Consider the following 111,246-nt stretch of genomic DNA (forward strand, 5'->3'; position numbering starts at 1 on the left):
GCTGCTTCTCCACCGGCCTGGTGACCGCGCGGCGCTACTTCGGGCTGCCGGTCGCCTCCTTCGGGACGGACCTGGTGCTGGAGCGGCTGGCGCCCTACGAGAACAGCAACCGCGTCCCGGTCACCATCGTGGACGCGCTGCTGCCCCGCCTGTCGGCGGACGGGCGGATCGAGGAGCCGCCGCCGGTGGAGCTGGAGGCGCTGGTGCGTGCGGTCGGCTACTGCATGCAGGCCGAGGCGTACCCGGAGCTGCGCCCGGCGGAGATCGCCTTCGACGCCCGCTACTTCAAGCGCAAGCGGCTGGAGACCCTGGGCTTCCTGGCCCGGCCGACGGCGTTGTCCCGGCTGAAGAAGAAGATCCGGGCCGCCATATGAGGCGCCGGGCCCCCGGGGAGGTACGGCCGGGGGCCCGGCGCCTGCTCAGGTGAGGGCCCTGCTCAGGTGAGGGCCCTGAGGTAGCGGCGCATCCGCCGCTTGGCCCGGTAGCCGGCCCGCAGCATGGACGGGTGCACCTCGACCCGCAGCCGGGCCCGCCGCCGGGCCGCCGCGTGCTCGGGGCCGTCCAGCAGGGACGCGGCCGGCCTGCGCGGCCGGGCGGTCACCAGCCCGGACAGCAGCGCGGCCCAGTCGCCGCGCTCGGCGGGATGGAAGTAGTTGGCCGCGCACCAGGCGGGCGAGGCCGTGCGGAAGCCGCCCTCGGCCAGCTCGTCGAGCGTGCCCAGCAGGCCGCTGCCCTCGAACACCAGGTTGATCATCTCGGCGCTGACGCCGAAGTCGCTCAGCACCAGCGACGGCACGCCCAGCGCGATCGCCTCCAGCGCCGCCGTCGAGCTGACGGTGACGAACCCGGCCGCGCGCGTCAGGTGCTCGTGCATGGAGCCGGCGGCGAAGCGCAGCCGTCCCGGCTCGCCCATCTCGCGCCAGAGCCGCTGGTAGTGGTGGCGCTCGTGGTGGGTCTGCCGCTCGTCCTCCAGGGCGCGCAGCTTGACGACCACGTCCAGGTCGGGGCGGCGCGCGGCCAGCCCGGCCAGCGCCCGCAGGATCTCCTCGCGCTGCTCGCGCTCGCGCGGCACCTTGGCCTGGGTGGCGAAGACGACCCGGTCGCCGCCCGCGGCCGGCGCGCCGGCGCGCAGGAACGGCAGCCGGGCCAGGCCCACCGCCCCTCCCCCGCCGAGCCGCGCGGCGATCTCACCGAACTCGGCCGCCTCCCGCTCGCTGTGCACCACGAACAGGTCGCAGCCGCTGCGGAAGATCCACGCCTTCTCCGTCGCCGGCACCGAGATGCCCGGCAGCCCGCTGACGAACACCGGCCGCGGGTCGAGCCCGTCCAGCACCTCGGCCACCAGCACGTCCACCACGGGGCCGGTGCAGGCCACGAGGATCACGTCGGGCCGGGTGCGCTCGGCCAGCCGGCGCACCGACCGGGCCGACAGCACCGGCGGGGCCGCCCGGCCGCCGACCGCGGCCGCGATCTGCTCGGGCGAGGGCGCGATCGGCGTGCGGACCACGGCGAGGTCCGTCACGGCGCCCTCGGGCAGGTCGTCGAGCAGGCAGGCCGCCCACTTCAGGTACGAGTCGGAGTCGGCAACCGCCAACACGTTCAACCGGGCACTCCAGTCAGATGCGAGCGCAGGGCGGGGGCCGCCCTGCTGGTCCACCAGTCATCGGGAACGTCCACGGGCTCGACGGCGACGCCGCGCGGGCCGAGCAGGACCCGCAGCGAGGTGATGGCGGTCGAGGGGAGGCTGAGCACGCGCTGGCCGGCGTGCAGGCCGCGCAGGGTCAGCTCGGCGGGCGCGCCGGGGTCGTGCACGGTGATGCCGGGCCGCTCCCGGATCAGCGCCACGTCCAGCGGGTCCTCGCGGCGGTGCGGGTAGTAGGCGAGCGGCTCCTGGGCGGCGAGGTCGCTCAGCCAGCGCAGGTAGCGGTCGCGGTGGACCAGGCCGTTGCGGACCAGGGAGGTGCCGAGCACGACCGTGCGCTCGGCCGGGCCGTGCTCGCTCGGCGGCTGGGCGCGCAGCCAGTCGAACTCGTGCCGCACCAGGTGCACGCCGGCGGCGCGGACGGCCTCGGCCAGCTGGTCGTCCACGGTGAGCGCGGTGAAGACCGACACCTTGCTCAGGCGCAGCCGCAGCGCGGCGGCCAGGCCGAGCGCGGTGCGCAGCGGGGCCGGCTCGGCGCGGGCGCGCAGCAGCGGCCGCGCCGGCCCGGCGGCCAGCAGCTCCAGCAGCCGCAGCGTGGCCAGCCCGTCGTCGACGACGACGATGTGGCCGGGTCGCGACAGCAGCCAGCGGAGCTGCACCTTGCCGGAGAAGGCGTCGCCGACGGCCTGGACCCGGCGGGGCATGCGCTCGCGCGGCTCGGCCAGCACCAGCCCGTCCGGCAGCCCCAGCGAGCGCAGCTCCTTGCGGGTGGCCTTCAGCGGCCGCAGGCCCGCGCGCGGCACGACGGCCGTCTCGGGCCCGAGGAGCCCGGCGTGGTGGGCCTCGACGGCGCACAGCATCTGGAGCGGGGACTCCACCCAGGCCGACGCCTGTCCGACCACTCGTTGCCCTCCCGACCGGGTGTTGGGGCCCTCCCAGCCTGGGGTGATGGCCCGTTCATGACCCCGCTAAGTTACCCCTGCCGCCTTAAGCCGCTCGGAACGCGACGTGAACAATGGAGGGTATGAACTCGCTCATGCTCAACACCGACGGCGTGCAGATCCCGCAGCTCGGGTTCGGCGTCTGGCAGATACCCGGCGACGAGGCCGAGCAGGCCGTGCGGACCGCGCTGGAGGCCGGCTACCGGCACATCGACACCGCCGCCGCGTACGGCAACGAGGAGGGCGTGGGCCGGGCCGTGCGCGACAGCGGGCTGCCGCGCGAGAAGGTGTTCGTCACCACCAAGCTGTGGAACGGCGACCACGGCCGCGCCGAGCAGGCCTTCGACGAGAGCCTGTCCCGTCTCGGCCTCGACTACGTCGACCTCTACCTCATCCACTGGCCGGTCCCGCGGCAGGACGCGTACGTGCAGGCGTGGCGGGCCTTCGAGAAGATCTACCGCGACGGCCGGGCCAGGGCGATCGGCGTGTCCAACTTCACCGTCCGGACGCTGACCCGGCTGATGGAGGAGACCGACATCACGCCGTCCATCAACCAGATCGAGCTGCACCCCTACCTGCAGCAGCGCGAGATGCGCGACTTCCACGAGGCCAACGGCATCCTGACCGAGGCGTGGAGCCCGCTCGGGCAGGGCCGGGGCCTGCTGGGCGACCCGGCGCTCGCGGTGCTGTCGGAGAAGTACGGCAAGACGCCGGCTCAGATCGTGCTCCGCTGGCACCTGCAGCTCGGCAACGTGGTCATCCCGAAGTCCGCCACCCCGGCGCGGATCAAGGAGAACATCGACGTGTTCGACTTCATCCTGGACACCGAGGACATGGCCGCTCTCGGGGCCCTCAACCAGGGCAAGCGCCTCGGACCGGACCCCGACACGTTCAACGTCGCCTGACCCGTCTACGATCTCGCCTTGTGCGAGATTTTGCGTGGGGCATAGCGGCGACCGGCGGCATCGCCCGGACGGTGGGGGCGGCCATCGCGGCCGAGCCCGGCATGCGGGTGGCCGCGGTCGGCTCCCGCGACCTCGGGCGGGCGCGGGCGCTGGCCGCGACGCTGGGCGCGGAGTCGGCGCACGGCTCCTACGAGCAGTTGTGCGCCGACCCGGCCGTCGACGCGGTCTACGTCGCCACGCCGCACGCCCAGCACCTCCAGGTGGCCGAGGCCGCCATCGCGCACGGCAAGGCCGTGCTGTGCGAGAAGCCGCTCGCGGCCACCGTCGAGGACGCCGCGACCATGGTGCGCCTGGCGCGCGAGGCGGGCGTCTTCCTCATGGAGGCGATGTGGATGCGGTTCAACCCGCTCATCCGCCTGATCGCCGCCGACGAGCGCTTCGGCGAGATCCGCTCGGTGCAGGCGTCCTTCGGCTTCGCGCTGCCCTACGACCCCGCGCACCGGCTGTGGGCGCCCGAGCTGGGCGGCGGCGCGCTGCTCGACCTCGGGATCTACCCGTTCGGGCTGGCCCAGCTCCTGCTCGGCCGGCCCGCCGGGCTGCACGTGACCGGCTCGCTCGCTTCGAACGGGGTGGACGCCGAGACGGCCGGGGTGCTGACCTACCCGGGGGGCCGGCACGCCCTCGTGGCGACCTCGCTGCTCGCCGACTACCCCAACGACGCCCGGGTCGTGGGCACCGGGCTGCGGGCGGAGATCCCGGCCCCGTTCTGGGCGCCGCAGCGGATCGTGCTGAGCGGTCCCGGCGTGGAGCGGGAGGAGCACGTGCTGGATCCGGCCGACAACGGCTACGCCGGCGAGCTGCGCGAGGTGCGCGCCGCGGTGGCCGAGGGCAGGACCGAATCAGCGATCATGCCTCTTGACGAATCCCTTGCCATGATGGGGCTTCTGGCCGAGGCGCGGGGGCAACTCGCTTAGCTGGGCTTTTATGGATTTGTAATCCCCTTGCCATGTGTATTACCTTGTGGGGCATCTCAGGGCATACGTCCGGTTTGTCCGGCTATGTCTGACCATCAAGTGAGAGATCACATCACAGGATCGTCCTGTGACCGCTGAATCCGCCCACGGGCGGAACCGGGGACCCACGTCCTTTGGGGTGAGTCGGCACCGCGGTGCCGTAGGGCAGCTTCCACGCCCGAACCCGTCAGCTAACCCGGTAAGCGGCATGGAAGCAAGGAGCAACCCCCTCGATGGCCATGCACCGCATCACCGCTGCCCGAAAGATCGACATCGCCCGCGCCGCGCTCGGCGCGACCATCGCCGCCGCCGCGTTCGGCGCCCACTCCGCCGCGAACGCCGACAGCGCCCCGGCCACCGCCGGGCAGCACCTCGCCACCTCCACCAGCGCCACCACCGCCACCACCGGCACCGCCGGCACCGCTGACGCCCGCCCCGCCGACCACGCCGCGCCCCGGGCCCACGAAGAGACCAAGATCAGCGTCACCGCCGACCAGGTGCTGGCGCTGGCCCGCTCCCAGGTCGGCACCAGCGAGAATGCCGCCGGCGGCGGCACCCCGTACCAGCAGTGGTACGCCGGCTCCCGGCGGGCCGCCGAGACCATCGCCCGCGACGGCGGCTCCCCCACCGCCTACCTCAACGCCCCCTGGTGCGCCATGTTCGTCTCCTGGGTCGGCGAGAAGACCGGCGCCCGCCCGCAGGTCGGCTGGGACGCCTACACCGTCACCTACGCCAAGTGGTTCCAGGCCAACCACCGCTTCGGCGCCCTGGCCAAGCCCGGCGCCGTGGTGTTCTTCTCCTGGAGCGGCAGCAAGGACCTCGACGACATCAACCACGTCGGGTTCGTCGTCAAGGACAACCAGAACGGCACCATCTCCACCATCGAGGGCAACACCGGCAACGGCAAGGTGGAGGAGCGCGTCCGGCCCAAGTCGCAGGTCGTCGGCTACGGCTACCCCGAGTACGCCTCCTGAGCCACTCCCCCACGCCACTCCCCCACGCACGAGCGCGCGTCCCCATCGCCCGGGGACGCGCGCTCGTCGCTTTCCCGGCTCTTCCCGGATCACGCCTCCAGGAGGCGCAGGCTCTCGCGCGCCCACTCGGCGCGGGCCGTCGCGACGGCGATCTGCCCGGCGAAGACGTGCGCCTTCAGCGCGGCGATGCGGTCGTGCTCGGCCGCCGGGCGGCTCTTCAGCCGCTCCTTGATCAGGTCGGTCTCCTTGGCCAGCAGCGCCTCGCGGTGCGCGCGCCACTCGGCGACCAGCTGCTCCTGCTCGGCGATGAACGCCTTCAGCACCGACGCCGCCCGGTCGGGCTCGATCATGTCGAAGAACAACGCCTGCAGGAAGAACGCGTCACGCGCCGGCGGCGGCGGGTGCGGGGTGGCGAGCCAGGTGCGCAGCTCCGCCAGGCCGCGCTCGGTGATCGAGTAGACGGTGCGGCTCAGCCTGGTGCCCCGGACCTCCTTCTGGCCCTCGATGAGCCCGGCCTGCTCCATCTGGCGCAGCGTGGGATAGATCTGGCTCTGCGGCGCCGACCACACCCAGCGCGGGGCGGCCTCGAAGAAGCGGGTCAGCTCGTACCCGTTCATGGGGCGCGCCTCCAGGACGCCGAGCAGCGCGTGCTGAAGCGACATGCCCTCCAGCATAGGGACGGGGTGAACGCTTCCTCTAGAACAGGTATGGAGATACATGTATTGTCCTCCCTGTCTTGAGAGGGGCTGGGGTCGTGCGCGGCTCTGACTTGTGCGGGCCGGGCCGTGGGAACGCGGCGCGGCCTTGTCCGGGGCGGGCCGAGTCGTGCGGAGCTGGCGCGGCGGCCTGGTGGGCGAGCGGGAGAGGTGACGGCGGTGCACACGGAGCCGGATGGCGAGACCGCGCGCGCGGAAGCGGCGCCCGGCATGCCGTCCACGCCGGGGCAGCGGGTCGCTACGGAGCCTGCTGGGGCGGAGCGGGCTGTGGTGGAGCTGGTGGCGGCGGGGCGGGCGTTGGCGGGGGCGGGGCTGGTGACCGCGTTCGGGCACGTCTCCGTGCGGATCGCTCCCGACCGCCTGCTGATGACGCCGCCGTCGCCCCTCGGGACCCTCACCCCGGCCTCCCCGTACGCCGAGATCCCGCTCGACGCGAACGACCTGCCCGCCGGCGCGCCGCGCGAGGCGTGGATCCACGTCGAGCTGGCGCGCGCCCGGCCCGGCGCCGGCGCGATCTGCCGGGCGCAGCCGCCCGTCGCCACCGCTCTCGCCGCGGCCGGGGTGCCGATCCGGCCGCTGCACGGGCAGGGGGCCTTCCTCGGCCCCGAGGTGCCCGTGTTCGACGACGCGGTGCTCGTCCGGGACCGGGAGCGCGGCCGGGCGCTGGCGGAACGGCTCGGCGCGGCCCCCGCCGTGATCCTGCGCGGCAACGGGGCGGTGACCGTCGGCGCGACCGCCGGCGAGACCGTCGCGCTCATGTGGGTGCTGGAGGCCAGCGCCCGCATGAACGCCACCGCCTGGAGCGTCACCACCCCGAAGACCGCCACCCCGAAGACCGCCACCCCGAAGAAGGTCGCCCCGGAGGCCGCCGCCCCGAAGACCGTCGGGCCCGCCCTCGCGGGTCCCGTCCCCGCCGGTCCGGGTCCCGCCGGGCCCGTGCCGCTCTCGCCCGCCGAGCAGGAGGCGTGGCGAGCCGCCCAGCCCGAACTCCTCGCCCGCGTCTGGGCCTACCTCCAGGAGCCGTCATGATCGAGTTAACCGACATCGCCTACGTGCGCTCCGGCGCCGCCGACCTCGACAACGCCGTGCGCTTCGCGGTGGACGTCGTCGGCATGGAGCTGACCGCCCGCGAGAACGGCGTCGCCTACCTGCGCGCCGACCAGCGTCACCACTGCCTGGCCCTGGTCGAGGGCGAGTCCGGCGTCATCAGCTCCGGCTTCCTCGTCCGCGACGAGGACGCGCTGGCGGCCGCCGAGACCGAGCTGGAGAAGGCCGGCGTGAGCGTCGCGCGGGGCGGCGCCGAGGAGGCGCGCTCGCGCCGGGTCCGCGACTTCCTGTCCTTCGACGACCCCTTCGGCAACCGCGTCGACCTCGCCGTCGACCAGGTGACGCTGACCGCCCCGGTCCGGCACGGCCGCGAGGCGGGCATCACCGAGTTCGGCCACCTGTGCCTGGACGCGCCCGACGTGCGCGAGGCCTACCGCTTCTGGAACGGCCTGTTCAACGCCCGCGTCTCGGACTGGATCGGCGACTGGGCCTGCCTGATGCGCATCGACCAGGTGCACCACAAGCTGGCCGTCTTCCAGGGCAGCCAGCCGGGCCTGTGCCACATCAACTTCCAGGTCGACTCCCTCGACGACGTCATGCGCAACTGGCACTTCCTGGAGGCCAACGGCGTCGAGATCGAGATGGGCCCCGGCCGTCACCCGCAGTCCACGGCCGTCTTCGTCTACTTCAAGGGCCCCGAGGGCATCACCTACGAGTACTCGTGGGGCGTACGCCTCATCACCGACGAGGACGCCTGGCGTCCCCGCTACTTCGACCCCGCCGAGCCGGGCTCGATCGACATGTGGCAGGGCCCGACGCGCCGCGTCCACACGCAGCCGCAGCTCCGCCGTCCGCTGCCGGGCAAGGGTGAGGTGTGAGATGCCGCTGGTCGAGGTGTCCCTGTCCGAAGGCCGCGACCCGGCCGCGATCCGGGCGCTGATCCACGAGCTGCACGCCGCCGTCGAGCGGGCGATCGGCTCGCCGGCGCAGAGCATCCGGGTGATCGTCCGCGAGGTGCCGCGCACCCACTGGGCCGCCGGCGACCAGACGCTGGCCGAACGCGACCAGCTCGCGCAGGGCGGCTGACATGGAGTTCTTCGGGCACGTGATCGACGGCGCCGAGGTGAGGTCGGCGAGCGGCGAGAGCTTCCCCAGCGTCGACCCCTACACCCGCGAGCCCTGGGCCGAGGTCGCGCTCGGCGGCCCCGCCGAGGTGGAGCGGGCCGTCGCGGCGGCCAGGCGCGCCTTCGACGAGGGGCCGTGGCCGCGCATGGGCCGCGCCGAGCGCGGGCGGCTGCTGCACCGCCTGGCCGACCTCGTCCTCGCCGAGGCCGACCGGCTCGCCCTGGCCGACACCCGCGACATGGGCAAACCGATCGCCCAGAGCCGAGGCAACGACGTGCCCCGCGCCGCCGACAACTTCCGCTTCTTCGCCGACCACGCCCGCCTGACGGCCGCCGAGGCCCTGCCGATGGACTCGGGCCACCACGCCTACACCCGGTACGAGCCGGCCGGCGTGGCCGCCGCCGTCGCGCCGTGGAACTTCCCGCTCATGCTGGAGACCTGGAAGATCGCGCCCGCGCTGGCCTGGGGCAACACGGTGGTGCTCAAGCCCGCCGAGGACTCGCCGGTCTCCGCGACGCTGCTGGCCCGGCTGGCGCTGGAGGCGGGCCTGCCGCCCGGCGTGCTCAACGTCGTGCACGGCTACGGCCCCGGCTCCGCCGGGGAGGCCCTGACCGCTCATCCCGGCGTCGACCGCATCACGTTCACCGGCGAGTCGGCGACCGGCCGCGTCATCTCGGCCGCCGCCGCCCGCAACCTCGTGCCGGTCAGCCTGGAGCTGGGCGGCAAGGGCGGCAACGCGGTCTTCGCCGACGCCGACCTGGACAACGCCGTGAGCTGGTCCCTGCGGGCCGTCTTCACCAACGCCGGCCAGGTGTGCCTGGCCGGGTCCCGCCTGTACGTCCAGCGCCCGGTGCTGGAGGAGTTCCTGGCCCGGTTCACCGCCGCGGCGGAGGCGATGCGTCTCGGCGACCCCAAGCTGGAGACGACCGAGCTGGGCCCGCTGGCGTCCGAGACCCACTACCGCAAGGTGCGCGGCTACGTGGAGAGCGTCGCGACCGAGGGCGGCACCGTGCACGCGGGCGGCCTCGGCGAGGGCTGGTTCGTGCGGCCGACGATCGTCACCGGCATGCCCGCGACCGGCCGCCACCAGCGGGAGGAGATCTTCGGGCCGGTGGTGACGGTGACGCCGTTCGACACCGAGGACGAGGTCGTGGCGCTCATGAACGGCACCCGCTACGGGCTGAACGCCATGCTGTTCACCGAGAACCTGTCCCGGGCGCACCGCGTCTCGGCCCGGCTGCGGGCCGGCACGGTGTGGGTGAACTGCTTCTTCGTCCGGGACCTGCGGGCCCCGTTCGGCGGGGCGGGCGACTCGGGCGTCGGCCGGGAGGGCGGCACGTTCAGCCGGGAGTTCTTCACCGAGCCGAAGGCCGTCGTCATGCAGATCACCTGACCCCGGGTGAGGCGGGCGGGCCGGCCCACTCCCCCGGCCCGGCGGCGGGCAGCCGCACCACGAACGCCGTCGCGCCGGGGCGGCCGCGCACGGTGATCTCGCCGCCGTGCGCGGTCACCACGGCCCGGACGATCGCCAGCCCGAGCCCCGTCCCGCCGGAGGCCCGCGACCGGCCCCGGTCCACCCGGGAGAACCGCTCGAAGATCTCCTCCTGGAGGTGCTCCGGGACGCCGGGCCCGTCGTCGGCGACCGACAGCTCGGCGACGCCGCCGTCGCGGCGCAGCGCGACCGTGACCGAGGTGCCGTCGGGGGTGTGGGTACGGGCGTTGGCCAGCAGGTTGGCCACCACCTGGTGCAGCCGCCCGGCGTCGCCCCGGACCGTGACGGGCTCCTCCGGCAGCTCCAGCAGCCAGCGGTGCTCCGGCGCGGCCGCCCGCGCGTCGCCGGTGGCCTCCAGGGCCAGCCGGGTCAGGTCCACCTCGCCGGTGGCCAGGGGGCGGCCCGCGTCCAGCCGGGCCAGCAGCAGCAGGTCGTCCACCAGCTCGCTCATCCGGCCGGACTCGGCGTCGATGCGTTCCAGCGCGTGCCGGGTCTGGGCGGGCATCGGCCCGCCGCCGCGCAGCGCCAGCTCCGCGTGGCCGCGGATGGCGGCCAGCGGGGTGCGCAGCTCGTGGCTGGCGTCCGCGGCGAAGGCCCGCAGCCGCTGCTCCACGGCGTGCCGCCGGGCCAGCGCCTCCTCGACGTGGCCGAGCATGCGGTTGAACGCGGCCCCCACCGCGCCCGTCTCGGTACGCGGGTCGGTGTCGCGCACCCGCCGGTCCAGGCTCACCGCCCCGGCGGCCAGCGGCAGCCGCGCCACCTCGCGGGCGGTGGCGGCGACCCGCTCCAGCGGGCGCAGCGACAGCCGCACCCACACCGCGCCCGCGATGCCGGTCACCACCAGCGCCCCGCCGAACAGCAGCAGCTCGAACACCTGGAGCCGGCCCAGCGTCTCCTCCGCCTCGTGCATCGGCAGCCCGACCACCAGCACGTCGCCGTCCTGGCCCCGGGCCGCGGCCACGCGGTAGTCGTCCAGCCGCGACAGCTCCACCGTGCGCGGCCGGCCGTCGGCGGGCAGCGCGGCCAGCACCGCCCGGTCGTCGGCGGTCAGCGTGAGGTGCGCGTCGTCGCCGGAGGTGACCACGGCCGCGTCGGTGACCTGGCCGTCCACCAGCCGCACGCCCAGTGTGCCCGGCGACTGGCCGCGCGAGTCGCCGCGCCCGGCGTAGCGCTCGCCGTGCTCCAGGCTCGCCGGGTAGCGCACGCCGATCACGGCGAGCTGCTGGTCGACCCGGCCGAGCAGGAACCGGTCCATGCCGAGGGAGGTGGCCACGCCGACGGCGGCGCAGGCCAGCGCGAGCAGGGCCAGCAGGCCCGCGATCAGCCGCCCGCGCAACGTCCGCGGCAGCACCGCGCGCAGCGCCCTGCTCATGGCCGCAGCACGTACCCGACGCCGCGCACGGTGTGGATCAGCGGCTCCCGGCCCGCGTCGATCTTCTTGCGCAGGTAGCTGATGTACAGCTCCACCACGTGGGCCTGCCCGCCGAAGTCGTAGGACCAGACGTGGTCGAGGATCTGCCCCTTGCTCAGCACCCGGCGCGGGTTGCGCATGAGCAGCCGCAGCAGCTCGAACTCGGTCGGCGTCAGGTCGATCAGCGTGCCGCCCCTGGTGACCTCGCGGGCCTCCTCGTCCATCGCCAGGTCGCCGGCCACCAGGCGGTTGTCCGGCTCGGCGCGGGCCATGCCCGCCCGGCGCAGCAGCCCGCGCAGCCGCGCCAGGACCTCCTCCAGGCTGAACGGCTTGGTCACGTAGTCGTCGCCGCCCGCCGTGATGCCGGCCACCCGGTCCTCCACCGCGTCCCGCGCGGTCAGGAACAGCACGCACACCTCCGGCAGGCGTCCCCGGACCCGCCGCATGATCTCCAGGCCGTCGAGGTCGGGCAGCATGACGTCCAGCACCACCGCGTCCGGCCGGAACTCGGCGGCCAGCCGCACCGCCGCGGCGCCGTCGCCGGCCACGCGCACCTCCCAGCCCTCCTGGCGCAGCACCTCGTGCAGCACCTCGGCGATGTCCGGCTCGTCGTCCACGACGAGCACGCGGACCGGCGCGCCGTCCGGGCGCAGCAGCATCGGCATCTCGACCCCCACACCCCAGACCATACGAACAACTTCTGAGAATCCTCTGAAATCCCCGCGCGACGGGGCCGTTCAGAGGGAAAGCAGAGACTCCTCCGGCACGGTGACCTTCGTGACCCACACCTTCGCGACCTCCCCCTTGGGGACATCCACCTTCACGACCGGGCGCCGCGCGCTGCCCCTGGGCCTCATCGGCCTGGGCGCCGCCGCGGTCGTCCTGCTCTGGTGGCGCAGCACCGCGGCCGTGGCGGGCGCGGACGGCTGGCTCACCGAGGCGGGCCGGCTCACCGGCCTGCTCGCCGCCTACGGCCTGGCCGTGCTGATCGCGCTGATGGCCCGCGTCCCGTGGCTGGAGCGCGGCGTCGGCACCGACCGGCTCACCCGCTGGCACGCGACGGGCGGCCGGTACGTCATCGGCCTGTCGGTCGCGCACGCGCTCACCGTCATCTGGGGCTACGCCCTGGCCGACGGCAAGGACGTGGCCGGCGAGACCGTCACCATGGTCCTGACGTTCCCCGACGTGCTCAAGGCCACCGTGGCGCTGCTGCTGCTGGTCGGCATCGCCGCCGTCTCCGCCCGCCGGGCGCGCGCCCGCATGCGCTACGAGACCTGGTACCTGCTGCACTTCTACACCTATCTGGCTGCCTGGCTGGCCTTCGGGCACCAGCTCGCCACCGGCGCGCAGTTCGCCGGCGACCCGTTCGCCCGGGCCGCCTGGTACGCCCTCTACCTGGGGGTGGCGGCGCTGCTGGTCTGGTACCGGGTCCTGGCCCCGGTCCGGCTGTCGCTGCGGCACCGGATGCGGGTGGCCGCCGTGACCGCCGAGGCTCCCGGCGTCGTCTCGATCCACATCACCGGGCGCGACCTCGGGGCGCTGCGGGCCGAGGCCGGGCAGTTCTTCCGCTGGCGGTTCCTGGCGCGCGGGCTGTGGTGGTCGGCGAACCCGTACTCGCTGTCCGCGCCGCCGACGGACGAGGGGCTGCGCATCACGGTCAAGGCGCTCGGCGACCACAGCGCCGCGCTGGCCCGGCTGCGGCCCGGCACCCGCGTCTTCGCCGAGGGGCCCTACGGGGCGTTCACCGGCCGGCTCCGCTCCCGCGAGCGCGTCGTGCTGATCGCCGGCGGCGTCGGCATCACGCCGCTGCGGGCCCTGTACGAGTCGCTGCCCGGCCGGCCCGTCCTGCTCTACCGCGCCCGCAGCGAGGACGACCTGGTCTTCCGTCGCGAGCTGGAGCACATCGCCGCCGCGCGGGGGGCCGAGCTGCACTACTCGGTCGGGCCGCGCGCCGCGAGCCGGGCGTTCGAGCCGGGGGTGCTCGACCAGGTCGTGCCGGGGCTGCGGCACTGCGACGCGTACGTGTGCGGGCCGCCCGAGATGACCCGCGAGGCGATCGGCGCGCTGCGGGCCGCCGGGGTGCCGAAGCGGCGCATCCACCACGAGTCGTTCGAGTTCTGACGGGAGAGACCCGAGATGCGTAGATTCCTGCTGGCCGTGGTCGTCACGGCCATCGGCCTGGTGCTGCTGCTGTCGTTCAAGCCGCACGACCTGACGGCGGGCACCGCGCCCCCGGCCGCGCTGTCCGCGCCCGCCGCCACCGCCGCGCCGGCCGCCCCCGGCCAGGGGAGCGCCCAGGGCCGCGGCGACGAGGGCGACGAGGGCGACGACGACTCCGGTGACGACTCCGGTGACGAGGACGACGACGACCAGGCGCCCCCCGCGACCACCGCGCCCCCGGCCTCCAGCCAGTCGGGGACGAAGGCCGGGACGAAGGCCGGGACGAAGGCCGGGACGAAGGCCGGGACGAAGGCCGGGACGGTCGCCGGCGACACCGCGCAGACCCGGTGGGGCCCGGTCCAGGTCCAGATCGCCGTCTCCGGCGGGAAGATCACCGACGTCCAGGTCCTCCAGGCCCCCGACGGCAACCGCCGCGACATCGAGATCAACACCCGGGCCCTGCCCGTCCTCCGCCAGGAGGCCCTGGACGCGCAGAGCGCCCAGATCGACACCGTCTCCGGGGCCACGTACACCAGCGACGGCTACACCCGCTCGCTGCAGAGCGCGATCGACCGGGCGGGGCTGTAGATGAGGCACGTCGAGCACGTCATGGGCACCGTCTTCTCCTTCGACGTCCCCGGCGGCGCCCCCATGGGCCCGGTCGTCGCGTGGCTGCACCACGTGGACGCGGTCTTCTCCCCCTACCGCCCGGACAGCCCGGTCAGCCGCCTGGCGCGCGGCGAGCTCGAACCGGCCGGCTGCCCGGCCGAGGTCACCGAGGTGCTGGCGCTGTGCGCGCAGGCCGAGCACGACAGCGACGGCTACTTCACCGTCTTCCCCTTCGGCCGGTTCGACCCGTCCGGGCTGGTCAAGGGCTGGGCGATCGACCGCGCGGCGGCGCTGCTGCGCGAGTCGGGGGCCCGCTGCCACAGCGTGAACGGCGGCGGCGACGTCCGGCTCGGGGCGGCGCCCGGCCGTCCCTGGCGGGTCGGCGTCGCCCACCCGCTGCGGCCCGGCCGGCTGGCGACCGTCGTGACCGGCAGCGACCTGGCCGTGGCCACGTCCGGGACCGCCGAGCGCGGCCCGCACATCTGCGACCCGCGCACCGGCTCCCCCGCCACCGGCCTGGCCTCCATCACGCTCGTCGGGCCGCGCCTGACGACGGTGGACGCCTACGCGACGGCGGCCTTCGCGATGGGGCCGGTGACGGCCAGGGAGTGGGTGGAGGCGATGGACGGGTTGGAGGCGTTCGCGGTGCTGCCGTCCGGCTCCACCTGGCAGACGTCCGGATTCGCCGCCTTTACAGCGTAGATTCGCTTCCCGTGTACGACAATCGAGGACCCGATGTCGAACCGGCCCTTCGCCGTTCGACGCGTCGACGAGACGCCGAACCCAAGGAGCAGACGATGAAGTTCATGATCGTGGGCCGGGGCAACGCCGCGACCGAGGCCGGGGAGCTGCCTCCCCAGCAGGTCGTCGACGACATGCACGCCTACAACGAGGCGCTGGCCAAGGCGGGCGTGCTGCTCGCCGCCGAAGGGCTCCACCCCAGCTCGCAGGGCGCGCAGATCGCCTACAGCGGCGGCCGGGCGAGCGTGATCGACGGGCCGTTCGCCGAGACCAAGGAGCTGATCGCCGGGTTCTGGCTGATCGAGGTGAAGTCCAGGGAGGAGGCCGTCGAGTGGGCGCTGCGGGTGCCGGCGCCGCCCGGGTGCGAAGGCGTCGGGCTGCACGTGTGGCGCGTCTTCGACCCTTCCGACGTGCCGGAGGCGTCCCTGCCCGAGGAGGAGCGGGAACGCGAGCAGGCCCTGCGGGCCCGCCTCCGCGGCGGCACCGCGGACGGGACGGGTCCCATCGGGTCCTGACCCGGTTGCGGTGCGGCGCGCGCCGCTGGTGGGATGGGGTCCGTGACGACGGCCCCGGACGCGCACCGCCCCGACCCCCATCGCGCCGTGGAGGCGGTGTGGCGGATCGAGGCCGCGCGGCTCATCGCCGGCCTCGCCGGGCTGGTGCGCGACGTCGGCCTGGCCGAGGAGCTGGCGCAGGACGCGCTGGTCGCCGCCCTGGAGCAGTGGCCCGCCGAAGGGGTGCCGCGCAACCCCGGCGCCTGGCTGATGACGGTCGCCAGGCGCCGCGCCATCGACCTCGTCCGCAGGAACGAGCGCCTGCGGCGCAACCTCGCCGAGCTCGGCCACCGCCTGGAGCAGGCCGAGGGCCGCGAGGAGCGGCCCGAGCCCGACGAGATCGAGGACGATCTGCTGCGGCTGGTGTTCACCGCCTGCCATCCGGCGCTGTCGATGGAGGCGCGGGTGGCGCTGACCCTGCGCGTGCTCGGCGGCCTCACCACCGAGGAGATCGCCCGCGCGTTCCTGGTGCCGGAGGCCACGGTGGCGCAGCGCGTCGTCCGCGCCAAGCGGGCCCTGGCCGACAAGGGCGTGCCCTTCGAGGTGCCGGGGGGCGGCGAGCTGGCGGGGCGGCTGGCCGCCGTCCTGGAGGTCATCTACCTGATCTTCAACGAGGGCTACTCGGCCACGGCCGGCGACGACTGGCTGCGGCCCGCTCTGTGCGCGGACGCCCTGCGGCTCGGCCGCGTCCTGGCCGGGCTGATGCCGGGCGAGCCCGAGGTGCACGGCCTGGTGGCGCTCATGGAGCTGCACGCCTCCCGCTCGGCGGCCCGGGTGGGCCCGTCCGGCGAGCCGATCCTGCTGCTGGAGCAGGACCGCGCCCGCTGGGACCGGCTGCTCGTCGGCCGCGGCCTGGCCGCGCTGCGGCGGGCCGAGCACCTGTCGGGCGGCGCTCCTGGCCCGTACGTCCTGCAGGCCGCCATCGCCGCGTGCCACGCCCGCGCCGCGGCCGCCGCCGACACCGACTGGGTGCGCATCGCCGCGCTCTACGAGGACCTGGCCAAGCTGCTGCGCTCCCCCGTGGTCGAGCTGAACCGGGCGGTGGCGCTGTCGATGGCCTACGGCCCGCAGGCCGGCCTCGGGCTGCTGGACCAGATCGCCGGCGAGCCGGCGCTGCGCGGCTACCACCTGCTGCCGAGCGTCCGCGGCGACCTGCTGTTCAGGCTGGGCCGGCGCGAGGAGGCGCGCGCCGAGTTCGAGCGCGCCGCCGCCCTGACCCGCAACACCCGCGAGCGCGCCCTGCTCCAGGACCGCGCCGCCGCCTGCTGAGGCGGGCCCCCGGGGTCACACCCCCGCGCCGGCGGCGGCGCGCTCGGCGGCGACGACGGCGTCGAGCAGCCCGGGGAAGGCGGCGTCGAACTCGTCGCGGCGCAGCGCGTTCATGCGCGCGGTGCCCACGTAGTACTGCCGGATGAGCCCGGCCTCGCGCAGCACCCGGAAGTGGTGGGTGGCCGTCGACTTGCTGACGGGCAGGTCGAACGAGCCGCACCTGACGTCGCCCGGAACGTCGCGGAGCCGGGTGACGATGCTGCGCCGCACCGGGTCCACGAGCGCTTCGAGCACCTGCTGCAGGGTGACCTCCCGCAGGTCGGGGTGGCGCGGGACCCGGTCGTCGTCCAGGAGATCGGCCTTGGTTCGGGACATGCCCCCATCGTACGACAGACATCGAAGTTTGACAGACATCGTACTTAAGTGCTTGCCTGTGATCCTCCGACCGCGCGAGCGAACGAGGACCATGTGATGACCAGGACAGTGTTGTTCGACGAGCTGGGCGGCCCCGAGGTGCTGCGGCTGGCGGACGTCGAGGTCGGCGACCCCGGCCCCGGCGAGGTGCGCCTCCGGGTGGACGCGATCGGCGTGAACCGCGCCGAGGCGCTGTTCCGCTCCGGCCACTACATCGAGCCGGTCCGGCGCTTCCCCGCCCGGCTCGGCACCGAGGCCGCGGGCGAGATCGAGGCCGTCGGCCCCGGCGTCCCGGGGCTGCGCCCCGGCGACCCGGTGAGCGTGGTGCCGGCGTTCTCGCAGAACGACTACGGCGTCTACGCCGACCGGGCGATCGTGCCCGCCGCCGCGGTGCTGCCCCGCCCCGCCGGGACCGACGCGGTGACGGGCGCGGCCGTGTGGATGCCGTACGTGACCGCCTACGGGGCGCTGCTGGAGGTGGGCGGGCTGCGGCCCGGCGACGCGGTGGTGCTGAACGCCGCCTCCAGCAGCGTCGGGCTGGCCGCCGTGCACGTCGCCGACCGGATCGGCACGCTGCCCGTCGCCCTGACCCGCAGCGCCGCCAAGCGCGAGGCGCTGCTCAAGGAGGGCGCGGCCGAGGTGATCGTGACCGGCCCCGGCGTGACCGCGGCCGAGATCGCGGAGCGCGTGCGGGCCGCGACCGGCGGGCGGGGCGCGCGGATCGTCCTCGACGCGGTGGCCGGCCCCGGCATGACGGACCTCGCCCGGCTGGTCGCCGACGAGGGCACGCTCATGGTGGTGGGCGCGCTGAGCGGCGAGCCCACGCCCTACCCCGGCATCGAGCTCGGCATGCCCGCGCTGAACGTGCGCACGTACACGATGCACGAGACCACCCGGCGGCCGGAGCGGCTGCGGCGGGCGGCGGCGTTCGTGACCTCCGGGCTGCGCTCAGGGGCCTTCCGGCCGGTGGTGGACCGCACGTTCGAGCTGGCCGAGGTCGCCGAGGCGCACCGCTACCTGGACGCGCACGCGCACATCGGCAAGATCGTGCTGACCGTGGACCGGGGCCCGGTCAGCTGACGCGGCCGTCCAGGGTGGGGGCGGTGGAGGCGGGGGCGCGCGCCGCCGCCGTCACGGCCGGCCGACCCCCATGTAGGTGAACCCGAGAGCGCGCATCGCGGCCGGGTCGAGCAGGTTGCGGCCGTCGTAGAGGACCGGGCGCCGCATCGACGCCGCGACGCCGGCCCAGCCGACCTCCTGGAGCTGCGGCCACTCGGTGACCACGATGGCCGCGTCGGCGCCCTCCATGGCCAGCTCGGGCGTGGCGTGCCGGGTGGTGGACGCCCACGGCTCGCCCTGCCCCGGCCGCGCCATCGGGTCCCAGCAGCGCACCTCGGCGCCCTCGGCCAGCAGCCGCGAGGCCAGCACCGTGCTCGGCGCCTCGCGCATGTCGTCGGTGCCCGGCTTGAACGTCAGCCCCAGCAGCGCCACCCGCGCCCCCGCGAGCGTGCCCAGCTCGTCGGCGAGCTGCTGGACGGCCCGCCGCTTCTGCAGGTTGTTGACCTCGATGACGGCGGACAGCAGCTGCAGGTGGTAGCCGGTGTTGCTGGCCAGCTGCCGCAGCGCCTCGGAGTCCTTGGGGAAGCAGGAGCCGCCCCAGCCGATGCCGGCCCGCAGGAAGTGGGGGCCGAGCCGGTGGTCGAGGCCGACGGCGTGGGCGACCTCGGTGACGTCCGCGCCGGTCTTCTCGCAGAGCGTGGCGATCTCGTTGATGAAGCTGATCTTGGTGGCGAGCAGGGCGTTGGAGGCCAGCTTCACCATCTCGGCCGAGCGCACGTCCATCGTCACGACCGGCCCGTCGACGCCCTCGTGCAGCTCGGCGACGAACCGCGCGGTCTCCTCGCCCGACGCGCCGACCACGATGCGGTCGGGACGCAGGAAGTCGCGCACCGCGGTGCCCTCGGCGGTGAACTCGGGGTTGGAGGCGTAGCCGACGTGCGCCAGGCCGATCTCGTCCAGGACCGCGCGCACGCGTGAGCCGGTGCCGACCGGGACGGTGGACTTCACCACGACCGCCTTCAGGTGCGTGGCGCCCGCCAGCGAGCGCACCACCGCCCACACCCGCGACAGGTCGGCGTCGCCCGAGGCCGACGGCGGGGTGTCCACGCACACGTACGCCGCCTCGGCCCCCTCCAGGGCCTCCTCCAGGTCCAGCGTGAACGACAGCCGCTCCTTGTTGCGCGCGATCAGGTCGCCGAGCCCCGGCTCGTAGATCGGCACGTCACCGGCCCGCAGGAGCCGGACCTTCTCCGGGTCGATGTCCCTGACCACCACCCGGTGCCCCAGCTCGGCGAAACAGGCGCCGGTCACCAGACCGATGTACCCGGCCCCGAACACCGCCACCCGCCGTTCCGGCTTGCCACCCATGACCGACCATCCGTTCGTGACTGTTGAGGATGCCCACCATAACGGCCACGCGGGCGCACCCAAGATCTGAGGTGCGGGCACGGGCACGCCGGGCGGCACGCGGCACAGTGGCGCACGGCCCGGCTGTGCGCGGTGCCCATGGGGTCCACGCGGGGCTTCCTACAGTTTCCAGCACGTCGACAGGAGGCCGCGCCCCGGGGGAAGGCGGCGGGCTCTCCACAGCGTCCACCGCGCACCGAGATGTCCATCCGCGCACCGAGAAACAGGAAAGCCCATGCACATCAGGAAACACGGGATGGCAGCCGGCGCCGCCGCCGCGGTCCTCGCGCTCAGCACCGCGTGCGTCGCCCCCGGCTCGGAGACCACCGCGGGAACCGGCGCCGGGGCCGCGCCGGCCTCCCGCTCCGCCCAGGACGCGGGCGCGCAGAAGCGCATCGCCTTCTTCGGCTTCGCCCGGGCCAACGCGTTCGCCGTCGCCACCTGGACCGGCATCGAGGAGCACGCCAAGGCGAACAACGCCACCGCCGAGTTCTTCGACCCGAACTTCGACGCCCAGACGCAGGTCCAGCAGATCCAGGACGCGGTCACCAGCAAGCGCTTCGACGTCTTCGTCGTGCAGGCCAACGACGGCGCGGCCGTGGTGCCGGCGCTCAAGCAGGCGGTCGCGGCGGGGATCACGGTCGTGGCCGAGTTCACGCCGGTCGGGACCGCGTACGACACGGCCGCCTCGCAGGTCCCCGGCGTGATCACGCTCGTGGACGTGCCCGCCGACAACGGCAGGAAGCTCGGCGAGCTGGGCGTCGCGGCCTGCCGGAGCAAGAACCTCGACCCGTGCAAGGTCGCCTACCTGGAGGGCCTGAAGTCGCTGCCGCTGGACAACGCCCGCACCGAGGCCGCGGTCAAGGCCCTGGAGCCGGCGAGCGGCGTCGAGCTGGTCTCCCGCGTCGAGGGCGGCTACACCCAGGAGAGCGGGCGCAAGGCCATGCAGGACGTGCTCCAGGCGCAGCCGGACGTGAACGTCGTCATCGGCAGCTCGCAGGCGATCGCCGGCGCGGAGAGCGTGGTCAAGGGCAAGGGCGTGCTGCTCATCGGCAACGGCGGCTCCCGGCAGGCGGTCAAGGCCGTCCAGGACGGGCGCTGGTTCGCCACCTACTACCTGCCGGAGAGGACGGCCGGGGCCAAGGCCGCCGAGCTCGGCCTGGCCAAGGCGCGCGGGCAGCAGGTGGAGGAGGCCAACAGCGAGACCGTGCTCGCGCCGAACGAGGGCAAGGGCACCAAGGAGGCGCTGGCCGGCGTCACCGGCGAGTACGACGAGTAGGAGGGGCCGCCGGTGAGGATCGACCTGGAGGGGTTCGGCAAGTCCTACGGCGGCGTTCCCGTGCTGCGGGACGTGTCGTTCACCCTGCACGGCGGGCGGGTGCACGGCCTGCTCGGCGAGAACGGCGCGGGCAAGTCCACGCTGCTCAAGGCGGTGTGCGGGGCGGTCACCCCGGACACCGGCCGCGTCCTGCTGGACGGGCGGCCGATCGCGGTCGGCTCGCCCAGGGACGCGCTGCGGCACGGGTTCACGCTGATCTCGCAGGAGCTGGCCCTGGTGCCGGCCATGACCGTGCTGGACAACGTGTACCTGGGCCGCTGGCGCAACCGGCTCGGCTGGCGCGACCGGCGCGCCGACCGGCGGGAGTTCGCGGAGCTGACCGCGCGGACCGGGTTCGAGCTGGACCCGTCCGCGCTGGTGCGCGACCTGCCGATCGCCGCGCAGCAGCAGGTCGAGGTGCTGCGGGCGCTCGCCTCGGGCGCGTCGGTCATCGGCATGGACGAGCCGACCGCGCTGCTGACCCGGAACGAGACCGACCGCCTGCTGGAGGTCATCAGGCGCCTGGCGGCCGACGGCGCGGCCGTGGTGCTCATCTCGCACTTCCTGGAGGAGGTGCTGTCGGTCTGCGACGACGTCACCGTGCTGCGCGACGGCCGGCACATCAGGACCGGGCCGGCCGCGGGGCAGACGCCGCAGAGCCTGGTCGGCGACATGGTGGGCCGTCCCGTCGAGCTGCTCTACCCCGAGCCGCGGCCGGTCGCGGCGGACGCGCCGGTGCTGCTGCGCGCCCGCGGCCTGAGCCGGGGCGCGGCCGTGCGGGACGTGTCGCTGGACATCCGCGCGGGCGAGATCGTCGGCCTCGCCGGCCTGGTGGGCAGCGGCCGCTCGGAGACGCTGCGGGCGATCTTCGGCGCGGACGCGCCCGACGCCGGCACGGTCGAGGTGGCCGGCCGGGCCGTCCCCAAGGGCTCCCCCGCGCACGCGATGCGGGCGGGCCTCGCCATGGTGCCGGAGTCCCGCAAGGACCAGGGGCTCGTGCTCGGCCGCTCGGTCCGCGAGAACGTCGCCCTGGCCAGCCTCGGCTCGCGGCAGCGGGCCGGGTTCGTGCGCGGCGCGGCCGAGCGGGAGGCCGCCGGGGCCATGCTCGGCGACCTCGACGTGCGCGGCTCCGACCTGGCCGGCCCGGTCTGGACGCTGTCGGGCGGCAACCAGCAGAAGGTGCTGTTCGGCAAGTGGCTCATGGACCGGCCCGAGGTGCTGCTGGTGGACGAGCCGACCCGGGGCGTGGACGTCGGCGCCAAGGGCCAGATCCACCAGCTCCTGGTCGAGCTGGCCGCCGAGGGCATGGCGGTGCTCGTGGTCTCCTCCGAGGTGGAGGAGGTGCTGGGCCTCGCGCACCGGGTGCTGGTCATGCGGCACGGCCGCCTGGTCGGGGAGTTCGCGCGCGGCCGGGCCACCCCGGAGCAGGTCGTCGCGCTGGCCTTCGCCGACACCCCCGACACCGAACTCGCTGAGGAGAACCGATGACCGCTGAGGTGGTTGCGAAGTCCGCGCCCGGCCGCTCGGCCCGGCTGCGCGACCTGGGGATCGTGCTGGGCGTGGTCCTCATCGTGGTGGTGCTGTCGCTCAGCACCTCGACGTTCCTGACCACGGGCAACCTGGTCAACCTGCTCGACCAGGCCGCCGTCGTGGGCCTGCTGGCCACGGCCGCCACGCTGGTGATCATCTCGGGGTCGTTCGACCTGTCGATCACGGCGGTGCTGGCCCTGTCGGCGATCGTCGCCGTCGCGGTCACCAACGCCGCCGGGGTCGGCCCGGGCCTGATCGCCGGCGTGCTGGCGGGCGCGGTGCTCGGCACGGTCAACGGCATCGTGGTCGTCCGGATCAAGGTGCACTCGTTCATCGCGACGCTGGCGCTCAGCATCATCTACCGCGGCGTCGCGGTGATCCTCACCGCGGGCGCGATCGTCTACCCGGCCGAGGACCGGGCGACCGCCTTCCAGGCGCTGAGCTGGCCGACCGTGCTCGGCGGGGTGACGGCGGCGTCGCTGCTGTTCCTGGCCGTGGTCGCGGTCTGCTGGGTCCTGCTGGCCCGCACCACGTTCGGCCGCCGCGTGTACGCCATCGGCGGCAACGAGGAGGCCGCCCGGCTGTCCGGCATCCGGGTGGGGCAGATCAAGGTGGCGGTGTTCGCCATCAGCGGCGTGTGCGCGGCGCTCGGCGGGCTCATCCTGGCCGCCCGCGGCGGGTCGGCGCAGGCGAGCCTCGCGACCGGCATGGAGATGACGGCGATCGCCGCGGCGGTCGTCGGCGGCACCAGCGTCATGGGCGGCGAGGGCGCGATCTGGCGCGGGCTGATCGGCGTCCTGCTGATCACGCTGATCGGCAACGGGTTCAACCTGCTGGGCTGGGATACGATATATCAGCAGGTCGTACAGGGTGCGCTCATCCTCGGCGCGGTGAGCCTCGACCGGCTGCTGCGAGGCCGAAGGAGCTAGGTGGAGGGCGCGCGGATCGGGATCGTGCTGGCCGCCGGGCGCGCGCACGCCGCCCTCGTCGGCGCCCCCGTCGGCGCCCCCGTCGGCGGCCCCGCGAGCCCCGGCGAGCGGCTGGAGGTGCGCCACGCCAGCGGTCCCAACGCGGGCGAGCGGGTGCTCGCCCGCATGTTGCGCGGCCTCGCCGCCGGCGCCCGCGTCGGCTCCGTCACCTGGGACGTCGCCGCCGAGCTCGACCCCGCCCGGCCGGCACGCCGGTCGCGGCCGGTGCGCATCGTACCGCGGCTGCCCGCCGGCGGGCTCGGCGCCGGCCACCCCTCGCCGCTGCTGCGGTCGCTGCAGGCGCGGCGGGGCGCGGTGGTCGGCGGGCACGACCTGTTCGGCGTCGAGCTGGCGCCGCTCGACATCTACGCGCTGCTGGCCGAGTGCGCGGCGGCCCGCGGCATCCCGGCGCTGGCGGTGACCGCGAGCGGCGCGCCCGGCTGCGCCGACCACGAGCTGGCCGCGGCCGAGCTGGTGCACGACACCAGGCCCGAGGCCCGCGTGTCGCTGTCGCACCAGGTGGGCGGGCTCGGGCTGCTCGACAGGGAGGCCGCGACCGTCATCAACGCGGCGCTGCTGGCCCGCGCGGCCGAGCTGGCCGAGCGGTGCGTGCGGGTGGGCGAGCTGGTCGGGCCGCGGGTGACCACCTGGTTCGCGGCCGGCGACGGCGGGCGCATCTCGGCCGAGCGGCTGCGGCTGCTGCCGGTGCTCGCGCTGGCGGCGTCAGGCCGCCGCGCTGACCGGGGCGGCCCGGCTGGCCGGCGCGGGCGACGCGCTGGTCGGGCTGGCCCTGCCGGACGCGCTCGCGGTCGGCCACGTCGTCGGCGGGCTGCCGGAGGTCACCGTCGACCGGCCGGGGCCGGGCGGGGTGCGGATGGCCGTCCCCACCGCGTCGCTGACCCGCATCCCGGGCCCTCCCGAGGTGTCGGCGGCGGCGTTCGCGCTGCTGGCCGAGCACGAGCCGCACCCGGCGGTGGTGGCGGCCGGGCACGACGAGCGGGCCGCCGGCCGGGCCCGGGCCGCCGCCGCCCGCCTGCCCGCCCGTCCCGCCGCCCCGGGCCCGCTGGTGCTGCCGGGCGGCGAGCCGGCCGCCGTCGGCGCGGCCTGCACCGAGCCGACGGCCTGGCTCGACACCGTCGTGTACGCCGAGTCGCGCGAGGAGCTGGAACGCCGGCGCGGCATCGCCGAGCAGCGGGCGCTGACCCTGGTCGCCGAGAGCGGGGCGCGGCTCGGCAGCGAGCGGGTGGTCAGCTCGCGGGCGGTGTCGATGTCGTTCCTGCGCAGCGGCTCCTACCGGCTGATGGTGCGCGCCGGCGGCGAGGCGGGCGACGAGGCGGGCGACGAGGCGTGAGCGAGCGGCTGATCACCTCCGCCGACGTGCCGGCGCTGCTGGCCGGGGCGGAGTTCTTCTCCACCAGCGCGGCCGGCGAGGGCATCGACTTCGCCGGCGTGTGGCTCGGCGACATCCTCGACCACGCGGGCCCGGTGCGCCTGGTGGCGGCCGGCGACCTCGACCCCGGCACGGTGTGCGCGGCCGTCGGCGCCATGGGCTCCACCACCGCCATGGCCGAGCTGCCGCCCTCCGGCGACGAGCCGGCCGTGCTGGCGTCCGCCCTGGCCGGCCGGTGCGGGCCGCTCGGCGCGGTGCTGCCGCTCAACGCGGCCAGCGTCAACGCGTTGTTCCCGGTGGCCGCGGCGGCGCTGCTGGAGCTGCCGCTGATCGACTGCGACGGCATGGGGCGGGTGTTCCCGCTCATCCATCAGACGACGTTCGAGCTGGCCGGGCTGCCGCTGGCGCCGATGGCGGCGGTCAGCGCGGGCTTCGACGCGCTGCTGCTGGAGACGGGGTCGGCGCGGGCGGAGCGGCTGGCCAGGGTGGTGGCGCAGAGCGCGGGCGGGTGGCTGCTGTGCGCGCTCTACCCGACGCGGGTGGGGCGGCTGGCCGGGGCGGCGATCCCGGGGTCGGTGAGCCGGGTGCTGGAGGTGGGCCGCGTCCTGCTCGCCCACGCCCCCGGCCGGCCCGCCGGGGCGGGCCCGGTCACCCTGGCCGGCGGGCGCTGGCAGGGGGACGCGGCGGTCGCGCCGCACGAGCGGCTGCTGGCCGGGCTGGCGGCCGTCACCGGCGCGAGCGTGCTCGGCGGCGGCCGGCTGGTCGAGGTCGGCCCCTCCGTCCGGCAGGCCGCCGCGCTGTTCCCCGGCAACCCGGTCGGCCTGGCCGTGCACGACCACGACAGCGGCCGGCTGATCCGCATCGAGGCGCACAACGAGCTGATCCTCGCCCTGTCCGACGGCTCGCTCGCGGCGGCCGTCCCCGACCTGGTGTGCCTGCTGGACCGCGGCACGCTGCGCATGACCGGCCCCGGCCGGCTGACCGCGGGCGACCAGGTGGACGTGCTGGTCGTGCCGGCCGCGCCGCTCTGGCACACGATCCCCGGCCTGGCGCTCGGCGGCCCCGGCGCGTTCGGCTTCCCGTTGCGCCACCCGAAGGAGGCAGCCGGATGAGCAGCGTGCGCCCGCCGCGCGTGGCCGAGCAGCTCACGGTGGACGAGCTGGTCAGGTACGGCCCGCTCGGCCGCGCCCAGATGCTGGTCGGCGAGGACCTGACGCGCCGGGTCTCCCGGGTGGCGCTGGTGTCGGAGCTGGACCAGATCCGCTCCCACGGCCCCGGCACGGTCGTCGTGCTGTCGGGCGCGCTGGGCCACGGGGCGTGGATGGTGGAGTCGGCGCTCCGGCTGGCGTGGGAGCGCAGCGCGTCCTGCCTGGTGAGCCCGGCCGAGACCGGCCCCACCCCGGCGACGGCGCAGCTCGCCGCGCGGATGCGGCTGCCGGTGTTCGCGGTGGGCGAGGACACCTCGGCGTACGCGCTGGAGCTGGCCGCGGCCGTCGCCAGCCCCGAGGCGGCGCGCGCCCGGCTGGCGGCGCGCTGCGCGGAGCTGTTCGCCGAGCGCAGCAGCGCCCGCGGCATCCTCGGGGTGATCAACGGGGAGGTGCCCGGCGTGTCGGCGGCGCTGCTGCTGCCCGACGGGCACGTGCTGGCCGGGCAGGCCGCCGCGGCCCGCGCCGAGCACCAGGTGCGGGTGGAGGTGCCAGGGCCGGACGGCCGCCGCTGGGCCGACCTGGTCGCGGGCCTGGCCGCGCCCCCGGCGCCGACGTGGGCCGAGAGCGTCCGGCTGATCCTGCGGCTGGCCCGCGCCCCGCTGACGACGTCGGTGGCGCGGGAGCGGGTCAACGCCGTCTACGGCGCCGAGCAGGCCAGGACCGCGCTGACGGCGCTGCTGGCCAGGCCGGGGCGGGGCGCGGCGGCCGAGCCGGTCCTCGACCTGCCGGGCTGGCGGACGGAGGGGCGGCACGTGGCCGTGTTCCTGCGCACCGACCCGGCGCTGGAGGGCGCCGGCCTGTCGCCCGGCGTGGTGTCGGCCTGGCAGGAGGTGCTGCCCGACCTGCCGCTGGCCCCGTGGCGGGACGGCTGGGCGAGCTGGTGGACCGAGCCGGAGGTGGAGCCGGGCCAGGTCGCCGCCGCGCTGCGCAGGCACCTGGCGCGGATGCGGGTCCCGGTGCCGCTCAGCGCGGGCGTGGGCCGGGCCGCCGACGGCGGCGAGGGGCTGCGCGCCTCGCTGGAGCAGGCGGTGCTGGCCGCGGGCGCGACGGTCCGGCTCGGGCACGGTGAGGTGCGCACGTTCGACGAGCTGGGCTACCGGGCGCTGCTCGGCACGCTCGGCCAGGCGGAGCTGGCCGCCGCCGCGCGGCTGGTGCTGGCCGGGCTGCTGGCCGCGCCGGACGGCCCGGTCCTGGTGGTGACGCTGGCCGCGGTGCTCGACTGCGGCGGCTCCACCGGGCGGGCCGCCGCCCGGCTCGGGCTGCACCGCAACACCGTGCTCGGCCGGGTGGAACGGATCCGCGGCCGGGGCGTCGACTTCGACCACCCCGACCAGCGGCTCGCGCTCCACCTGGCCTGCTACGCGCTGCTGCCCGAGCTGGCGGGCGGCCAGACGGGCGGCCAGACCGGCGGTCAGGCGGGCAGGGAGTAGACCTCCCCGGCCCGCGCGGCGGAGACCTGGCCGTCGAGCACGTCGGCCCGCACCGCCTCGGGGTCGCGCCCGGCCGGGTCGCCGAACCCGCCGCCGCCTCCGGTCGCGCAGAGGATGACGTCGCCCTTCTTCAGCTTCATGCCGTTGCACTTGAGCAGGCGGCGCTCGTCCTCCCTGCCCGGGTTGACGACGATCTCCGGCGGGGTGGCGTCCTGGCCGCCGAACAGGCCCCACGCGGGCGTGAGCGAGCGCTCGAACCACAACGACACCGTGCAGTCGTGCAGCGCGGTGTACTGCCGCACGACGCCGTTGCCGCCGCGGAAGCGGCCGGCGCCGCCGGAGTCGGGGCGGATGCGGTACTCCCCGATCCGGAACGGGTAGCGGGTCTCGAACACCTCGACGGGGATGTCCTTGAGCGAGCCGTTCACGTTGTTGATCAGCGCGGTCTCGCCGTCGGAGCCGTCCCAGGCGCCCCAGCCGCCGAGCGTGGCCTCCAGGCTGACGTAGTCGCGGCTGGTGCGCGGGTCGGTGCCGGCCAGCAGGACGATCATGGAGTCGCCGTGGCTGGCCCCGGCCACCTTGTCCGGCATGGCCGGCGCGAGCGCCTTGGCGACCATGTCGATGAGCAGGCCGAGGTGCGAGAAGTACCACTGGCAGGCGGCCGGCGCCACCGCGCCGAACACCGAGCCCTCCCGCACCTGCACGGTCATCGGCCGGAACGAGCCGCCGTTGCCCGGCACGTCCGGGCTGACCAGCAGCTTGTAGCCGACCCGGCAGGCCGAGACGGTCTGCGCGACGCCGCAGTTGACCGGGCCGACGGTCTGGTCGGCCGAGTCGCGGACGTCGAAGTCGATCTCCGAGCCGGACACCGTGATCCGCAGCCTGATCGGGATCGGGGTGTCCAGGTCGATGCCGTCGTTGTCGAGGCAGCCCTCGGCCTCGTACACGCCGTCCGGGATGGCCGCGATGACCTCGCGCTCCAGCACCTCGGTCTGGGCGAAGATCTCGTCGCGGGCGGCGCGGAGCGTGTCCAGCCCCCACCGGCGGACGATCTCCTCCAGGCGGGCCTGGCCCATCTTGATCGTGGCGATCATCGCGTGCATGTCGCCGCTGGTCTGGTACGGGAAGCGCACGTTCGTGGCGATCGTGCTCATCGCGCCGTGGACGTCCACGCCGCCCTCGACCAGCTTCTGCGGCGCCAGGCGCAGGCCCTCCTGGAAGATGTTGACCGAGTCCATGGAGCCGCCGGGGTCCTTGGAGCCGACGTCGATCCAGTGGGCGCGGGTGGCGGTGAAGCCGACCAGCTCCTCGTCCACGAAGACCGGGCCGAAGATCGTCACGTCGTTGAGGTGGGTGCCGCCGAGGTAGCTGTCGTTGAGGATCCACACGTCGCCCGGCTGCCACACCTCCCGCCCGAACTGCTCCTCGGTGGCCTTGGTGCAGGTCTCCAGGTTGCCGAGGAAGATCGGCAGGCCGGCGGACTGGCCGAGCACCTGGTGCTGGTCGTCCAGCAGGGCGACGACGCAGTCGCCGCACTCGTAGATGATGGGCGTGTACGCCGACCGGATGAGGGTGGCGTTCATGTCGTCGGCCGCGGCGGCGAGCGCGTTGCGGATGATCTCGACGACGACCGGGTCGACGGTCCTGGTGTCCGTCACTTGGCCTCCTCCTCCGTGTTGCGGATGACCAGCGAGCCGATGGGGTCGACCGACACCGAGAAGCCGGGCGGGACGACGGTGGTGGCGGTGCTCTCGACGATGATCGCCGGGCCTTCGAACGTGTGGCCGGCGGCCAGCGCCTCGCGCCGGGCGAGGATCGTGGGGCGGGCCTGGCCGTCGAAGACGACCTCGCGGGTCTCGTGCGCGAAGTCCTGGCCCCGCGCGGGCTCGACCTGCTCGGCGGCGCCGCGGCCGAGGTCGCCGAAGGCGGTGGTGCGCAGCGTCACGAACTCGATCGGCGCGCCCAGGTTGGCGTGGCCGTAGCGGGTCTCGTGCTGCTGGGCGAACCGCTTGGCGATGATCTCGACGAAGCCGTCGCCGGCCGGCTCGCCGGCGTCGAACAGCGGCACCGTGAGCGTGTACTCCTGGGCCGCGTACCGGATGTCCACGGCGTGCTCGACGCGGCGGCTGTCCTCCGGCACGCCCTCGCCGGCCAGCGAGGCGAGGCCCTCCTCGGCCATGGCGCGCAGCCGCGCCGCCATGTCGGCGCCGTCGAGGTCGGCGTCGAGGTGGAAGTAGGTGTCGGAGAAGTCCTTGCGGATGTCGGTCTGCAGCATGCCCCAGGCGGAGAACGCGCCGGGGAAGCGCGGCACCACGACCTCCTTGATGCCCAGCTCCCGGGCCAGGAAGACGGCGTGCATCGGGCCCGCGCCGCCGAACGCGACGAGCGTGAACTCGCGCGGCTCGATGCCCCGCGAGACGGTGATCGTCCTGATGGCCTGGGCCATCTTGGCGTTGGCGACGTCGCAGACGCCCTCGGCGATGGCGAGGGTGTCCAGGCCGAGGCCCTGGCCGACGGTGTCGAGCGCGCGCCGGGCCGCCTCGGTGTCCAGCTCCAGCGTGCCGCCCGCGAACCAGTCCGGGTCGATCCGGCCGAGCACGAGGTTGGCGTCGGTGACGGTCGGCTCGGTGCCGCCGCGCCCGTAGCAGGCCGGGCCGGGCGTCGCGCCCGCCGAACGGGGCCCGACCCGCAGGCCGCCCGCCTCCAGCCAGGCGACGGAGCCGCCGCCCGCGCCGATGGTGTGGATGTTGACGACGCTCATGAGCATCGGCAGGCCCTCGATGTTGGCCTCGGGCGAGATGTCCGGCTGGCCGTCGATGACCAGCGACACGTCGAACGAGGTGCCGCCCATGTCCACGCCGATCAGGTTCGGCCGGCCGATCGCGCGGGCCAGCTCGACGTCGCCCATCGCGCCGCCCACCGGGCCCGACAGCAGCGTCTGCAGCGGGCGGCGGCGGGCCGACTCGGCGGTGAGGATGCCGCCGGAGGACTGCATGACGTGCATCGGCACGGTCAGGCCGCGCTCCTTGAGGTTGGCCTCCAGCCGCTCCAGGTAGCGGCGCACCACCGGGCCGGTGTACGCCTCGACCACGGCCGAGGAGGTGCGCTCGTACTCGCGCCACTCCTTGGCGGCCTCGTGCGACAGCGACACCGTCACCTCGCCGCCCAGCTCCTCCAGCAGGATCTCCCTGGTGCGCAGCTCGTGCGCCGGGTCCAGGTAGCTGAACAGGTACGCCACCGCGATCGCGCCGAACCCGCCCTCGCGGTAGCGGCGGGCCGCCTCGCGCACGGCCTGCTCGTCCAGCGGCTCCAGCTCCTCGCCCGCGGCGTCGAACCGGCCGCCGACCTCCACGATGTCGCGCTTCGGCACCAGCGGCTCGGGCTTGCGGAAGTGCAGGTCGTACAGGCGGGTGCGGGGGCCGCGGGCGATGTGGTACGTGTCGCCCGCGCCCTTCGAGGCCAGCAGCAGCACCTTGACGCCGCGCCGTTCGAGGAAGGCGTTGAGTCCCTGCGTGGTGCCGTGCACGGTGAACGAGATGTCGGCCGGGGAGTCCACCAAGGACTCCAGCGCGGTCAGCACGCCCCTCGTCAGATCGTCGGGCGTGGTGGACGACTTGCCGACGTGGTAGCGGCCGGTCGTCTCGTCGTACCCGATGACGTCGGTGAACGTGCCGCCGATATCCATGGAGACCCGGTATCGGCTCATGGGCGAGCTCCTCTCTTCAAGGCGGTGACCGCGACCGTAACCCGGCCAAGATCGCCGGGGATGTGCGCGGCGACCACTCCCCCGCCGCTTCACCGTGCCCGCGGCCCTGTCGGGCGGCCGCGCGCTCCGGCAGACTGACGCGGCACATCGAGCGGAGGCGGGGGAGGCGCGGGTGGCGGGGGCGCCGTACCTGGGGGGCGGGCAGATCCGGCGGATGCTGCCGATGGAGCACGCGGTCATGGCCCTGGAGGCCGCCTTCCGCGCCGGCCCGCCGGCCCCGGACCCGGGCGGGGCGCGGACGGTGCTGCCGGGCGGCCACCTGATCCTGTCCACCGCCACCCACGGCCCCTGGACCGCCGCCCGCCTCACCACCACCCCCCAACCCGCCACCCCCAGCGACCCGCCCACCCCGCACCCCGCCACGGCCACCCCGCACCCCGGCACGGCCCCCCTACACTCCGGCACGGCCACCCCGCACCCCGCAACGGCCGCCGCTCACCCCGGCGCCGACAGCGGCGAAACCGCCCTGCGCAGCAGCGCAGCCGGCGTCCTGGCCGCCTCGCACACCGGCGCGGACGGCGGCGCGGACGTGCTGTTCGTGCTGCTCGACGCGCGGGACCTGCGCCCGCGGCTGCTGCTCGACGCCGGGGCCCTGGCCGTGCTGCGGGCGGCGGCGGCCGGCGCGCTCGCGACCCGCCACCTGGCCCGGGCCGACGCCCGCCGCGTGGTGGTGTTCGGGACGGGCGAGCACGCCCGCGCGCACGTCGAGGCCGTCCTCGCCGTCCGCCAGCCGGACGAGGTGCGCATCGTCGCCCCGGACGCCCAGCGGGCCCACCGCCTGGCCGCGGAACTGACCGCCCAGCACGCCGCCAGGATCCTCCCCGGCCGCCCCGAGGACGCGGCGGAGGCCGACATCGTGTGCGTCTGCACCCCCGGCCCCCTGCCCGCCACCGCCCTGCCCGCCGCCGCCCTGCCCGGGCCGGGCTCGCACGTCACCACGCTCGGCCAGGGCCTGCCGTGCCCGCCGGGGCGACACCCGTACGTGGTGGGCGAGCACGCCGGCGTGCCGGGCTGCGACACCGACCTGCACCGCGTCCTCACCGGACAGGGCAGCCCGCCGCCCGGCGCCACGACCCTCTTCGCCCCGTCCGGCCTCCTCGCCACGGACCTGGCCCTCGCCGCGGAACTGGCCGCCAAGCTCCTTTCCTGACCATCCGGTCGTCGTTTCCGCCGACACTCCTCGACTGCGGTCGTCCGGAGGCCGCAGGGCCCTATCGCACGGAATTGTCCAGGGTGAACCCGGCTCTGGGCGGGACACCTTTCGGCCCGTATGCGCCGTCGATCACCAACGACCTATCCGCTCGCAATTGCTGGCGAGGAGCCGGACAACCGGGGAACGGCCGGATCCGTAGCTCACGATCGAGACCGCAGCTCGGACCGAACGTCATGGAGAAGGTCAGATTCTGCAATTTCGCACGCTTGCTGAGCCAGAACACATCATCCCGCCCGCCTTCCACCAAGTGCCGGTAGAAGCCAGGCCAGACCCAGGTGATATGTATTTTGAGGCGCCGCCCCTCCTGAATGGGCTGGTCAAGAGGAAGATAAATGACCAAAGCATTTTCCTGCCAAACCTCGACAAGGTCGTAGTCGGCTCCGTCGCGCCGCCCCTGAGGCGTATCAGTGAAATTACAGGCGAACACTTCTATCTTGCGGCGTTCCGTCTCGGTCGGCCGCCCCGCCGATTGTTCGGTGCCCGCCCAGAGAATGCTCAGCTCCTGCCCCTGCTCCACCACCACCTCTTTCCACTGGTCTATCACCGTGTCGCCGTGCCGCGATACGACTACGTGTTCATCCCAGGTCCGGTACGCGTAAGGGGCGGGTTTGTCGCTGGCCGCGAGAATCCCGACCAGGCGAGTGATGACCTTGTCCCGCTCCGCTCTTCTGCGTCGCTCCGTCCGGAGCTGCTGAGCCAGAGCGACGACAAGGATCACCGAGATGAGCAGCGTCAGGGACGCCGCGATGACGGAGACCGTCGATCCCCCTGCCACCAGGCCCAGAGCAGCCAGGATCGGCACCAGGAGGAAGGGCCCCGTGGCCACCCGCCATACGCCGTACTTGGTGATCAGCGCCTCGATGAAACGGCGCACGTCCTCAGCCATGTGATCTATTCGTCCGATCGCAACTCTGTCGTCGATCCATGCTCACATACAGACGCGCCAGGACGCGGCGGGTTTACTGACGCACCGCCGAAGGAAATTCGGCAACATCGGCATAACAGGCGATCCAGCGCCCCCGAATAAACTCTGGCAACAGCTCGCACTTGGAATTCCAGAGGAAAGAAGTGAAGGACCGCGACGGGCACGACCACCAGGGATCCCCACGGGCAGGTCCTGGCATCGTCGGCAATGCGCCGCGCGCGTGCCCGGGGAAGGTGAACCGGCGGGTGGTGGCGCGCGTACCCCCGTACATGCGTTTGAGAATGGCGGCGGTCCTGCTGACGATCCTGCTGGTGCCGGTGGCCGGCTGCGCCGCGGCCGGTGCCGAGCCGGGGTACTCCGAGGCGGACGTGCGCTTCAACCAGCAGATGATCACGCATCACCGGGAGACGATCCACCTGGCCGAGCTGGCCGCGAAGCGCGGTTCCGGCGCGTACGTGCGGGAGCTCGGCGCCCGCCTCATCCCCGAGGAGCAAGCGGACATCACGGCCATGTCGGGCTGGCTGAAGTCCTGGGACCAGGCGGTGCCGCCGGAGGAGGCCTCGACGGCGGCCACCGGGCTGAAGGCCGGGCCCGGGTTCGACCAGGGCTGGCTGACCATGGTGTCGGAGCATCTCCAGCACGGCATCCACATGGCGGAGGAGCTGCGGGCGGGCGGCAAGCACGCGCCCACGCGGGAGCTGGCCGAGCGGATCGTCAAGGCGCAGACGGCGGAGATCGCGGAGATCGCCGGGCACCTGAGCTGAGCCGGCAGGTCCCCCGTTCCGGTACGGGGGGTCAGGCCGGCGGGTGGTGGAACAGTTTGGTGATCAGGGTGTGGAGCTGGGCCTGCTCGGCCGGTGAGAGCGGGGCCAGGCGCCGCCGTTCGGTGTCGGCGACGATCTCGCGGGCGCGGGCCAGGCGTTCGCGTCCCGCCGGGGTGAGGGTGACGCGGTAGCGGCGGCGGTCGTCCGGGTCGCGCTCGCGTCCGGCCAGGCCCTCGCGCAGCAGCCCGTCCATGAGGCGCACCATGTCGCTCGGGTCGGCGCCGAGCCGCGCGCCGACCTCGCGCTGCGCCGCCGGGCCGCCGTCGGCGAGCGTGGCCAGCACGGCGAACTCCCACAGGCTCAGCCCTGTCTCCCCCGCCAGCCGCGCGGCGATCGCCCGCCGGTTCGCCACGCCGACCTTGTGCAGCACGAACGTGGTGGTCCCCAGCAGGGTCGGCGGCAGCTCCATGCCGACCAATAGTAGGGTGTCCCCAATAGTTGGTAGTTACCCATTGTTGGAGGAGATCCGGATGGACGCTCTCTACCCGCGCCTTCTCGTGCGCGACTTCCCGGCCGCCGTCGCCTTCTACCGGGCGGCGCTGCGCGAGCTGCACGGCGTGGACCCGGTCAAGGTCGTCCCGGAGGCGTCGTACGCGAACTGGGACCTCGCCGGGGAGGCGGGCCTGGTGCTGTTCGGCCGCGCGGCGATCGCCGCCGCCGTCGGCACGGCCGGCCTGCCCGGGACCGCCGCCCCGCCCGCGCAGGACTCCGCGATGCTCGTCATGCGGGTGGACGACGTGGACGACGCCGCCGCCCGCCTGGTCCGGCACGGCGCCACCGTCGCGGCCCCGCCGCAGGACCGGCCCGGCTGGGCGCCCACCCTGCGCACCGCGCACCTGCGCGACCCCGAGGGGCACCTGATCGAGCTGCAGTCGTACTGACCGGCGACCGCCGGCCGGGGGCGCGGCCCGGCATGAAGCGTGCGGGAGAGGGCACTATCCAGGGAACGTGGGTGAGCGGTGGCCCGGCTGTGCCCCCGAGACCCCCGTCGGGAGGGGCCATGACCTCCTTGGCCGGCGGCGAGGCGTACATCACGCCCGTCCTCCACCCGTTCGGGCTGCGCCTGAGCGGCCGGATCGACCGCGACGCCCGCCACGAGCTGGCCCGCACCCTCACCTGGGCGGCCCGCGTGCACGACGGCGACATCCACCTCGACATGGGACGGCTGGCGTTCATCGACGCGGGCGGGCTGCGGCTCATCGTCGGCTGCGCGGACGGGCTGCCGGCGCCGCGCCGGGTGGTGCTGGATCCGGCCACGCCTGTCACCCGCAAGCTCCTGGGGCTGCTGGGGTGGCAGGCGGAGGACGGCCGGCTCTGCTCCCCGCCCGGCGGCTCGGCTCTTCATGCCGTCCCGACGGCTTCGGCGGACGGGAGCACGGTGGAGGTCGATGGGGCCGCGGCGCCGGAGGCGATGGCGAGGCGATTCCGGGTGATCCGGAAGCCCGGCCCGGGCGGGACGCCGCCCCCCGCGTGAACGCGCGTGGCCGCCGCCGCTCGCCGCCCCCGGCCGGCGCTCGTGATCGCCGATCGGGTATCGCGGACGGGTGAACGGCGGGGGTGGGTCAGGAGACCGAGCGGCGTTCGTCGTCGCGTCGGCCCGGCTCGTCGTCGCGGCCGCGCCAGCCCGCGGCGCGCCCGTCCCCTTGCCGCGGGAGCCCCTGGGGTCCCTGGGCGGCGGGGCGCGCGGCCGGGCGTCCCCGCTCCGCCTCCGCCGCCGGGCGGCGCACGGTCAGGCTGAGGCGGGAGCCGAGGCCGGTCTGTTCCAGGGTGACCTCGTCGCACAGGTGCTGGATCACCCACAGGCCGAACCCGTGCCCGCGGGTCGGGTCCACCACGGCCGAGGTCAGGTGCTCGTCCGTGAGGAGCCCGGCCGTGTCGAGGACCTCGACGGTGATGCCGTCGCCGTGGCCGCGCGCGGTGACCAGCCCGGCGCGGCCGCCGTGGTCGAGGACGTTCGTCACGGCCTCGTTGACGGCCAGCACGAGTTCGTCCAGCCGCTCGCCCCGAAGGCCGGCGTACCGTCCGCAGACCTCGACGAGGTCCCGGATGAAGCCTAGATCGGCGCTGACCGGGCAGCGCAGCTCGAACCACATGCTCATGACCGTCACGCCCGCGCTGGTTGGGGTCGGTGATGAAACTTTCGCGGGCCCACGTCCGGTTACCTGATGGCCGATCGTTAAACGCGGCTCCGCCTCGCGAGGAGCGCCGGGCCTGGTCATGCCGCGTGATCACGCCCGTCCTCCGGGCGGATTCCGCGGTCCGGCCGGTGCGCCCCTATGATCGGCGGCGCCCCTCGCCCGGGGGCTGTGTCGTGAGGAGTGACCGCATTGGAACGCAGACGTTTTCTCGCCCTGGCCGGCGCCGCCGGCCTGACCGCCGCCGCGACGGCCGCGACGGCCGGGCCCGCCTCGGCGGCGGCCTACCCGTTCTACGACTCCGGCGTCCCGGCGGAGGCGCACACGAAGCTGGGTGAGCTGGCGCCGTACGGGGTGACCGCGTTCGCGTTCACCCCGTCGGGCGGCTGGGCGGTGGTGACGCAGGACGGCCGGTATTTCGCCCGCGGCATCCCTGACGCCTGTTTCGCGGAGCTGGGCGCGCTGGCGAAGGCGGGCCGCCGCGTCCATTGCCTGGCCTTCCCGCCGGAGGGCGGCGACCGCTGGGTGATCACCACCGACAAGGGCGTGTCGTCGCGCGGCCTGCCCGCCGCGTGCCTGCAGCGCGTGCAGAGCTCTTACGCCGCCGGGCAGCAGGTGGTGGACGTGGCCTTCCCGCCGGCGGGCGGCGACCGGTGGGTGGTGACCACGACCGGCGGCTTCCACGCCAAGGGCGTGGACGACGAGTGCTACCAGATGATGCGCAACCTCACGGAGGGCGGCCGCAAGGTCACCCGCGTGGCGTTCCCGAAGGCGGGCGGCTGGGCGGTGGTCGCGCAGGACGAGTACCACGCGCGCGGCATCCCCGACGCCTGCTTCACCAGGATGGGCACGCTGGCGGGCGGCGGCTGGCAGGTGCACACGGTGGCGTTCGCGCCGGGCGGCGGCTGGGTGCTGAGCACGCGCGGCAAGGCTCCCGCCCTGCCCGCCGACCGGGTCAGGCAGGTCGAGAACGCGGTCGGCGGCGCGACGGTGTGGCAGCGGATGAGCGCCTACCGCACGCCGGGCGTCACGGTCGCCGTGGTCGTCGGCAACAAGATCGCCTGGTCGACGGGGTACGGCCGGCTGGAGGCGGGCGGCGCCGCCGCGGCCCATCCGGAGAGCGCGTTCCAGGCGGCGTCCATCAGCAAGGCCGTGGCCGCGCTCGGCGTGCTGCGCCTGGCGCAGACCGGCGGCCCGGCGCTGAGCGCGGACGTCCGCCCCCACCTCGGCTGGACGCTGCCGAGCCGCGACTGCGTGACCTCCACGGCGGTCCCGACGATCGACCGGCTGCTCGCGCACCGGGCGGGCGTGATCGGGCGCGGCTCCACCTCCCCCGCCGACGCCTGCTCCGGCTTCGCCTCGGGCGGCGGCGGCTTCGCCGGCTACGGCCCGGACGCGGACGTCCCGACGCTGCTGCAGGTCATGAACGGCGAGGGCAACTCGCCGCGGATCGAGCTGACGACCACGCCCGGCGCCGAGTACCACTACTCCGGCGCGGGTTTCGTGCTGCTCCAGCGGATGCTGGAGCAGCGGACCGGGCTGCCGCTGGCCGACTACATGCAGCGCGAGGTCTTCGCGCCGCTCGGCATGACGACCAGCTCGTACGCGCTCGCGCCCGCCTTCGAGCTGGCCGCCGGGCACACCGCGACCGGCGCCGTGATCCCCGGCAGGCGCAACCGCTACCCCGAGTCGGCCGCCGCCGGGCTGTACACGAGCGTGCTCGACCTGTGCCGGCTGGTGTCCTGGCTGAACCGCGCCTGGACCGCCTCCGGCGACCTCGCCGGCCCGCTGACCAGGGCCTCGGTCCGCACGTTGTTGTCGGAGGGCGCGCAGCCGGGCATGGGCCGCGGCCTGTTCCTGGCGGACGCGGGCACCGACGGCTTCTCCTACACCCACGACGGCGCCAACTACGGGTTCCGCTCGGTGTTCAAGGGCTACCCGAAGCTCGGCGCGGGGTACGCGGTCCTGGCCAACGGCAGCGACGCCGCCCTGGTGACCGAGATCGCCGCGGCGATCAGGAAGGTGTACGGCTGGCCGTGACGGGCCGGTGGGTCACGCGCCGCGGCACGGTGCTGCTCTCACGCTCCCGCACCAGGCGCGAACGCGGCGAGCCGGACCTCCGGCGGCTTGGGGGTGCGGGAGGTCCAGCTCGGCGCGCCGGTCAAGGGCGCGGTGCGGCGGAGGCGGCCGCCTCCGCGGGCGCGCGCACGTCCGCGAGCACGATCCCGCTCGCCGGGCGGGCCGGGACGCGCCGCAGCGAGATGCCGAGGTCCTGCGGCGGCAGGTCGTGCTCCAGCCGGGCCAGCCGGATCACCAGCTCGCGCAGCACGGCGACGGTGACGTCCTCGCCGGGGCAGCGGTGGCCGGTGCGCGCCTCGCCGCCGCCCTGCGGGACCAGCTCGTACGGGTCGATCGCGCGGCCGAGGAAGCGCTCGGGGCGGAAGGCGTACGGGTCGGGCCACAGCTCGGGGTCGTGGTTCTGGCCGTACAGGTCGAGCAGCACCAGCGTGCCGGCCGGGATCTGGTAGCCGCCGTAGGTCAGGTCGCGGGCGGCCCGCCCGCCGACGAACGGCGCGAACGGGTAGAAGCGCCGCAGCTCGTGCGCGAACGCCTCGGCGAAGGCCTCGTCGCCGGCGCGCAGCCGCTCCCGGTGCTCCGGCCAGCGGTGCAGCGCGTGGCCCGCGTACGCGACGAACCAGCAGACGGCCACCGTGGGCCGGATGACGTTGAGCAGCTCCACGGCGGCCACGCGCGGGTCGAGGCGTTCGCCGTGGGCGTCCCGGTGGCGGGCGACCGCGGCGAGCGCGGAGCCCTCGGCCGGGTGGAAGGCGCCGCGGCGCACGTCCTCGACCAGGCGGGCGAGCCGGGCCTCCTGCCGGGCGCGGGCCCGCCGGGCGCGCCAGTGCCGCGCCCCGAGCGTGGCGAAGCCGTCCACCATGGCGACGCAGTCGGCGGCCAGCTCGTCGGCCTCGTCCCGGGGCAGCTGGACGCCGGCCCAGTCCGTGACGGCGCGGGCCAGCACGCGGGCGGCCTCGTCGAAGAGCACGACCCGCGGCCGGCCGGCCCACTCCGCGGCGGCCTCGTCCCAGGCCGCGGCGGTGCGGCGGGCCAGGTCGGCGACGCCGCCGGGGGTCATGAGCGACAGGAACATCGCCTTGCGGACGCGGTGGTCGGCGCCGTCCAGGGTGTGCACCGGGCCGTGGCCGAACAACGTGCTCTGCACGAGGCCGGGGATGGCGCCGTGCCGGTGGACGTGGTCCTCGTCGTAGAAGAAGCGGGCAGCCTCGGGACCGCACAGGCCCGTGGCGCGGCGGCCCAGCACGCGGGTGCGGGCCACGCCGTCGGGGCTCTCGCGGCGGCGGGCGGGCAGCCAGCCGTAGCCTTCCAGGAGCATGAGCGGGGTGTTGTCGAGCGGCATCGGGGTCAGGTTCCCTGTCCGGCGGCGCCGAAACGGGCAGGACGCGCGGCCCCGCGCCCCCGGCCCCGCGCCCCCGGCTCAGGCGCCCGGCCGGGCCGGCAGTGACTCGCCGTCCTCGCTGTCGGGCTGGGGGTGCCAGGTGACCAGGTCCTGCCAGCGGCGGCGGGCCTGCGGGAGGCGTTCGGCGGGGGCGTGCCGGGGGACGACCTCGTCGACCGGCAGCCGGGCGCGGCGCTGGAGCCGGGCGTGGTGGCGTTCGGCGGCCTCGGCGGACGGCAGGCCCAGGGCGGCGGCGATGCGCGGCCAGTCGAGGCCGGCGGCGCGGGCGGCCTGGAGCAGCCGGTGCTCCAGGCGGTCGACGTCGAGCCGGAGGGCCTGCGCGGCCACCAGGGCGGAGGTGAGGTCGGCCTCGGCGGCCCGGCCGGCGAGGGCGGCCGAGGCGGCCTCGGTGATCGCCGTGGTGTCAGGCATGGGCTGGCCGCGGGCCTGCCAGAACAGGTGGTCGACGCCGGTGGCGTACCGGTCGCTCAGGTGGGCGCGGGCCGCCCGTACCAGGTCCGGCGGCGGCGCCGGCGGCGGCCGGTCCCCGTCGGGGCCGCCGTCTTCCTGCTGGTTCAGCAGCCGGATCACCGTCCCACCGGAGAAGAAGCCTTCGGGTTTTCTCTTATACCCGGACCGGAGATCGTGATGCCTTGACAAGGGGGCGGAGCGGGCTCACTATCTTCACCACTAACTTTATTCCTAAAGAAAGTCGTCATCCATGGCAGGCACGGACCGCGGCGACCTCACCCGGACGGCGATCCTCGCCCTCCTCGGCACGGTCGGCCCGCTGAGCCGCAGCGAGATAGCCCGCGAGCTGGACGTCAGCGCGGCCACCGTCACGCAGCTCACCAAGGAGCTCATCGGGCACGGGATGCTGGAGGAGCTGGACCGCCGGCCGTCGCGCGGGGGGCGGCCGGCCCAGCGGCTCGGGCTGGTGGGCAGCGCCGGGCGGGCGCTCGGGGTGAAGGTGACGGCCGACCACCTGGTGCTGGTGGACGTCCGGCTGGACGGCGAGGTGCTGGGCTCCTGGCGGGTCCCGCACGACCCGGCGGCCCCCGACGCCCTCGACCGGCTGGTGGACGCGGTGGAGTCGGTGGTGCGCGAGATCGACGCGGCGCCGCCGCTGCTCGGGGTCGGGGTGGGCGTGCCGGGCGGCGTGGACGACCAGGCGGTCGGCACGGTCAACGCGCCCACGCTCGGCTGGCAGGGCGTGCCGGTGGGCGAGCGGCTGCGCCGCCGGCTCAGCCTGCCCGTCCTGGTGGAGAACGACGTCAACGCGCTGGCCGCGGCCGAGCGGCTGTACGGGCGGGGGCGGACGCACCGCGACTTCCTCGTGGTGACCATCGGGCGGGGCGTCGGCGCGGCGATCGTCGCCGACGGGCGGGTGTACCGGGGGGCGCGGGGCGGCGCGGGCGAGTTCGGCCACCTGCCGGTGGACCCGGAGGCCGCCGTGCGGGTGCGGGGCGCGGGGCTGCCTGGAGGCGCTGGTGGGGTCGGCGGGCCTGCTGCGCCCGGCCCGCGCCAGGTACGCCGGCGGCGGAGGCCCGGGTGACGCCGCGACGCCGGCCGAGGCGGGCAGCGCCGCGACGCCGGCCGAGGCGGGCAGCGCCGCGACGGCGGCCGAGCTGGGCAGGGCCGCGGCGGCCGGCGACGCCGTGGCGCGCGAGGTGTTCGCCGAGGCCGGGACGGTCCTGGGCCGGGCCACGGCGGGGCTGGTCAACGTGGTGGACCCCGAGGTCGTGGTGGTGCTCGGCGAGGGCACGGCCGACTGGCCGCTGTGGCGCACCGGCTTCGAGCCGGCGCTGCGGGCGGCGCTCTACCCCGGCCGGCGGGACATCCCCGTCGAGGTGGAGAGCTGGGACGACACGAGCTGGGCGCAGGGCGCGGCGGCGCTGGTGCTGGCCACCCCGTTCGACGCGGCCGGCGCGGCCGGGGAGCAGGGCCGCCTGGTCCGCGCCCGCCTGATCGGAGCCGCCTCGTGAAGCTGCACTTACCGCCGGCCGCCCGCCGCTCCCCCGCGAAGGACCAGGCCGGGAGCGGGGCGCGGCAGGCCGTCCCCGAGGCCGGGCCCCGCCCGCCGCGCCGCGGGCGCTGGCGTCACGCCGCCACGGTCGCGGTGTTCCTGCTGCCTAGCCTGGTCCCGCTCACCCTCTACACGCTGATCCCGATGGTCGGCTCGTTCTGGACCAGCCTGCACGAGTGGGACCTCATCACCGACATGCGCTGGGTCGGCCTCGGCAACTACGCCGACCTGCTCGGCGACGCCGACACCCGGGCCGCGTTCCTGCACACCCTGTACTTCATCGCCGGCTACCTGCCGCTGGTCTACCTCGGCGGCCTCGGCCTGGCGGTGCTGCTCGACCGGAGGATGCCGGCCCGCGCCCTGCTGCGCGGCGTCTACTTCCTGCCGGTGATCACGAGCTGGGTGGTGGTCGCGCTGATGTGGAAGTGGCTGCTGAACCCGGCCAGCGGCATCGTCAACTGGGCGCTCGGCCTGGTGGGCGTGCACGGGCCCGGCTGGTGGACCGACCCCGGCTGGGCGATGCCGTCGATCATCCTCGCCTCGGCGTGGAAGGACCTCGGCTTCGTGATGATCATCCTGCTGGCCGGGCTGCAGGCGATCCCCCGCGAGTACCAGGAGGCCGCCATGGTGGACGGCGCGACCGCCTGGCGCAGGTTCCGGCACATCACGCTGCCCCTGCTGTCGCCCTCGACGTTCTTCGTGGTGGTGATCTCGCTGATCAACGGCTTCCAGGTGTTCGACCAGGTCAAGATCATGACGGGTGGCGGGCCGGGCGGCGCGACGCAGGTCGTGGTGTCGCAGATCTACGACCTCACCTTCCGCTACGGCCGGGCGGGCGCGGCCTCGGCGCTGTCCTGGCTGCTGTTCGCGCTGGTGCTGCTGGTGACCGTCGTGCAGATCCGGGGCCAGAGGCGGTGGGTGACCTATGGGTAAGGCGCTCCGCTACCTGCTGGTGGGCCTCGGCGCGCTGGCGATGTTGTTCCCGTTCGGCTGGGCGGTGATCACGTCGGTGACGCCGGGCGACGCCGTGCTGGCCGTGCCGCCCGACTTCACGCCCGAGGGCGCGAGCCTGGACGCCTACGGCCGGCTGCTGGAGACGCTGCCGTTCTGGCGGATCGTGCTGAACAGCGCCTGGGTCGGCGCCGCCTCGACCGCGCTGCAGCTGCTCACCAGCGCGATGGCGGCCTACGCCTTCGCGCGGCTGCCGTTCCCCGGCCGGGGCGCGCTGTTCGCGGTGTACCTCACGACGCTGATGATGCCGCTGCCGGTGCTGGTCGTGCCGCTGTTCCTGGAGATGCGCATGTTCGGCCTGGTCGACACGTACTTCGCGCTGCTCGCGCCGACGATCGCCTCGGCGTTCGGGGTGTTCCTGCTGCGGCAGGCGGTCAACCAGGTGCCCCGGGAGTTCGACGAGGCGGCGGTGCTGGACGGCGCCGGGCACTTCCGCATCTTCCTGTTCGTGGTGCTGCCGCTGATCCGCCCGGCGCTCGCCACGTTCGCGATCTTCGGGTTCATGGCGAGCTGGAACAGCTACCTGTGGCCGCTGATCATCATCAAGTCGCCCGAGTTCATGACCCTGCCGCTGGGCCTGGCGACCCTGCACGGGCAGTTCACCACGCAGTGGGACGTGGTGATGGCGGGCTCGGTCGTCAGCGTCGTCCCGATCCTCGTCCTCTACGTCTTCGCGCAGAAGCACGTCATCGCCAGCGTCGCGCAGAGCGGGCTCAAGTAAAGGAAACCCCCCATGTCACGACACATCAAGATCGCGGCGGCCGTCGCCGCGGCCGCGCTGCTCGCCTCCGCCTGCTCGCAGGGCTCGGCCACCCGGGGCACCACCGGCGAGGGCGGCAAGGTGACGCTGCGGTACTTCACCTTCTCGGCCGCGCCCGACCACCTCAAGGACCTCGACGCCATCGAGAAGGCCTTCGAGAAGGACAACCCGAACGTGGACGTGGTGGTCGAGACCGCCCCCTTCGAGCAGTACTTCACCAAGCTGCAGACCAGCATCGCCGGCGGCACCGCGCCCGACACCTTCGAGCTGAACTACGAGAACTTCGTCACCTACGCCGGCGCCGGCTCGCTGCTCGACCTCGGGACGGTGGCGGGCGACGGCGGCACCTCGGTCTACGCCCCCGCCTCGCTCGACGCCTTCAAGCACGACGGCAGGCAGTACGCGCTGCCCGCCTCGTTCTCCACGGTCGTGCTCTTCTACAACAAGGACCTGTTCGACAAGGCGGGCGTGGCCCCGCCCACCGCCTCCTGGACGTGGGCCGACGAGCAGGCCGCCGCCGAGAAGCTGACCGACCGCAAGAAGGGCGTCTTCGGCGACTTCCAGCCGGTGCAGTTCTTCGAGTTCTACAAGACGCTCAAGCAGGCGGGCGGCACGTTCCTGGCCGCCGACGGCAGGAGGACCGCCTTCGACAGCCCGCAGGGCGTCAAGGCCGCGACCTGGCTGGTGTCGAAGGTCGGCAGGACCATGCCGACCGAGGCCGAGATCGGCGGCACCGCCGACTACGACACGAACCTGTTCAAGTCCGGCAAGCTCGCGATGTGGCACAACGGCATCTGGCAGTTCGCGGGGCTGAAGGACGTGCCGTTCCAGTGGGACGTCGTCGTCGAGCCGGGTGACACGGCCAAGGCCAGCGCCGTCTTCCACAACGCGGTGGCCGCCTCCGCGACCACCAAGCACGCCAAGGAGGCCTACGCCTGGGCCCGCTACCTGTCGTCCTCGGACGTCGCGGCGACCACCCGCATCCGCTCGTCGTGGGAGCTGCCCCCCGTCTCCGACCAGCAGGTGCTGGCCGGCTACCTCAAGGACCCGAAGCCCGCCAACCGGCAGGCGGTCTTCGACTCGCTCAAGTCCATCGCGCTGCCGCCGGTGATCAAGCGGCAGCAGGAGATGCAGGACGCGGTGACCAAGCAGCTCAGCGAGGCCGCGTCCGGGCGCAAGTCCGTGGCGGAGGCGCTGAAGGCCGCCGCCGCCGAGGTCGACGCGCTGCTCGGCTGAGCCGTCCCCGTACCTACGCAGTTCAGGAGAGATCGTTGTCCCTCGTCGCGCACAGCCTCGACGTGATCAGGAGCCTCCAGGCGCCGTCGGGCGCCTACCCGGCCTCGCCCACCTTCTCGGCCTACCGCGGCTACTCGTGGCTGCGCGACGGCGCGTTCATCGCCGAGGGCGTGAGCCGGCACGGCGACACGGCCGGCGCGGACGCCTTCCACGCCTGGTGCGCGCGGGTGGTCGGGGACCGCGCGGGCCAGGTGGACGGGCTGGTGGCGCGTGCGGCGCGCGGCGAGGAGGTGCCGGTGGCCGAGATGTTGCCGACCCGGTTCACGCTGGACGGCGTGGCCGGCGCCGACCCCTGGTGGGACTTCCAGCTCGACGGGTACGGCACGTGGCTGTGGGCGCTGCGGGAGCACGCCGCCCGGCACGGCGGGGCGCCGGCGGGCGTCGAGAAGGGCGTGCGGGCGGCGGCCCGCTACCTGGCCGCGTTCTGGCACCTGCCCTGCTACGACTGGTGGGAGGAGCACGTCGAGCACCGGCACGTGGCGACGCTCGGCGCGGTGCACGCGGGGCTGCGGGCCGCGGTCGCGCTCGGCGTGCTGACGGCGACCGAGGAGGCCGCGGCGGAGCGGGCGGTGGCGGGCATCGCCGCGCTGGTGGCCGCCGAGGGCGTCGCGCCGGCCGGGCACCTGCGCAAGTGGCTCGGCGGCGACGCGGTGGACGCGAGCCTGCTGGCCTGCGTGGAGCCGTTCGGGCTGTACCCGGCCGGGCATCCGGTCGGGCGGGCGACGGTGGCCGAGGTGGAGCGGCGGCTCGCCCGGGACGGCGGCGTGTACCGCTACCTCGCCGACACCTTCTACGGCGGCGGCCGGTGGCCGCTGCTGTCGGGCTTCCTCGGCTGGAACCACGCCAGGGCCGGGCGGCGGGCCGAGGCGGAGCGGTACCTGGCCTGGATCGCGGCCCAGGCCACCCCGGAGGGGGACCTGCCCGAGCAGGTGGGCGGGCCGCTGCTGGCGCCGGAGCGGCGGCAGGAGTGGCTGGAGCGGTGGGGGCCGGTGGCGACGCCGCTGCTGTGGTCGCACGGCATGTACCTGATCCTCGCGGGCGAGCTGGGGGTGGCGGCGTGATCCGGCACCGGCCGTACGGATCGGGGCACCCGTACGCGGACAGCGAGGACCAGCGCGTCCCGGCCCGGCCGCTGGACGGCGAGAGCGCGGAGCTGCGGGTGCGGGCCGCCGCTTCGGTCACCGCCGTGGTGTGCGAATGGGCCGTGGACGGCTCCACTCCCGTGGAGCTGCCCTTGACCAGGGGGTACGCCCCGACCGGCGCGGGCACGGCCGGGACGGCGGGGGCAGGCGGGGCGGTGGACGGCGGGCATCTGGCGGCCGCGCAGGCGCGGGCCGCCCGGGCGGTCGCGGGCACGTGGACCGTGCGCACGCCCGCCCTGCGTGCCGGCCACCGTTACGCCTACCGCTTCCGCGCCGCCACGGCGACGGGGGCGACCCGCTCGACCAGGTGGTTCGAGGTCACGGCCGCCACCTGGTCGGACGCGGGCGGCAAGCTGGAGGTCACCGGCGCGGACCGGATCGTCCCGGGCAGCGTGCGGTGGCTGGCCGACGGCGACGGCCCGCTGCGGGCCCGCTTCGAGCTGGCGCTCGCGCCGGACGAGCACGTCGTCGGGTTCGGCGAGCGGTTCGACGCGGTGGACCAGCGGGGGCGGGCCCTCGACGCGGTGGTCTTCGAGCAGTACAAGGCGCAGGGCCGGCACGGCCGCACGTACCTGCCGATGCCGTACGCGCTGGTCACGGGCGGCCCGGCGAGCTGGGGCTGGCACCTGCGGACCTCGCGCCGCACCTGGTACGACGTCGGCGCGGCCCGCCCCGGCCGGATCGCCGTCGAGGCCGAGGTGGGCCGGGACGGCGTGCTGGAGGTGCGTTTCCTCGGCGGCCCCCGCCCCGCCGACGTGCTGCGCGCCTTCCTCGACGACACCGGCCGCCCGGCCGAGCTGCCGCCGTGGGTGTTCCGGCTGTGGGCCAGCGGCAACGAGTGGAACACCCAGGAGCGCGTCCTGGCCGAGCTGGACCGGCACCGCGAGCACGACGTCCCGGTCGGCGTGCTGGTCATCGAGGCGTGGAGCGACGAGAGCACGTTCACGGCGTTCCGCGGCGCCCGGTACGAGCCGTCGGAGGAGCCGCACCGGCTGGCCGACTACACCTTCCCCGCCGACGGCCCGTGGCCGGACCCGAAGGGCCTGGTGGACGAGCTGCACCGCAGGGACGTCAAGGTGCTGCTGTGGCAGATCCCGCTGCAGAAGACCCGCCCCCACCCCCGCCACCAGGCCGCCGTGGACGCCCGGCAGCTCGTCGAGCGCGGCTACGGCGTGCGCGAGGCGGACGGCCGGCCGTACCGCAACCGGGGCTGGTGGTTCCCGCTGGCGCTCATGCCCGACCTGTCCAGCCAGGAGGTGCGCGACTGGTGGACGGCCAAGCGCCGCTACCTGGTGGAGGAGGTCGGGATCGACGGGTTCAAGACCGACGGCGGCGAGCACGCCTGGGGCCACGACCTGCGCTACGCCGACGGCCGCGACGGCTCGGCGGGCAACGCGCTGTTCCCGGTGCACTACGCCCGCGCCTTCGGCGACCTGCTGCGCGCCTGCGGCAAGGCGCCGGTGACGTTCAGCCGGGCCGGGTTCGCCGGCTCGCAGCCGCACGGCGCGTTCTGGGCCGGGGACGAGGACTCCACCTGGGCGGCGTTCCGCGCCTCGATCAGGGCGGGGATCACCGCCTCCGCGTGCGGGATCGTCTACTGGGGCTGGGACCTGGCCGGCTTCTCCGGGCCGGTGCCGGACGCCGAGCTCTATCTGCGGGCGGCGGGCGCGGCCACGTTCATGCCGATCATGCAGTACCACTCGGAGTTCAACCACCACCGCACGCCCGTCAGGGACCGCACGCCGTGGAACGTCGCCGCGCAGACCGGCGACGAGCGGGTCGTCCCGGTGTTCGGGCGGCTGGCCCGGCTGCGGGAGCGGCTGGTGCCGTACCTGGCCGGGCAGGCGCGGGCCGCCGTCGCGGGCGGCGCGCCGCTGATGCGCGGCCTGTTCTTCGACCATCCGGACGACCCGGCGATCTGGCGGCACCCGCTGCAGTTCAAGCTGGGCGACGCGCTGCTGGTGGTGCCCGTCACCGAGCCCGGCGTGCCGGAGGTGCCCGCCTACCTGCCCGAAGGCGCCTGGGTGGACGTCTGGACCGGCCGCGGCCTGACCGGCGGCCGGACGGTGACGCTGCCCGCGCCCCTGGACCGCCCGCCCGTGCTGTGCGCGGCGGAGCACTGGTCCCGTCTCGCCCCCGTCTTCTCCGAAGGAGCGCCACCATGAGCCGGTCACGCTCGGCCGACGCCGTCTCCGCGTCCTCGCTGCCCGCCGACCTCGCCGACGCGCTGGACGGCGTGTACCACAACCCGACCGGCGTCGACGACCTCTACTCCACCGAGCCGACCGAGCGGTCGCCGCGCGACCCGATGGCCGGCGACGTGGTGCGGATCGACGCCACGACGTGGCCGGTCCGGCCCGGCCAGCGCGTGTGGGTGGCGTGGGCGCGGAACGGCGAGGAGCAGCCCCCGGCCGGGGCGGCCTGGGACCACAACAGCGGCGGCAACAGCTACTGGCGGGCCGAGCTCGGCCCGTTCGCCCGCGGCGACCGCGTCTCCTACACGGTGGAGGCCGAGCTGAACGGCGGCGGGCGGCGGAGCTCCGGCCCGTTCGCGTTCACCGTGACCTCGTGGAGCACCGCGACGGACGTGACCGGGTTCGCCGACAACGGCACGTCGGTGGACGTCACGACCGGCGACAGCGCGGGCGGCTCGTTCACGCCGCGGATCCGCTTCGCCTTCCCCGCGCCGGGCCGTCTCACCACGCAGATCTCGCCGAGCGGGGCGGGCCTGACCGTGTCGGGGCTGCCCGGCTACAAGGTGGCGGAGTCGCCGGCCGCGCTGACGATCTCCACCGGCTCGCTGGTGCTGGAGATCCAGAAGTCGCCGTACCGGCTGTCGCTCTACCGGGGCGACGGCACGACGCTCGTCACCCGCCACTACGACCCGGCCGGGTTCCGCAACGTCGGCTGGGCGAGCGACGGCGCCACCACGGTCACCCGGATCGAGGACCACTTCCTGTCGCCGCCCGGCGAGCGCTTCGAGGGCTTCGGCGAGCGCTACGACCGTCTCGACCAGCGCGGCACCGACGTGCACACCTACGTCTACAACCAGTACCGCGACCAGGGCGCGACCCGCCGCACCTACCTGAGCGTGCCGTTCTTCCTGAACTCGGCCGGGTACGGCGTGCACGTCGAGGGCACCCGCTACACGGTCTTCAACCTGAACACGCACCTGCCCGACCTGGCCGGCTTCACCGCCGACACCGGCGGCGCGCGGGACTCCACGCTCGTCTACCACGTCTTCACCGGCACCCCGGCCGAGATCCTGGACGGCTTCACCGAGCTGACCGGCCGGCCGCAGCCGCCGCCGCGCTGGGCGTTCGGGCCGTGGATGTCGGCCAACGAGTGGAACACGCAGGCCGAGGTGGCCCGCGAGCTGGCCAACGTCGAGGCGTACCGGATCCCGCACACCGCGATGGTGCTGGAGCAGTGGAGCGACGAGGCCACGTTCTACCTGTGGCACGGGGCCGCGTACGAGCCGGGGCCCGGCGGCGGGAAACCGGCGTACGCGGACCTGACGTTCCCGCCGGGCGCCGCGTGGCAGGACCCGAAGGCGATGGTGGCCGACGCCCACGCGCGGGGCGTCCGGGTGGTGCTGTGGCAGATCCCGGTGTTCAAGGAGCACTTCGCCGACAATCCGGCGGCCGCGCCGCAGCAGCACCTCAACGACAAGGCGTACGCGCTGGCGCAGGGGTACGTCGTGCGCGACGCCGCCGGCGGCCCGTACCGGATCCCGTCCGGCCAGTGGTTCGGCGACAGCATGGTGCCGGACTTCACCAGCCCGGCGGCGACCGCGTGGTGGATGAGCAAGCGCGACTACCTGATGGACGAGATCGGGATCGACGGGTTCAAGACCGACGGCAGCGAGGCCGTCTTCGGCCGGGGCGTGCGCTTCGCCGACGGCCGCCGGGGCGACGAGATGCACAACGCCTACCCCAACAGCTACACCGGCGCCTACGACGCCTACGTCAAGGACCGGCGGCCGGACGGCGCGATCTTCAGCCGGGCGGGCACGACGGGCGCGCAGACCAGGTCGATCTTCTGGGCGGGCGACCAGAACTCCAGCTTCGCCGCCTTCCGCGAGGCGGTCCGGGCGCAGCTCAGCGCCGGGCAGTCGGGCGTGCCGTTCACGGCGTGGGACCTGGCGGGCTTCACCGGCTCCTTCCCGGGCGCGGAGCTGTACCTGCGGGCGGCGGCGCAGGCCACGTTCTCGCCGATCATGCAGTACCACTCGGAGAAGTCCGGCCCGGCGGTGTCCGAGGCCCGCACGCCGTGGAACGTGCAGGCGCGCACCGGTGACACGCGCGTGGTGCCGGTCTTCCGCGCCTTCGCCAACGTGCGGATGAACCTGATCCCGTACCTGTGCGCCGAGGCGGCGGCGAGCGCCGCGACGGGCGCGCCGATGATGCGGGCCATGAGCTTCGCCTTCCCCGGCGACGCCGAGGCGGCGGCGCTGGACCAGCAGTACCTGTTCGGCTCGCAGCTCCTGGTGGCGCCGGTGACCACGGAGGGCGCGACGACCAGGGACGTCCGCCTGCCCGCCGGCGAGTGGACGGACCTGTGGAACGGCGGCCGCTTCACCGGCCCCGGCGTCAAGACCTACGGCGCGGGCCTGGAGACGATCCCGGTCTACGCCCGGCCGGGCGCGATCGTCCCGCTCGACCTGGGCGCCGGCTACCGGCTCGGCGGCGAGATCGGCAACGACGTGGACGCCTACGAGAACCTGACCTTCCGCGTCTACCCGGCGGGCGCCTCCTCCTACGCCTGCCTGGAGGGCACCGTCAGCGCGGCCGCGGACTGGGCCGCGCACACGGTGACCGTCACCGTGCCGCCGCTGACCGTCACGGCCACGCTGCAGGTGCACAGCACCCGGCCGGCGTCGGTGCCGGGCGTCAGCCCGCGGGCGAGCCTGGCGGAGCTGGCGGCCGCGCCCGAGGGCTGGTGGTGGGAGCCGGCGGGGCAGCTCACGCACGTCAAGCTGGCGAGCGCCGGCGCCGCCCGCACCGTCACGCTGACCGGCGTGGACAAGGCGGCCTACGAGGCCGAGTTCGCCGACGGCACCGGCACCTCGGTCGGCGCCGACCATCCCGGGCACACCGGCACCGGGTTCGCCGACGGCTTCGCCACCCCCGGCGACGCGGTGACCTTCCACGTCAACGCGGACGCGGCGGGCGAGCACCTGCTGCGTTTCCGCTACTCCACCACGGTCGCCGCCACCCGCACCGTCGTCGTGGACGGCGTCACCGCCGGCCGTCTCGCCCTGCCCGCGCTGCCCGGCTGGGACGCCTGGGACACGGCGACGCTCGCCGTGCCGCTCGCGGCGGGCCCGCACGCGGTGACGCTCGCCTACGGCGCCGCCGACACCGGCGGCGTCAACCTCGACCACCTGGTGGTGGCCCGGCCATGAGACGATCGCTGCTGCTGCTGGCCGCGCTGCTGGTGCCGCTGGTCCCGCTGGCGGTGGCGTCGTCGGTGGAGGCGGCGGTGCCCCGGGTGCAGTTCACCAGCGGGCCGGCGTACCTGGTGGTGGAGTTCCTGGACGACGACCTGGTGCACTTCGAGCTGGCCGAGGGCGCGCCGCCCGGCACCGGCTCGCCGATCCGCACCACGCCGCAGGTCGCCAAGTCCGACTACCCGGGCCCGTCGAGCTTCACCCAGCAGGGGAACACGCTCACCACGGCGGCCATGAAGGTCGAGGTCGCGCCGGGCACGCTGTGCGTGACGGTGTCCGACCCGGCCCGGCAGCTGTACCAGGCGTGCCCGCGCGACCTCGGGCAGGCGTGGAAGGGCCTGTCGATCACCAAGGGCGCGATGCGGAACGCGTACGGGCTGGGCGAGCAGTTCTTCAAGGGCGGCAGCGCCGACGGCGACTGGGTGGGCCGCGTCCGCACGCCGGGCGGCCCGTACGGCAACGCGATGGCGTTCGACACCGACAACGGCCCGGTCGGCAACGCCCAGATCCCCGTCCTGTTCGCGACGGGCCCGGACCGCCTCGGCTACGGGCTGTTCCTCGACCAGGTCTACAAGCAGGAGTGGGACCTGACCGGCGACCCGTGGACCGTCGGCACGTGGGGCGACCAGCTCAGGTGGTACACGATGACCGGCCACGGCCTGCCCGACCTGCGCTCCGACTACATGGAGCTGACCGGCCGGCCGCCGGTTCCGCCGAAGAAGGCGTTCGGCATGTGGGTGTCGGAGTTCGGCTACGACGGCTGGGGCGAGATCGACGACCGGCTCGCCGGGCTGCGCGCGGCGGCGTTCCCGGTGGACGGCTTCGTACTGGACCTGGAGTGGTTCGGCGGCGTCACGGCGGGCTCCGACACCACCCGCATGGGCACCCTCGCCTGGGACACCCGGGCCTTCCCCGACCCGCCCGGGCACATCGCCGCCTACCGCGACCGCGAGGGCCTCGGCCTGATCACCATCGAGGAGTCCTACGTCGGCCGCGGCCTGCCCGAGCACGCCGACCTGGCGGCGCGCGGCTACCTGGTGAGGTCGGGCTGCGGGACGTGCGCGCCCGCCTACCTCACCGGCAACGACTGGTGGGGCCGCGGCGGCATGATCGACTGGACGCAGGACGCCGCCGGCGACTACTGGCACGCGCTCAAGCGGCAGCCGCTCGCCGACGCCGGCATCATGGGCCACTGGCTGGACCTCGGCGAGCCGGAGATGTACGACCCCGGCGACTGGACCGCCGGCCTGCTGCCCGGCAAGCACGCCCACGCCGACTACCACAACCTCTACAACCTCAAGTGGGCCGAGAGCGTGGCCCGCCGCTACGCCTCCGGGCAGCGGCGGCCGTTCCTGCTGGCCCGCTCGGCGGCGGCGGGCATGCAGCGCTTCGGCGTGGCCATGTGGTCGGCCGACATCGGCTCCAAGCTGACCGCGCTCGCCCAGCAGCAGAACGCCCAGATGCAGCTGTCGATGTCCGGCATCGACTACTACGGCTCCGACATCGGCGGCTTCCGCCGCGAGATGCTGAACTCCGACCTGGACGAGCTGTACACGCAGTGGTTCGCCGACGGGGCCTGGTTCGAGGTGCCGGTGCGCCCGCACACCGAGAACCTGTGCAACTGCCGGCACACCGCCCCCGACGAGATCGGGCACGTGCCCAGCAACCTCGCCAACCTGCGGCAGCGTTACGAGCTGACGCCCTACTACTACTCGCTGGCGCACCGCGCCCACCGGTACGGGGAGCCGGTCGTGCCGCCGCTCGCGTACTACTACCAGGACGACCCGAACGTGGCCGAGATGGGCGGCGAGAAGCTGGTCGGCCGCGACCTGCTGGTGGGCGTCGTGGCGGGCAGGGGCGAGCGCGAGCGGGACGTGTACCTGCCGGCCGGCACCTGGTACGACTACGCGACGGGCGAGCGGCTGACCAGCACCGGCCAGTGGTTCATGGACCGGCCGCTGTGGGTGGACGGCGTCTTCCGGCTGCCGGCCTTCGCCCGCGCCGGCGCGATCCTGCCGAAGATGCACGTGGACGGCCGGACGATGAACGTGCTCGGCCGGCGCACCGACGGCAGCACCAGGGACGAGCTGGTGGCCCGCGTCCACCCGGACGCCGCCGCGACGAGCTTCACCCTCTACGAGGACGACGGCGCCACCACCGCCTACCGCACCGGCGAGGTCCGCACCACCCGGATCGGCCAGCAGCGCACCGGCGACACGGCGACCGTCACCGTGGACCCGGCCGAGGGCTCCTACGCGGGCGCCCCGTCCGCCCGGCCGGTCGTCGTCGAGCTGGTCACGGACACGCAGGCCGCGTCCGTCACGCTGAACGGCGCCGCCCTGCCGCGCCTGCCCGGCAGGGCCGCCTTCGACGCGGCCGCGAGCGGCTGGTACAACGCGGGCGGCAACCTCGTGGTCGCCAAGTCGGCGAGCACGCCGGTCGGCACGGCGCTGACGTTCGCGTTCACGCTCGGGCAGGCGCCGGTGTCGGCCACGTTCCGCTGCGCGAACGGCGTCACCGAGCCGGGCCAGTCGGTCTACGCCGTCGGCGGCGCGCCGCAGCTCGGGTCGTGGTCGGTGGCCGGGGCGGTGAAGCTGTCGCCGACCGCGTACCCGGCCTGGACCGGCACCGTCACCGGCCTGCCGCCGGAGACGAGCGTGGAGTGGAAGTGCGTCAAGCGGCGCGAGCAGGGCTTCCCCGACACCGCCGACCAGTGGCAGCCGGGCGCGAACAGCGTGCTCACCACTCCGGCGAGCGGCGACGCCGGCACCACGGCCGGGTCGTTCTAGGGGGCGCACAAGGGGTCGCAGGGGTGTGTGAGTTGTCCCGGATCTGACACCGTTGTTTCACCGCGCCGCCCCATCACAGGACGACGTGCGCGGCTCATTGTTGATCGGAAACTCCGCACCCCCCAACGGCCCCTCACCTGCCCGGAGGAGTTCCATGTCCCGACGCCTGTTCAGCGTGCTCGCGTTCGCCGCCCTCCTGCTGACGATCACCCCGCCCGCCGCCCACGCGGCCGTCCAGGACGACGTCTACGTCGCGCTCGGCGACTCGGCCGCCGCCGGCCCGCTCATCCCGAACCAGGTCCTGCCCGACCTCGGCTGCTGGCGCTCCGACCACAACTACGCCCACCTGACCGCCCAGGCCATCGGCGCCCGCACGCTGCGCGACGCCACCTGCTCCGGCGCGAAGACCACGCACATGTACCAGTCGCAGAGCACCGACCTCGGCTCGGTGCCGCCGCAGCTCGACGCGCTCACGGCGGACACCACGCTGGTCACCGTGCAGATCGGCGCCAACGACGTCGGCCTGACCGACTTCATCGAGGACTGCCTGAACATCCTGCCGCCGCCCGTCGGCGACGCCTGCAACGACGACTACGTCGTCAACGGCCAGGACAGCTGGCGGGTCGCGACCGACGCCCTGCGGCCCCGGCTGACCCAGCTCGCCGCCGACATCCGCGCCCGCGCCCCGCAGGCCCGCGTCTTCGTCGTGGGCTACGCCACGTACGCGCCGCCGAACGGCTGCTACCCGCGCGTGCCGATCATCGCCGCCGACGCCAACTACATCCGCGGCACCCTGCAGTACTTCAACCGCATGCTCGCCGAGCAGGCCGCCTCGGCCGGCGTCGGCTTCATCGACCTGCAGACGCCGAGCGTCGGCCACGACCCGTGCACGCCGGCCGGCACCCGCTGGATCGAGCCGTACGTCCCGGCCTCGCCCGCCGCGCCGTTCCACCCGAACGCCCGCGGCATGCGCGGCTTCGCGACCGCCGTCACCGCCGCCGTCTCGGGCGCCTGACCACCCTGTTTCAGGCTTGACTTATATAAGTCTTGCCTGAAAGATAAGGACCCATGACCCAGAAGACGACGACCTTCCTCATGTTCCAGAACGGTGACGCCGAAGAGGCCATGACGTTCTACGTCTCGCTCTTCGACGGCTCGGAGGTGATCCGCGCCGACCGCTACGCGGCCGGCGAGCCCGGCGGCAAGGAGGGCACGATCAAGCACGCCACGTTCACGCTGGCGGGCCAGGAGTACATGTGCATCGACAGCGCGGTGCAGCACGGCTTCACCTTCACGCCGTCGATGTCCATCTACGTCACCTGCGACACCGAGGAGGAGATCGAGCGCCTGTACGCGGCGCTGGGCGAGGGGCGGCAGGCCCTGATGCCCCTCGACTCCTACGGATTCAGCACGAGGTTCGGCTGGGTCAACGACCGGTTCGGGGTCTCCTGGCAGCTCAATCTGCCCTGAGACCCCGACCGGGCGAAATTCGTTCTGTCCAGTATGTCGATTGACGAGCTATTTGCCGGAGAATTGGAGTTACGGCCCATTTTCTTTCCCGCGGGCGCGCGATGAGATGCGAATGAACCACCGATCATTGATCTCCCTCATCGGCGACCAGGAAAGGCGGCTCAATGACCGTGCTCGCGGAAGTCTCCGGCAACGTCACCGCCATCGCCTACGGCCTGGCCGCGATCGGCCCTGGCCTCGGCGTCGGCGTCATCTTCGGCCAGGGCGTGCAGGCGATCGCGCGCCAGCCGGAGGCGTACGGGCTCATCCGGCAGAACATGCTCCTCGGCTTCGTGCTCACCGAGGCGCTCGCCCTGATCGGCCTGGTGGCGCCGTTCATCTTCCGGTTCATCCAGTGATCGCGCGCCGGGTCCCGCCCGTCAGCGGTAGACGGCGTCGTCCAGGGTGAAACGGATGAACTCGCCCTCGGGCCAGAGCCGCGTGCCGGGCCACCAGCCCGCGCGCACCCGTCCCGGCACGGTGAAGCCGTCGAAGGTCAGCTCGTCCAGGCACTCCACGCCGAACAGGTGCCGCCGGTAGGGGCCCTTGTCCGGATTGCCCCAGCGGAGGACGGTCACCCGCTCCAGCCGGCCGTCCTCCGCCACGCTCAGCCGCACGTCGTGCTCCTCGCCGCCCACCGGCACCGTGGCGACCGCCTCGCGCTCGTTGAGCGACTTCCAGCCCACGGCCGGGTCCAGGGCGGCGGCAGGGGCGAGGACGAGCTCGCAGGCCAGCCGGCCGGCGGCGCTGCGCGTCACGTCCGGCCCCGAGGCCGACAGGACGGGCAGCGCGCCCATCGCGCGCCAGCGCATCTCGCCGGCGCCGTCGCGGTAGCGGTCGAAGCCCCGCACCGGCAGCAGCCCGAGCCGGGTGCCGGCCGACCAGACGTAGCCCCTCAGCGGGTCGAGCACCTGCAACGCGCGGAAGTCGTGCCAGCCGTTCAGCCGGATCGTGCCGTGCATGCTGAGCACGACGGCCCGCAGCAGCGGCGTGCCGGGCGCGATCGCGCGCAGCAGCCAGCGCCGGGCCGGCTCCGGCAGCAGCTCGGCCTGCTCGGGGTCGAACACCGGCGGCCGCTCCGCCGGCTCCTGCAGCACGTCCCAGTCGCGGGCGGCCTCCTCGGTCAGGTACGGGGGCGCGACGACGACGGTCGCGCTCACGACGCCCTCCAGGGGGCGCGGACCACGGCCACCGGGCAGGGGGCGCGCCGCAGCACGCCGTGGCTGACCGAGCCGAGCACCGCCGAGGCGAGCGCGCCCAGCCCGCGCGAGCCCACCACCAGCAGGTCGGCGTCGCGGCAGACGCGCGCGAGCCCGGGCACCGGATGCCGGTGCAGCACCACCCGCTCGATCGCGACCTCCGGGTACTTGGCCCGCCACGGCTCCAGCGCCTCGTCCAGGTCGGGGGCGAAGTCGGGGACGGGCATGGGGCCGTACCCGGCGGGCTGGGGCGCCAGCCTGGGCGCCCGGCGGCAGTACACCACGGCCAGCCGGGCCCGGCGGGCGCTCGCCTGCTCCAGCGCGAACGCCAGCGCCGCCTCGGCGTCCGAGGACCCGTCGAACCCGGCCACGATGCGGCCCCGCTCCCGCGCGCCGGGCTCGCGTACCACGACCACGGGGACGCCGGCCTGCCCGGCCAGCGCGTACCCGGCCGAGCCGAGCATCATCCCGATGGCCCGCCCGCCCGTGCCGCCCAGCACCAGGGTGTCGGCCTGCCCGGCCTCGGCGCGCAGCCGCCCCACCACCCCGCCGCCGGCCGCACCATCAGCCGCACCGCCGGCCGCACCGGAGGCCGCACCGGAGGCCGCACCGGAGGCCGCACTGCCGAGCACCGCCGCCGTCGCCCAGCCGGCCCGGCCCGCCCGGCCCGCCGGACGGCTCCGGCCAGCAGGCTCGCGCACCACCCGCGCCCCCGGCCGCTCCTGCCCGCCTGCCCGGCCGCCGCCGGGGACCGGGCGCCCGCCCGGCCGCGGCTCGCGGACGTGCACGACGCGCAGCGGCCGGCGCCGGCGCAGCGCGTCGGCCGCGGCCCAGTCCAGCGCGGCCCACGCCGCCGGGGATCCGTCGATCCCCACCATTACCGGCTTGCTCGTCACGGCCCCTCCCCTCGCCGACCCACAGCCCCAGCACACCTTCCGCGAGGCCGGCCCGGCCAGGGGAGGAGGTCACCCGCCCGCGGGACCTTCGCCCCTCCCGCCCACGGGCCGGAGGCCCCCTCCCCGGGGGTCCCCGGCCCGGTGTGTCACCTGTACGCCTCCGTCCGCGCGGGCGGCGTCTTGCTGCCCGGCATGAAGGCGTGCCGCACGGTGGCCACGAGCCAGAGCGCGATCGTCGACCAGAACAGCACGGCCAGCGCGAACTCGCTCGCCGCGACCAGCGCGACCACGCCCGCGATCAGGGCGAGCGCGCCGATCGCGCTGGCCACCGCCACGTAGCCGGTGCGGCCCTGGAACTCCTCGGCGAGGCTGCTCAACGCGCAGCCGCCGACCAGGCCGAGCACCAGGATCGTCGCCGCCGCGCCGCGTACGTCGTTGAAGAACCACACGTCCGCGCCGCGCGTGAAGACGACGTAGACGGCGACGTCGGCCGCCGCCGCCACCGTTGCCAGGGCGTCCTTCCAGGTCAGTCTCATGGGTGCCACCTCCTTCCGCCTCCGAGCGTGCGCCGGGGGGGCGGGCGGGCGACAGAGTCATAGGTCCCGCATCAGCGGCAGCCCGTCGCGCCGAACGCCAGGAACCTGGTGGCCTCCTCCTGGCTGAAGTTGTCGTCGGAGCCGACGACGAGCGTGCACTCGCCGTCGTCGAGGCGCGGCCCCCAGGCCAGGCTCTCGTAGTTCTGCGCGGGCGGGGCGACGCGGCTGAGGTCGAGCACCAGGCGCTTGGCCACCGGCCGGTACGCCGGGCCGCCCGCGAGGGAGCGGCGGCCGAGCACGTTCGTGGCGCCGCGCAGGTCGAACTCGTAGAGGCGGGCGCTGTAGCCCACGCCCTGCGTCCAGGAGCGTTCGAGGGCGAGGTAGCGGAACTCGTCCACGGCCAGGAGCTCCGACACGCCGCCGTCGGCGTCGCCGGACGGCGGGACGGGCGCGGCGGGCAGCGCGTCGAGGGGGTAGGCGTACTGGCCGCGCAGCGCGCCCGCCCTGCTCCACACGGTCAGCCGGACGGGCGCGCCGCGCTCGGCGGTGGGGAGGGGGCCGTCCTCGAAGCGGGGCCCCTCGGTGACGGCGGTGACCGCGCGGGGCGTGACGGCCAGGCCCTCGAAGCCGAAGTTGCGCCGCGGCCCGCGCGGCGCCTCGGTCAGCCGCAGGCCGCGCGGCAGCGGGAACGCGCCGAGGTGGCGGCCCTGCCGGTCCATGCTCCGCACGGCGGCCTGGGAGACCGGGATGCCGGGGTTGCGGTCGTCGGGCCGGTCGCCCTCGTCGCCCCACAGCAGCCGGCCGCTCCAGCGGTCGAACCTGATGGACTCGGGGTCGGCCGACCCGGGCTTGCCGTAGCCGGGGTAGGGGGTGCCGTCGGCGCGGGTGAGCGTGGTGACGCCGGTGAGCCGCACGCCGCCGAACTGGCCGGTCGCGCGGTCGATGTCGAGGCGGCCGGTGTAGAAGCGGGCGGGGTTGTAGCGCCACCGGTCGTCGGAGATGAAGTACCAGGTGCCGGTGCGGGGATCGTGGTCGATGCCCGACAGGCCGCCCACGGCCGTGCCGTCCAGGCGGGCCAGGTGCGGCAGCCGCTGCTCGCCGAGGAAACGGGTGACGCGCACCGGGTCGCGCCGCGCGGCCGCCGACGCCGGGTGCGCGACGGTCGCCGCCGCGAGCACGGCGGCGACGGCGACGGCCATTGTTCTCCGCCTTTGAGCCATTTATTCCCCCATCGTGGAATGCCGATGACGGGGAAATGAAATCGTGAATTCTTCAGCACGTCTACGCAGGTAGATACGGCTACAGGCGGCTAATTACCGACATTTCCCAAGAAAGAAAAAGGGGCGGGACGGCGGGAGGGTGTCCCGCCGTCCCGGGGCGGCCGGGGGTCAGGCCGGGACGGCGTGGGCGGCGGCCAGGCTCTCGCCCCACTCCCTGGCCCGCTCCAGCTCGCCCGGCAGCAGCGGCCCGCGTACGCCGTCGACGTAGAAGCTCTGCGCGGGGCCGGCCAGCCGCACCCCGGCCCGGCGCAGCCGCCGGGCCACGGCCCGCGCCGCCGAGCCGGGCATGCGCGGCTTGGCGACGCGGGTGTCGAAGGCCGCCGCGCCGAGGGTGGCCGACGAGGTGCGGAGCGCGCCCAGCCACTCGCGCACGCCGCGCCCCTGGGAGACCAGCGGCGCGCCCTTGGCCTGCTCGGCGGCGGACTGGCGGGTCGAGACCCGGCTCAGCCCGAACGCGTGCGTCGGGCCGCCCACCACCAGCAGGCACACGTCCTCGCCCACCACGACGGGCGCCGAGGCGACCTCGGCCACCTCGGCTCTCATGCCGCCGGCCAGCCCTTCGGCGATGGCCTCGGCGATCGCCTTCGTGTTGCCGAACATCGACTCGTACACCACCAGCGCGTGCATCTGGCTACTCCCTCCCTCGGCTTGCCTCCGGCAGCACGGGTTCGAGGCGGAACATGCCGGTCACCACCTCGCTCGCCGCGCCGGTCCGCTCCGGCCGGCGGCCGGCCACGGCCGCGACGACGTCGCGCGCGGTGATGAGCCCGGCCAGGCCGTGCTCCCCCACCACCGGCACCGCGTCGCAGCCGGAGTCGGCCATGACGGCGGCCACGTGCGGCAGCGGCGTGCCGGGCGCGACCCGGGGCCGGCGTTCGCCCGTGAGCAGCGCGCCCACCTGGCGGGCCGACTGCTCCCACGGGCCGCCGGACCACGAGGCCGCCAGGTCCTCGCGGGTGAGCACGCCCACCAGGTGCCCGCCGGACACGACGGGCAGGTGGTGCACGCCGGCGCGGCGCATCAGCTCCCACGCCATGAGCGGCGACTCCCCCGGCTCGACGGCGACCAGGATCCGGCTCATGACCTGCTCGGCGACCAGCGTCTCGACACTCATGACACACCTCACCACCGGCGGCTGGACCTTCACCCCTCAGCCTGTCCGTGGCGCCCCGGCCGCGCCCGGGGACGAAGTCCCGACAATCGGGTGCCGTTGGTCCTTTGTCCCGAGGCCCCTCGCCCTTGGCCGGGGACGGCCTGGGCCGGGGAGGCGCGGCCCAGGGGGCCGCGAGCCGGCGGGCCGGTCAGCCGTCGCCGGGCGTCCCGATCGCGGCGGCGACGCCGTCGAGGATGAGCCGCAGCCCGTGGGCGTACGCCTCGTCGCCGCCGGGCGCGCCGCCGTCGCGGGCGGCGGCGCGCGTGAGCGGGAACTCGGCCAGGTGGGCGGCATAGTCGGGGACGCCGCCGGCGGCCAGCCGCTCGCGGCGGGCCTGCTCGTTGAGCACGAAGCCGAGCGTGTAGTGGCTGATGGCGCCGATGGCGTGCAGGCCCTGGGCGGGCGTGAAGCCGAGGCCGGTGAGGATCTCCAGCTCCTTCTCGAAGGCGCGCGCCACGGTGAGGCCGGGGTCGCCGCCGGCGATCAGCCTGGCTCCGTCGCGGTGGCCGAGCAGGGTACGCCGGTAGCGGTGGGCGCGGCGGGCGAGCCAGTCGCGCCAGCCCTCGCCCTCGCGCGGGCCGCCCATGTCGGCGGCCAGCAGCTCGCGGGCCATCTCGTCGAGCAGGTCCTGCTTGTCGCGGAAGTGCCAGTAGAGCGCCGGGTTGCGGACGCCGAGGCGCTCGGCCAGGCGGCGCACCGTCAGGCCGTCGAGGCCGGTCTCGTCGAGCAGCTCCAGCGCGGCGCGGACGACGGTGTCGCGGGCCAGTCCCTTGGGTGCCATCGCCTGCCACTGTAACAGCGCTAAGGGCGCCGGCGGGCCCCGGAATCCGGGGCCGGCGGGGCGGTGGCGATGACGGCGGTGGCGTCCAGCTCCTCGGAGCCGGCGACGCGGGCGGTCAGGCCGGCCTCCTCGGCGGCCCGCGCGGTGGCGGCGGCCTGGCGCTCGCCGGTCTCCACCAGCAGGTGCCCGCCGGGCGCCAGCCAGCGCGGCGCGCCGGCGAGCACCCTGCGCACCACGTCCAGGCCGTCGGCGCCGCCGTCGAGGGCGGTCAGCGGCTCGTACAGGCGGGCCTCGGGCGGCAGCAGGCCGACGGAGGCCGACGGCACGTACGGCGGGCTGGCGATCAGCAGGTCCACCCGGCCGCGCAGCGCGGCGGGCAGCGGCTCGTACAGGTCGCCCTCGTACACGCTCGCCTCGGGCAGGTTGCGGCGGGCGCAGCGCACGGCGGCGGGGTCGAGGTCGGCGGCGTGCAGCTCGATCGGCCGGGCCAGCCCGGCGGCCAGGGCGGCGCCCATCGCGGCCGGTGCCGCAGCACAGGTCGAGCACGACCGGGACGCCGGGCAGCGCGCGGGCCAGCGCCACGGCCTGCCCGATGAGGAACCCGGTGCGGGGCCGCGGCACGAACACGCCCGGCTCGACGGCCAGCCGCAGCCCGCAGAACCCGGCCCAGCCCAGCACGTGCTCCAGCGGCTGCCCGGCGGCCCGGCGCTCGGCCATGGCCGTCACCTCGGCGGGGGTGCGGGCGGTGGCGACGATCAGCTCGGCCTCCTCCTCGGCGAACACGCAGCCCGCGGCGCGGAGCCTGGCCACGAGCGCGGGCTCCGGAACGGGTTCGCGGGCGGGCGATGAAGAGACCGACATGAGGGTCTTTCCTATCAGAGCCCGTCCACACCGCCGTGATCCGCCCCCTCCGCCGGGCCGGGGGGACGCGGGACGACGCCGCGCAGGCGCAGCCCGCCGCCCGGGCACGTGTCGAGGGTGAGCGAGCCGCCGACCGCGCCGAGCCGGTCGGTCATGTTGGTGATGCCGTGACCGGCCAGGACGGTCTCGGGCCTGGCGCCGCCGCCGGTGTCGCGGAAATCGAACGTCAGCCCGTCGCGCTCCTCCAGGGCGATGGTGACGGTGGCCCGCTCCCCCGCGTGCTTGATGGCGTTCTGCAGGGCCTCCAGCAGGCAGAAGTAGACGTTGACCTCGATCTCCGGCGGGTAGCGGCCGAGGCCGGCGGCGTGCACGGTGGCCGGCAGCGGCGAGTGGCGGGCCGCGGCCCGCAGCGCCGCCTCCAGCCCGAACTGGGCGAGCTGCGGCGGGTAGATGCCGTGGGCCAGGTCGCGCAGCTCGGCGGCGGCCTCCCGCAGGTCCTCGGCGAGCCGCGCCAGCAGCGGCTCCACCCGCGCCGGCTGCGCGGGCAGCAGCCGTTGCGCGACACGGGCCTGCACGGCCGCCGCGACCAGGCGCTGCTGGGCGCCGTCGTGCAGGTTGCGCTCGATCGCGCGCCGTTCGCGGTCGGCCGCCGCGACCAGCCGGGCGCGCGACCCCTGCAGGGCCTCGGCCCTGGCCACCAGCATGACGTGGTTCTGCCAGGCGAGGTAGCAGACCCGGGTGAGGGCGAGCACGACGGCGACGATCACCAGGAGGCCCGCCCAGAGCGGGTCGCCGGGCACGACGCCCGGGGACAGCCGCCCGGCGACGGCGACGGCGACCGCGGCGGTCATCGTCCCGGCCATGACCGCCTTGAACCCCTCCCGCGGCAGGTAGGCCACCGACAGCAGCACCGGCGCCACCACGACGAGCGCGGCGTAGGGCAGCGCGGCCGGCACGACGGCGGTGAGGACGAGCCCGAAGCACCAGGTGTTGACCGCCGACAGGGCGATCACCCGCTCGATCGGGCCGCGCCGGACCGTCCGCAGGCCCGCGAGGGCGAGCAGGGCGACGACCGCCGCCGCCACCGCCAGGGCCGGCAGCCCGGGGTCGCGGGTGCGGGCGAAGGCCACGGCGGCGGCCACGTCCCCCGCGGCGGCGACCGCGAGGGTCGCCAGCAGGCCGGAGGCGATGTAGCGGCGGGGGTACGGGTCGCGCTGCACCAGCGCGTACGCGCGGGCGGTCAGCTCCCAGACCCGCCGCAGCCCGCTCACCAGGGCGGTGCCGGGCTCCCGCCTGGCCCGGGTCACGCCGGCGCTCTCCAGCGCGGCGCGCGGCAGGTGGCCGTGCAGGCGCAGCCCGCCGCCCGGCTCGGTGGCGATGGTGAGGGTGCCGCCGACCGCGCCGAGCCGGTCGGTCATGTCGACGAAGTCGTGGCCGGCCCGGACCGCCTCGCGGGTGGCGCCGGCGCCGGTGTCGCGGCAGTCGAACGACAGCCCGTTGCGGTCCAGCAGCGCGATCGTGACGGCGGCGGCGCCGCCCGCGTGCGCGACGGCGTTGCGCAGCGCCTCCAGCAGGCAGAAGTAGACGCTGATCTCGATCTCCGGCGGGTAGCGGCCGAGGCCGGTCGCCCGGACGGTGACCGGGATCGGCGCGCGGCGGGCGGCGGCCCGCAGCGCGGCCTCCAGCCCGTACTGGGCGAGCTGCGGCGGGTAGATGCCGTGGGCCAGCTCGCGCAGCTCGGCGCCGGCGTCCATGAGGTCGCCGGCCAGCCGCGACAGCAGCGGCCCCACGCGTTCGGGGTCGGCGGCCAGCAGCCGCCGGGCGCTCTGCGCCTGCACGGCCGCGGCGGCCAGCCGCTGCTGGGGCCGTCGCGCAGGTCGCGTTCGATGTCGCGGCGCTCGCGGTCGGCGGCCGCGACGAGGCGGGCGCGGGACTCGCGCAGCGCCCCGGTCCTGGCGACCAGCATGCCGTGGCTCTGCCAGGCGGCCAGCGACACCAGGGCGGCGATGAACGGGACGAACACGACGGACAGCAGGTCGAGGACGGCGTCGCGGGCCCGGTCCGGCGGGCCGGGGCGCAGCTCGCCGGCCAGCACGAGCGCCGTGCCGGCGAGCATGGTCGCGCCGAGCATGGCCGACAGCCGCCGCTGGTTCATGTGCTGGACGGCCACCAGCACGGGCAGCAGCACGGCGAGCGTCAGCGTGCACAGCGCCTCGGGCACGACGGCGGTGGCGGCGAGCGCGACCAGCCAGTTGGACAGGGCGAAGATGACGACCGCGGCGAACCGCCGGTAGCGGTGGATCATGTGGATCGCCCGGGCCAGGCAGGCCGCCATGGCGGCCAGCAGCGCGAGCACCACGAGCAGCGCGGGCTCGGTGACCCGGCCGGTGAGGCGCAGCACGGCCAGCCAGCCGGCGGCGACCAGGACGCCGGCCAGGTCGGCCTGGATGTAGGTGCGCAGCCGCTCCCACTCCGGCGCGCCGATCTCGATGATGTCGTGCCCCCGCAGGCCGGCTAGGAGCCGCCGGACCCCCCGTCGTGCCACAGCGCCTCCAGTTCGTCGGGGCCGAAGCGGTCCTTGTGCCGGTAGTGGGCGCCGCCGGCGAGCGCGCCGGCCGGCAGGTCGTCGGCGGCGGCGACCGACAGCAGGACCACCAGCACCTCCGGGTGCCGGCACCTGATCAGCCGCGCCGCCTCCAGGCCGCCCATGCCCGGCATGTTCACGTCCATCAGCACCACCCCGACCGGGTGCTCGCGCAGGAAGCTCAGGGCCTCCTCGCCGCTGGCCGCCTCGCCGGCCAGCTCGAAGCCGTCCGTCACCGCTATCACGCCGGCCACCGCCCTGCGGTACGACGGCAGGTCGTCCACCACGAGGACGGGCACGAGGACGGGCACGAGGTCTCGCTCCACACGCCCGATCGTCGCACCCGGCGGGCCCGCTGTCGGTGGTGCCACCATCACCGTCGGCCGCTAACCGGGCCGCGCGCCGGAGTCGAGGAACATCAGGACGGCCTTCACCCGCCGGTTGGTGTCCCGGCCGGCGGGCAGGCCCAGCTTGGAGAAGATCGAGTTGATGTACTTCTCCACCGCGCGTTCGGAGACGCGGAAGGCGGCCGCGATGGCCAGGTTCGACCGGCCGGCGGCCACCTCGGCCAGGGTCTCGCGCTCGCGGGGCGTCAGCAGGCGCAGCGCGCCCGCCTCGTCGCGGGCCCGGCCGGGGCCCTCATCGCGGGCCTCGTCGCGGATCTTCGCCGTCACCAGGGAGTCGACGACCACGGGGTCGATGAACGAGCCGCCGGCGGCGACCGTGCGGACCGCCGAGACCAGCTCGCCGGGCGCGGCGAGGCGTTCCTTCAGCAGGTAGCCGCGGCGGCTGCTGCCCTGCGCGATGAGGGTCAGCAGGTAGGCGGGGTCGAGGAACTGCGACAGGACGAGGACGGCGACGCCGGGGTGGGTGGCGCGCAGGGCGGTGGCGGCCCTGATGCCCTCGTCGGTCATGGTCGGCGGCATGCGGATGTCGGTGACCACCACGTCGGGCTTCTCCTGCTCGACGCAGGCGAGCAGGGCGTCGTGGCCGGAGCAGGCGCCGACGACCTCGACGTCGTCCTCGGTGCCGAGCAGCGCCTCGATGCCCGCTCGGACCAGGAGGTTGTCCTCGGCTATCACTATCCGCAGCGAAGTCACCACTAAACCGTAATCCGGCGCAGGTAGGCGCTCAACACCCCGAAGGGCGTGCGGGAAACCGAACCGGGAATCCGGGAGCCAGCTTCATCGGCGGGCGGCCGGGGCGGGAGGACACTGGGCGCGACGGGTATTCACGGGCCACCGGACGAGGGCGGACAGGGGATCCGGCGACGGCGGCCCGGGGAGGGAATGGGGGACGCGATGGTTCACCTGGACGAGTGGATGTCGCGGGCCACGGCGTGGGCGAGCGGGCTCGCCGGCCGCGCCGACCGGGCGATCTGCCAGGAACAGGACGAACGGGCGGCCGGGCACGGGTGGACGGTCACCCGGACGGGGTTCGGCGCGCGGCGCTACCGCGACCCGCGCTTCGCCGCGCTGAAGGCCGCCCGCACGGGAAGCGCCGCCCGCGCGGGAAGCTCGGCGCGCGCCGAGGCCGTGAGGTGAGCGTCATGCCCAGGCACGACATCCACGACACGTACGACACGTACGACACGTACGACACGTACGACACGTACGACGTGCCCGCCCGGCACGGGGCCGGGCGCAACGTCCGCTACAAGCCGAACCTGCACCTGGCGGACCTGCTGCCGCCGCGCCGGCCGAACCCGCTGGTGCTGGCCTGGCGCTGGCGCACCGAGCTGCTGCTCCTGACGCTGGCCGCCGGCGCCGCCGCCGTCCTGTACGCCGCCGCGGCGCACGGCATGTGGCCGGCCGTGATCGCGCTGGCCTGCTCGGTGGCCGCGCCGGCCGCGGTGCCCGCCGGGCGGCGGCGGCTCGCCCGGCACTTCTGGTGCGTGTTCTCCCGGCACCGGGTGCAGCGGGTGTGCCTGGAGACGCCGATGCACACGCGCAAGGGCCGGATCCCGCTGGTGCTCTGGATCACGCCCACGGGGCTCGGCGAGAGGGCTTACCTGTGGCTGCGGGCCGGGATCTCCGCCGAAGACTTCGAGGCGTTCGCGCCGGAGCTGGCCGCGGCCTGCTTCGCCGCGTCCGTCCGGGTTTCGCGCGACCCGCGGCGGGCACAGGTGGTCACCGTCGAGATCGTCCGGCGTGGGGAGGTGCTGGGGGCGGGGACGTGGAGCGACGGCACGGACACCGGGCGCCGGGCCGAACCGCTCGTCCGATAGTCCCCGCCCTCGCCACCTGGTACGCGGGCTGAGCGCCTCGCCGGGCCGGCGGTCGCCCGCGAGCGGCGCGGCCGGGTTACGGACAGGCGGCGCGTCCGTTTCCCCTCGGGGTGGAACCGCGGGGCGGGGGCGGGCTGTCCAAGCCATGGGCGACGTTCCACACCGGTGCCCGGTACCCGGAGCCGGAGGCCGCCGGGGACGGCCCTTCCCGTCCGCCCGGCGCGAGCTGGGCGTCGCCCCCGCCAGGCTCAGGCGTCCGCGAGCGCGCCGTCGAGCACCCGGGTGAGGAAGCCGTCCAGGTTGGCCACGGCCCGCGCGACGCGTTCCTCCGCCGTCAGCGTCTCGAACCGGCTGCCCGCCTCGGTCTGCCTCCTGCCTCGCGCGTAGAGCGAGCAGCCGAGGTCGGCGCACATGTAGAGGCCGACCGTGTTGCCCTGGCGGCCGGCCGCGCCGACGCGGGGCGCGGCGAACAGCGCGACGCCGGTGCCGGTGTGCGGGGTCAGGCACACCGAGCACAGGGTGCTCTTGGCGGCGCTCCTCCGGACGTCCTGGGCCAGGCGCAGCGCGATGCCGACGAGCCCGCCGCCGCGCTCGGCCACCAGGTAGGCGCGCTCGGGCGCGCCCGGGTCGCGCCAGCCGAGGAAGTCGAGGTCGGGCCAGGGGGCGGCGGCCAGGTCGCGCGGGAGGCCGAGCCGGCGGGCCTCCCCTTTGGAGCAGTTGACGAACGACGCGCGCAGGTCGCGCTCGGTGACGGGGTTCATGGCTCATCCCTCGAAGACTAGGAACTCTAGGATAAAACCTAGGGGCATTAGGTTCGAGAGCGCAACGCATTTACGGACACCCGGCCCCAAGGGGTCACAGGGCGGCGGGCAGCACCGGCCGGCCCCGCACGCCGGGGTCCGCCGCGAAGACGGCCCCCGCTTCCGGCTGCTCGTCCCGGTCCACGTCGAGCGCCGAGGTGGTGATGAACAGCCGGCCGAGGTCGTCGCCGCCGAAGGTGACGGCGGTGACCTTGCGCACCGGCAGGGTGACGACGGCGTCGAGGCGGCCGGCGGGGTCGTAACGGTGCACGGCCCACCCCTGCCACAGCGCCACCCACACCCCGCCTTCGGCGTCGACCGTCAGCCCGTCCGGCCGGCCGGGGCCCGGCTCGACGCTCACGAACGGCCGCCGCCCCGACAGCCCCTTGTCCGGGTCGTAGTCGAAGACGTCCACGCGGCCCGTCTCGGTGTCGGCGTAGTAGGCGAGCGAGCCGTCGGGGCTGAAGTCGAACCCGTTGGAGATCGTCACCTCCGGCAGCACCACGCGCAGCGTCCCGCCGGGCTCGGTCACGTAGAACGAGCCGCGCCCCGGGGCCGCGTCGTAGGCCATGCTGCCGATGTAGAAGCGGCCGTCCGGGTCGCAGCCGCCGTCGTTCATCCGCACGGACGGGTCGGCCCACGCCTGGCCGAGGCTGCGCAGCGGGGCGTCGAGGTCGTCGGTGTCGGCCAGCAGCAGCTCGCGCTCGGCGGCGACGACGTACCCGCCGGCCTTGCGGGGCCGCAGGGCGGCGGCGACCGGCCCCACGTGCCGGCGCCGCACCGCCCCGGCGTCGTCGAGCGCGAGCACGTCGCCGGCCAGCATGTCCACCCAGCGCAGCCCGCCCCAGCGCGCGGCCCACACGGGCCCCTCGCCGTGCTCTGCGACGGGATCGGTCACGGTGTACGCGGCGATGCTCATGCCGGTCTCCTCGAAGCGTCCTGGAGGTCACGTCCGACGATGCCCCACGCGACCGGCCCGCGCGGGGACGCGGCGGGCGTGCGGCCGGGTCAGCGGCGGCAGGGGCAGCGGCGGCCGGGTCAGCGGCGGCAGGATCAGCGGCGGCGGGGTCAGCGACGGCCGGTCAGCGGCGGCGGGGCCGGGGGGGACGCCGCCGGTGGCGGCCGGTCGTCGCCCGCGGCTCCGGCCGGCCGGCGGGCCAGTGCGCGGGGCGGGCCAGCGCGGGCGGGACACGGGTCGCCGCGTCGCCCTGGGCGGCGTTGAGCTGGGCCTGGGTGAGGAAGATCGCGCCGGTCAGGTCGGCGCCCGCGAGGTTCACGCCGCGCAGGTCGGCGCCGATGAGGTCGGCCGCGCGCAGGTCGGCCCCGCGCAGGTCGGCGCCGATCAGGTACGCGCCCCGCAGGTTCGCCCCCCGCAGGTCGGCCCCGCGCAGGCGGGCGCCGATGAGGTCGGCCCCGCGCCGGTCCTGCCCCCGGTGCCCGGACCTGACCAGCTCGCTCGTCCGCAGCAGCAGTTCGTTGACGGCGGCGCGGTGCGGCGCGACGTCGTAGCCCGCCAGGACGTCCGCGTCCTGCCGGGTGAGCCGGTCGGTCTCGTCGAGCGCGCGGCGCAGCTCGGCGTGGACGGGCCGGGCAGGCTCCAGGGACAGCGCCTCGGCGAGGTACCACAGCAGCTCGTGGAGCTGCCGCATGACCGGGAAGACGGCGTACATGCGGCCGGCCGTCCCCGGCGCCTCCCGCCAGCTCCGCCCGCCGAAGGTGACCTGCGAGACCTTCTGCCCGGCGCCGAAGCAGTCGAAGACGGTGCAGCCGGGGTAGCCGCGCCCGCGGAGCTGCGCGTGGATGGAGCAGCGGAAGTCCTCGCGCAGGTTGCGGCAGGGCTCGCCGGCGGGCTTGTCGGCGGCGAAGTCGGCCGAGGCCGCGAACGGCAGCGCCACGCAGCACAGCCCGAAGCAGCTGCCGCAGTCGGCCAGCAGGCCGAGGTCGCGGGGGTCGTCGGAACGGGGCAACGTACGGGTCTCCTGTCGGGAGGGTCGGCAGGTCCAAGGGTATGCGAGGCGGCCCGCGCGGGCGGACGGCCGCTCGCGTCGCTCCCTCCCCAGGGTCAGGGGTGCGTGTACGGCGTCGTCGTCGCCAGGGCGGCGAACCCGAGCCTGGCCAGGATCGGCCGGCTCTCGCCGGAGGCGTCCACCTGCAGGTACCGGTAGCCGAGCGCGGCGGCGGCGCGGGCCCGGTAGGCGACCAGGGCCCGGTACACGCCGCGGCCGCGCCACTCCGGCTCCGTGCCGCCGCCCCACAGGCCGGCGAACTCCGTCCCGGGGTACAGGTCCATCCGGGCCGCGCTGACCGGCACGTCGCCCGCCATCGCGACGACGGCCACGACGTCGCCCTCGGCGAGCTGCTCCGTCAGCCGTTCCCTGACGGCGAGCCGGCCCGCCCCGAACACCCGCTCGTGCACCCCGGCCACCAGCTCGACGCCGTCCGCGTCGGTCACCGGCACCAGGCGGACGCCGTCCGGCTCGGGGGCGGGCAGGGCGGCGATCCGGCCGGTCTCGGCGATCATGAGGGTCTCGGGCGGCTCGGCGGCGAAGCCGGCCGCCAGCAGGCGCTCGCCCAGGTCGGCGGGGCGGTCGTGGTCGTAGAGCTTCCACTCGAACGCCGTGCCGAGCGCCCCGAAGTGGCGTACCTGCTCGGCGATCGCGCCGTCGGCCGTGCGCTCGTCCAGGTCGGACCACAGGACGCCGTTCCAGCAGGGCGGGGGGCCGGACTGGCGCACCACGCCGCCGGTCCGCTCGATCACCGCCCCCGGCGTGTCGGGGCGGGGCTCGCGGCGGAAGCGCGACTCGTACAGGTGCAGCAGGGCGTCGTGATTCATCCGGACCACCCCAGCACCAGGGGACGCGCGACGGCAACCGAATTATCCGCCCCCGCGCGCCCCCTTCGCGGGTTCAGCCGCCGAAGCGCCGCTGGCGGGCGGCGAAGCTGCGCAGCGCGCGCAGGAAGTCGATCTCGCGGAAGGCCGGCCAGTACGCCTCGCAGAAGTACAGCTCGGAGTAGGCCGCCTGCCACAGCAGGAAGTTCGACATGCGCTGCTCGCCGCTGGTGCGGATGACCAGGTCGGGGTCCGGCTGCCCGGCGGTGTAGAGGTGGCCGGCCAGGTCGTCGGCGGTCAGTGTCTCGGCCAGCTCGTGCATGGACTGCCCGGCCTCGGCCCGCTCGTACAGCAGCTCGCGCAGCGCGTCGATGACCTCCTGCCGGCCGCCGTAGCCGATGGCGAGCGTCAGGTGGAAGCCGGTCGCGCAGGTGCGGGTGGCCTCGACGGCGTTCTTCAGCGCGCGGGCGGTGGTGTCGGGCAGCATGTCGAGCAGCCCCGCGACGTGCACGCGCCAGCGGGCGTCCGGGCGGGCCAGCCGTTCGGCGACCATCTCCTCGATGACCTTGAGCAGGAAGGCCACCTCCGCGTCGCCGCGCCGCTGGAGGTTCTCCGTCGAGCACAGGAACACCGTCAGGTGCCTGATGCCGAGGCCCTCGCACCACGACAGCACGTCCTGGATGTGCTCGGCGCCGTACTGGTGGCCGATGCTCGGGTTGGGCAGGCCCTTCTGCCTGGCCCAGCGGCGGTTGCCGTCGATGATGAGGCCGACGTGGCGGGGCAGCGGGCCGGTCATGACCTGGCGGCGCAGGCGCCGGGCGTACAGGGAGTGGAGAAGATCGTTCGCGTGCACCCCATAAGCATGCAGTGCGGGGTCAGCCGGTTCGGGACGATTCGAGAAAGTCGGCGCAGCGGCCGAGGAGCGCGACCAGCGTCTGCCGCTCCTCGTCGGTGAACTGGGCGGCGAGGGCGCGCTCCAGGCGGACGGCGCGGGCGTCGGCGGCGGCCCTCGCCCGCTCGCCCTCGGGCGTGAGCCGGGTCTCCAGGATGTTCTTGTGCCACTCGTGCGGGGTGCGCTCGACGAGGCCGAGCTCCTGGAGGTTCTTGAGCACGGTGTTCATCGTCGGCGGGGTGACGCCGCAGGCCCGGGCCAGGGCAGCGGCCGAGATGCCGGGGTTCTCGCCGAGGTGGAGCAGCGCCGAGTACTGCGGCACGGTCAGGCCGGCCGGCTTGAGGGCGGCGTTCTTGGCCGCGTTGAGCGCTTGCTCCGCGCGCTTGACGTGCGCCCCCAGGCGCTCGGAGACGGGCATGGACGTCATCTCCGCATGATAACGAGGGGACCGAAATGACGTTGACGAGCATTAGAACTCTAACTATCGTTCGTATGCGTTCTTACTTCTTCTTCGATGGAGGGATCGTCCTGATGATCCGCATGTCCGCCGTCCTGGCGTCCGCGGTCCTGGCCGGCGCGCTCGCCGCGCCGCCCGCCCTGGCCGATGCCGCCGGCCCGGCCGCCGCGCCGCGCACCACCACCGCGCCGCGCGTCACCACCGCGTACGAGCTGCCCGGCGACCGCGTCTACCCCGAGGGCATCACCGCCGACCCGCGCACCGGCGTCCTGTACGCGGCCTCCTGGGCCGACGGCACCGTCTACGAGCTGACGCCCGGCCGGCGGGTCGCCGCGACCTTCCTGCCGGCCGGCTCCGACGGCCGCGACACCGCCAACGGCCTGGAGGCCGACGACGCGGGCCGGCTGTGGGTGACCGACTCCACCAGCGGTGTCTTCGTCTACGACACGCGCACCCGGGAGCTGCTGGCCCGCTTCGACGTCCCGGCCGGGGCGCCGAGCTTCGTCAACGACCTGGCCGTCGCCCCCGACGGCGCGGTCTACGTCACCGACAGCCTGCGCGCCGTCGTCTACCGGGTCACGCCCGCGCAGTTCGAGCGGGCGCGGGGCGGAGCCGCGGAGCTGACCCCGTTCGCCGCGCTGGAGGCCGCGCTCGACCCGCACGCGGACGGGGCGTACACGCTCAACGGCATCGTCACCGACCCGTCCGGGCGCTACCTGCTGACCGCCGACATGACCGGCGGCGACCTGTTCCGCGTGGACCTCGCCACCCGCGCCGTGCGGCGGGTCACGCTGCGCGGCGGCGACATGCTGCACGCCGACGGGCTGGAGCTGCGCCAGGGCACGCTGTGGGCGGTGCACAACACCGCCGACACGATCAGCCGCTGGCACGTCGCGGCGGGCGGGGGCACGGCCACCGTGGAGAAGCGGCTCACCGACCCGGCGCTGCAGCTCCCGACGACGCTGGCGCGGGTGAAGGGGACGCTCTACGTCGTGCGGTCCCAGTTCGACCGGGGCGGGCCGCTGGGGGACGAGGGCGCGCCGCAGATCCCGTTCACGGTCGCCGCAGTGCGCGGCCTCTGACGGTCACCACGGCCTCTGACCGTCACCGGGCCCCTCGCGCTTGGGCTTCGTCCGCCGGTGGGGCGGGTCAGTCGTGCTCAGGGCCGCCGCCCGGCCAGGCGTCCCCCCAGCCGACGTCCCTGGCCTGGCGGTAGAGCTCGCCCTGCCGCTTGGAGACGATCTCGTCGCGCAGGCCGTCCGTCTCGGTGCACAGGCGCAACGACACCAGGCCCTTGCGCTTCTGCGGGTGACGCAGCACCCGGGCGGCGGGGCGCGGCCGGGGAACGGCGGTGGCGGCGACGTAGGAGAACTTCTCGTCCTCGAAGCTGAGGGTGCCCGCCTTGAGCCGGCGGTGCAGGGACGTCCTGGGCAGCCGTACCGAGAAGTGGCACCAGTCCTGGCCGGGCCGGATGGGGCAGGCGCCGTCGTGCGGGCAGGGGGCGACGACGCTCAGCCCCTCCTGCACCAGGGCCTCGCGGGCGGCGGCGATCGTCGCGTAACCGGCGGGGGTGCCCGGCTCGACGACGATCACCAGGGCGGCGTCGCGGGCGAGCCAGCGCACGACGTCCGGCCGGTCCTGTTCGGGCAGCTCGCCCAGCGCGTACGACATGGTCGCCAGGTCGGCGCGGGGCCGGTCCAGGCCCGGGCGGACGGCCGCCTGCCGCCACGCGGCGCCGCGCACCCCGGCCGCGCCGGACGTACGGGCCAGACGCCGGCCCAGGTCGAGGACGTGCGGCTCGCGCTCGATGACGGTGACCTCGCGCAGGGACGGCCACAGGTCCGCGGCCGCCCAGACCGCCGCGCCCGTGCCGCCGCCCGCGTCGAGCTGGCTGACCGGCTCGAACCCCGGCATCAGGGCCGCCGCGTGCCGCATGGCGGTCGCGGCGGCGGCGTACGTGGCGGGCATGCGGTAGGCGGCGTACGCGGCGACGTCCGCCTCGCCGCGCATGTGAGCGGTCTCGGCGGGGGCGCCGGCCCGGTAGCGCTCGGTGAGCTGCGCGACCGAGCGGGCCAGCTCCTGGGGCGAGTGACGGGCCAGGGCCTTGTCCAGGGCGGCGCTGAGGTCGTCGGGCAGCATGGGCGGGTTCGCTTTCGGGGTGACGGGTGGGTGCGCGGGCCCCGCTCGTCCGGGCCCCCGGCCGCGGGCGGCCCGCACGGCGGCTGCCCGGCCCCGATGAACGGCGGCTCGGCGCCCTGAGCCATTATCGACCATCCCCACCCCTGCGACCACCGCCCCTCTCCCCGTACGCCCGCCCCGCCCCCGAACGCCCATCCCTCTGCCATACGCCCGCCACTCCCTCGGACGCCCATCACACCCCCGCACGTCCACCGCTCCCGGACGCCCACCGCTTCCTCCGGACGCCCACCGCTTCCCTCGAACGTTCGCCACTCCTCCGGACCCCCACCGCTTCCCCCGGGCGCCCGCCCCCTGGGACGCCCGCCGCCTGCCATCCTCCTCAGACACCTGCCGCACTCCCCGGACGCCCGCCACTTTCCCAGGACCCCGCCTCCCACAGTCCGGGGGTGCGCCGGCGGCGAACAGGCGCCCGCCCCGCCCCCACGCCCACGTAGCGTCGTCGGCGTGACGATCGTCGTGGACGGCGTGGAGATCGCCTACGAGGAAGCGGGCCCGGCCACGGGCAGGGCCATGGACAGGGGCACGGGCAGCGGCGCGGTCGTGTTCGTGCACGCCAGCGTGGGCGACATGCGCATGTGGGACCACCAGTTCCGGTCGTCGTCCGAGCGGCACCGGGTGATCCGCTACGACCGGCGCGGCTTCGGCCGCTCCGGCGACGCCACGGGCGAGGTGTGCCACCACGAGGACCTGCTGGCCGTGCTCGACGCCCTGAACATCGGCCGGGCGGTCCTGGTCGGCGCGTCGATGGGCGGCGGGTACGCCGTCGAGGCGGCCCTCGCCGCGCCGTCCCGGGTGGCGGGTCTCGTGCTGGTCGGCGCGGGCCTGCCGGGCCACACCTGGCCGCCCGAAATGCTGGAGCAGGCCCGCGAGCGCGTGCACTCCTCGGTGCCCGCCGACCGTCTGAAGAGCTACCGCCACGGCACGGCCGCGCACGTGGACCCGGCGGACGTGCGGGCGATGGCGGAGGCGCACACGCTCTGGCAGGTCGCGGGCCCCGACCGCGGCCGGGACGCGCTGAGCGACGAGGTGTGGGAGGCCGCGGTGGAGATGTGCGAGCTGGTCTTCCTGCGCTCCTGGTCCGTCCCGAGTCCGCCGGAGCGCTTCCTCGACCCGCCGGCCGCGGGCCGCCTGGCGGAGGTCTCCGCGCCCACCCTGGTGATCAACGGCCTGTCGGACGTGCCCGGCATCCAGGAGGTGTCACGCATCCTGGCCAAGGGCATCCCGGGCGCGCGCCTGCTCGAACTCCCCAGCACGGGCCACCTGCCGTCCGTCGAACGCCCGGAGCAGGTGACCCGGGCGCTGACCGCGTTCATCACCGAGACCCTGAACCCCTGAACCCTCGGACCCCCGGACCGCCGGGAAGCCGAGTCACTGAACCACCGCGCCACGCAGGGGCGGTCAGCCCGCGCTGTCCAGGAGCGCGGCCAGGCGTTTGGGCGCGACGAGCCGGTAGCTGTCCCTGATCAGCTCGTCGAGCTCGTCCCAGTCCTGCTCGACGTCGAGCCGCGCGCCGAGCCAGCCCTTGCCGCCGACGTAGTCGGGCACGAAGAACCGGTCGGGCTGGGCGCTCACCATCGCCTCCTGCACGCCCGGCCCGGCCTTGAACGTCATCGACCGCCCGTCCTCGCTGGTCATGACGAACAGCTTCTCCCGCACCCGGTAGGACGGCGCGGTGTGCCCGCCGAAGGGTTTCTCCGCCGCTTCCGGCAGGCCCAGGCAGATCTCCCGCAGCCGCGCCGCCACCTCATCGTCGATCATGTACGCCTCCCGTTCGCCGAGACGGCGAGAGTACCGCGCCCCTCCGACAATTCCCGCCCTCCTGACGGCAGTTGCGCTCCTCACGGCAGCAGGGCGCGCAGCGGCAGCAGGACGGCGCTGGCCAGCCCACCCCCGAGGATCAGCCCCGACCCGGCCGTCGCCGCCAGGGAGCCGCCGCCGGCGACCACCCGCCCGCGGAGCAGGCGCCGCACGACCCCGCCCGCCACGACGGCGGACGACGTCGCGGGCGGGAGCAGGATCCCGAGGCCGAGCATGGTCGGCATCGCCGCCGGCCACCACGACAGGACGGCCCCCAGCCCGCCCGCCGCCGCCAGGTACGCCCCGGCCGAGGCCGCCTGCCGCGCCGAGCCGCGCAGCAGGTCGTCGAGGAACGCGATCGCCGTCGCGACGGGCGCGGGAAGGACGGCCGTGCCGGCGGCCCCGCTCCTGGCCACCGCGTACAGCAGGCCGACCCCGGCGAGCGCGCCGACGGCGCTCCCGAACGCCTGGCAGGACAGCAGCACCCGCCGCGGAGGCGTCTCACCGGGCGGCGCGTGGTGCGCCACCTTGGCCGCCTCGACGAAGTAGGCCGAGGCGAGGGAGACGCAGCACACGAGCCCGGCGACGGCGTACCCGACCGGGGCGGGGACGCGCAGCAACGCGAGCACGACGATCGCCAGATACTGCAGGACCGCGACGGGGGCCAGGCCGATGGCGGCGTTGACACGGTTGAGCAGCAGGGCGAACAGCAGCGTCATGGCGGGCAGCCCGGCCGCGACGAACAGCCCGGCCGGCACGTCCCGCAGCACGACGCCGAGCACGACGACGACCGCGCCGTACCCGCCGGCCACCGCCGCCACGGCGAGAGCCTTCGAAGCGCTCCCCTCCCCCGTCACCCGCCGCTCGACACCTTTCTCGTACGCCCCGCGCCGCCCCGCCCCGAGGAGCCGCGATCGTGCGCCGCCGCAGCCCCGCTCCCGCACCACGAAGCCCACCCCGTACCCGAGCAGCAACCCCGCCCCCACCGCCACCACGTACGGCGACCCCAGATGCTCCACATACCCCTCACCCCCGCCGGACGACGCGGACAACCCCCACGTCAGTACCGAGTAGCCGGCCCCGCCCGCCACCCAGACCGCCGCCGCGCCCGAGATCCTGAGCCCCAGCCCGAACAGCATGGGCGACAACGACACCGCCACGTAGGACGGCAGCCCCGGGCCGAGCCGCACGCTGTCGTGCCCGGTCAGCGTCGCCGCCGCCGCGACGAGCGCGCCCGCCGCCGCGGCCACGAGCAGCACGCGCTGCCCGCCGTCCCCGGCCGCCTCGCCGCCGCCCGGCCGGGTGAGCGTCCGCATGAGGTCGATGACCGGCCACAGCGCGGGATAGCGCAGCGACGCGTCGCTGACGACGGACGGGGCCAGCAGCAGCCCCGCGCCGATGCCGGCCAGGTTCGCCAGCAGCGCGAGACCGGCCAGGGCGGGCCAGGACGGCTCGCCGCCGCGCAGGAGCGCCGCGCCCACGGCCGCGTCCAGCCCGGCGACCGCGAGCGACCCGCCCGAGGCGGTGGCGTACGCGACGAACAGGGCCGGCCAGCTCAGCAGCCGGACCAGCCGCAGGACGGCGCCGCCGGCCAGCACGACGACGATGGCGCCGCCGAAGCCGGTGCCGACGGTGAAGGTGAGGACGACGTTGAGCGCGCTCAGCCCGGTCCCGAGCACCGCGCCGATCGCGAGCGACACGACCAGAGCCCGGCGGGGCGGCCCCCGCCCGACCCCGCCACTGGCCGCGCCCAACGCGGCGGGGCCCGCCGTCCCGGACGCGGACACCGCGGCCTCGGGAGCGGAGCGCCGCCGCTTGGGGGCCCTGGCCACGGTCCGGTGTTACCCGCACCCTTAAGGCCCTTAACGGCAGCCATTCCATACAGGCGAGGTATTGCGGTGACACGCCGATGTCGCGTAGAGCGAAGAGGGGAGGAGTATGCGTTCTCGCAGCGTGTGGAGGGTGGCGCTGGTCGTCGTCGCGCTCGTGGCCGGTCTGGGTCCGCTCCAGGGGCCAGAGGCGCTGGACGGGCTGGTCGGGCTGGCGGTACGGCGGCTGCGGCTGGCCGACGAGGTGGCGGCGGCCAAGTACGTCACCGGCGCGCCGGTCACCGACGCGGCGCGGGAGCGGCGGCTGCTGGAGCGGGTCGGCGAGGAGTCGGCCGGTGTCGGGCTGGCTCCAGCGATCGGCGTGCGGTTCTTCCGGGCGCAGATCGAGGCGGGGAAGGCGGTGCAGCGCGGCCTGCACGCGCGCTGGCGCGCGGACCCGGCGTCCGCTCCCCGTCGCCCGCCCGACCTGGCCACCGGCGTGCGGCCGCGGCTCGACCGGCTCACTCTCCCGATGGTGCGCCTGCTGCTGCGGCTCGGCCCGTTGCGGGAGGAGCCGGGACGCTGCCGGGACGCGCTCGTCCGGGCGTGGCCGGCCGCGCGGGCGGGGCTCGACCGGCTGCACCGCGACGCGTTGGGCGTGGCCCTCGCCCCGCTGTGCGCCCCCGAGCCCGCCGCACGCGCGCCGGAGCCGCCCCGGTCCGCCGCGCCGGCAGCCGCCGGGGCCGGTCGACGGGCGTGCCTCAGTGCGTGCGCTCGCCCTCGGGCTTCTCGATGAGCGGCGTGTCCACCAGGTGCTCGATGAGGAACCACGTCTGCAGCTCGTTGGTCCGGATCACCTCGGACACCAGCAGGTCGTTGGTGCCGTCGTCGCCCATCTCCTGCGCACGGGACGCGGCGTCGTGGCAGGCGACCAGGATCGTCTCGTGCGCCTCGATCAGGCGGGAGAGCATCGCGGGCACCTCCTCGCAGCCGTTCGGGGGCCGCGGGATCACGGTGATCTCGGCGACGTGGCGCGGGTCCCCGACGGCGACGCCGCCGAGCGTCTGCACCCGTTCGGCGATCTTGTCCACGAGTTCGACCTGCTCCTCGGCGTGCTTGTCCAGCAGCAGGTGGAGCTGGTAGAAGGTGGGGCCGCGCATCAGCCAGTGGTGCTTCTTGTACAGGGCGTAGAGGATCTGCGTGTCGGCGAGGATCTGGTTGAGGCGCTCGCACGAGTACATGCGCGCGTCCCGCGACAGGCCGAGCGGGAACATCCGCACGGTGCCGAACTCCTGGATCTCCACGCCGTTGACGTGCAGCCACGGCTGGCTGTCTGCCTTGGCCTTGGTGGCCTTGGTGGAACGTTTGGTCGGCATGCGCGTCTCCTCGGAACGGCGAACAGCAACAATCGCCATCAACCTCCCCTCCCCCGCCCCAAGCGCCGCCGGGAACCTGCACAAAAGACGGTCAATCCTGCCGCACAGGACGACGGGCAGAGCGAGGGGCGGGGCGAGGGACAGCATGGCGGGCGGGGAACGCGTGCCGCCGGGCCGCGACCGCCACCGCCAGGGCGCCGGCCAGCAGCGGCAGCGCGGCCCACGGCAGGGCCGCCGCGCCGGCGGATTCCAGCACCAGGCCCCCGGCCAGCGACCCCCCGGCGATGCCCGCGTTGTAGACGGTGGTCTGCATGGAGGTGGCCACGTCGGCGTCGGCCGGTCCGGCGGCTCGCACCAGCGCCGTCTGCAGCAGCGTCGGCACTCCCCCGAAGGCCGCCCCCCACAGTGCCGCGCCGATCAGAGTCAGGGGTAGGGACGCGGCAAGGGACGCGGCGCCGCCGAGCAGGGGCATGACCGCTGCCATCACGGCCAGCACCGCCAGCAGCGCGGCCCGCGGCCACCGGTCGATCACCGCGCCGGTGACCCAGATCCCGGCGACCGTCCCGGCCCCGAACACCAGCAGCACGACGCCCGTCGCCGCCGTCCCGGACAGCGCGGCCAGCGGCGCCAGGTACGTGTACACGGCCTGGTGCCCGACCAGCACCGCCGCGGTGACGCCGAGCACGGTCCGGACGCCGGGCCGCGCCGCCACCCGGCGCAGCGGCGTCCGCTCCCCCGCCGCCTCGCCGGGAAGGTCCGGCACCTTCCACCGCGCGAACGCCGCCAGCGCGCCCGCCAGGCAGGCGAGCGCGGCGAAGGCGGCCCGCCAGCCGAGCGCCCCGGCCAGCGCCGCGCCCGCCGGGATGCCGACGCACAACGCGACCGTGATGCCGGCCGAGACGATCGCGATGGCCCGGCCGCGCCGTTCCTCGGGCACCAGGCGGGCGGCGTACCCGACGAGCATGGCCCACAGCAGCCCGCCCATGACGCCGGCCAGCAGCCGCGCGGCGAAGGTGACGGCGTACCAGGACGACAGCGCGGTCACGGCGTTGAGCAGCGCGAAGCCGCCGAGCGCGGTGACCAGGACGGGCCGCCGCCGCAGCCCGCGCACCAGGGCGGTCAGCGGGATCGCGGCCAGGGTGGACGCCGCGGCGTAGCCGGTGACGAGGAACCCGGCGCGGCTCTCGGGCACGCCCAGGGCCGCGGCGAGGCCGGGCAGCAGCCCGGCGGGCAGCAGCTCGGTCATGACGGCGGTGAACGCGGCGGCGAACAGGGCCGTCAGCGCCGCCCACGGCATCCGCACGGCGGGCCCCGGCGGGGCGAGGGTGGTCTGGGACATGCGACCATGCTGAAACCTTCACACTGATGAGAAGGCAAACGAGGAGGGCGGCATGCGGATCGGGGAGCTGTCGCGGCGCACCGGCGTGCCCACGCGGATGCTGCGCTACTACGAGGAGCAGGACCTCCTGCACCCGGACCGGGCGGGCAACGGCTACCGGGACTACCCGGAGCAGGCGGTGTACCGCGTCCAGCAGATCCGGGGGCTGCTCGACTCGGGGCTGACCACGGACATCATCCGCCGCATCATCCCGTTCCTCGACCGTCCGGACGACATCCACCTGCACCCCGACTGTCTCACCCCCGAGCTGGCCGACCTGCTCAGGGCCGAGGCGGCGCGCATCCAGCAGCGGGTGGAGTGCCTGTCCCGCAACCGCGACCGCATCCTCGCCTACCTCGCCGCGGTCGAGGCGGCGAAGAGATGACGGCGGGGAGATGACGGCGGGGAGAGGACGGGAGAGATGACGGCGGCGTCCCTGCCGGGCATCCTCGCCGCCGCCGAACGCGGCCGGCCGCCCGCGCCGGACGGCGGTCTGACGGTGGTGCCGCAGTCGTCCCCGCGCGACCTGGGCGTCATCGCGTTCACCGCGCACTCGGTGGTCTTCGCCGACCTGCCGGCCGCCTGGGTGCGCGACCGGCTGTCGCCCGGCGACCTGTCGGCGCCGCTCGGCCCGCCGTTCCTGCTGGACCTGGCGCGGCGGACCGGGCGGCGCGCCGGGACGCTGGACCTGCTCGCGCTCGCGGCGCCGCTGCCCGGCCCGGCGCCGCTCGCGCTGGAGCGGAGCGCCGGGCTGGAGCACGCGCGGGCGGCTCGGGCCTGGAGGTACCGGGACGAGGTCCGCGTGTGGGTGTGCGAGGGCGGCCTGCTCTGCGTGGGGCGGGGCGTGGGCGGCCGGTGGGAGGTCGCCGTGGAGGTCGAGCCGGCGCACCGGGGGCGGGGGCTCGGCCGGCTGCTCGCCACGGCCGCCCGCCACCTGGCTCCCCGGCCGCTGTGGGCGCAGATCGCCCCGGGCAACGCGGCGAGCGTGCGGGCGTTCCTGGCCGCCGGGTACGTGCCGCTCGGCGCCGAGGTCCTGCTGACGCCGCCCTGAACGGGCTTTTACCGGTCATCGGCTCCCCGTTGCCCTAAACCGGGTGTGGCGTAGCGCGAACGCCTCAAGATCGCTACGTATAGTGATCAGCGATGTCACTTCGTGATCACAGGGGGGAATCATGAGACGTAGCCTCATCGCCGCCGGTGGAGCCTTCATCGCCGCAACCGTCATGTTCGGGGGCGTGGCCGCGGCGGGCGGCAACCCGAACGACGAGTGGAACGACCAGTGGACTCACGCCTGGGGCCACTGGGCTCACGAATCGCCCCAGGACTGCGCCCTCGGCATGAACGACGATGCCACGTACCACCACGTCACCAAGCACGGAGTGTTCGCCGGCACCCGGGACGCCGACGCCTGCAAGGGCGGCCCCGAGACCACCATGGACAGGCCGGAGGAGGACGCCCCCGGCGCCTGACAACCGGCACCGTCGCAGCAGCCGGCCGTCCCGGCGCCCGCTTCAGGGCGCCGGGACGGCCGCGTTCCCGGGGCCCGTTCCCGGGCCGCTCTTTCCGGGCCGCTCTTCCCGGGCGGCCGGACTTCGGGCGCTGCTACGCTTCACCGCGTAACCAGGTCGGGACCGCAAGGAGAGTCGCGCGTTGGTCGTCTACGCCGGTCAGGGGGACGCCCGCCGTTCGATGGCGCTGCTGTGGCGCGCCGGGCAGGAGCGGGGCGAGCCGCGGCCGGGCCCCAAGCCGGGGCTGAGCGTCGACGTGATCGTCGACGCGGCGATCGAGGTGGCCGACGCCGAGGGCATGGCGGCGCTGTCGATGCGCAAGGTCGGCGAGCGGCTGGGGCGCACCGGGATGGCGCTCTACACGTACGTGCCGAGCAAGGGCGAGCTGGTCGACCTCATGTACGACCAGGCCATGGCCGAGCTGCCCGCCGAGTACGACCTGAGCGGCGGCTGGCGGCCGGCCGTCACCGCGTGGGCCGAGCAGACCCGCGCCTTCTACCTGCGCCACCCGTGGATCCTCCAGGTGTCGCAGGCCCGGCCGGTGCTGGGGCCGAACGAGTTCGCCGCGCTGGAGACCCTGGTCGGCGTGCTGCGCGCGACCGGGCTGCGGCCGCCCCGGGTGCGGGGCGTGGTGGCCCTGCTGTACGACTTCGTGCGCGGCGCGGCCAGGACGGTCGCCGAGTCGCGCCAGGCCCCGTCGGAGACCGGCGTGTCGGACGAGGAGTGGTGGCGGGCCCGCTCGTCGCTGCTGGAGGAGGTGGCGCCCGGGTTCGCCGAGCGCTACCCGATGGCGCGGTGGGTGGAGTCGGAGGACGACTGGCCCGGCGAGGACATTCCGTACCTGGAGCATCGGGTGCGCGAGACGTTCCTGGCGGGCCTGGAGGTGATCCTCGACGGCGTCGAGGCGGCCGTCCGCGACGCCGCGCCGCGCTGACCCCGCCGCACCGACCCCGCCGCACTTGCCGCGCGACGCCAGGCCCCGTGACGCTAGGCCGCGCGGCGGGCGGCGAGCTCGTCGAGGTCGCGGACGAACCAGAGCTGCCGGCCCCGGTTCGACTCGGTCACCCAGGCGCGCAGCGCGGAGCTGCCGGCCGTGAAGCGCGAGATGTCGCCGACGACGGCGAGCCCGAGCCGGTAGTTGGCGAACTTCTGGGTGATCTGCCCGGCGACGCCGGTGGCGAGCGCGAAGAAGTCGTCGTGCAGGCGCCCGGCGGGCACGGCCACCCAGGTGGCGCCGCTGCCCCAGGTGCCGGCGATGAGGTCGAGCGCGTCCTGCTCGTCGCGCAGCGGCGGGCCGTCGGGCGGGCAGACGTGGACGTCGTCGAGCATGGTTCCTCCGGTCGGGGTCGTGAGGTCGCGCGGGGGCGGGGGCGTCATTGGCGGGTCAGGGCGTCGATGATGCGCAGCACCTGGGCGGCGGGCTCCAGCTCGCCCAGCACGATCACCTTGAGGGCGGCCCGCTCCTCCTCGTAGGCGAACTGCACGCGCACGCCGTTCGGCCGCCCGGACAGGGAGCCGGTGACCATGGTGGTGACGCGGTCCATCTCCGCGCGGCCGATCCCGTCGAGCTGGACGATGGCCGACACCTCGGCCCGCCGCGGCGCGGACGCGGCCGGCGCCGGCAGCCCGGCGAAGGCGGCCAGGTCGTCCTTGGCGATCCGGTAGCGCTTGCCGACCCGGACGGCGGGCAGCCGCCCGTCGCGTACGTAGTTGCGCACGGTCTTGACGTGCAGCCCGAGCACCCCGGCCGCCTGCTCAACGGTGTATTGCTCCATATCGTTCCCTATCGTAGGGCACGACAGGGAGTGTTTCAGGCATGTGCGCCCACGGTGACCACGCCGACGGTCAGCCGTGGCCGGGCCTCCAGCACCTTCCCCAGCCGCTCGACCTGCTCCTCCAGCTCACGCTCGCGCGCGGGGCCGAGGTCGCGGAGCGGTTCGACGGTCACGTCGAGGCGGTCGCCCGAACGGCGCTGGTGCCACACCCCGGCCACGACGCCGTCCACGAGCAGCACCGGGAAGTTGCCCGCCTGCCCGCGGTTGAGCGCCCGCCCGGCCGCCGCCCCCGGGTACAGCAGCTCGCGCGGCTGCCCCGCCACCACGTACGCGTCGAAGTACGGCAGCAGCCGCACCCCGCGCGGCGGCTCCCCGGGCATCGCCGTGTCGCCCGCGACCACCCACGCCGGCCGCCCCTCGAACCGCACCTCCTCCACCCCGGCCGCCTCGAACGCCCGCGCCGCCCACCGCACGGGCCCGCCCGCCCACCGGGCGAACTGCGCGGGCGTGGCCGGCCCGTACCCGGTCAGGTAGCGGCGGGCCAGCTCGGCGGCCCCGTCCGCGACCGCCCCGGTGCCGGCGGGCGGCCTGGTGTAGGTGACCTTGCGCCCCCTGTCCGGCCCGAACACGAACGCCCCCCGGTGCGCGGCCAGGCTCATCGCCTGCCGCCAGCGCGGCCACTGCCCGCCGAACGCGGGCACCACCAGGTCGCCCGCCCACGGCCCGGCCGCGGCGACGACCCGCTCGCTCAGCTCGTCGATGGTCAGCTCGCCGTCCCCGACGGCCGCGCCGATCGCGGCCACCACCCGTTCGGTCTGCTCGGGGGTCATCCGGATGTGCGGCGCGTGCGGGTTGCGCTCGCCCGGCATCGAGGACAGGGCGCTCACCCACATCGGCAGGTCGCGGGCGGGCAGCAGGTGGACGGTGCCGCGCGGGCCGTAGGTCTTGACCAGCTGCCCGCCGGGCCGGAGCGCGTCGCGGACGTGCGCGCGGGTCGCCCCGGCCAGGCGCAGCCCGACGGACGCCTCGGCGGCCGGCATGACCTGGGCGTGCGCGCCGCACATGGCGGCCACGGCGTCCACCGGTCCGGGCAGCGCGGGCCCGGCTCCGAGCCCGGCCCGCTCCAGCCGTCTCGCGCTCACCTGCGGCCACGACAGTTCGATCACCACGTCCTCCTCGCTTCTGCGGCGTTCTCCCTCACGGTAGAAGCCAATGCGGAAAGGTGGCTTCCGCTATCGTGCCGCGTCCCGGCTCGCCCGCGCAGGGCTGACCGCGCGGGGTCAGCCGCCGCAGGCCGCCCGTACGTCGGCGACGAGGGCGGCCGCGTCGTCCAGGGTGCGGCCGATCTCCTCGGGCGTCCGGCCGGTCGCGGCGAGCAGCGCCTGGGCGCGTTCGGCGAAGCGGCCGGGGGCCGACGGGAGGCGGCCGGCCGAGGCGACCATGCCCTTCTCGTTGATCAGCCAGGCGCCGTCGGCGGCGTGCAGGGCCTGGCAGGCCACGCCGATCGCGCGGAACAGCGCGCCCGCCGCGTACGCCGGGTCCGCGCCGGCGGCGCCCTTCCGGGCGATCATGAGGCAGAAGTCGCACTCCCACAGGCCCCTGACCAGCGCCTCGCGCAGCGCGGGCGGGTAGCCGGCGGCCAGCTCGGCGCGCAGCGCGCCCAGCTCCCCCGCGGGGTCGGCGAGGACCCGGCACAGCGCCACCTCGCCCGCGTAGGCGTGCGAGTAGAAGCCCAGGGGGTGGCCGGCCTGCGCGCCGACCTCGTAGCGGCCCTCCTGGCAGTCACGCCAGACCCGGCGGACGCGGTCGAGGTCGCGGTAGATCCAGTCGACCCGCAGGCCGCGCACGGTGAGCCAGCCGCCGCCGTCCACCCAGGGGCCCCAGCCGCCGGGCTCGGTCACCTCGGCGGGCTCGCCGGTCACCTCGCGGGCCAGGGCCCGCAGGCGGGCGGTGTCGAGCGGGTGGCGGTAGTAGAGGCCGAGGTCGGTGTCGGAGTCGGGGCGGTGGGTGCCGCGGGCGCGGCTGCCGCCCAGGACCACGGCCGCCACCCCGGGCACGGCGGCCAGCCGTCCGGCGAGCTCGCGCAGTTCCTCGTCGCGCACCCGCCGAGCCTAGCGCCCGCGCGGCTCAGGAGGCGGAGACCGAGAAGCTGTTGGTGGTGAAGTTCATGCCGCCGCTGCTGGAGGTGATCTCGTAGCCGAACTGCACGTTGCCGAGCGTCACGTCGCCCATCCAGCCGTTGGAGCGCAGCCAGGTGAGCACCGCCTTGACGTCCACCGTGCCGGAGGTGGCGTTGCCGGTCCTGACGAAGGAGAAGACCTGGTTGGCGCCGTTGCTGCCGCGGTAGACGTCCCAGCTGTGGCCGCCGACGGTGGCGCTGGTCCGGCGGGTGCCGAGCGGGCCGACGGCGCCACGCCTGTTCATCCAGAGCATGATCTCGTAGGCGTTGGCGGAGTCCCAGATGTCGTAGGCGGTGGTGTAGGCGCCGCCGCTGGGCACGGTCACGTTGAACGTGCTGGTGACGCTGCCGAGGGCGCTGACGCGCTTGCCGACGTACTTGGTGGCGTTGGGGTAGGACTTGACGCCGCCGGTGTCGGGGTGGTTCGCCCACACGCCCCAGTTGCTGGAGGAGTTCGCCCAGATGGTCTGGGGTCCTGCGCCGCTGCCCCAGATGTTGTTGTAGAGCGTGTAGCCGCCGTTGGTCCAGGTGCCCCAGCGGTCGCTGGAGGACCAGGTGGCGGCGAGCGCGGGCGGGGCGAGGAGGCCGAGGACGATCGCCAGCGCGGCGACGGGGGCGGCGAGGGGCACGATCCTGCGCATGACGCTTCCCTTTCCTTGGAGTTAGTTTGGATAGCGTCCAAATGAAAGGAGAGGGAGTCAAGCGGGCGTGAAACTTTCGCCCCTAGGATGTGCGGGGTGAAGTACATGCTGATGATCTACGCCAACGCCGAGTCCCAGCAGCACGTGGCCGACCACGAGGCCGAGGTCATGGCGGAGGTCGACGCCCTGATGAAGGAGCTGACCGGCAGCGGCGAGCTGGTGGGCGGGCAGGCGCTGGACGGGCTCGGCTCGGCGCGCACCGTCCGGGTGCGCGGCGGCGCGCCGGCCGTCACGGACGGGCCGTTCCTGGAGGCCAAGGAGTTCCTGGCCGGCTACCTCGTCGTGGAGTGCGCGAGCGCCGAGCGGGCCACGGAGATCGCCGCCCGCTGGCCGGACGCGCGGCTGTGCGCGATGGAGGTGCGGCCGATCATCGACGAGGTGGAGCCGCCGGCGGGCGACCCCCAGGATGACCGCACAGGGTGAGCGAACGGGACGAGCGCGCGGGGTGAATGCGCGGGGTGAGTGGACGGGATGAGTGCGCGGGATGAGCGTGGCGTGAGCGAGGTGGCCGAGGGGCTGCTGCGGGAGCTCGCGCCGCAGGTGCTGGGCGTCCTGGTCCGGCGGCACGGGCAGTTCGACGCCTGCGAGGACGCCGTCCAGGAGGCGCTGCTGGACGCCGCCGTGCAGTGGCCCGAGCAGGGCGTGCCGGACAACCCGCGGGCCTGGCTGGTGACCGTGGCGTCCCGGCGGCTGATCGACCACGTGCGCAGCGAGCACGCGCGGCGGCGGCGCGAGGAGGGCGTGGCGGTGAGCGCGCCGGCCGACGCGCTCACGATGCCCGCGCCCGGCGAGGAGCGGGCCGGCGACCGGGACGACACGCTCACGCTGCTGTTCCTGTGCTGCCATCCGGCGCTGTCGCCGCCCTCGCAGCTCGCGCTCACGCTGCGGGCGGTGGGCGGGCTGACGACGGCGCAGGTGGCGCGGGCGTTCCTGGCGCCCGAGGCGACGATGGCGCAGCGCATCAGCCGGGCCAAGCAGCGGATCAAGGCCGCGGGGGCGAGGTTCGCGATGCCGCCGGAGAGCGAGCGGGACGAGCGCCTGCGCGTCGTGCTGCACGTCCTCTACCTGATCTTCAACGAGGGCTACACCGCCACCTCGGGGCCCGACCTGCACCGGGCCGAGCTGACCGGGGAGGCGATCCGGCTGGCCAGGGCGGTTCGCCGGCTGCTGCCCGACGACGGCGAGGTGGCCGGGCTGCTGGCGCTGATGCTGCTCACCGAGGCGAGGCGGCCGGCCCGCACGGGGCCGGACGGGCGGCTGGTCCCGCTCGCCGAGCAGGACCGCGGCCTGTGGGACCGGCGGCTCATCGACGAGGGCGTCGAGCTGGTGAGCAAGGCGTTGTCCACGAGCGCGCTGGGGCCGTACCAGGTGCAGGCGGCCATCGCGGCGGTGCACGACGAGGCGCCCTCGGCCGCGGAGACCGACTGGCCGCAGATCCTCGCCCTGTACGGGGTGCTGTCCGGCCTGGACGACAACCCGGTCGTGGCGCTCAACCACGCGGTCGCGGTGGCCATGGTGCACGGCCCGCGCGCCGGGCTGGACCGGCTCGACCGGCTGGCGGCGGACGACCGGCTCAAGGGCCATCATCGCCCGGCCGCGGTGCGGGCGCACCTGCTGGAGATGGCGGGCGACCCGGCGGGGGCGGCGCGCGCCTATCAGGAGGCGGCGCGGCTGACGTCGAGCCTGCCGGAGCGGGACTACCTCGAGCACCGGGCCGCCAGACTTTCTTGACAATTTTTGTTTTCGGTGCCATGGTTCCGACATGCACGATGTCGAGGTGATCGAGGATCCGGCGGCGGCCGAGGCGTCGCTCGACCCCATGCGCTCGCGGCTGCTCGCCGAGCTGGCCGAGCCCGGCTCGGCCACGTCGCTGGCGGCCAAGGTCGGCCTGGCCCGGCAGAAGGTCAACTACCACCTGCGCACGCTGGAGAAGCACGGCCTGGTCGAGCTGGTCGAGGAGCGCAGGAAGGGCAACGTCACCGAGCGCGTCATGCGGGCCACCGCCGCCTCGTTCGTGATCTCCCCGAACGCGCTGGCCGCCGTCCAGCCCGATCCGTCCCGCGCGCCCGACCGGCTGTCGGCGCGCTGGCTGCTGGCCGTGGCCGCGCAGCTCGTCCGCGACGTCGGCGTGCTCATCAGCGGGGCGGCCAAGGCGCAGAAGCGGGTGGCGACGTTCGCGATCGACGGCGAGGTGCGCTTCGCCTCGGCGGCCGACCGGGCGGCCTTCGCCCAGGAGCTGGCCGAGTGCGTCACCTCCCTGGTCGGCAAATACCACGACGAGACGGCGGAAGGCGGGCGGCCGCACCGGCTGGTCGTCGCCGTGCACCCCGCCGTCGAACAGCAGCAGCAGCGGCAGGAGGGCTGAGATGGGGCACGCGTTCGAGCTGCCCCACGAGGGGGCGGTCGGGGCGACGCCCGAGGAGGTCTGGGACGCCATCAGCACCGGCCCCGGCATCACCTCCTGGTTCATGGGCCGCAGCGAGGTGACGGACGGGGTGGTGCGCACCGCGTTCGGCGGCTTCGAGCTGCCCGCCTCGACGGTGACCGAGGCCGTGCCGCCGCACCGCTTCGCGCACTCCAGCGACAAGACGGACGACGGCCGCTTCGTCGCCTACGAGTTCCTGGTCGAGGGCCGCGAGCGGGGCAGCACCGTGGTCCGCATGGTGACCAGCGGCTTCCTGCCGGGCGACGACTGGCAGGACGAGTTCGAGGCCATGTCCAGGGGCCTGGAGATGTACTTCGCGACGCTGGTGGAGTACCTGAACCACTTCGCGGGGCGCACGGCCCGGCCGGTCACCGTGTTCGGGCCGCCGGTGCGGGACTGGGCGCGGGCCTGGGACGGCGTGTACGCCGAGCTGGGCGGCCGTCCCGCGATCGGCGACGTGGTACGGCTCGGCCCGGTGGAGGGCGTCGTCTACCACCGCAACACGCAGACGCTCGGCGTCCGGGCCGCGGACGGCCTCTACCGCGTCCTCCAGGGCTTCGGCGGCTCGATGATCGCCTCCCACCTGCGCTACGACGCGGGCGGCGACGTGGAGCCGGCGTGGCGGGAGTGGCTGGAGCGCCTGCACGCCGCCGGGGAGTGACGAGGGGTGACGAGCCCCCGCCGGGCGGGCAGGGGCAGGGCATGAACGTGGTCGCGCTGTCCGACACCCACGCGCCCCGGCGCTGGCGCTCCTGCCCGCCCCGGGTCGCCGGGCACCTGCGCGGCGCGGACGTCATCCTGCACGCCGGGGACGTCTGCGTCGCCTCGGTGCTCGCCGAGCTGGCCGCCTACGCGCCGGTGCACGCGGTCAAGGGCAACAACGACGGCCCGGACGTGACGGCCCCGGAGACGCTGGAGCTGACCCTGGAGGGCCTGCGGATCGGCATGATCCACGACAGCGGCCCGGCCAAGGGCCGCCTGCCCCGCCTGCGGCGCCGCTTCCCCCGCGCGGACCTGGTCGTCTTCGGCCACTCCCACATCCCGTGGGACGAGTCGGGCGAGGGCCTGCGCATCTTCAACCCGGGCTCCCCCACCGACCGGCGCCGCCAGCCGCACGGCACCGTGGGCCTGCTCACCATCGAGGACGGCGCCCTGACCAGGGCCGAGATCGTGCCGGTCACCTAGCGCGGCCCCGACAAGGAGCGGGGCGGCGTCCCGTGCAGCTCCAGCGTGCAGCACTTGATGCCGCCGCCGGCCTTGAGCAGCTCGGTGAACTCGACCCCGATCGGCTCGTAGCCGCGCTCGGCGAGCCGGCCCGCCAGCCGGCCGGCCGCGCGGGGCAGGATCACGTGCCGGCCGTCGGACAGGGCGTTCAGCCCGAAGACCGCGGCGTCCGCCTCCTCGGCCGCCAGCGCGCCGGGGAAGCGGGCCGCGAGCAGCTCCCGCGACGCCGGGCAGAACGCGGGCGGGTAGTACATGATCTCGTCGTCGCCGAGCACGGTCAGCGCCGTGTCCAGGTGGTAGAAGCGGGGATCGACCAGCGTGAGGCCGAGCACCGGGCGGCCGAAGAAGCGGGCCGTCTCGGCGTGCGCGGCGGGCTCGGTGCGGAAGCCGGTGCCGGCCAGGACGGTCCCGCCGGCGACGAGGAAGTCGCCCTCGCCCTCGTTGACGTGCGCGGCCTGGCGGACCTCCCGGTAGCCCCGGGAGCCGAACCACTCCAGGTAGGCCGCCGGCTCCTCGGCGCGCTGGGGGTGCCGGAAGCGGGCGACGAGGGCCCGCTCGCCGAGCGCGAGCGCGCCGTTGGCGGCGAAGACCATGTCGGGCAGGCCCGGCAGCGGGTCGATGAGGTCCACGCGGTGTCCCAGGTCGACGATGACGTCGTGCAGCCACTTCCACTGCGACAGGCCGATCTCGGGGAACGTGGGCCGCCCGGGATCCATCCACGCGTTGATCGAGTAACGCACCTCGAAGTTGTCGGGCCGGCACATCAGGTAGTGCCGCCGTGTGCTGTCCCGCACGGCGTTCCCCTCCTTCGTGAGTCTCCCTGTCTACTGGCCGGCGCGCGGGCGGGGGCGCGCGGCGAAAGATGTCGGCAAGACATCGGCGCCCGCCGCGGCGGCGCTGTGAGCATGCGGGCAAGAGGAGCTGCCCCCGCCTGAAGGGAAAGCGATCATGCTCGACGGCTTCGTCCCGTGGCCGGACCACCTCGCCGAGGAGTACCGCCGGGCCGGTTACCGGCTCGGGCGCCCGCTCGGCGACCTGCTCCACGAGTCGTGCGCGCGGCACGCCGGCCGGGTGGCCGTCGTCTGCGGGGAGCGCCGGATGACCTACGCCGAGCTGTCGCGGGCGGCGGACCGGATGGCGTACGGCCTGCTGGAGCTGGGCGTCAAGCCGCTGGACCGGGTCGTGGTGCAGCTGCCGAACGTGCCCGAGTTCGTCGTGCTGCTGTTCGCGCTGCTGCGCGCCGGCGCCATCCCCGTCCTGGCGCTGCCCGGGCACCGGCGGGCCGAGATCGCCGGAGTGCACGGGCACGCGGGCGCGGTGGCGTACGCGATCAAGGACGAGTTCGGCGGCTTCGACTACCGCCGGCTCGCCCGCGAGCTGCCCTCGCCCGGGCACGTGCTGGTCAGCGGCGACGCGCAGGAGTTCACCGCGCTCGACACGCTGGAGGGGACGGCGCGGGAGCTGCCGGCGGCCGACCCGGGCGACCCGGCGCTGTTCCTGCTGTCGGGCGGGACGACCGGGCTGCCCAAGCTGATCCCGCGCACGCACGACGACTACGGCTACTGCATGCGGGCGACGGCCGAGGCGATGCGGGCCGGCTCCGGCCTCGTGTACCTGGCGGTCAACCCGGCGGCGCACAACGCGGCGCTCGGCTGTCCCGGGGTGCTCGGCAGCCTGCTGCTCGGCGGCAAGGCGGTGCTCACCTCCAGCGTGCGGCCCGACGAGGTCTTCCCGCTGATCGAGCGGGAGGGCGTCACCGTGACCACGATCGTGCCGGCGGTGCTGCGGCTGTGGGCCGACGCGGGCCCGCGCGGGCACGACCTGTCGCGGCTCACGTTGCAGGTCGGCAGCGCCCCGCTGGACCCGGCGCTGGCGCGCCGGGCCCGCGAGGGCCTGGGGTGCGGGCTGACCCGGTGGTTCGGCCTCAGCGAGGGCCTGCTCACCCACACCCGGCTGGACGACCCCGACGAGGTGATCGACGGCACGGAGGGGCGGCCGCTCGCGGCGGCCGACGAGGTCCTGCTCGTGGGGCCGTCCGGGGAGCCGGTGCCCGACGGCGAGGCGGGCGAGCTGCTGGTACGCGGGCCGTACACGATCCGCGGCTACTTCCGGGCGCCGGAGCACAACGCGCGCTCGTTCGCCCCCGGCGGGTACTTCCGGACCGGGGACCTGGTGCGGCGGCGGCCTGACGGCAACCTCGTCGTCGTGGGCCGGGTCAAGGACGTGATCAACCGGGCGGGCGAGAAGATCTCCCCCGAGGAGGTGGAGCGCTGCCTGCTCACGCATCCGGCGGTGCGGGACGCGGCCGTGCTCGGCGTGCCGGACGGCGCGCTCGGCGAGCGCACGTACGCCTTCCTCGTGCTGGCCGGCGACGTCCGGCCGCCGGCGGTCAAGGCGTACCTGCGCGAGCGCGGGCTGGCCACGTACAAGATCCCGGATCGGATCGTGCCGATGGCGGAGCTGCCGCGCACCCCCATGGGCAAGATCGACAAGAGGGCGCTGCGCGACGGCGTCACCGCCCGGCGCGCCTCCTGACGCCGGTCAGGAGGCGCGGGACAGGGCGCGGATCAGGAGGCGCGGATCAGGAGGCGCGGGCGGCCCTGCGGGCGCGGTCACGCAGCCGGCGGGCGGCCAGGTGGATGGTCGAGAAGTGCCGGGCGGCATTGGCCCGCATCGGCGCGGGGATGTCGGCGAGCCCCCGGTAGAGCACGCACGACAGCTGCAGGTAGCTCATGAACAGCGCGAGCTCGTCCACCAGCGGGTCGAGCCGCCCCTCGGCGGTCACCGCCAGCGGCCCCCGCCAGCCGTCCACGAGCTCCAGCAGGGCCCGCTGCCGCTCGACCAGGACGGGCAGCACCTCGCCCACCGGGTAGGGGCCCGAGCCGCGCATGGGGTGCGCGGCCAGCACGGCGGCGATGGCGTCGGCCGCCTCGGCGACCGCGTCGGCGAGGCGGTGCCGGTCGGTGTCGGGTGCGGTGGTCATGGCGTGCTCCCTTCCAGGGCCCGGCGCAGGTAAAGGGCGGTGGGCGAGCCGGCGACGTCGAGCAGCCCGGCGGGCGGGCCCTGGTAGAGCAGCCGGCCGCCCCGGCTGCCGCCCTCGGGGCCGAGCTCGATCAGCCAGTCGGCGTGCGCGATCACGTCGAGGTTGTGCTCGATCACCACCACGGTGGCGGCGTAGGAGTCGACCAGCCGGTCCAGCGTGCCGAGCAGCCGCTCCACGTCGGCCAGGTGCAGCCCGCTGGTGGGCTCGTCGAGGACGTAGGTGGTGCTGCGGCTGCTCAGGTGCCCGGCGAGCTTGATGCGCTGGCACTCGCCGCCGGACAGGCTGGTGAGCGGCTGCCCGAGCCGCAGGTAGTCGAGCCCGACGTCGCCGATCGCGGTCAGCACGGGCACGATCTTGCGGTTGCCGGCGAAGAACTCGCGGCCTTCGGCCACGGTCAGCTCCAGCACGTCGCTGATGTCGAGGCCGCGCAGCCGGTAGCCGAGCACCTCGTCGGTGAAGCGTCTGCCGTTGCAGGTCTGGCAGGTGAGGGTCACGCCCTCCAGCGAGGCGAGGTCGGTGAAGACCACGCCGAGGCCGTTGCAGGTGGGGCAGGCGCCGGAGGAGTTGGCGCTGAACAGGGCGGGGCTGACGTGGTGGGCCTTGGCGAACTCGGCGCGGATCGCGTCGCCGATGCCGGTGTGGGTGCTGGTGGTGGAGCGCCGGTTGGCGTGCGGCATCGACTGGTCGACGATCACCGCCTCCGGGTGCTGCGCCCGGAAGGCGCCGTTGATCAGGCTGGACTTGCCCGCGCCGGCCACGCCGCAGAGCACGGTGAGCGCCCGCTCGGGCAGCTCGACCGTGAGGTCGCGCAGGTTGTGCATCCGGGCGTGCGCCACCGTGAGCATGCCCGCCGGGGTGCGCACGCGCTCCTTCAGCCGGGTGGCGCCGGTCATGAACCTGCCGGTGAGCGTGCCCGAGCCGGCCAGCTCGGCGACCTGGCCGGCGAAGACCACCTTGCCGCCCGCCGCGCCCGCGCCGGGGCCGAGGTCGATGACGTAGTCGGCGGCGGCGATCACGTCGCGGTCGTGCTCCACCACCAGGACGGTGTTGCCCTGGTCGCGCAGCGCGTGCAGCAGGTTCGTCAGCCGGTGCACGTCGCGCGGGTGCAGGCCCATGCTGGGCTCGTCGAAGACGTAGAGCATGTCGTTGAGGCTGCCGGACAGGTGCCGGACGATCTTCACCCGCTGCGACTCGCCGCCCGACAGCGTGGCGGTGCGGCGCTCCAGGCTGAGATAGCCGAGGCCGATCTCCACCAGGTGGCCGACGCGCGAGATCAGCGCCTCGATCACCGGCTTGGCCTGCGGCAGGTCGAGCGCGCGCAGGACGCCCACCAGCTCCTCGGCCTCCATCGCGGCGTAGTCGGCGATGTTGCGGCCGTCGATCCTGCAGTCGAGGGCGAGCGCCGACAGCCGGGTGCCGCCGCAGACCGGGCAGGGCACCGAGGTGACGAACCGGGCGGCCATCTGCCGGGTGCGGGCGCCGAGCTCGCGGTCCGGCTTGACGAAGCGGCGGCGGAACTTCACCACCGCGCCCTCGTAGGCCATGTTGATCCGCTGCCCGCCGACCTCCAGCGGCACCGTGCCGTCGGTGCCGTGCAGCAGCTCCTCGCGCTCGGCCGGGGTGTAGTCGGCGACCGGCTTGTCGGGGTCGAACCGGCCGGAGGCGGCCAGCAGGTACCAGTCGCGCGAGCCGACGTCGAAGACCGGCGCGCGCAGCGCGCCCTCGTTGAGCGACTTCGACGGGTCGAGGAAGGCGTCCATGTCGATGCCGACGACCTCGCCCAGGCCCTCGCACTCGGGGCACATGCCGGCCGGCATGTTGAAGGAGAAGGCGTCGGCGTAGCCGACGAACGGCTCGCCCGCGCGGGAGAACAGCAGCCGCAGCAGCGGCGCGATGTCGGTGATGGTGCCGACCGTGGAGCGCGGCCCGCCGGAAAGGGGCCGCTGATCCACCGCGACGGTGGCCGGCAGATGCTCGATCAGATCGAAGTCGGGGCGGGCCGAACTGGGCAGGAAATTGCGGACGAATGCCGGCAGCGTCTCATTCCATTGCCGTTGCGCCTCGACCGCGACGGTGTCGAAAACCAGCGACGACTTTCCCGATCCGGATACTCCGGTGACGACCGTGAGGGTGCGTTTGGGGATCTCCGCGTCGACGGTGTCCAGGTTGTGCTCCCGAGCGCCGACCACCCGGATCCATTCCGGCACCGATGCGATGTCCACGCGCCGTTCAGCATTCACGACTTCGACCCTATCATTGAAGTTTTACGTTGAGAGTGAGCCGCGATAAGACCCGGAAAACACGGGACGACCGGATGCCAACTCTCAACCGGACCTGATTGCCGCCGGTCCGGCCAGGGTAGACAGGCGGCGCCCGCCGCTCAACACCCCGGACGCGTTGACGGGCGAAAGCACGGCGTGCGAACAATGAGGCGCCGGGCCGGTCCGGGAAAGCCGCGGCGCCTTTTCATTCGCGCCGCCCGCCCCGGACCGCCGCCTTTCCGGCGGCCGCGGGCGGATGTCCTGTCGCCGGGACACCCACCGCCGGGCCGCGCGAGCGAGAGGGGAAATCGCATGACCTCCACGACCGTCTCCAGCCGTTTACCGTCGCTGACCGGGCTGCGTTTCGTGGCCGCGTTCTGCGTGCTGCTCGAACACCTCAACATCATCGCGGTTTTCGTGCCGCCGGCGCGGGTCTCGGTGTCGTTCTTCTTCGTGCTGAGCGGTTTCGTGCTCACCTGGTCGTCCCGGCCGGGCGACACGTACCGGTCGTTCTGGCGGCGCAGGTTCTGGAAGATCTTCCCCAACCACACCGTGAGCTGGGCGCTGATGCTGGTCATCCTGGCCGTCACCGGCGTCTCGCTGGTGCCGGGGGTACTGCCGCCAGGGCCGACGCCGCCCCTGCCCGCCGCCGCCAACCTGACGCTGCTGCACTCGTGGGTGCCCACGTTCGACTACATGTTCAGCGTCAACCCGGTGAGCTGGTCGCTGAGCAGCGAGATGCTCTTCTACCTGCTGTTCCCCGCGCTGCTGCCGCTGGTGCTGCGCATCCCGGCGCGGCGGCTGGCGCTCGCCGCCGCGGGGCTGGTGGCGCTGGCCTGGCTGATCCCGCTGGTGTCGCTGACCTTCTCCGGCCCGGCGCTCATGCCCGGGCTGCTGCAGAGCCAGTACTGGTTCGCCTACTTCTTCCCGCCCGCCCGGCTGCCGGAGTTCGTGCTCGGCATGGTGCTGGCCCGGATGGTCATCCACGGCTTCACCCCGCGGCTGGGCGTGGCGCTGACCGGGGCCGCCACGCTGGTGTTCCTGTTCGTCGCGACGGCCGCGGGGCTGCCCGCGCCGTTCATGTTCGCGGCCGTGACCCTCGTGCCCGTGGCCCTGGTGGTGCTGGGCGGCGCCTCCATCGACGTCCGGCACGCGCGCTCGTTCTGGGGCACCCGCCTCATGGTCTTCCTCGGCGAGATCTCCTTCGCGCTCTACCTCATCCACCCGCTGGTGAACCTGGCCTTCAACCAGCTCACGCAGGGCCGGGTCCGGGCGGCGCTCGGCGACGCCGGCGCGAACGTCATCGTCATCGCGCTCTGCCTGCTGGCCGCCTGGGCGCTGTACCGGGCCGTGGAGCGGCCGCTCATGCGGCGGTTCGGCTCCTCCCGCCCGGCACCCGCCCCGGCGCCGGCGGCGCCCACGGCCCAGGGGGCCTGACCCTCCTCCGCCCATCGTCCGTCCACCTCCGACGACAAGGACCGGCATGACCACGACATCCGCACAGTGGGACACCGACGAACGCCAGTTCTGGCTCCGCGGCGAGCAGCCCCCGGCCTGGGTCGACTTCGACGAGGCCATCGGCGTCTGGCGGGTCTTCGGCTACCCGGAGGCCCTGCGCGCCTTCACCGAGATCGACACCTTCTCCTCCAACACCGAGCGGCTGGCGCCGATGGAGGTCCAGTACACCGAGGGCAACCTCGTGGAGATGGACCCGCCGCAGCACGGCAAGCTGCGCAAGCTGGTCACGCACGCGTTCACCCCGCGCATGGTCGCCAACCTGGAGCCCCGCGTCCGGGAGATCACGAACGAGCTGCTCGACGCGACCGGCGGGGCCGGGCGCATCGAGCTGATCAACGACCTGGCCTACCCGCTGCCGGTCATCGTCATCTGCGAGCTGCTGGGCATCCCCGCCGACGACCGCCACCTGTTCAAGCGCTGGGTGGACGAGATGATGGCGCAGACGCACGAGTACTCCTTCTCCGAGCCCACCGAGCTGCAGGAAAGCAGCATGCAGCACGCCATGGAGCAGATGGGCCGGCTCGTCGACTACATCTGCGAGCACGCCGAGGACCGGCGCCGCACACCCCGCGAGGACCTGCTCAGCAGCCTCGTGCACGCCGAGGTGGACGGCCGCCGGATGAGCAACAACGAGGTCGCCATCTTCGCCAACTCGCTGCTGGTGAACGGGCACCTGACCACCACGATGCTGCTGGGCAACTCGGTGCTGTGCCTGGACGCCCACCCCGAGCAGTTCGCCGAGGTGCGCGCCGACCGGTCGAAGATCCCCGGCGCGATCGAGGAGGCCCTGCGCTTCGTCACGCCCGCGCCGGTGCTCGGCCGCGCCACGCTGCGCGAGACCGAGCTCGGCGGCCGCGTCATCCCCGCGGACCAGATCATCCAGGTCTGGGTGGGCGCCGCGAACCGGGACCCCCGCCAGTTCGAGCGGCCGGACGTCTACGACCTCCACCGCGACCCCAACCCGCACCTGACCTTCGGGCGCGGCATCCACTTCTGCGTCGGCGCGGGGCTGGCGCGCCTGGAGAGCCGGGTGGTGATGGACCTCCTGCTCGACCGCTACCGCAGCGTGCGCAGCGACCCGGACGAGCCGCCCGCGTTCCTCACCAACCCGTACGTCACGGCCCTGCGCTCGTTCCCGCTGCTGGTCGCCTGAAGGAGAAGCCGTCATGACCGTCCTCACGGACCGATGGAACGTCAATCCGCGGCACTTCTGGCTGCGCGGCGAGAAGCCGGAGCAGCCGGTCGCCTTCGACCCCGCGCTCGGGATCTGGAACGTCTACGGCTACCCGGAGGCGGTGGCCGTCCTCGGCGACCCGAAGACCTTCTCCTCCGACACCACGCGGCTGGTGGCGGCCGACCTCGACCCCTCGCTCAACGACGGCGTGCTGTTCCAGATGGACCCGCCGGCGCACCGCAAGCTCCGCAACCTGGTCAGCCACGCCTTCTCCCCGAAGATCGTCGCCGGGCTGGAGCCGCGCATCAGCGGGCTCACCGCCGAGCTGCTGGACGAGGCCGCGGAGCGGGGCCGGCTGGAGCTGGTGGGCGACCTCGCCTACCCGCTGCCGGTGATCGTCATCGCCGAGCTGCTCGGCGTCCCCGCGAGCGACCGCGACCTGTTCAAGGGCTGGGTGGACCGGCTGTTCGAGAGCACGCACCAGTTCTCCATGGCCGAGGAGCCGCAAGGGCTGGAGACCCACCTGGAGATCACCAAGGCGATGACCGGCTACCTGCGCGAGCACGCCGTCGAGCGCCGGCGGCGGCCGCGCGAGGACCTGCTGTCGGAGCTGGTGCTCGCGGAGGTGGACGGCGAGCGGCTGAACGACAACCAGATCGTCAACTTCGCCAACATCCTGCTGATGGCCGGTCACATCACCACGACGATGCTGCTGGGCAACACCGTGCTCTGCCTGGACGCGCACCCGGAGTGGTTCGCGGCGGTGCGCGCCGACCGGTCGGTGCTGCCGGCGGCGCTGGAGGAGACGCTGCGTTACTTCAGCCCGTTCACCGCCGCCGCGCGCTCCACCACGGCCGCGACGGAGCTGGCCGGTCACACCGTCCCCGCCGACCAGATGATCATGGTGTGGGTGGCCGCGGCCAACCGCGACGGGCGGCAGTTCCCCGACCCGGACGTCTTCGACCCGTCCCGCGACCCCAACCCGCACCTGGGCTTCGGCCGCGGCGTGCACTTCTGCCTGGGCGCGCCGCTGGCCAGGATCGAGGCCAGGATCGCGCTGGAGGTGCTGCTGGAGCGCCATCCGGTGCTGCGCACCGACCCCGGCGACCCGCCGTCGTTCGTGCCGGCGCCGGACATGAGCGGGGTCGAGCGCCTGCCGCTGCTCACCTCATGAGCGCTGTGACGAGCCCCGGCTCCGCATCTGCGCGAGGACGGCGTCGCCGAGCGGCGTGCCGCGGCGGCCGAGGTCCAGCGGCAGGTCGAAGTGGTTGCGCCCGCGGGCGATGAAGGAGACCAGCTCCGGCGTCCGCGGGCGGGCGGCGGCGACGAAGTCGTGGTGCTGCCGGGTGAAGGCCGCCGTCTCGTTGTCGCCCACGGCGACGACCAGCGGCGGCAGCCGGTCCGGCAGCCGCCGCAGGGGGCTGTTGCGCGCCGCGGCCGCCGCGTCCAGCCCGAGCGCCGCGTTGACGTAGGTGCGGCGCAGCTCGCCGAGCTCGTAGACGCCGCTGAGCAGCGCCGCGCCGGCGACCGGCGGCCCGTCGAGCAGGGCCATGGCCACCAGGTGGGCGCCCGCCGAGCTGCCGCTGAGGTGGACCGGCCCGTGGGCGCGCGCGGCCAGCCACCGCACGCCCTCCCGCACCATGGCGACGATCTCGTCGAGCCGGTAGCGGGGGGCCAGCCCGTAGCCGAGCGCGGCGAAGGCCATGCCCTCGCGCCGGAAGTCGGCCGCGGCGAACGCGGAGTCCTCCCTGCCGAGCTCCTGCCAGTAGCCGCCGTGCACGTAGACCATGAGAGGCGCGTCCGGGGAGCCGCCCGGGAAGTGGTCGGCGACCTGCTCGGGCCGCGGGCCGTACCGGAGCGGCCGGTAGCCGGCGGCCCGCGCGGCCCGGCTGCGCCGCTCGTACTCCTCCAGATGAACCCGCAGGTCGGCGACGCGCGTGCTGGGCGAGTAGTCGCGGTCGAGGCTCACCGCGCACCCCTTTCTCCGAGACGAATGCTGATGATCCGGGAGGCGAAGTGTCCAGAGACTCGGCCGAGGTACGGTTCGTCCGCTGGCCGGCCCAGGCGGAGCTGCGCAACCGCTGCAGGAGCGAGGGGATCCCGTGCCTGCTGGTGGTGGAGGGCGGCGCGCGGCCCCCGGTGTGCAGCGACCCGCGGGAGGACTGGGTCCGCGCGCCGATCTCCCGGCCGGACCTGGAGGCCCGCGTCGCGGCGCTCCGGCAGCGCGTCCACGACCGGCGCAACCCGGTGCTGGACGCGACCGGCACGTTGTTGTTCGACGCGCGGTCGGTCACCGTCTCCAGCACGCACACCGAGCTGATGGCGTTGTTCGTGGAGCGGTTCTGCGAGGTCGTCTACCGCGAGGAGCTGATGGAGCGCCTGGCCGCGTGCGGGCCGCCGCCGACCAGGAACGCGCTGGACCTGCACATCATGCGGCTGCGCCGCCGGGTCGGCACGGTGGGCCTGGCGATCAGGACGGTGTGGGGCCTCGGCTACCTGCTGGAGCCCTCACACGCGGCGTGAGGCGTCGCACTCGGCCACGAAGTCCAGCAGCCGCGCCACGCCCTCACGCAGCACCTCGGGCGCGACGCAGAAGGCGATCCGCACGAGCCGGTGCGACCACGGCGCCGGCTCGATCGAGCGGACGGCCCCGGCGCCGTCCAGGCCGGGCTGGAGCGCGAACCCGGTGCCGGGCACGACGGCCACGCGCCGCTCGCGCAGCAGCCGGGCCGCGAACGTCTCGGCGTCGAGCCCCGAGCGGGCGATGTCCAGCATCGCGTACCAGCCGCCGGACGGCAGCCCGGGCAGCAGGCCCGCGGCCACCAGGCCGGGCAGGACCGCGTCCCGGTTGCGCCGGACCAGCTCGCCGTGCGCGTCCGCGGCCGGCAGGCACCGCATGGCGGCGATCCCGGCGTGCTGGACGGGGGTGGACGGGCCGATGATGCTGGCCTCCTGGACCACGCGCAGCGTGCTCGCGGTCCGCTCGTCGGCCGTCACCACGTAGCCGAGCCGGTAGCCGGTCATGGCCATGCTCTTGGAGAAGCTGAACGTGCTGTGCACGATGCGCTCGGCCTCCGGCAGCCCGCGTTCCAGCGACGCCGGGGAGACGTGCTCGCCGTCGAAGACGAAGTGCTCGTACGCCTCGTCGCTGACCACCCGCCAGCCGCGGGACCTGGCCGCGTGCAGCAGCCGGCCCACGGCGGCGGCGTCCATGACCACCCCGGACGGGTTGGCCGGGGAGTTCAGCAGCAGCACGCGGGTGGCCGGCCCGGCGGCGGCCAGGACGGCCTCGGGGTCGGGCCGGTAGCCGGGGCCGAGGGGGTAGAACACCGGCCGCAGCCCGGCCAGCAGCGCCTGCTGGAGGTGGACCGGCCAGTGCAGCTCGGGCAGCAGGATCTCCGCGCCCGGCTCGGCGATCGCCTTCAGCAGCGACGCCAGGCCCTGGCAGGAGCCCGGGGTGACGAACACGCGCGAGGGGGCGGCGTCGATGCCGTTGGCGGCGCGGAGCTTGGCCACGATCAGCTCGCGCAGCTCCAGAAGGCCGTCCACCGGGGTGTAGCCGGTCTCGCCGCGCCGCACCGCGGCCACGAGCGCGTCGGCGACCTCCGGCGGCGGGTCGAAGTACGGCTCGCCCACGTGGAGCTTGGCCACCTGCCCGCCGGGGCCTCGTTCCTCCTCGGCGGCCGCGTAGAAGATCTCGTGCAGCCACGACAGCGGGATCGTCGAGGCGATCGGCACCTGGCTCGGCACGTGGCTCGGCACCTGGCTCAGCATGGTCATGGTCTCCTCCTGGGCTGTCATGTGGTGCGGCCCCCGTCCACCGGGACGAGCGCACCGGTGATCCATCCGGCGAGGTCCGGGTCGAGCAGCTGGCAGACCCACCGCGCGATCTCCTCGCCCGTCCCGAAGCGGCCCATGGGGGTGGCCGCGAGCAGGCTCTCGCGCAGGTCCCGCCGGCCCTCCGGGGTCAGCCCGGCCTCCTCCCACATCGGGGTGTCCACCGGGCCGGGCAGGACGGCGTTGACGCGTACCTCGGGCGCGAGCTCCCGGGCCAGGGAGCGGGTCAGGCTGTTGAGCGCGGCCTTGCTGGCGCCGTAGAAGGAGCGGCCGGGCATGGACAGCACGCCGCCGACGGAGGAGACGTTGACCACCGCGCCGCGGGCGGCCCGCAGGTGCGGCAGCGCGCTTCTGATCAGCTCGGCGGGGGCGCGCACGTTGACGGCGAGCATCCGGTCGAACTCCTCGGGGCCGGCCTCCTCCAGGCGGGCGAACCGGGCCAGACCGGCGTTGTTCACCACGCCGTGCAGCGCGCCGAACCGCTCCACGGCGGCGCGCACGATCCGGCCGGCCGCGCCCGGCGCGGCCACGTCCTCCGGGACGGCCTGCGCCGCCCCGTCCGTGGCGAGCTCCTCCAGCGCCGCGCGCCGCCGCCCGACGGCGGTGACGAGCGCGCCCTCCTTCAGCGCCCGCTCCGCGATGGCCCGGCCGATGCCGGTGCCCGCCCCGGTGACCACCACCGATCTGCCCTGGAGGCTCATACCGGCGTCACCTGCACCGTGTCGGCGATCAGCCCGGCGAGGTCGTGCCTGAGGTGGAAGTGGCCGCCGGGCCGGACCCGCAGGGCGAAGTCCCCGGTGGTGACCCGCGCCCACTCGGGCTGCGTCGCCTCCTCCACCAGGGGGTCGCCGTCGCCGTGGTAGCAGCGGACCGCGCAGGACAGCGGCGCCGTCCCGGGGCGCGGCCGGTAGGTCTCGCTGGCCCGCACGTCGGAGCGCAGCATGGGCAGCAGGACCGAGCGCAGCTCAGTGTTGCCGGCGATGTCGGGGTCGATGCCGCCGAGCTCGCACAGCGTCGTCCAGAACTCCTCGTCCGGCCCCAGGTGGGTGCGCCCGCCCGCGGCCAGCTCGGGCGGCGGCGAGCTGGAGACGCAGAGGCGCAGCGGCTGCGACCCCGCCTCGCGCAGCGCCAGCGCCGTCTCGTAGGCGACCAGCGCGCCCAGGCTGTGGCCGAACAGCACGCAGGGCGTCTGCCTCGCGGTCTCCAGCAGCTCGGCGGCGACGCCCGCGGCCATCGTCCGGACGTCGCCCGCGGGCGGCTCGCGGAACCTGTCGCCCCGGCCGGGGTACTGGACGGCCAGCAGCCGCACGGCGGGCGGCAGCGCGGGCACCCACTCCGCGAAGAACCCGGCGGAGCCCCCCGAGTGCGGGAAGCACACCACGCTCAGCCCGGGGCGCTCCCCCCGGGTCAGCGGCCGCAGCCAGCGCCGTTCCCACGTTCGCACCATGACCTCCTCCGTCGCGGCCGGCCTTCGCTGACCACTGTTCCGCCCGGGAGGGGCGGCGGCGGCGTCCGCGAAAGATGTGGGCAAGAGATCGGGCCGCCGGCGGCCGCCGCGGCGACGATGGCGGGGCGACGACGGCAGGGAAAGGAGCGCCCACGTGAGCCCGTCACTCGATCTGACCGACCCGGCCGCGTTCGTCAGGACCGACCCCCACGCGTTCTGGCGCGAGGTGCGGAGGGAGCATCCGGTGTACTGGCACGAGCCGTCCGGCGGGCGGCCCGGCTTCTGGGTGGTCTCCCGGTACGCCGACGTGCTGGCCTGCTACGACGACTGGAAGCGGCTCAGCTCGGCCCGCGGTACGGTCCTCGACGTGCTGCTGCGCGGCGGCGACTCGGCGGGCGGCAAGATGCTCGCCGTCACCGACCGCCCGCGCCACCGGCACCTGCGCAACCTGATGCTCCAGGCGTTCTCGCCAAGGCGGCTGGGCGAGGTCGCCGCGAAGGTGGAGGCGCGCACCGCCCGCCTGGTCGCGGCCGTGACCGAGCTGGGCCGCTTCGACTTCGCCGCCGAGGTGGCCGAGCACATCCCGATGAACACGATCTGCGACCTGCTGTCCATCCCGGAGCAGGACCGCAAGGAGCTGCTGCAGTGGAGCAAGTCGGCGCTGTCGTCGGAGCGTCCCGACAGCGCCGAGCTGGACTCCCTGGAGGCCAGGAACGAGATCGTGCTCTACCTCATGGACCTCGCCTTCGAACGCCGCGCCCGCCCCGGCGACGACGTGATCAGCATGATCGCCGGCGCCGAGGTGGAGGGCCGCCCGCTCACGCCCGAGGAGATCGCGCTCAACTGCTACAGCCTGCTGCTCGGCGGCGACGAGTCCTCCCGGATGTCGGGCATCGCCGCGGTGCTGGCCTTCGCCCGCGATCCCGGCGAGTGGCGGCGGCTGCGCGAGGGCGCGGTCGGCCTGGACACCGCCGTGGAGGAGATCCTGCGGTGGGCCACGCCGGGCATGCACTTCGCCCGCACGGCGCTGACCGATCTCACGCTCGGCGGGCAGCGGGTGCGCGCGGGCGACATCGTCACCCTGTGGAACACCTCGGCGAACAACGACGAGACGGTCTTCCCCGGCCCGCGCGTCCTCGACCTGGGACGCCGGCCGAACAAGCACCTCACCTTCGGCCACGGGCCGCATTTCTGCGTGGGCGCGTTCCTCGGCCGGACCGAGCTGCGGGCCTTGCTGGAGTCACTGGTGGCGTGCGTCGGGACGATCGAACTCGACGGCACGCCCGCCCGCATCTACTCGAACTTCCTGTACGGCCACAGCAGCCTGCCGGTCCGGTTCCTGCCGCGCGCGCAGGCGTAGCCCCGGGGCTCCTCAGGCGTAGCGTGAGCGCAGCCCGGGACCGGCCGCGGGCCCGGCGCGGAAGACGTGGTCGGCGGTGTCGACGCGGCGGCCGGTGCGCCGGTCCACCACGACGGGCTCCACCTCCTGCCCGGTGCGGGCGTCCACCAGGATGAGGGCGCGCCGGCCGGGCTCCAGGTCCCGGTTGCCCCAGGCGGCCAGGACGGCGATGAGCGGCCGCAGCGACCGGCCGAGGTCCGTCGGCCGGTAGCCGTCGCGGTGCGGGGCGAGCAGGCCCGCCGCCACGGCCGCGTCCAGCCGTTCGCGCAGCGCTCCGGCGGTGAGGCCGAGGTCGTCCCGCATCCGCCGCACGTCGTGGACGCCGTTGAGCGTCTCGTGCAGCAGCTCCAGCGTCCGCCAGTCGCCGATGCGGTCCACGGCCCGCGCCAGCGGGCAGTCCTCGATGCGTGCGGCCATGCTCTCCTCCGGGGAACGGGCTCCCCGGGGGCGGCCCCGGGGAGCGCCTGGGTCAGTTCGGGTCGGCCGCCATGGCCTCGCGCAGGCTGCGCGGGCGCATGTCCGTCCAGTGCTGCTCGACGTACTCCAGGCAGGCCACCCGGTCCTCCTCGCCGAACACGACCCGCCAGCCGGCCGGCACCTCGGCGAACGACGGCCACAGCGAGTGCTGCTCCTCGTCGTTGACCAGGACGTAGAACCGGCCGTCGGCGTCGTCGAACGGGTTCGTGCTCATCATCGGACTCCTTTGCTCCGGTGTTCCAGGATCGAGGCGACGATCTCGCCGCTCCTGACCGCGATGTTCGACAGCAGCGACGAGCTCAGCCCGTGGCTGTGCTCGGTGCCGCCCTGCAGGTAGATGCCGCAGTCCAGGTCCGGGTCCGTCACCATCCGGTAGTCGCGTTCGACGCGGTAGCGGCCGGCCGCGTCGCGCAGGCAGTGCCGGTCGAGCTCGCCGAGGACGCGGCCCGGGTCCATCGGGTCGTAGCCGGTGGCGAAGACCACCAGGTCGACCTCGAAGTCGTCGTGGTCGTCGGTGAGCAGCGAGTGCACCGAGATCCTGGTGTCGTCGGCGACGCGCTTGACGCCCCGCACCCGGGTCATGGGCAGGAACGACAGCCGCCTGGTGCCGCGCAGCTCCTCGTCGTAGGCCCGGCGGTGCAGGCCCTGGATGACCTCGTCGTCCACGACGGAGTAGTTGGTGTTGCCGTGGTAGCGCCAGATGGCCTGCTTGGACGGCTCGGAGCCGTCGAAGTAGACGTCCACCGCGGCCGGGTCGAAGACCCGGTTGGCGAAGGGCGTGTCGTCGGCGACGCAGTAGCCGTAGGAGGGCATGACGGCGAAGATGTGCGCCCCCGGCACCTCGTCGTAGAGGAACCTGGCGATCTCCGCCGCGCTCTGCCCGGCGCCGACCACCGCCGCGCGCCTGATCGCGCCGCCGTCCCAGGCGCGGAAGTTGTCCAGGAACTCGGAGCTGTGCCAGACGCGCTGGTCGCGCTCGACGCCCGGCGGCAGCTTCGGCACCAGCCCGGTGGAGATGACGACGTTGCGGGCCAGGATGCGCCACTCGCCGCCCGCGTGGGCGTGCCTGCGCAGCTCCACCTCGACGCAGCCGCCCGGCCGGTGCGCCGGCCGGCGCAGCGCGACCACCTCGGCGTTGTACACCGGCCGCTGGGTGAGCCGCGACTCCGCCCACTCCAGATAGGAGTGGAACTCCTCCCGCGTCGGGAAGAAGTCCTGGTTGTTGACGAACTGCGGCAGCCGCCCGGCCGCGTGCAGGTAGGAGACGAAGCCGAAGCGCGAGCGCGGGTTGCGGAAGGTGGCGAGGTCCTTCAGGAACGAGACCTGCATCTTCGCCGAGGGCACCAGCATGCCGCGGTGCCAGCCGAGCGACGGCTGCCGTTCGAAGAAGACCGCCGAGAGCTCCGCGGCCTCCTCCTCCAGCGCGATGGCGAGGGCGAGGTTCGACGGCCCGAACCCGATGCCCACCACGTCGTAGGTGTCGTAGCTGGACGGCACGGTCAGTCCTCCCCGAGCGCGAGATTGACGATCCGGCAGATCTCGGCCGCGTGCTCCGGCCGGTACATCTCCTGGTGGGTGCAGCGGATGTCGTGCTGCCTGAGCTCCCCCTCGACGTGCGGCCGCCACAGCGCGGTGTAGTCCTCGGGGTTCAGCAGCGCGTTGAAGAACAGCGTGGTCCCGCGGTAGACGGGCGAGCGGAACCTCTTCATGATCGCGGTGTGCTCGACCATGAGCGAGGCCGACGTCTCGACGATGAGGTCGTACTCGTCCATGTCGTCGAGGTGGCGCATGTACTTCTCGAAGAACTCCCTGACCTGGCCGGGGTCGGGGTCGTCCGGCGCGTGCCGGGTGAAGTAGCTCGCCGGCGCGCAGTCCAGCAGGCCCAGCAGCGCCACCTCGTGGCCGCGGCGCTGCAGCTCGGCGGCGGCGGCGTGCGCGACCGTGCCGCCGAGCGACCAGCCGAGCAGGTGGAAGGGGCCCTCGGGCTGGACGGCGAGGAGCTGCGCCAGGTAGTCGTCGATCATCTCCTCGATCGAGGAGGGCCGCGGGTGCGCGCGGTCGAAGCCGCGGGCCTGCACGCCGTACACGGGGTGGTCCTCGCGCAGGTGCGCGGCGAACCCCATGTACGGCCAGCACAGCCCGCCGCCGGAGTGGAACCACCACAGCGGCGCCCGCCGGCCGCCGGTCCTGATCGGCAGCACCACGGCGAACGGGTCCTGGCCCTCGGGTGGCTGGGCGGCGTCCAGGTGCGCGGCCAGCTCGGCGACGGTGGGCGCCTGGAAGACCGTCCTGATGGGGACCTCGACGCCCAGCTCGGCGCGGATGCGCCAGGTGAGGCGGATGACCCGCAGCGAGTGCCCGCCCATCGCGAAGAAGTCGTCGTCGACGCCGATCCGGTCCAGGCCGAGCACCTCGGCGAAGAGCCTGGCCAGCGTCTCCTCCCGCTGGTCGCGCGGCGCCCGGTAGACGCCGCCCGCGAACTCGGGCTCGGGCAGCGCGGCCCGGTCGAGCTTGCCGTTGCGGGTCAGCGGGAGCCGGTCGAGCACCACGAACGCGCTCGGCATCATGTACTCGGGCAGCCTGCCGGTCACGCGTTCGCGCAGCCCGGCCAGCAGCGCCCCGACGCCGCGGGCGACGGTCGGGGTGTTGGCCAGCCGCCCGCGCACGCCGCTGGGCCGGAAGACGCCGGTCACGCAGGTCCGCGCCGACGGGGTGAGCACCGCCTCGAAGCCGTCCGGGTCGGTCGCCGACCAGGTGCAGCGCACGGTGAGGCCGCGCGCCGCGCCCCACGCGCACAACGCCTCGGGGTCGACGCCGCCCGCGGGGCCGGCCTCGCTGAGCAGGCGGGCGTTGGGCAGCCCGGTCAGCCGCACCGGGCCGCCGGGACGCAGGTCCGCGAGCGCGCTGACGTCCTCGCCCCAGGTGAGGACGGGAACGCCGGCCGCGTCCATGGGCCGCACCGGCTGCTTGTGCAGCACGACCTCGTAGCGGTGCCTGGTCAGCTCGTTGTGGTGGCCGCCGCGCTTGAGCTGCACGTCCACCGCGCCGACGGCGGTGTTGCGCGCGGCCCACGCCGTGAAGTACTCCGGGTCGAGGACGAGCTCCTTGTCGGCGAGCACGGCCCGTTCGACGGCGGCCCGCACGGCGGCGGGCGGGTCGTCGGGGTGCTGGGCCCGGTGCACGGCGGTGTGGAAGGCCCGCAGCGTCGCCAGGTTGCGCACGTCGCCCACGACGATCCGCCCGCCCGGGGCCAGCAGGCCCATGGCGAGGTCGAGCACCTGCGCCAGGTAGCCGGCGTCGGGGAAGTACTGCACGACGGAGTTCAGCACGACGGTGTCGAAGTGGCCGGCGGGCAGGCCGGCGGCGTCCTCGGCGGGCTGGCAGCGCAGGGTGACGCGCCCGCCCCACGGCTGCCCGGCCACCTGGCCGCGCAGCCGGTCGATGACGGGGGCGGAGAAGTCGGTGCCCCAGTACTCCTCGACGTGCGGCGCCAGCGGGGCCAGCAGCAGGCCGGAGCCGACGCCCAGCTCCAGGACCCGGCGCGGCCGGTGCGCGAGGACGCGGGCCACGGCGGCGTCGCGCCAGGCCCGCATCTCCTCCAGCGGGATCGGGCGGCCGGTGTAGGAGCTGTTCCAGCCGGTGAAGTCGGCGCCGAGCGGGCCGGGCCGCACCTCGCCGCCCTCGTACATGGAGTCGTAGACCTGCCGCCACTCGCGGACGTGCTCGGCCGCCTCGTCGCCGGAGGCCAGGGCGGCGCCGGGCACCACGTAGGCGACCAGCCTGCGGTCCCCCGGGCGGTCCTCGCGGGCGATCACCGCGGCCCGGGCGACCCCCGCGTCCTCCAGCAGCACGGCCTCGATCTCGGCGGGCTCGATGCGGAACCCCCTGACCTTGAGCTGGTCGTCCACGCGGCCCAGGTACTCCAGCCGGCCGGCGGCGTTCCACCGGACCAGGTCGCCGGTGCGGTACATGCGCTCGCCCGGCCGGCCGTGGCGGCAGGCGACGAACCGCTCGGCGGTGAGCCCGGGGCGGCCGACGTAGCCGCGCCCGAGCCCCTCCCCCGCCAGGTACAGCTCGCCCGCCACGCCCGGCGGCGCCAGCTCCAGGCCCTCGTCCAGCACGTAGAGCCGCATGCCCCGCATGGGCTCGCCGATGGGCACGCTCTCGGCGCCGGGCGGCAGCTCGCGGACGCGGTGCCGGGCGGCGAAGGTGGTGGTCTCGGTGGGCCCGTAGCCGTTCACCACGGCCAGGCCGGGCCGCAGCACGCGCCGCACGGCCTCGGGCGGCAGCGCCTCGCCGCCGGCCCAGACCTCCTCCACGCCGGCGAAGCAGCCCGGGTGCTCCTCCGCCATGACGGCGAACAGGCCGGCCGTCAGCCACAGGCCGGTGACCCCGCCCTGCTCGACGGCCTCGGCCATGGCCGCCAGGTAGAGCTTGCCCGGCGGGGCCAGCACGAGGGTGCCGCCGGAGGTCAGCGGCGTCCACAGCTCGTAGGTGGAGGCGTCGAAGGTGTGCGGGGAGTGCACGAGCACCCGCCGGTGCGCCGGCCCCCAGCAGTCGTCGAGCACGAGGTCCGCGACGTTGCGGTGGGTGATCTCCACGCCTTTGGGCCGTCCGGTGGAGCCGGAGGTGTACATGACGTAGGCGGCGTTGTCCGGCCGCACCCGGGCCGCGGGCGGCGGGCCGTCCTGCGGCTCGTCCCGGAACCGCGCGGCCCACTCCTGGTCCAGGACGGCCACCGGCCCGGCGTCGCGCAGCATGTAGGCGACGCGGTCCGGCGGGAAGTCCGGGTCGATCGGCACGTACGCCGCGCCGCTCTTCACCACGCCCAGGATGGCCGCGACCAGCAGCGGCGAGCGGTCGAGCAGCAGCGCCACCCGCCGCTCAGGGCCCGCGCCGCGGCTGATGAGGTGCCGGGCGACGCGGTCGGACCAGCGGTCGAGCTCGGCGTAGGTCCATTCGTCCCCGCCGCCGGTCAGGGCCGCGGCGTCCGGGGTGCGGCGCACCTGGGCGGCGAACAGCTCGGGCAGGGTCCGGCGCGTGTCGCGGGCCGTGCCCGCCCGCGCCAGCAGCTCCTCGCGCTCGCCCGGCAGCAGCACGTCGCCACCGCCGATGGTGTCGCCCGCGTGGGTCACGAGGTGGTCCACGAGGCGGGCGAAGCGGGCGGCGACGGCCTCGGCGGTGCCGCGGTCGAACAGGTCCGTCGCGTACTCCAGCGTGCCGGCGCCGTCGGGCGAGAGGTTGAGGAACAGGTCGAACTTGGCCCGGCGCGTGGTCACCGGCTCCAGCCGGACCCGCAGGCCCGGCATCGCGCTCGCGCTCGGGGCGTTGTTCTGCCAGGCGAACATGACCTGGAACAGCGGGTGGTAGGCGGTGGACCGCTCCGGGTTCAGCAGCTCCACCAGGTCCTCGAAGGGCACGTCCTGGTTGTCGTAGGCGGCCAGGGCCTTGCCCTTGACGCGGCCGAGCAGCTCGCCGAACGACGGCCGCCCGGACAGGTCCACCCGCAGCACCCAGGTGTTGACGAAGAAGCCGACCAGGTCTTCCAGCGCCTCGTCGGTGCGGCCGGCGATCGGCGAGCCGATCGTCACGTCGT

107 protein-coding genes, 2 pseudogenes and 1 riboswitch (2 of these 110 cut by a window edge) are annotated in these 111,246 nt (G+C 74.8%); of the genes and pseudogenes, 56 read left to right on the forward strand and 53 right to left on the reverse strand.

Annotated elements, in window-relative coordinates; all coding sequences use genetic code 11:
* Positions 1-374: the 3' portion of a polysialyltransferase family glycosyltransferase gene (locus MF672_RS20020; RefSeq protein ID WP_242376640.1), read on the forward strand. Its footprint begins 862 nt before the window's first position; the window shows 374 of its 1,236 coding nt (coding positions 863-1,236); its start codon lies off the left edge, out of view; the stop codon is at positions 372-374.
* Positions 375-436: 62 nt separating this feature from the next.
* On the opposite strand, the gene MF672_RS20025 is transcribed toward MF672_RS20020, so the two are convergent.
* Entirely contained in the window at positions 437-1,597 is a 1,161-nt protein-coding gene (locus MF672_RS20025; protein ID WP_242376662.1) for a DUF6716 putative glycosyltransferase, read from the reverse strand.
* Positions 1,598-1,599: 2 nt separating this feature from the next.
* A complete protein-coding gene (locus tag MF672_RS20030) occupies positions 1,600-2,544 on the reverse strand; it encodes a hypothetical protein (RefSeq protein ID WP_242376641.1) in 945 nt (314 codons plus the stop codon).
* Positions 2,545-2,666: 122 nt separating this feature from the next.
* On the opposite strand from MF672_RS20030, the gene MF672_RS20035 reads away from it, so the two are divergent.
* From MF672_RS20035 to MF672_RS20045, 3 genes are all read left to right on the forward strand, one after another.
* Complete coding sequence (locus tag MF672_RS20035) at positions 2,667-3,488, forward strand: aldo/keto reductase (RefSeq protein WP_242376642.1); 822 nt, start codon at positions 2,667-2,669, stop codon at positions 3,486-3,488.
* A 20-nt stretch (positions 3,489-3,508) separates the two neighbouring features.
* Positions 3,509-4,462, forward strand: a complete 954-nt coding sequence (locus MF672_RS20040) for a Gfo/Idh/MocA family protein (protein ID WP_242376643.1) — start codon at positions 3,509-3,511, stop codon at positions 4,460-4,462.
* A gap of 122 nt (positions 4,463-4,584) precedes the next feature.
* Positions 4,585-4,722: riboswitch (cyclic di-AMP (ydaO/yuaA leader) on the forward strand.
* 12 nt (positions 4,723-4,734) lie between these two features.
* A complete protein-coding gene (locus MF672_RS20045) occupies positions 4,735-5,475 on the forward strand; it encodes a CHAP domain-containing protein (protein WP_242376644.1) in 741 nt (246 codons plus the stop codon).
* Between the two features lie 89 nt (positions 5,476-5,564).
* Here MF672_RS20045 and MF672_RS20050 read toward each other — a convergent pair whose 3' ends face one another.
* Positions 5,565-6,137 carry a PadR family transcriptional regulator gene (locus MF672_RS20050; RefSeq protein ID WP_242376645.1) on the reverse strand — a complete coding sequence of 191 codons (573 nt, stop codon included), beginning with the start codon at positions 6,135-6,137 and terminating at the stop codon, positions 5,565-5,567.
* Between the two features lie 213 nt (positions 6,138-6,350).
* Here MF672_RS20050 and MF672_RS20055 point away from each other — a divergent pair, with 213 nt between their 5' ends.
* The 4 genes from MF672_RS20055 to MF672_RS20070 are packed head-to-tail and all read left to right on the forward strand — an operon-like array spanning position 6,351 to position 9,756.
* The gene (locus MF672_RS20055; RefSeq protein ID WP_242376646.1) at positions 6,351-7,220 is read left to right on the forward strand and encodes a class II aldolase/adducin family protein; all 870 of its coding nucleotides are present in this window, start codon (positions 6,351-6,353) and stop codon (positions 7,218-7,220) included.
* Complete coding sequence (locus MF672_RS20060) at positions 7,217-8,116, forward strand: VOC family protein (protein WP_242376647.1); 900 nt, start codon at positions 7,217-7,219, stop codon at positions 8,114-8,116. The genes MF672_RS20055 and MF672_RS20060 overlap by 4 nt, the downstream gene beginning before the upstream one ends.
* A 1-nt stretch (position 8,117) precedes the next feature.
* The gene (locus MF672_RS20065; RefSeq protein ID WP_242376648.1) at positions 8,118-8,324 is read left to right on the forward strand and encodes a tautomerase family protein; all 207 of its coding nucleotides are present in this window, start codon (positions 8,118-8,120) and stop codon (positions 8,322-8,324) included.
* Between the two features lies 1 nt (position 8,325).
* Positions 8,326-9,756 (forward strand): aldehyde dehydrogenase, encoded by a 1,431-nt coding sequence (locus MF672_RS20070; protein WP_242376649.1) that lies wholly within the window; start codon positions 8,326-8,328, stop codon positions 9,754-9,756.
* On the opposite strand, the gene MF672_RS20075 is transcribed toward MF672_RS20070, so the two are convergent.
* On the reverse strand, positions 9,749-11,227 hold the full coding sequence (locus MF672_RS20075; protein WP_242376650.1) for a sensor histidine kinase: 1,479 nt from the start codon (positions 11,225-11,227) through the stop codon (positions 9,749-9,751). The two genes, MF672_RS20070 and MF672_RS20075, sit on opposite strands and share 8 nt — an antisense overlap.
* Positions 11,224-11,943 carry a response regulator transcription factor gene (locus tag MF672_RS20080; protein WP_444861107.1) on the reverse strand — a complete coding sequence of 240 codons (720 nt, stop codon included), beginning with the start codon at positions 11,941-11,943 and terminating at the stop codon, positions 11,224-11,226. The genes MF672_RS20075 and MF672_RS20080 overlap by 4 nt, the downstream gene beginning before the upstream one ends.
* A 100-nt stretch (positions 11,944-12,043) precedes the next feature.
* Here MF672_RS20080 and MF672_RS20085 point away from each other — a divergent pair, with 100 nt between their 5' ends.
* From MF672_RS20085 to MF672_RS20105, 5 genes are all read left to right on the forward strand, one after another.
* On the forward strand, positions 12,044-13,387 hold the full coding sequence (locus MF672_RS20085) for a ferredoxin reductase family protein (protein ID WP_242376651.1): 1,344 nt from the start codon (positions 12,044-12,046) through the stop codon (positions 13,385-13,387).
* Positions 13,388-13,402: 15 nt separating this feature from the next.
* Entirely contained in the window at positions 13,403-14,014 is a 612-nt protein-coding gene (locus MF672_RS20090; RefSeq protein WP_242376652.1) for an FMN-binding protein, read from the forward strand.
* Complete coding sequence (locus tag MF672_RS20095; RefSeq protein WP_242376653.1) at positions 14,015-14,737, forward strand: FAD:protein FMN transferase; 723 nt, start codon at positions 14,015-14,017, stop codon at positions 14,735-14,737. It begins immediately after the preceding gene.
* A gap of 95 nt (positions 14,738-14,832) precedes the next feature.
* The gene (locus MF672_RS20100) at positions 14,833-15,291 is read left to right on the forward strand and encodes a YciI family protein (protein ID WP_242376654.1); all 459 of its coding nucleotides are present in this window, start codon (positions 14,833-14,835) and stop codon (positions 15,289-15,291) included.
* Between the two features lie 33 nt (positions 15,292-15,324).
* Positions 15,325-16,599 (forward strand): RNA polymerase sigma factor, encoded by a 1,275-nt coding sequence (locus MF672_RS20105; RefSeq protein WP_407654733.1) that lies wholly within the window; start codon positions 15,325-15,327, stop codon positions 16,597-16,599.
* 15 nt (positions 16,600-16,614) lie between these two features.
* Here the strand turns inward: MF672_RS20105 and MF672_RS20110 are convergent, their stop codons facing one another.
* The gene (locus MF672_RS20110; RefSeq protein ID WP_242376656.1) at positions 16,615-16,974 is read right to left on the reverse strand and encodes an ArsR/SmtB family transcription factor; all 360 of its coding nucleotides are present in this window, start codon (positions 16,972-16,974) and stop codon (positions 16,615-16,617) included.
* 96 nt (positions 16,975-17,070) lie between these two features.
* Here MF672_RS20110 and MF672_RS20115 point away from each other — a divergent pair, with 96 nt between their 5' ends.
* The gene (locus tag MF672_RS20115) at positions 17,071-18,093 is read left to right on the forward strand and encodes a zinc-dependent alcohol dehydrogenase family protein (protein ID WP_242376657.1); all 1,023 of its coding nucleotides are present in this window, start codon (positions 17,071-17,073) and stop codon (positions 18,091-18,093) included.
* Between the two features lie 51 nt (positions 18,094-18,144).
* Here MF672_RS20115 and MF672_RS20120 read toward each other — a convergent pair whose 3' ends face one another.
* Positions 18,145-19,440: a UDP-glucose dehydrogenase family protein gene (locus MF672_RS20120; protein WP_242376658.1), complete on the reverse strand. Its 1,296-nt coding sequence runs from the start codon at positions 19,438-19,440 to the stop codon at positions 18,145-18,147.
* Positions 19,441-19,735: 295 nt separating this feature from the next.
* Between MF672_RS20120 and MF672_RS20125 the strand changes: the two genes are divergently transcribed.
* Genes MF672_RS20125 through MF672_RS20135 form a run of 3 tightly spaced genes read left to right on the forward strand, consistent with a single transcriptional unit; the run spans position 19,736 to position 23,256 of the window.
* Entirely contained in the window at positions 19,736-20,758 is a 1,023-nt protein-coding gene (locus tag MF672_RS20125; protein WP_242376659.1) for a sugar ABC transporter substrate-binding protein, read from the forward strand.
* Positions 20,759-20,770: 12 nt separating this feature from the next.
* On the forward strand, positions 20,771-22,285 hold the full coding sequence (locus MF672_RS20130; RefSeq protein WP_242376660.1) for a sugar ABC transporter ATP-binding protein: 1,515 nt from the start codon (positions 20,771-20,773) through the stop codon (positions 22,283-22,285).
* Positions 22,282-23,256, forward strand: coding sequence for an ABC transporter permease (locus MF672_RS20135; protein WP_242376661.1), 975 nt, complete (start codon positions 22,282-22,284; stop codon positions 23,254-23,256). The genes MF672_RS20130 and MF672_RS20135 overlap by 4 nt, the downstream gene beginning before the upstream one ends.
* Before the next feature lie 404 nt (positions 23,257-23,660).
* Here MF672_RS20135 and MF672_RS20140 read toward each other — a convergent pair whose 3' ends face one another.
* The gene (locus tag MF672_RS20140) at positions 23,661-23,972 is read right to left on the reverse strand and encodes a hypothetical protein (protein ID WP_247815333.1); all 312 of its coding nucleotides are present in this window, start codon (positions 23,970-23,972) and stop codon (positions 23,661-23,663) included.
* Positions 23,973-24,169: 197 nt separating this feature from the next.
* On the opposite strand from MF672_RS20140, the gene MF672_RS20145 reads away from it, so the two are divergent.
* Genes MF672_RS20145 through MF672_RS20155 form a run of 3 tightly spaced genes read left to right on the forward strand, consistent with a single transcriptional unit; the run spans position 24,170 to position 27,323 of the window.
* The gene (locus tag MF672_RS20145; RefSeq protein ID WP_247815334.1) at positions 24,170-24,646 is read left to right on the forward strand and encodes a hypothetical protein; all 477 of its coding nucleotides are present in this window, start codon (positions 24,170-24,172) and stop codon (positions 24,644-24,646) included.
* Positions 24,643-25,797, forward strand: a complete 1,155-nt coding sequence (locus MF672_RS20150; RefSeq protein WP_242382263.1) for a DUF917 domain-containing protein — start codon at positions 24,643-24,645, stop codon at positions 25,795-25,797. Before MF672_RS20145 ends, MF672_RS20150 begins: the two co-directional genes overlap by 4 nt.
* The gene (locus MF672_RS20155; protein ID WP_242382262.1) at positions 25,794-27,323 is read left to right on the forward strand and encodes a PucR family transcriptional regulator; all 1,530 of its coding nucleotides are present in this window, start codon (positions 25,794-25,796) and stop codon (positions 27,321-27,323) included. Before MF672_RS20150 ends, MF672_RS20155 begins: the two co-directional genes overlap by 4 nt.
* Here the strand turns inward: MF672_RS20155 and MF672_RS20160 are convergent.
* Both MF672_RS20160 and MF672_RS20165 read right to left on the reverse strand, forming a co-directional pair.
* Complete coding sequence (locus MF672_RS20160; protein ID WP_242382261.1) at positions 27,305-28,981, reverse strand: hydantoinase B/oxoprolinase family protein; 1,677 nt, start codon at positions 28,979-28,981, stop codon at positions 27,305-27,307. The genes MF672_RS20155 and MF672_RS20160 overlap by 19 nt on opposite strands.
* On the reverse strand, positions 28,978-31,029 hold the full coding sequence (locus MF672_RS20165; RefSeq protein WP_242382260.1) for a hydantoinase/oxoprolinase family protein: 2,052 nt from the start codon (positions 31,027-31,029) through the stop codon (positions 28,978-28,980). The genes MF672_RS20160 and MF672_RS20165 overlap by 4 nt, the downstream gene beginning before the upstream one ends.
* A gap of 172 nt (positions 31,030-31,201) precedes the next feature.
* On the opposite strand from MF672_RS20165, the gene MF672_RS20170 reads away from it, so the two are divergent.
* Positions 31,202-32,239: an NAD(P)-dependent oxidoreductase gene (locus tag MF672_RS20170; RefSeq protein ID WP_242382259.1), complete on the forward strand. Its 1,038-nt coding sequence runs from the start codon at positions 31,202-31,204 to the stop codon at positions 32,237-32,239.
* 61 nt (positions 32,240-32,300) lie between these two features.
* Here MF672_RS20170 and MF672_RS20175 read toward each other — a convergent pair whose 3' ends face one another.
* Positions 32,301-33,188 carry a hypothetical protein gene (locus MF672_RS20175; protein WP_242382258.1) on the reverse strand — a complete coding sequence of 296 codons (888 nt, stop codon included), beginning with the start codon at positions 33,186-33,188 and terminating at the stop codon, positions 32,301-32,303.
* Between the two features lie 308 nt (positions 33,189-33,496).
* Here MF672_RS20175 and MF672_RS20180 point away from each other — a divergent pair, with 308 nt between their 5' ends.
* Positions 33,497-33,991, forward strand: coding sequence for a DUF305 domain-containing protein (locus tag MF672_RS20180; protein WP_242382257.1), 495 nt, complete (start codon positions 33,497-33,499; stop codon positions 33,989-33,991).
* Positions 33,992-34,022: 31 nt separating this feature from the next.
* Here MF672_RS20180 and MF672_RS20185 read toward each other — a convergent pair whose 3' ends face one another.
* Complete coding sequence (locus tag MF672_RS20185; RefSeq protein WP_242382256.1) at positions 34,023-34,460, reverse strand: MarR family winged helix-turn-helix transcriptional regulator; 438 nt, start codon at positions 34,458-34,460, stop codon at positions 34,023-34,025.
* Between the two features lie 61 nt (positions 34,461-34,521).
* Between MF672_RS20185 and MF672_RS20190 the strand changes: the two genes are divergently transcribed.
* Together MF672_RS20190 and MF672_RS20195 are read left to right on the forward strand one after the other, a co-directional pair.
* Complete coding sequence (locus MF672_RS20190) at positions 34,522-34,932, forward strand: VOC family protein (protein ID WP_242382255.1); 411 nt, start codon at positions 34,522-34,524, stop codon at positions 34,930-34,932.
* A 119-nt stretch (positions 34,933-35,051) separates the two neighbouring features.
* Positions 35,052-35,525, forward strand: a complete 474-nt coding sequence (locus tag MF672_RS20195; protein WP_242382254.1) for an STAS domain-containing protein — start codon at positions 35,052-35,054, stop codon at positions 35,523-35,525.
* 88 nt (positions 35,526-35,613) lie between these two features.
* On the opposite strand, the gene MF672_RS20200 is transcribed toward MF672_RS20195, so the two are convergent.
* The gene (locus MF672_RS20200) at positions 35,614-36,150 is read right to left on the reverse strand and encodes an ATP-binding protein (protein WP_242382253.1); all 537 of its coding nucleotides are present in this window, start codon (positions 36,148-36,150) and stop codon (positions 35,614-35,616) included.
* 228 nt (positions 36,151-36,378) lie between these two features.
* Here MF672_RS20200 and MF672_RS20205 point away from each other — a divergent pair, with 228 nt between their 5' ends.
* Positions 36,379-38,226: a serine hydrolase domain-containing protein gene (locus MF672_RS20205; RefSeq protein ID WP_242382252.1), complete on the forward strand. Its 1,848-nt coding sequence runs from the start codon at positions 36,379-36,381 to the stop codon at positions 38,224-38,226.
* A 121-nt stretch (positions 38,227-38,347) separates the two neighbouring features.
* Here the strand turns inward: MF672_RS20205 and MF672_RS20210 are convergent, their stop codons facing one another.
* Both MF672_RS20210 and MF672_RS20215 read right to left on the reverse strand, forming a co-directional pair.
* Positions 38,348-39,604, reverse strand: a complete 1,257-nt coding sequence (locus MF672_RS20210) for a cytochrome P450 (protein WP_242382251.1) — start codon at positions 39,602-39,604, stop codon at positions 38,348-38,350.
* Positions 39,605-39,682: 78 nt separating this feature from the next.
* Entirely contained in the window at positions 39,683-40,234 is a 552-nt protein-coding gene (locus MF672_RS20215) for a hypothetical protein (RefSeq protein WP_242382250.1), read from the reverse strand.
* Between the two features lie 130 nt (positions 40,235-40,364).
* Here MF672_RS20215 and MF672_RS20220 point away from each other — a divergent pair.
* The 11 genes and pseudogenes from MF672_RS20220 to atpE all read left to right on the forward strand — a co-directional run bounded on the left by MF672_RS20220 (position 40,365) and on the right by atpE (position 55,987).
* Positions 40,365-41,628: pseudogene (locus MF672_RS20220) on the forward strand (ROK family protein).
* Entirely contained in the window at positions 41,625-42,602 is a 978-nt protein-coding gene (locus tag MF672_RS20225) for a carbohydrate ABC transporter permease (protein ID WP_242382344.1), read from the forward strand. Before MF672_RS20220 ends, MF672_RS20225 begins: the two are co-directional and overlap by 4 nt.
* On the forward strand, positions 42,595-43,401 hold the full coding sequence (locus MF672_RS20230) for a carbohydrate ABC transporter permease (RefSeq protein WP_242382343.1): 807 nt from the start codon (positions 42,595-42,597) through the stop codon (positions 43,399-43,401). Before MF672_RS20225 ends, MF672_RS20230 begins: the two co-directional genes overlap by 8 nt.
* A gap of 12 nt (positions 43,402-43,413) precedes the next feature.
* Complete coding sequence (locus MF672_RS20235; RefSeq protein ID WP_242382342.1) at positions 43,414-44,676, forward strand: ABC transporter substrate-binding protein; 1,263 nt, start codon at positions 43,414-43,416, stop codon at positions 44,674-44,676.
* Positions 44,677-44,711: 35 nt separating this feature from the next.
* Complete coding sequence (locus MF672_RS20240; protein ID WP_242382341.1) at positions 44,712-45,797, forward strand: glycoside hydrolase family 15 protein; 1,086 nt, start codon at positions 44,712-44,714, stop codon at positions 45,795-45,797.
* On the forward strand, positions 45,794-48,043 hold the full coding sequence (locus MF672_RS20245; RefSeq protein WP_242382340.1) for a glycoside hydrolase family 31 protein: 2,250 nt from the start codon (positions 45,794-45,796) through the stop codon (positions 48,041-48,043). The genes MF672_RS20240 and MF672_RS20245 overlap by 4 nt, the downstream gene beginning before the upstream one ends.
* Positions 48,040-51,285: a TIM-barrel domain-containing protein gene (locus MF672_RS20250; protein ID WP_242382339.1), complete on the forward strand. Its 3,246-nt coding sequence runs from the start codon at positions 48,040-48,042 to the stop codon at positions 51,283-51,285. The genes MF672_RS20245 and MF672_RS20250 overlap by 4 nt, the downstream gene beginning before the upstream one ends.
* Positions 51,282-54,119 (forward strand): TIM-barrel domain-containing protein, encoded by a 2,838-nt coding sequence (locus MF672_RS20255; RefSeq protein WP_242382338.1) that lies wholly within the window; start codon positions 51,282-51,284, stop codon positions 54,117-54,119. The genes MF672_RS20250 and MF672_RS20255 overlap by 4 nt, the downstream gene beginning before the upstream one ends.
* A gap of 154 nt (positions 54,120-54,273) precedes the next feature.
* Entirely contained in the window at positions 54,274-55,134 is an 861-nt protein-coding gene (locus MF672_RS20260) for an SGNH/GDSL hydrolase family protein (RefSeq protein WP_242382337.1), read from the forward strand.
* Positions 55,135-55,187: 53 nt separating this feature from the next.
* Positions 55,188-55,589, forward strand: a complete 402-nt coding sequence (locus tag MF672_RS20265) for a VOC family protein (protein WP_242382336.1) — start codon at positions 55,188-55,190, stop codon at positions 55,587-55,589.
* A 164-nt stretch (positions 55,590-55,753) separates the two neighbouring features.
* A complete protein-coding gene (gene atpE / locus MF672_RS20270) occupies positions 55,754-55,987 on the forward strand; it encodes an ATP synthase F0 subunit C (RefSeq protein ID WP_242382335.1) in 234 nt (77 codons plus the stop codon).
* A gap of 21 nt (positions 55,988-56,008) precedes the next feature.
* On the opposite strand, the gene MF672_RS20275 is transcribed toward atpE, so the two are convergent.
* The 11 genes and pseudogenes from MF672_RS20275 to MF672_RS20325 all read right to left on the reverse strand — a co-directional run bounded on the left by MF672_RS20275 (position 56,009) and on the right by MF672_RS20325 (position 66,018).
* A complete protein-coding gene (locus MF672_RS20275) occupies positions 56,009-56,788 on the reverse strand; it encodes a DUF6544 family protein (protein ID WP_242382334.1) in 780 nt (259 codons plus the stop codon).
* The gene (locus MF672_RS20280) at positions 56,785-57,723 is read right to left on the reverse strand and encodes a universal stress protein (protein WP_247815335.1); all 939 of its coding nucleotides are present in this window, start codon (positions 57,721-57,723) and stop codon (positions 56,785-56,787) included. The genes MF672_RS20275 and MF672_RS20280 overlap by 4 nt, the downstream gene beginning before the upstream one ends.
* A gap of 146 nt (positions 57,724-57,869) precedes the next feature.
* A complete protein-coding gene (locus tag MF672_RS20285) occupies positions 57,870-58,259 on the reverse strand; it encodes a hypothetical protein (protein ID WP_242383892.1) in 390 nt (129 codons plus the stop codon).
* 71 nt (positions 58,260-58,330) lie between these two features.
* On the reverse strand, positions 58,331-59,458 hold the full coding sequence (locus MF672_RS20290; protein WP_242383891.1) for an esterase-like activity of phytase family protein: 1,128 nt from the start codon (positions 59,456-59,458) through the stop codon (positions 58,331-58,333).
* Between the two features lie 189 nt (positions 59,459-59,647).
* Entirely contained in the window at positions 59,648-60,166 is a 519-nt protein-coding gene (locus MF672_RS20295) for a flavodoxin family protein (RefSeq protein WP_242383890.1), read from the reverse strand.
* Positions 60,167-60,170: 4 nt separating this feature from the next.
* Positions 60,171-60,653, reverse strand: coding sequence for a CBS domain-containing protein (locus MF672_RS20300; RefSeq protein WP_242383889.1), 483 nt, complete (start codon positions 60,651-60,653; stop codon positions 60,171-60,173).
* 187 nt (positions 60,654-60,840) lie between these two features.
* The gene (locus MF672_RS20305; protein ID WP_242383888.1) at positions 60,841-61,473 is read right to left on the reverse strand and encodes a TetR/AcrR family transcriptional regulator C-terminal domain-containing protein; all 633 of its coding nucleotides are present in this window, start codon (positions 61,471-61,473) and stop codon (positions 60,841-60,843) included.
* Positions 61,474-61,493: 20 nt separating this feature from the next.
* A pseudogene (locus MF672_RS20310) lies at positions 61,494-62,334 on the reverse strand (putative protein N(5)-glutamine methyltransferase).
* A gap of 14 nt (positions 62,335-62,348) precedes the next feature.
* Positions 62,349-64,805 carry a sensor histidine kinase gene (locus MF672_RS20315; RefSeq protein WP_308210505.1) on the reverse strand — a complete coding sequence of 819 codons (2,457 nt, stop codon included), beginning with the start codon at positions 64,803-64,805 and terminating at the stop codon, positions 62,349-62,351.
* A gap of 43 nt (positions 64,806-64,848) precedes the next feature.
* On the reverse strand, positions 64,849-65,244 hold the full coding sequence (locus MF672_RS20320; RefSeq protein ID WP_242383813.1) for a response regulator: 396 nt from the start codon (positions 65,242-65,244) through the stop codon (positions 64,849-64,851).
* A 60-nt stretch (positions 65,245-65,304) separates the two neighbouring features.
* Positions 65,305-66,018: a response regulator transcription factor gene (locus MF672_RS20325; protein WP_242383812.1), complete on the reverse strand. Its 714-nt coding sequence runs from the start codon at positions 66,016-66,018 to the stop codon at positions 65,305-65,307.
* Between the two features lie 201 nt (positions 66,019-66,219).
* Here MF672_RS20325 and MF672_RS20330 point away from each other — a divergent pair, with 201 nt between their 5' ends.
* Entirely contained in the window at positions 66,220-66,462 is a 243-nt protein-coding gene (locus MF672_RS20330; RefSeq protein WP_242383811.1) for a hypothetical protein, read from the forward strand.
* Between the two features lie 5 nt (positions 66,463-66,467).
* Complete coding sequence (locus MF672_RS20335; protein ID WP_242383810.1) at positions 66,468-67,145, forward strand: hypothetical protein; 678 nt, start codon at positions 66,468-66,470, stop codon at positions 67,143-67,145.
* Between the two features lie 248 nt (positions 67,146-67,393).
* On the opposite strand, the gene MF672_RS20340 is transcribed toward MF672_RS20335, so the two are convergent.
* From MF672_RS20340 to MF672_RS20365, 6 genes are all read right to left on the reverse strand, one after another.
* Positions 67,394-67,906 (reverse strand): FBP domain-containing protein, encoded by a 513-nt coding sequence (locus MF672_RS20340; RefSeq protein WP_242383809.1) that lies wholly within the window; start codon positions 67,904-67,906, stop codon positions 67,394-67,396.
* Positions 67,907-68,000: 94 nt separating this feature from the next.
* Positions 68,001-68,864: an SMP-30/gluconolactonase/LRE family protein gene (locus MF672_RS20345; RefSeq protein WP_242383808.1), complete on the reverse strand. Its 864-nt coding sequence runs from the start codon at positions 68,862-68,864 to the stop codon at positions 68,001-68,003.
* A 163-nt stretch (positions 68,865-69,027) separates the two neighbouring features.
* Entirely contained in the window at positions 69,028-69,912 is an 885-nt protein-coding gene (locus MF672_RS20350) for a pentapeptide repeat-containing protein (protein ID WP_247815337.1), read from the reverse strand.
* A 95-nt stretch (positions 69,913-70,007) separates the two neighbouring features.
* Positions 70,008-70,778: a GNAT family N-acetyltransferase gene (locus MF672_RS20355; protein ID WP_242378416.1), complete on the reverse strand. Its 771-nt coding sequence runs from the start codon at positions 70,776-70,778 to the stop codon at positions 70,008-70,010.
* 73 nt (positions 70,779-70,851) lie between these two features.
* Positions 70,852-71,571 carry a polyprenyl diphosphate synthase gene (gene uppS, locus MF672_RS20360; protein ID WP_242378425.1) on the reverse strand — a complete coding sequence of 240 codons (720 nt, stop codon included), beginning with the start codon at positions 71,569-71,571 and terminating at the stop codon, positions 70,852-70,854.
* Positions 71,572-71,650: 79 nt separating this feature from the next.
* The gene (locus tag MF672_RS20365; RefSeq protein WP_242378414.1) at positions 71,651-72,094 is read right to left on the reverse strand and encodes a MarR family winged helix-turn-helix transcriptional regulator; all 444 of its coding nucleotides are present in this window, start codon (positions 72,092-72,094) and stop codon (positions 71,651-71,653) included.
* Between the two features lie 65 nt (positions 72,095-72,159).
* Between MF672_RS20365 and MF672_RS20370 the strand changes: the two genes are divergently transcribed.
* Entirely contained in the window at positions 72,160-73,206 is a 1,047-nt protein-coding gene (locus MF672_RS20370) for an SMP-30/gluconolactonase/LRE family protein (RefSeq protein WP_242378411.1), read from the forward strand.
* Positions 73,207-73,273: 67 nt separating this feature from the next.
* On the opposite strand, the gene MF672_RS20375 is transcribed toward MF672_RS20370, so the two are convergent.
* Positions 73,274-74,263 (reverse strand): small ribosomal subunit Rsm22 family protein, encoded by a 990-nt coding sequence (locus tag MF672_RS20375; RefSeq protein ID WP_242378409.1) that lies wholly within the window; start codon positions 74,261-74,263, stop codon positions 73,274-73,276.
* Between the two features lie 504 nt (positions 74,264-74,767).
* Here MF672_RS20375 and MF672_RS20380 point away from each other — a divergent pair.
* A complete protein-coding gene (locus tag MF672_RS20380) occupies positions 74,768-75,658 on the forward strand; it encodes an alpha/beta fold hydrolase (protein WP_242378406.1) in 891 nt (296 codons plus the stop codon).
* A gap of 63 nt (positions 75,659-75,721) precedes the next feature.
* Here MF672_RS20380 and MF672_RS20385 read toward each other — a convergent pair whose 3' ends face one another.
* Positions 75,722-76,081, reverse strand: coding sequence for an MmcQ/YjbR family DNA-binding protein (locus MF672_RS20385; RefSeq protein WP_242378404.1), 360 nt, complete (start codon positions 76,079-76,081; stop codon positions 75,722-75,724).
* A gap of 80 nt (positions 76,082-76,161) precedes the next feature.
* A complete protein-coding gene (locus MF672_RS20390) occupies positions 76,162-77,952 on the reverse strand; it encodes an OPT/YSL family transporter (RefSeq protein WP_242378403.1) in 1,791 nt (596 codons plus the stop codon).
* 106 nt (positions 77,953-78,058) lie between these two features.
* Between MF672_RS20390 and aroQ the strand changes: the two genes are divergently transcribed.
* Positions 78,059-78,724 carry a gamma subclass chorismate mutase AroQ gene (aroQ, locus tag MF672_RS20395; RefSeq protein WP_242378402.1) on the forward strand — a complete coding sequence of 222 codons (666 nt, stop codon included), beginning with the start codon at positions 78,059-78,061 and terminating at the stop codon, positions 78,722-78,724.
* Here aroQ and MF672_RS20400 read toward each other — a convergent pair.
* Both MF672_RS20400 and MF672_RS20405 read right to left on the reverse strand, forming a co-directional pair.
* A complete protein-coding gene (locus MF672_RS20400; protein ID WP_242378401.1) occupies positions 78,690-79,304 on the reverse strand; it encodes a Dps family protein in 615 nt (204 codons plus the stop codon). The two genes, aroQ and MF672_RS20400, sit on opposite strands and share 35 nt — an antisense overlap.
* Before the next feature lie 91 nt (positions 79,305-79,395).
* Positions 79,396-80,643, reverse strand: coding sequence for an MFS transporter (locus tag MF672_RS20405; protein ID WP_242378400.1), 1,248 nt, complete (start codon positions 80,641-80,643; stop codon positions 79,396-79,398).
* 52 nt (positions 80,644-80,695) lie between these two features.
* On the opposite strand from MF672_RS20405, the gene MF672_RS20410 reads away from it, so the two are divergent.
* The 4 genes from MF672_RS20410 (at position 80,696) to MF672_RS20425 (ending at position 83,124) form a co-directional block, all read left to right on the forward strand.
* On the forward strand, positions 80,696-81,067 hold the full coding sequence (locus MF672_RS20410; protein ID WP_242378399.1) for a MerR family transcriptional regulator: 372 nt from the start codon (positions 80,696-80,698) through the stop codon (positions 81,065-81,067).
* A 36-nt stretch (positions 81,068-81,103) separates the two neighbouring features.
* Positions 81,104-81,733 (forward strand): GNAT family N-acetyltransferase, encoded by a 630-nt coding sequence (locus tag MF672_RS20415; protein ID WP_242378398.1) that lies wholly within the window; start codon positions 81,104-81,106, stop codon positions 81,731-81,733.
* A 121-nt stretch (positions 81,734-81,854) separates the two neighbouring features.
* Positions 81,855-82,151, forward strand: coding sequence for a hypothetical protein (locus MF672_RS20420; RefSeq protein ID WP_242378397.1), 297 nt, complete (start codon positions 81,855-81,857; stop codon positions 82,149-82,151).
* Positions 82,152-82,332: 181 nt separating this feature from the next.
* A complete protein-coding gene (locus tag MF672_RS20425) occupies positions 82,333-83,124 on the forward strand; it encodes a TetR/AcrR family transcriptional regulator (protein WP_242378396.1) in 792 nt (263 codons plus the stop codon).
* Between the two features lie 53 nt (positions 83,125-83,177).
* Here the strand turns inward: MF672_RS20425 and MF672_RS20430 are convergent, their stop codons facing one another.
* From MF672_RS20430 to MF672_RS20450, 5 genes are all read right to left on the reverse strand, one after another.
* The gene (locus MF672_RS20430; RefSeq protein ID WP_242378395.1) at positions 83,178-83,519 is read right to left on the reverse strand and encodes a DUF4180 domain-containing protein; all 342 of its coding nucleotides are present in this window, start codon (positions 83,517-83,519) and stop codon (positions 83,178-83,180) included.
* A gap of 44 nt (positions 83,520-83,563) precedes the next feature.
* Positions 83,564-83,965 (reverse strand): helix-turn-helix domain-containing protein, encoded by a 402-nt coding sequence (locus tag MF672_RS20435; RefSeq protein ID WP_242378393.1) that lies wholly within the window; start codon positions 83,963-83,965, stop codon positions 83,564-83,566.
* 35 nt (positions 83,966-84,000) lie between these two features.
* Positions 84,001-85,131, reverse strand: coding sequence for a winged helix DNA-binding domain-containing protein (locus MF672_RS20440; RefSeq protein ID WP_242378390.1), 1,131 nt, complete (start codon positions 85,129-85,131; stop codon positions 84,001-84,003).
* A 114-nt stretch (positions 85,132-85,245) separates the two neighbouring features.
* Positions 85,246-86,067 (reverse strand): nucleotidyltransferase domain-containing protein, encoded by an 822-nt coding sequence (locus tag MF672_RS20445; RefSeq protein WP_242378388.1) that lies wholly within the window; start codon positions 86,065-86,067, stop codon positions 85,246-85,248.
* A gap of 25 nt (positions 86,068-86,092) precedes the next feature.
* Positions 86,093-86,785 (reverse strand): glycoside hydrolase family 12 protein, encoded by a 693-nt coding sequence (locus tag MF672_RS20450; RefSeq protein ID WP_242378385.1) that lies wholly within the window; start codon positions 86,783-86,785, stop codon positions 86,093-86,095.
* A 105-nt stretch (positions 86,786-86,890) separates the two neighbouring features.
* On the opposite strand from MF672_RS20450, the gene MF672_RS20455 reads away from it, so the two are divergent.
* From MF672_RS20455 to MF672_RS20475, 5 genes are all read left to right on the forward strand, one after another.
* The gene (locus tag MF672_RS20455; protein ID WP_242378422.1) at positions 86,891-87,268 is read left to right on the forward strand and encodes a YciI family protein; all 378 of its coding nucleotides are present in this window, start codon (positions 86,891-86,893) and stop codon (positions 87,266-87,268) included.
* Between the two features lie 72 nt (positions 87,269-87,340).
* The gene (locus tag MF672_RS20460) at positions 87,341-88,576 is read left to right on the forward strand and encodes an RNA polymerase sigma factor (protein WP_242378383.1); all 1,236 of its coding nucleotides are present in this window, start codon (positions 87,341-87,343) and stop codon (positions 88,574-88,576) included.
* 31 nt (positions 88,577-88,607) lie between these two features.
* Positions 88,608-89,210, forward strand: coding sequence for an ArsR/SmtB family transcription factor (locus MF672_RS20465; RefSeq protein ID WP_242378382.1), 603 nt, complete (start codon positions 88,608-88,610; stop codon positions 89,208-89,210).
* 1 nt (position 89,211) lies between these two features.
* Positions 89,212-89,931: an SRPBCC family protein gene (locus MF672_RS20470; protein WP_242378381.1), complete on the forward strand. Its 720-nt coding sequence runs from the start codon at positions 89,212-89,214 to the stop codon at positions 89,929-89,931.
* Positions 89,932-89,972: 41 nt separating this feature from the next.
* Positions 89,973-90,455, forward strand: coding sequence for a metallophosphoesterase family protein (locus tag MF672_RS20475; RefSeq protein ID WP_242378380.1), 483 nt, complete (start codon positions 89,973-89,975; stop codon positions 90,453-90,455).
* On the opposite strand, the gene ddaH is transcribed toward MF672_RS20475, so the two are convergent.
* Positions 90,452-91,288: a dimethylargininase gene (ddaH, locus tag MF672_RS20480; RefSeq protein WP_308210506.1), complete on the reverse strand. Its 837-nt coding sequence runs from the start codon at positions 91,286-91,288 to the stop codon at positions 90,452-90,454. The genes MF672_RS20475 and ddaH overlap by 4 nt on opposite strands.
* 154 nt (positions 91,289-91,442) lie before the next feature.
* Between ddaH and MF672_RS20485 the strand changes: the two genes are divergently transcribed.
* Complete coding sequence (locus tag MF672_RS20485; RefSeq protein ID WP_242378379.1) at positions 91,443-93,029, forward strand: (2,3-dihydroxybenzoyl)adenylate synthase; 1,587 nt, start codon at positions 91,443-91,445, stop codon at positions 93,027-93,029.
* A 46-nt stretch (positions 93,030-93,075) separates the two neighbouring features.
* Here the strand turns inward: MF672_RS20485 and MF672_RS20490 are convergent, their stop codons facing one another.
* Together MF672_RS20490 and MF672_RS20495 are read right to left on the reverse strand one after the other, a co-directional pair.
* Entirely contained in the window at positions 93,076-93,477 is a 402-nt protein-coding gene (locus MF672_RS20490; protein WP_242378378.1) for a hypothetical protein, read from the reverse strand.
* Positions 93,474-95,777 (reverse strand): ATP-binding cassette domain-containing protein, encoded by a 2,304-nt coding sequence (locus tag MF672_RS20495; protein ID WP_242378377.1) that lies wholly within the window; start codon positions 95,775-95,777, stop codon positions 93,474-93,476. The genes MF672_RS20490 and MF672_RS20495 overlap by 4 nt, the downstream gene beginning before the upstream one ends.
* 333 nt (positions 95,778-96,110) lie before the next feature.
* On the opposite strand from MF672_RS20495, the gene MF672_RS20500 reads away from it, so the two are divergent.
* Genes MF672_RS20500 through MF672_RS20510 form a run of 3 tightly spaced genes read left to right on the forward strand, consistent with a single transcriptional unit; the run spans position 96,111 to position 99,664 of the window.
* Positions 96,111-97,235 (forward strand): acyltransferase family protein, encoded by a 1,125-nt coding sequence (locus tag MF672_RS20500; RefSeq protein WP_242378376.1) that lies wholly within the window; start codon positions 96,111-96,113, stop codon positions 97,233-97,235.
* A gap of 46 nt (positions 97,236-97,281) precedes the next feature.
* Positions 97,282-98,469 (forward strand): cytochrome P450, encoded by a 1,188-nt coding sequence (locus MF672_RS20505; protein WP_242378375.1) that lies wholly within the window; start codon positions 97,282-97,284, stop codon positions 98,467-98,469.
* Positions 98,470-98,482: 13 nt separating this feature from the next.
* Complete coding sequence (locus MF672_RS20510) at positions 98,483-99,664, forward strand: cytochrome P450 (RefSeq protein ID WP_242378371.1); 1,182 nt, start codon at positions 98,483-98,485, stop codon at positions 99,662-99,664.
* Here the strand turns inward: MF672_RS20510 and MF672_RS20515 are convergent.
* The gene (locus MF672_RS20515) at positions 99,659-100,459 is read right to left on the reverse strand and encodes an alpha/beta hydrolase (RefSeq protein ID WP_242378365.1); all 801 of its coding nucleotides are present in this window, start codon (positions 100,457-100,459) and stop codon (positions 99,659-99,661) included. The genes MF672_RS20510 and MF672_RS20515 overlap by 6 nt on opposite strands.
* Before the next feature lie 47 nt (positions 100,460-100,506).
* On the opposite strand from MF672_RS20515, the gene MF672_RS20520 reads away from it, so the two are divergent.
* The gene (locus MF672_RS20520) at positions 100,507-101,013 is read left to right on the forward strand and encodes a winged helix-turn-helix domain-containing protein (protein ID WP_242378363.1); all 507 of its coding nucleotides are present in this window, start codon (positions 100,507-100,509) and stop codon (positions 101,011-101,013) included.
* Here MF672_RS20520 and MF672_RS20525 read toward each other — a convergent pair.
* From MF672_RS20525 to MF672_RS20535, 3 genes are read right to left on the reverse strand one after another with little or no spacing between them, the layout of a single operon-like run.
* Positions 100,999-102,270, reverse strand: a complete 1,272-nt coding sequence (locus MF672_RS20525) for a pyridoxal phosphate-dependent aminotransferase (protein ID WP_242378360.1) — start codon at positions 102,268-102,270, stop codon at positions 100,999-101,001. The genes MF672_RS20520 and MF672_RS20525 overlap by 15 nt on opposite strands.
* Before the next feature lie 17 nt (positions 102,271-102,287).
* Positions 102,288-103,028 carry an SDR family NAD(P)-dependent oxidoreductase gene (locus MF672_RS20530; RefSeq protein WP_242378358.1) on the reverse strand — a complete coding sequence of 247 codons (741 nt, stop codon included), beginning with the start codon at positions 103,026-103,028 and terminating at the stop codon, positions 102,288-102,290.
* Positions 103,025-103,774: a thioesterase II family protein gene (locus MF672_RS20535; protein ID WP_242378356.1), complete on the reverse strand. Its 750-nt coding sequence runs from the start codon at positions 103,772-103,774 to the stop codon at positions 103,025-103,027. The genes MF672_RS20530 and MF672_RS20535 overlap by 4 nt, the downstream gene beginning before the upstream one ends.
* 154 nt (positions 103,775-103,928) lie before the next feature.
* Between MF672_RS20535 and MF672_RS20540 the strand changes: the two genes are divergently transcribed.
* Complete coding sequence (locus tag MF672_RS20540; protein ID WP_242378354.1) at positions 103,929-105,134, forward strand: cytochrome P450; 1,206 nt, start codon at positions 103,929-103,931, stop codon at positions 105,132-105,134.
* Positions 105,135-105,146: 12 nt separating this feature from the next.
* On the opposite strand, the gene MF672_RS20545 is transcribed toward MF672_RS20540, so the two are convergent.
* The 4 genes in view from MF672_RS20545 to MF672_RS20560 are tightly spaced (at most 52 nt apart) and all read right to left on the reverse strand, a layout consistent with a single transcriptional unit that may run on beyond the window.
* The gene (locus MF672_RS20545; RefSeq protein WP_242378352.1) at positions 105,147-105,590 is read right to left on the reverse strand and encodes a winged helix-turn-helix transcriptional regulator; all 444 of its coding nucleotides are present in this window, start codon (positions 105,588-105,590) and stop codon (positions 105,147-105,149) included.
* Positions 105,591-105,642: 52 nt separating this feature from the next.
* Positions 105,643-105,864: an MbtH family protein gene (locus MF672_RS20550; RefSeq protein WP_242378350.1), complete on the reverse strand. Its 222-nt coding sequence runs from the start codon at positions 105,862-105,864 to the stop codon at positions 105,643-105,645.
* Positions 105,864-107,147: a lysine N(6)-hydroxylase/L-ornithine N(5)-oxygenase family protein gene (locus MF672_RS20555; protein WP_308210507.1), complete on the reverse strand. Its 1,284-nt coding sequence runs from the start codon at positions 107,145-107,147 to the stop codon at positions 105,864-105,866. The genes MF672_RS20550 and MF672_RS20555 overlap by 1 nt, the downstream gene beginning before the upstream one ends.
* Positions 107,148-107,149: 2 nt before the next feature.
* Positions 107,150-111,246: the 3' end of a non-ribosomal peptide synthetase gene (locus tag MF672_RS20560; protein ID WP_247815338.1), read on the reverse strand. It continues 4,957 nt past the right edge of the window; 4,097 of the gene's 9,054 nt are visible here — the last part of the coding sequence; its start codon lies off the right edge, out of view — the gene reads right to left on this strand; the stop codon is at positions 107,150-107,152.

It is taken from the genome of Actinomadura luzonensis (assembly GCF_022664455.2).
Classification (GTDB): Bacteria; Actinomycetota; Actinomycetes; order Streptosporangiales; family Streptosporangiaceae; genus Nonomuraea; species Nonomuraea luzonensis.

What these genes read in the sequence shown, in the direction of transcription:
- MF672_RS20035 (WP_242376642.1), top strand. Translation starts at nt 2,667, where the DNA reads ATGAACTCGCTCATGCTCAACACCGACGGCGTGCAGATCCCGCAGCTC.
- MF672_RS20045 (WP_242376644.1), top strand. Translation starts at nt 4,735, where the DNA reads ATGGCCATGCACCGCATCACCGCTGCCCGAAAGATCGACATCGCCCGC.
- MF672_RS20050 (WP_242376645.1), bottom strand. Translation starts at nt 6,137, where the DNA reads ATGTCGCTTCAGCACGCGCTGCTCGGCGTCCTGGAGGCGCGCCCCATG.
- MF672_RS20060 (WP_242376647.1), top strand. Translation starts at nt 7,217, where the DNA reads ATGATCGAGTTAACCGACATCGCCTACGTGCGCTCCGGCGCCGCCGAC.
- MF672_RS20065 (WP_242376648.1), top strand. Translation starts at nt 8,118, where the DNA reads ATGCCGCTGGTCGAGGTGTCCCTGTCCGAAGGCCGCGACCCGGCCGCG.
- MF672_RS20070 (WP_242376649.1), top strand. Translation starts at nt 8,326, where the DNA reads ATGGAGTTCTTCGGGCACGTGATCGACGGCGCCGAGGTGAGGTCGGCG.
- MF672_RS20075 (WP_242376650.1), bottom strand. Translation starts at nt 11,227, where the DNA reads ATGAGCAGGGCGCTGCGCGCGGTGCTGCCGCGGACGTTGCGCGGGCGG.
- MF672_RS20090 (WP_242376652.1), top strand. Translation starts at nt 13,403, where the DNA reads ATGCGTAGATTCCTGCTGGCCGTGGTCGTCACGGCCATCGGCCTGGTG.
- MF672_RS20095 (WP_242376653.1), top strand. Translation starts at nt 14,015, where the DNA reads ATGAGGCACGTCGAGCACGTCATGGGCACCGTCTTCTCCTTCGACGTC.
- MF672_RS20100 (WP_242376654.1), top strand. Translation starts at nt 14,833, where the DNA reads ATGAAGTTCATGATCGTGGGCCGGGGCAACGCCGCGACCGAGGCCGGG.
- MF672_RS20105 (WP_407654733.1), top strand. Translation starts at nt 15,325, where the DNA reads ATGGGGTCCGTGACGACGGCCCCGGACGCGCACCGCCCCGACCCCCAT.
- MF672_RS20110 (WP_242376656.1), bottom strand. Translation starts at nt 16,974, where the DNA reads ATGTCCCGAACCAAGGCCGATCTCCTGGACGACGACCGGGTCCCGCGC.
- MF672_RS20115 (WP_242376657.1), top strand. Translation starts at nt 17,071, where the DNA reads ATGACCAGGACAGTGTTGTTCGACGAGCTGGGCGGCCCCGAGGTGCTG.
- MF672_RS20120 (WP_242376658.1), bottom strand. Translation starts at nt 19,440, where the DNA reads ATGGGTGGCAAGCCGGAACGGCGGGTGGCGGTGTTCGGGGCCGGGTAC.
- MF672_RS20125 (WP_242376659.1), top strand. Translation starts at nt 19,736, where the DNA reads ATGGCAGCCGGCGCCGCCGCCGCGGTCCTCGCGCTCAGCACCGCGTGC.
- MF672_RS20135 (WP_242376661.1), top strand. Translation starts at nt 22,282, where the DNA reads ATGACCGCTGAGGTGGTTGCGAAGTCCGCGCCCGGCCGCTCGGCCCGG.
- MF672_RS20140 (WP_247815333.1), bottom strand. Translation starts at nt 23,972, where the DNA reads ATGCGCCCGCCGTCGCCGGCCGCGAACCAGGTGGTCACCCGCGGCCCG.
- MF672_RS20145 (WP_247815334.1), top strand. Translation starts at nt 24,170, where the DNA reads ATGGCCGTCCCCACCGCGTCGCTGACCCGCATCCCGGGCCCTCCCGAG.
- MF672_RS20155 (WP_242382262.1), top strand. Translation starts at nt 25,794, where the DNA reads ATGAGCAGCGTGCGCCCGCCGCGCGTGGCCGAGCAGCTCACGGTGGAC.
- MF672_RS20165 (WP_242382260.1), bottom strand. Translation starts at nt 31,029, where the DNA reads ATGAGCCGATACCGGGTCTCCATGGATATCGGCGGCACGTTCACCGAC.
- MF672_RS20175 (WP_242382258.1), bottom strand. Translation starts at nt 33,188, where the DNA reads ATGGCTGAGGACGTGCGCCGTTTCATCGAGGCGCTGATCACCAAGTAC.
- MF672_RS20180 (WP_242382257.1), top strand. Translation starts at nt 33,497, where the DNA reads ATGCGTTTGAGAATGGCGGCGGTCCTGCTGACGATCCTGCTGGTGCCG.
- MF672_RS20185 (WP_242382256.1), bottom strand. Translation starts at nt 34,460, where the DNA reads ATGGAGCTGCCGCCGACCCTGCTGGGGACCACCACGTTCGTGCTGCAC.
- MF672_RS20190 (WP_242382255.1), top strand. Translation starts at nt 34,522, where the DNA reads ATGGACGCTCTCTACCCGCGCCTTCTCGTGCGCGACTTCCCGGCCGCC.
- MF672_RS20195 (WP_242382254.1), top strand. Translation starts at nt 35,052, where the DNA reads ATGACCTCCTTGGCCGGCGGCGAGGCGTACATCACGCCCGTCCTCCAC.
- MF672_RS20200 (WP_242382253.1), bottom strand. Translation starts at nt 36,150, where the DNA reads ATGAGCATGTGGTTCGAGCTGCGCTGCCCGGTCAGCGCCGATCTAGGC.
- MF672_RS20210 (WP_242382251.1), bottom strand. Translation starts at nt 39,604, where the DNA reads ATGCCGCTCGACAACACCCCGCTCATGCTCCTGGAAGGCTACGGCTGG.
- MF672_RS20230 (WP_242382343.1), top strand. Translation starts at nt 42,595, where the DNA reads ATGGGTAAGGCGCTCCGCTACCTGCTGGTGGGCCTCGGCGCGCTGGCG.
- MF672_RS20235 (WP_242382342.1), top strand. Translation starts at nt 43,414, where the DNA reads ATGTCACGACACATCAAGATCGCGGCGGCCGTCGCCGCGGCCGCGCTG.
- MF672_RS20250 (WP_242382339.1), top strand. Translation starts at nt 48,040, where the DNA reads ATGAGCCGGTCACGCTCGGCCGACGCCGTCTCCGCGTCCTCGCTGCCC.
- MF672_RS20255 (WP_242382338.1), top strand. Translation starts at nt 51,282, where the DNA reads ATGAGACGATCGCTGCTGCTGCTGGCCGCGCTGCTGGTGCCGCTGGTC.
- MF672_RS20260 (WP_242382337.1), top strand. Translation starts at nt 54,274, where the DNA reads ATGTCCCGACGCCTGTTCAGCGTGCTCGCGTTCGCCGCCCTCCTGCTG.
- MF672_RS20265 (WP_242382336.1), top strand. Translation starts at nt 55,188, where the DNA reads ATGACCCAGAAGACGACGACCTTCCTCATGTTCCAGAACGGTGACGCC.
- atpE (WP_242382335.1), top strand. Translation starts at nt 55,754, where the DNA reads ATGACCGTGCTCGCGGAAGTCTCCGGCAACGTCACCGCCATCGCCTAC.
- MF672_RS20285 (WP_242383892.1), bottom strand. Translation starts at nt 58,259, where the DNA reads ATGAGACTGACCTGGAAGGACGCCCTGGCAACGGTGGCGGCGGCGGCC.
- MF672_RS20290 (WP_242383891.1), bottom strand. Translation starts at nt 59,458, where the DNA reads ATGGCCGTCGCCGTCGCCGCCGTGCTCGCGGCGGCGACCGTCGCGCAC.
- MF672_RS20295 (WP_242383890.1), bottom strand. Translation starts at nt 60,166, where the DNA reads ATGCACGCGCTGGTGGTGTACGAGTCGATGTTCGGCAACACGAAGGCG.
- MF672_RS20300 (WP_242383889.1), bottom strand. Translation starts at nt 60,653, where the DNA reads ATGAGTGTCGAGACGCTGGTCGCCGAGCAGGTCATGAGCCGGATCCTG.
- MF672_RS20305 (WP_242383888.1), bottom strand. Translation starts at nt 61,473, where the DNA reads ATGGCACCCAAGGGACTGGCCCGCGACACCGTCGTCCGCGCCGCGCTG.
- MF672_RS20330 (WP_242383811.1), top strand. Translation starts at nt 66,220, where the DNA reads ATGGTTCACCTGGACGAGTGGATGTCGCGGGCCACGGCGTGGGCGAGC.
- MF672_RS20335 (WP_242383810.1), top strand. Translation starts at nt 66,468, where the DNA reads ATGCCCAGGCACGACATCCACGACACGTACGACACGTACGACACGTAC.
- MF672_RS20340 (WP_242383809.1), bottom strand. Translation starts at nt 67,906, where the DNA reads ATGAACCCCGTCACCGAGCGCGACCTGCGCGCGTCGTTCGTCAACTGC.
- MF672_RS20345 (WP_242383808.1), bottom strand. Translation starts at nt 68,864, where the DNA reads ATGAGCATCGCCGCGTACACCGTGACCGATCCCGTCGCAGAGCACGGC.
- MF672_RS20355 (WP_242378416.1), bottom strand. Translation starts at nt 70,778, where the DNA reads ATGAATCACGACGCCCTGCTGCACCTGTACGAGTCGCGCTTCCGCCGC.
- uppS (WP_242378425.1), bottom strand. Translation starts at nt 71,571, where the DNA reads ATGACCGGCCCGCTGCCCCGCCACGTCGGCCTCATCATCGACGGCAAC.
- MF672_RS20365 (WP_242378414.1), bottom strand. Translation starts at nt 72,094, where the DNA reads ATGACGTCCATGCCCGTCTCCGAGCGCCTGGGGGCGCACGTCAAGCGC.
- MF672_RS20370 (WP_242378411.1), top strand. Translation starts at nt 72,160, where the DNA reads ATGCGTTCTTACTTCTTCTTCGATGGAGGGATCGTCCTGATGATCCGC.
- MF672_RS20375 (WP_242378409.1), bottom strand. Translation starts at nt 74,263, where the DNA reads ATGCTGCCCGACGACCTCAGCGCCGCCCTGGACAAGGCCCTGGCCCGT.
- MF672_RS20385 (WP_242378404.1), bottom strand. Translation starts at nt 76,081, where the DNA reads ATGATCGACGATGAGGTGGCGGCGCGGCTGCGGGAGATCTGCCTGGGC.
- aroQ (WP_242378402.1), top strand. Translation starts at nt 78,059, where the DNA reads ATGCGTTCTCGCAGCGTGTGGAGGGTGGCGCTGGTCGTCGTCGCGCTC.
- MF672_RS20400 (WP_242378401.1), bottom strand. Translation starts at nt 79,304, where the DNA reads ATGCCGACCAAACGTTCCACCAAGGCCACCAAGGCCAAGGCAGACAGC.
- MF672_RS20405 (WP_242378400.1), bottom strand. Translation starts at nt 80,643, where the DNA reads ATGTCCCAGACCACCCTCGCCCCGCCGGGGCCCGCCGTGCGGATGCCG.
- MF672_RS20410 (WP_242378399.1), top strand. Translation starts at nt 80,696, where the DNA reads ATGCGGATCGGGGAGCTGTCGCGGCGCACCGGCGTGCCCACGCGGATG.
- MF672_RS20415 (WP_242378398.1), top strand. Translation starts at nt 81,104, where the DNA reads ATGACGGCGGCGTCCCTGCCGGGCATCCTCGCCGCCGCCGAACGCGGC.
- MF672_RS20420 (WP_242378397.1), top strand. Translation starts at nt 81,855, where the DNA reads ATGAGACGTAGCCTCATCGCCGCCGGTGGAGCCTTCATCGCCGCAACC.
- MF672_RS20430 (WP_242378395.1), bottom strand. Translation starts at nt 83,519, where the DNA reads ATGCTCGACGACGTCCACGTCTGCCCGCCCGACGGCCCGCCGCTGCGC.
- MF672_RS20435 (WP_242378393.1), bottom strand. Translation starts at nt 83,965, where the DNA reads ATGGAGCAATACACCGTTGAGCAGGCGGCCGGGGTGCTCGGGCTGCAC.
- MF672_RS20450 (WP_242378385.1), bottom strand. Translation starts at nt 86,785, where the DNA reads ATGCGCAGGATCGTGCCCCTCGCCGCCCCCGTCGCCGCGCTGGCGATC.
- MF672_RS20455 (WP_242378422.1), top strand. Translation starts at nt 86,891, where the DNA reads ATGCTGATGATCTACGCCAACGCCGAGTCCCAGCAGCACGTGGCCGAC.
- MF672_RS20465 (WP_242378382.1), top strand. Translation starts at nt 88,608, where the DNA reads ATGCACGATGTCGAGGTGATCGAGGATCCGGCGGCGGCCGAGGCGTCG.
- MF672_RS20470 (WP_242378381.1), top strand. Translation starts at nt 89,212, where the DNA reads ATGGGGCACGCGTTCGAGCTGCCCCACGAGGGGGCGGTCGGGGCGACG.
- MF672_RS20475 (WP_242378380.1), top strand. Translation starts at nt 89,973, where the DNA reads ATGAACGTGGTCGCGCTGTCCGACACCCACGCGCCCCGGCGCTGGCGC.
- MF672_RS20485 (WP_242378379.1), top strand. Translation starts at nt 91,443, where the DNA reads ATGCTCGACGGCTTCGTCCCGTGGCCGGACCACCTCGCCGAGGAGTAC.
- MF672_RS20490 (WP_242378378.1), bottom strand. Translation starts at nt 93,477, where the DNA reads ATGACCACCGCACCCGACACCGACCGGCACCGCCTCGCCGACGCGGTC.
- MF672_RS20500 (WP_242378376.1), top strand. Translation starts at nt 96,111, where the DNA reads ATGACCTCCACGACCGTCTCCAGCCGTTTACCGTCGCTGACCGGGCTG.
- MF672_RS20505 (WP_242378375.1), top strand. Translation starts at nt 97,282, where the DNA reads ATGACCACGACATCCGCACAGTGGGACACCGACGAACGCCAGTTCTGG.
- MF672_RS20510 (WP_242378371.1), top strand. Translation starts at nt 98,483, where the DNA reads ATGACCGTCCTCACGGACCGATGGAACGTCAATCCGCGGCACTTCTGG.
- MF672_RS20525 (WP_242378360.1), bottom strand. Translation starts at nt 102,270, where the DNA reads ATGACCATGCTGAGCCAGGTGCCGAGCCACGTGCCGAGCCAGGTGCCG.
- MF672_RS20530 (WP_242378358.1), bottom strand. Translation starts at nt 103,028, where the DNA reads ATGAGCCTCCAGGGCAGATCGGTGGTGGTCACCGGGGCGGGCACCGGC.
- MF672_RS20535 (WP_242378356.1), bottom strand. Translation starts at nt 103,774, where the DNA reads ATGGTGCGAACGTGGGAACGGCGCTGGCTGCGGCCGCTGACCCGGGGG.
- MF672_RS20545 (WP_242378352.1), bottom strand. Translation starts at nt 105,590, where the DNA reads ATGGCCGCACGCATCGAGGACTGCCCGCTGGCGCGGGCCGTGGACCGC.
- MF672_RS20550 (WP_242378350.1), bottom strand. Translation starts at nt 105,864, where the DNA reads ATGAGCACGAACCCGTTCGACGACGCCGACGGCCGGTTCTACGTCCTG.